The 111,536-nt window shown below is 72.2% G+C and carries 111 protein-coding genes and 1 pseudogene (1 of these 112 cut by a window edge); 49 read left to right on the top strand and 63 right to left on the bottom strand.

The window, feature by feature from the left end; all coding sequences use genetic code 11:
• Positions 1-77: 77 nt before the first annotated feature.
• On the bottom strand, positions 78-1,820 hold the full coding sequence (locus tag ACQEV1_RS13400; protein WP_433394050.1) for a pyruvate dehydrogenase: 1,743 nt from the start codon (positions 1,818-1,820) through the stop codon (positions 78-80).
• A 51-nt stretch (positions 1,821-1,871) separates the two neighbouring features.
• Positions 1,872-3,848: a CHASE3 domain-containing protein gene (locus ACQEV1_RS13395; RefSeq protein WP_433394048.1), complete on the bottom strand. Its 1,977-nt coding sequence runs from the start codon at positions 3,846-3,848 to the stop codon at positions 1,872-1,874.
• An 82-nt stretch (positions 3,849-3,930) separates the two neighbouring features.
• Between ACQEV1_RS13395 and ACQEV1_RS13390 the strand changes: the two genes are divergently transcribed.
• A complete protein-coding gene (locus ACQEV1_RS13390; RefSeq protein ID WP_285570517.1) occupies positions 3,931-4,590 on the top strand; it encodes a response regulator transcription factor in 660 nt (219 codons plus the stop codon).
• A 26-nt stretch (positions 4,591-4,616) separates the two neighbouring features.
• Here ACQEV1_RS13390 and ACQEV1_RS13385 read toward each other — a convergent pair whose 3' ends face one another.
• On the bottom strand, positions 4,617-5,000 hold the full coding sequence (locus ACQEV1_RS13385; RefSeq protein WP_285618395.1) for a response regulator: 384 nt from the start codon (positions 4,998-5,000) through the stop codon (positions 4,617-4,619).
• A 270-nt stretch (positions 5,001-5,270) separates the two neighbouring features.
• Between ACQEV1_RS13385 and ACQEV1_RS13380 the strand changes: the two genes are divergently transcribed.
• Positions 5,271-5,468 (top strand): DUF5999 family protein, encoded by a 198-nt coding sequence (locus ACQEV1_RS13380; RefSeq protein ID WP_285618396.1) that lies wholly within the window; start codon positions 5,271-5,273, stop codon positions 5,466-5,468.
• A gap of 301 nt (positions 5,469-5,769) precedes the next feature.
• Here the strand turns inward: ACQEV1_RS13380 and nudC are convergent, their stop codons facing one another.
• Both nudC and ACQEV1_RS13370 read right to left on the bottom strand, forming a co-directional pair.
• Positions 5,770-6,663 (bottom strand): NAD(+) diphosphatase, encoded by an 894-nt coding sequence (gene nudC, locus ACQEV1_RS13375; RefSeq protein ID WP_433405889.1) that lies wholly within the window; start codon positions 6,661-6,663, stop codon positions 5,770-5,772.
• Positions 6,663-8,066, bottom strand: coding sequence for a dipeptidase (locus ACQEV1_RS13370; RefSeq protein ID WP_285618397.1), 1,404 nt, complete (start codon positions 8,064-8,066; stop codon positions 6,663-6,665). Before ACQEV1_RS13370 ends, nudC begins: the two co-directional genes overlap by 1 nt.
• Before the next feature lie 46 nt (positions 8,067-8,112).
• On the opposite strand from ACQEV1_RS13370, the gene ACQEV1_RS13365 reads away from it, so the two are divergent.
• A complete protein-coding gene (locus tag ACQEV1_RS13365; RefSeq protein ID WP_285570531.1) occupies positions 8,113-8,382 on the top strand; it encodes a DUF4031 domain-containing protein in 270 nt (89 codons plus the stop codon).
• On the opposite strand, the gene ACQEV1_RS13360 is transcribed toward ACQEV1_RS13365, so the two are convergent.
• Positions 8,336-8,956: an HD domain-containing protein gene (locus tag ACQEV1_RS13360; protein WP_433394044.1), complete on the bottom strand. Its 621-nt coding sequence runs from the start codon at positions 8,954-8,956 to the stop codon at positions 8,336-8,338. The genes ACQEV1_RS13365 and ACQEV1_RS13360 overlap by 47 nt on opposite strands.
• Positions 8,956-9,747 (bottom strand): ABC transporter ATP-binding protein, encoded by a 792-nt coding sequence (locus tag ACQEV1_RS13355; RefSeq protein WP_433394042.1) that lies wholly within the window; start codon positions 9,745-9,747, stop codon positions 8,956-8,958. The genes ACQEV1_RS13360 and ACQEV1_RS13355 overlap by 1 nt, the downstream gene beginning before the upstream one ends.
• A gap of 127 nt (positions 9,748-9,874) precedes the next feature.
• Here ACQEV1_RS13355 and ACQEV1_RS13350 point away from each other — a divergent pair, with 127 nt between their 5' ends.
• The 5 genes from ACQEV1_RS13350 (at position 9,875) to ACQEV1_RS13330 (ending at position 16,388) form a co-directional block, all read left to right on the top strand.
• Positions 9,875-10,987, top strand: a complete 1,113-nt coding sequence (locus ACQEV1_RS13350) for an ATP-grasp domain-containing protein (protein ID WP_433394040.1) — start codon at positions 9,875-9,877, stop codon at positions 10,985-10,987.
• A complete protein-coding gene (locus ACQEV1_RS13345; RefSeq protein ID WP_433394038.1) occupies positions 10,984-12,540 on the top strand; it encodes an IucA/IucC family protein in 1,557 nt (518 codons plus the stop codon). The genes ACQEV1_RS13350 and ACQEV1_RS13345 overlap by 4 nt, the downstream gene beginning before the upstream one ends.
• A complete protein-coding gene (locus ACQEV1_RS13340) occupies positions 12,537-14,168 on the top strand; it encodes an IucA/IucC family protein (protein ID WP_433394036.1) in 1,632 nt (543 codons plus the stop codon). Before ACQEV1_RS13345 ends, ACQEV1_RS13340 begins: the two co-directional genes overlap by 4 nt.
• Positions 14,168-15,280 carry an alanine racemase gene (locus tag ACQEV1_RS13335; protein ID WP_433405887.1) on the top strand — a complete coding sequence of 371 codons (1,113 nt, stop codon included), beginning with the start codon at positions 14,168-14,170 and terminating at the stop codon, positions 15,278-15,280. Before ACQEV1_RS13340 ends, ACQEV1_RS13335 begins: the two co-directional genes overlap by 1 nt.
• A 256-nt stretch (positions 15,281-15,536) precedes the next feature.
• Positions 15,537-16,388 carry an endo alpha-1,4 polygalactosaminidase gene (locus tag ACQEV1_RS13330; protein WP_433394034.1) on the top strand — a complete coding sequence of 284 codons (852 nt, stop codon included), beginning with the start codon at positions 15,537-15,539 and terminating at the stop codon, positions 16,386-16,388.
• A gap of 18 nt (positions 16,389-16,406) precedes the next feature.
• Here the strand turns inward: ACQEV1_RS13330 and ACQEV1_RS13325 are convergent, their stop codons facing one another.
• The 3 genes from ACQEV1_RS13325 to ACQEV1_RS13315 are packed head-to-tail and all read right to left on the bottom strand — an operon-like array spanning position 16,407 to position 23,365.
• Positions 16,407-16,871: an HIT family protein gene (locus ACQEV1_RS13325; protein WP_433394032.1), complete on the bottom strand. Its 465-nt coding sequence runs from the start codon at positions 16,869-16,871 to the stop codon at positions 16,407-16,409.
• Between the two features lie 27 nt (positions 16,872-16,898).
• A complete protein-coding gene (locus tag ACQEV1_RS13320; RefSeq protein WP_433394030.1) occupies positions 16,899-20,219 on the bottom strand; it encodes an ATP-dependent helicase in 3,321 nt (1,106 codons plus the stop codon).
• Positions 20,216-23,365, bottom strand: a complete 3,150-nt coding sequence (locus ACQEV1_RS13315; protein ID WP_433394028.1) for an ATP-dependent helicase — start codon at positions 23,363-23,365, stop codon at positions 20,216-20,218. The genes ACQEV1_RS13320 and ACQEV1_RS13315 overlap by 4 nt, the downstream gene beginning before the upstream one ends.
• 191 nt (positions 23,366-23,556) lie before the next feature.
• On the opposite strand from ACQEV1_RS13315, the gene ACQEV1_RS13310 reads away from it, so the two are divergent.
• Positions 23,557-24,042 carry a VOC family protein gene (locus tag ACQEV1_RS13310; RefSeq protein ID WP_433394026.1) on the top strand — a complete coding sequence of 162 codons (486 nt, stop codon included), beginning with the start codon at positions 23,557-23,559 and terminating at the stop codon, positions 24,040-24,042.
• 4 nt (positions 24,043-24,046) lie between these two features.
• Here ACQEV1_RS13310 and ACQEV1_RS13305 read toward each other — a convergent pair whose 3' ends face one another.
• The 4 genes from ACQEV1_RS13305 to moeZ all read right to left on the bottom strand — a co-directional run bounded on the left by ACQEV1_RS13305 (position 24,047) and on the right by moeZ (position 27,897).
• Positions 24,047-24,358 carry an MGMT family protein gene (locus tag ACQEV1_RS13305; RefSeq protein ID WP_285618408.1) on the bottom strand — a complete coding sequence of 104 codons (312 nt, stop codon included), beginning with the start codon at positions 24,356-24,358 and terminating at the stop codon, positions 24,047-24,049.
• A gap of 4 nt (positions 24,359-24,362) precedes the next feature.
• Entirely contained in the window at positions 24,363-25,631 is a 1,269-nt protein-coding gene (locus ACQEV1_RS13300) for a S8 family serine peptidase (protein ID WP_433394024.1), read from the bottom strand.
• The gene (locus ACQEV1_RS13295; protein WP_285618410.1) at positions 25,619-26,452 is read right to left on the bottom strand and encodes a hypothetical protein; all 834 of its coding nucleotides are present in this window, start codon (positions 26,450-26,452) and stop codon (positions 25,619-25,621) included. The genes ACQEV1_RS13300 and ACQEV1_RS13295 overlap by 13 nt, the downstream gene beginning before the upstream one ends.
• Before the next feature lie 266 nt (positions 26,453-26,718).
• Complete coding sequence (gene moeZ / locus ACQEV1_RS13290; protein WP_285570573.1) at positions 26,719-27,897, bottom strand: adenylyltransferase/sulfurtransferase MoeZ; 1,179 nt, start codon at positions 27,895-27,897, stop codon at positions 26,719-26,721.
• A 209-nt stretch (positions 27,898-28,106) separates the two neighbouring features.
• Between moeZ and ACQEV1_RS13285 the strand changes: the two genes are divergently transcribed.
• On the top strand, positions 28,107-28,301 hold the full coding sequence (locus ACQEV1_RS13285) for a CsbD family protein (RefSeq protein ID WP_285618412.1): 195 nt from the start codon (positions 28,107-28,109) through the stop codon (positions 28,299-28,301).
• Positions 28,302-28,383: 82 nt separating this feature from the next.
• Here ACQEV1_RS13285 and ACQEV1_RS13280 read toward each other — a convergent pair whose 3' ends face one another.
• The 3 genes from ACQEV1_RS13280 to ACQEV1_RS13270 all read right to left on the bottom strand — a co-directional run bounded on the left by ACQEV1_RS13280 (position 28,384) and on the right by ACQEV1_RS13270 (position 32,010).
• A complete protein-coding gene (locus tag ACQEV1_RS13280; protein WP_285618413.1) occupies positions 28,384-29,301 on the bottom strand; it encodes an alpha/beta fold hydrolase in 918 nt (305 codons plus the stop codon).
• Between the two features lie 122 nt (positions 29,302-29,423).
• Positions 29,424-30,869: a DEAD/DEAH box helicase gene (locus ACQEV1_RS13275; RefSeq protein WP_285618415.1), complete on the bottom strand. Its 1,446-nt coding sequence runs from the start codon at positions 30,867-30,869 to the stop codon at positions 29,424-29,426.
• A 193-nt stretch (positions 30,870-31,062) separates the two neighbouring features.
• Positions 31,063-32,010, bottom strand: coding sequence for a Ku protein (locus tag ACQEV1_RS13270; RefSeq protein ID WP_285618417.1), 948 nt, complete (start codon positions 32,008-32,010; stop codon positions 31,063-31,065).
• A gap of 185 nt (positions 32,011-32,195) precedes the next feature.
• Between ACQEV1_RS13270 and ligD (ACQEV1_RS13265) the strand changes: the two genes are divergently transcribed.
• From ligD (ACQEV1_RS13265) to ACQEV1_RS13230, 8 genes are all read left to right on the top strand, one after another.
• Positions 32,196-33,164, top strand: coding sequence for a non-homologous end-joining DNA ligase (ligD, locus tag ACQEV1_RS13265; protein ID WP_285618418.1), 969 nt, complete (start codon positions 32,196-32,198; stop codon positions 33,162-33,164).
• 68 nt (positions 33,165-33,232) lie between these two features.
• Positions 33,233-34,126: a non-homologous end-joining DNA ligase gene (gene ligD, locus ACQEV1_RS13260; protein WP_433394019.1), complete on the top strand. Its 894-nt coding sequence runs from the start codon at positions 33,233-33,235 to the stop codon at positions 34,124-34,126.
• Positions 34,127-34,256: 130 nt separating this feature from the next.
• Positions 34,257-35,597: a dihydrolipoyl dehydrogenase family protein gene (locus ACQEV1_RS13255; RefSeq protein ID WP_285618420.1), complete on the top strand. Its 1,341-nt coding sequence runs from the start codon at positions 34,257-34,259 to the stop codon at positions 35,595-35,597.
• Positions 35,598-35,614: 17 nt separating this feature from the next.
• The gene (locus ACQEV1_RS13250) at positions 35,615-35,884 is read left to right on the top strand and encodes a hypothetical protein (RefSeq protein WP_285618421.1); all 270 of its coding nucleotides are present in this window, start codon (positions 35,615-35,617) and stop codon (positions 35,882-35,884) included.
• Positions 35,885-35,980: 96 nt separating this feature from the next.
• The gene (locus ACQEV1_RS13245) at positions 35,981-36,601 is read left to right on the top strand and encodes a TetR/AcrR family transcriptional regulator (protein ID WP_285570596.1); all 621 of its coding nucleotides are present in this window, start codon (positions 35,981-35,983) and stop codon (positions 36,599-36,601) included.
• A gap of 126 nt (positions 36,602-36,727) precedes the next feature.
• Positions 36,728-36,952: a DUF3107 domain-containing protein gene (locus ACQEV1_RS13240; protein ID WP_285618422.1), complete on the top strand. Its 225-nt coding sequence runs from the start codon at positions 36,728-36,730 to the stop codon at positions 36,950-36,952.
• Positions 36,953-37,048: 96 nt separating this feature from the next.
• Positions 37,049-37,306, top strand: a complete 258-nt coding sequence (locus tag ACQEV1_RS13235; RefSeq protein WP_285618423.1) for a GlsB/YeaQ/YmgE family stress response membrane protein — start codon at positions 37,049-37,051, stop codon at positions 37,304-37,306.
• A 635-nt stretch (positions 37,307-37,941) separates the two neighbouring features.
• Entirely contained in the window at positions 37,942-39,762 is a 1,821-nt protein-coding gene (locus tag ACQEV1_RS13230; protein WP_433394016.1) for a DEAD/DEAH box helicase, read from the top strand.
• A 307-nt stretch (positions 39,763-40,069) separates the two neighbouring features.
• On the opposite strand, the gene ACQEV1_RS13225 is transcribed toward ACQEV1_RS13230, so the two are convergent.
• Positions 40,070-40,777 carry a glycerophosphodiester phosphodiesterase gene (locus ACQEV1_RS13225; RefSeq protein WP_433394014.1) on the bottom strand — a complete coding sequence of 236 codons (708 nt, stop codon included), beginning with the start codon at positions 40,775-40,777 and terminating at the stop codon, positions 40,070-40,072.
• A gap of 90 nt (positions 40,778-40,867) precedes the next feature.
• Between ACQEV1_RS13225 and ACQEV1_RS13220 the strand changes: the two genes are divergently transcribed.
• Positions 40,868-41,737 carry an alpha/beta fold hydrolase gene (locus ACQEV1_RS13220; protein WP_285570607.1) on the top strand — a complete coding sequence of 290 codons (870 nt, stop codon included), beginning with the start codon at positions 40,868-40,870 and terminating at the stop codon, positions 41,735-41,737.
• 69 nt (positions 41,738-41,806) lie between these two features.
• Positions 41,807-42,706, top strand: coding sequence for an oxygenase MpaB family protein (locus ACQEV1_RS13215; protein ID WP_285618425.1), 900 nt, complete (start codon positions 41,807-41,809; stop codon positions 42,704-42,706).
• Between the two features lie 464 nt (positions 42,707-43,170).
• Here ACQEV1_RS13215 and ACQEV1_RS13210 read toward each other — a convergent pair whose 3' ends face one another.
• The 4 genes from ACQEV1_RS13210 to ACQEV1_RS13195 form a co-directional block, all read right to left on the bottom strand.
• Positions 43,171-44,046 carry a RecB family exonuclease gene (locus ACQEV1_RS13210; protein WP_285570613.1) on the bottom strand — a complete coding sequence of 292 codons (876 nt, stop codon included), beginning with the start codon at positions 44,044-44,046 and terminating at the stop codon, positions 43,171-43,173.
• Positions 44,047-44,059: 13 nt separating this feature from the next.
• Entirely contained in the window at positions 44,060-44,755 is a 696-nt protein-coding gene (locus tag ACQEV1_RS13205) for an MBL fold metallo-hydrolase (RefSeq protein ID WP_285618426.1), read from the bottom strand.
• Positions 44,756-44,805: 50 nt separating this feature from the next.
• Positions 44,806-46,290 (bottom strand): protein kinase domain-containing protein, encoded by a 1,485-nt coding sequence (locus tag ACQEV1_RS13200; RefSeq protein ID WP_433394010.1) that lies wholly within the window; start codon positions 46,288-46,290, stop codon positions 44,806-44,808.
• A 91-nt stretch (positions 46,291-46,381) separates the two neighbouring features.
• A complete protein-coding gene (locus tag ACQEV1_RS13195) occupies positions 46,382-47,053 on the bottom strand; it encodes an O-methyltransferase (RefSeq protein WP_285618429.1) in 672 nt (223 codons plus the stop codon).
• Between the two features lie 147 nt (positions 47,054-47,200).
• Here ACQEV1_RS13195 and ACQEV1_RS13190 point away from each other — a divergent pair, with 147 nt between their 5' ends.
• Entirely contained in the window at positions 47,201-47,818 is a 618-nt protein-coding gene (locus ACQEV1_RS13190; RefSeq protein WP_285618431.1) for a LysE family translocator, read from the top strand.
• On the opposite strand, the gene ACQEV1_RS13185 is transcribed toward ACQEV1_RS13190, so the two are convergent.
• The 3 genes from ACQEV1_RS13185 to ACQEV1_RS13175 all read right to left on the bottom strand — a co-directional run bounded on the left by ACQEV1_RS13185 (position 47,811) and on the right by ACQEV1_RS13175 (position 50,279).
• Positions 47,811-48,656 carry a PHP domain-containing protein gene (locus ACQEV1_RS13185; protein WP_285618433.1) on the bottom strand — a complete coding sequence of 282 codons (846 nt, stop codon included), beginning with the start codon at positions 48,654-48,656 and terminating at the stop codon, positions 47,811-47,813. The genes ACQEV1_RS13190 and ACQEV1_RS13185 overlap by 8 nt on opposite strands.
• 4 nt (positions 48,657-48,660) lie before the next feature.
• Positions 48,661-49,278, bottom strand: coding sequence for a DUF6758 family protein (locus tag ACQEV1_RS13180; protein ID WP_285618435.1), 618 nt, complete (start codon positions 49,276-49,278; stop codon positions 48,661-48,663).
• Positions 49,279-49,340: 62 nt separating this feature from the next.
• Positions 49,341-50,279 (bottom strand): HpcH/HpaI aldolase/citrate lyase family protein, encoded by a 939-nt coding sequence (locus ACQEV1_RS13175; protein ID WP_433394007.1) that lies wholly within the window; start codon positions 50,277-50,279, stop codon positions 49,341-49,343.
• Between the two features lie 36 nt (positions 50,280-50,315).
• Here ACQEV1_RS13175 and ACQEV1_RS13170 point away from each other — a divergent pair, with 36 nt between their 5' ends.
• A complete protein-coding gene (locus ACQEV1_RS13170) occupies positions 50,316-50,834 on the top strand; it encodes a hypothetical protein (protein ID WP_285618439.1) in 519 nt (172 codons plus the stop codon).
• On the opposite strand, the gene ACQEV1_RS13165 is transcribed toward ACQEV1_RS13170, so the two are convergent.
• A complete protein-coding gene (locus ACQEV1_RS13165) occupies positions 50,831-51,763 on the bottom strand; it encodes an RNA polymerase sigma-70 factor (RefSeq protein WP_432705528.1) in 933 nt (310 codons plus the stop codon). The two genes, ACQEV1_RS13170 and ACQEV1_RS13165, sit on opposite strands and share 4 nt — an antisense overlap.
• Positions 51,764-51,837: 74 nt before the next feature.
• Here ACQEV1_RS13165 and ACQEV1_RS13160 point away from each other — a divergent pair, with 74 nt between their 5' ends.
• The 4 genes from ACQEV1_RS13160 to ACQEV1_RS13145 are packed head-to-tail and all read left to right on the top strand — an operon-like array spanning position 51,838 to position 55,765.
• Positions 51,838-53,190: a magnesium transporter MgtE N-terminal domain-containing protein gene (locus tag ACQEV1_RS13160; protein WP_285618444.1), complete on the top strand. Its 1,353-nt coding sequence runs from the start codon at positions 51,838-51,840 to the stop codon at positions 53,188-53,190.
• Between the two features lie 2 nt (positions 53,191-53,192).
• Complete coding sequence (locus tag ACQEV1_RS13155; protein WP_285618445.1) at positions 53,193-53,711, top strand: DUF1003 domain-containing protein; 519 nt, start codon at positions 53,193-53,195, stop codon at positions 53,709-53,711.
• Between the two features lie 56 nt (positions 53,712-53,767).
• Positions 53,768-54,904 carry an Mrp/NBP35 family ATP-binding protein gene (locus ACQEV1_RS13150; protein ID WP_285618447.1) on the top strand — a complete coding sequence of 379 codons (1,137 nt, stop codon included), beginning with the start codon at positions 53,768-53,770 and terminating at the stop codon, positions 54,902-54,904.
• A 57-nt stretch (positions 54,905-54,961) separates the two neighbouring features.
• Positions 54,962-55,765, top strand: coding sequence for a glycoside hydrolase family 16 protein (locus ACQEV1_RS13145; protein ID WP_433394004.1), 804 nt, complete (start codon positions 54,962-54,964; stop codon positions 55,763-55,765).
• A gap of 7 nt (positions 55,766-55,772) precedes the next feature.
• Here the strand turns inward: ACQEV1_RS13145 and ACQEV1_RS13140 are convergent, their stop codons facing one another.
• The 5 genes from ACQEV1_RS13140 to sigE form a co-directional block, all read right to left on the bottom strand.
• Positions 55,773-56,102 (bottom strand): sec-independent translocase, encoded by a 330-nt coding sequence (locus ACQEV1_RS13140; protein ID WP_285570649.1) that lies wholly within the window; start codon positions 56,100-56,102, stop codon positions 55,773-55,775.
• 93 nt (positions 56,103-56,195) lie between these two features.
• Complete coding sequence (locus tag ACQEV1_RS13135) at positions 56,196-57,746, bottom strand: trypsin-like peptidase domain-containing protein (protein WP_433394001.1); 1,551 nt, start codon at positions 57,744-57,746, stop codon at positions 56,196-56,198.
• 171 nt (positions 57,747-57,917) lie between these two features.
• On the bottom strand, positions 57,918-58,988 hold the full coding sequence (locus ACQEV1_RS13130; protein WP_285618452.1) for a sigma-E factor regulatory protein RseB domain-containing protein: 1,071 nt from the start codon (positions 58,986-58,988) through the stop codon (positions 57,918-57,920).
• On the bottom strand, positions 58,985-59,536 hold the full coding sequence (locus ACQEV1_RS13125) for an anti-sigma factor family protein (protein ID WP_285618454.1): 552 nt from the start codon (positions 59,534-59,536) through the stop codon (positions 58,985-58,987). Before ACQEV1_RS13125 ends, ACQEV1_RS13130 begins: the two co-directional genes overlap by 4 nt.
• A gap of 202 nt (positions 59,537-59,738) precedes the next feature.
• Positions 59,739-60,332, bottom strand: a complete 594-nt coding sequence (sigE, locus tag ACQEV1_RS13120) for an RNA polymerase sigma factor SigE (protein ID WP_285618456.1) — start codon at positions 60,330-60,332, stop codon at positions 59,739-59,741.
• A gap of 139 nt (positions 60,333-60,471) precedes the next feature.
• Here sigE and ACQEV1_RS13115 point away from each other — a divergent pair, with 139 nt between their 5' ends.
• On the top strand, positions 60,472-61,095 hold the full coding sequence (locus ACQEV1_RS13115; RefSeq protein ID WP_433393998.1) for an O-methyltransferase: 624 nt from the start codon (positions 60,472-60,474) through the stop codon (positions 61,093-61,095).
• Positions 61,092-61,661, top strand: coding sequence for a hypothetical protein (locus ACQEV1_RS13110; RefSeq protein ID WP_433393996.1), 570 nt, complete (start codon positions 61,092-61,094; stop codon positions 61,659-61,661). The genes ACQEV1_RS13115 and ACQEV1_RS13110 overlap by 4 nt, the downstream gene beginning before the upstream one ends.
• 7 nt (positions 61,662-61,668) lie before the next feature.
• On the opposite strand, the gene ACQEV1_RS13105 is transcribed toward ACQEV1_RS13110, so the two are convergent.
• On the bottom strand, positions 61,669-63,141 hold the full coding sequence (locus ACQEV1_RS13105; protein ID WP_433393994.1) for a leucyl aminopeptidase: 1,473 nt from the start codon (positions 63,139-63,141) through the stop codon (positions 61,669-61,671).
• Positions 63,142-63,252: 111 nt separating this feature from the next.
• Entirely contained in the window at positions 63,253-63,420 is a 168-nt protein-coding gene (locus ACQEV1_RS13100) for a DUF3117 domain-containing protein (protein ID WP_141954058.1), read from the bottom strand.
• A gap of 158 nt (positions 63,421-63,578) precedes the next feature.
• Here ACQEV1_RS13100 and ACQEV1_RS13095 point away from each other — a divergent pair, with 158 nt between their 5' ends.
• The 4 genes from ACQEV1_RS13095 (at position 63,579) to ACQEV1_RS13080 (ending at position 66,427) form a co-directional block, all read left to right on the top strand.
• Positions 63,579-64,358: a PaaX family transcriptional regulator gene (locus ACQEV1_RS13095; protein ID WP_285618462.1), complete on the top strand. Its 780-nt coding sequence runs from the start codon at positions 63,579-63,581 to the stop codon at positions 64,356-64,358.
• A gap of 30 nt (positions 64,359-64,388) precedes the next feature.
• Entirely contained in the window at positions 64,389-65,174 is a 786-nt protein-coding gene (locus ACQEV1_RS13090; RefSeq protein WP_285618464.1) for an enoyl-CoA hydratase-related protein, read from the top strand.
• 107 nt (positions 65,175-65,281) lie between these two features.
• A complete protein-coding gene (locus ACQEV1_RS13085) occupies positions 65,282-65,674 on the top strand; it encodes a hypothetical protein (protein WP_433393991.1) in 393 nt (130 codons plus the stop codon).
• 570 nt (positions 65,675-66,244) lie between these two features.
• The gene (locus ACQEV1_RS13080; protein ID WP_432705529.1) at positions 66,245-66,427 is read left to right on the top strand and encodes a DUF397 domain-containing protein; all 183 of its coding nucleotides are present in this window, start codon (positions 66,245-66,247) and stop codon (positions 66,425-66,427) included.
• Between the two features lie 4 nt (positions 66,428-66,431).
• Here ACQEV1_RS13080 and ACQEV1_RS13075 read toward each other — a convergent pair whose 3' ends face one another.
• From ACQEV1_RS13075 to dapE, 7 genes are all read right to left on the bottom strand, one after another.
• The gene (locus ACQEV1_RS13075) at positions 66,432-67,007 is read right to left on the bottom strand and encodes a DNA-3-methyladenine glycosylase I (RefSeq protein WP_285618467.1); all 576 of its coding nucleotides are present in this window, start codon (positions 67,005-67,007) and stop codon (positions 66,432-66,434) included.
• Positions 67,004-67,432, bottom strand: coding sequence for an SRPBCC family protein (locus ACQEV1_RS13070; protein ID WP_285618469.1), 429 nt, complete (start codon positions 67,430-67,432; stop codon positions 67,004-67,006). Before ACQEV1_RS13070 ends, ACQEV1_RS13075 begins: the two co-directional genes overlap by 4 nt.
• Positions 67,429-68,130, bottom strand: coding sequence for a hypothetical protein (locus ACQEV1_RS13065; RefSeq protein ID WP_433393988.1), 702 nt, complete (start codon positions 68,128-68,130; stop codon positions 67,429-67,431). The genes ACQEV1_RS13070 and ACQEV1_RS13065 overlap by 4 nt, the downstream gene beginning before the upstream one ends.
• A gap of 70 nt (positions 68,131-68,200) precedes the next feature.
• Positions 68,201-68,782: a TIGR00730 family Rossman fold protein gene (locus ACQEV1_RS13060; protein WP_285618473.1), complete on the bottom strand. Its 582-nt coding sequence runs from the start codon at positions 68,780-68,782 to the stop codon at positions 68,201-68,203.
• Positions 68,782-69,588 (bottom strand): TIGR00730 family Rossman fold protein, encoded by an 807-nt coding sequence (locus ACQEV1_RS13055; RefSeq protein WP_285618475.1) that lies wholly within the window; start codon positions 69,586-69,588, stop codon positions 68,782-68,784. The genes ACQEV1_RS13060 and ACQEV1_RS13055 overlap by 1 nt, the downstream gene beginning before the upstream one ends.
• Positions 69,589-69,712: 124 nt before the next feature.
• Positions 69,713-70,114, bottom strand: coding sequence for a MerR family transcriptional regulator (locus tag ACQEV1_RS13050; protein ID WP_433393985.1), 402 nt, complete (start codon positions 70,112-70,114; stop codon positions 69,713-69,715).
• Positions 70,115-70,133: 19 nt separating this feature from the next.
• Positions 70,134-71,195, bottom strand: coding sequence for a succinyl-diaminopimelate desuccinylase (dapE, locus tag ACQEV1_RS13045; protein WP_433393983.1), 1,062 nt, complete (start codon positions 71,193-71,195; stop codon positions 70,134-70,136).
• A 214-nt stretch (positions 71,196-71,409) separates the two neighbouring features.
• On the opposite strand from dapE, the gene ACQEV1_RS13040 reads away from it, so the two are divergent.
• The 3 genes and pseudogenes from ACQEV1_RS13040 to ACQEV1_RS13030 all read left to right on the top strand — a co-directional run bounded on the left by ACQEV1_RS13040 (position 71,410) and on the right by ACQEV1_RS13030 (position 73,858).
• Entirely contained in the window at positions 71,410-72,183 is a 774-nt protein-coding gene (locus ACQEV1_RS13040) for a peptidoglycan recognition protein family protein (RefSeq protein ID WP_285618479.1), read from the top strand.
• Positions 72,184-72,232: 49 nt separating this feature from the next.
• Positions 72,233-73,054 carry a lysozyme gene (locus tag ACQEV1_RS13035; RefSeq protein ID WP_285570704.1) on the top strand — a complete coding sequence of 274 codons (822 nt, stop codon included), beginning with the start codon at positions 72,233-72,235 and terminating at the stop codon, positions 73,052-73,054.
• Between the two features lie 79 nt (positions 73,055-73,133).
• Positions 73,134-73,858, top strand: a pseudogene (locus tag ACQEV1_RS13030) (GH25 family lysozyme).
• Between the two features lie 59 nt (positions 73,859-73,917).
• On the opposite strand, the gene ACQEV1_RS13025 reads toward ACQEV1_RS13030, so the two are convergent.
• Positions 73,918-74,754, bottom strand: a complete 837-nt coding sequence (locus ACQEV1_RS13025) for a 2,3,4,5-tetrahydropyridine-2,6-dicarboxylate N-succinyltransferase (RefSeq protein ID WP_285570710.1) — start codon at positions 74,752-74,754, stop codon at positions 73,918-73,920.
• A gap of 69 nt (positions 74,755-74,823) precedes the next feature.
• Between ACQEV1_RS13025 and ACQEV1_RS13020 the strand changes: the two genes are divergently transcribed.
• The gene (locus tag ACQEV1_RS13020; protein WP_433393980.1) at positions 74,824-75,648 is read left to right on the top strand and encodes a hypothetical protein; all 825 of its coding nucleotides are present in this window, start codon (positions 74,824-74,826) and stop codon (positions 75,646-75,648) included.
• 99 nt (positions 75,649-75,747) lie between these two features.
• On the opposite strand, the gene ACQEV1_RS13015 is transcribed toward ACQEV1_RS13020, so the two are convergent.
• From ACQEV1_RS13015 to fdxA, 4 genes are all read right to left on the bottom strand, one after another.
• Positions 75,748-76,350, bottom strand: a complete 603-nt coding sequence (locus tag ACQEV1_RS13015; protein ID WP_433393978.1) for a hypothetical protein — start codon at positions 76,348-76,350, stop codon at positions 75,748-75,750.
• Positions 76,351-76,668: 318 nt separating this feature from the next.
• Positions 76,669-77,811, bottom strand: coding sequence for an acyl-CoA dehydrogenase family protein (locus tag ACQEV1_RS13010; RefSeq protein ID WP_285570718.1), 1,143 nt, complete (start codon positions 77,809-77,811; stop codon positions 76,669-76,671).
• 131 nt (positions 77,812-77,942) lie between these two features.
• On the bottom strand, positions 77,943-79,028 hold the full coding sequence (dapC, locus tag ACQEV1_RS13005; RefSeq protein WP_433393975.1) for a succinyldiaminopimelate transaminase: 1,086 nt from the start codon (positions 79,026-79,028) through the stop codon (positions 77,943-77,945).
• Positions 79,029-79,132: 104 nt separating this feature from the next.
• On the bottom strand, positions 79,133-79,459 hold the full coding sequence (fdxA, locus tag ACQEV1_RS13000) for a ferredoxin (protein WP_285618487.1): 327 nt from the start codon (positions 79,457-79,459) through the stop codon (positions 79,133-79,135).
• Positions 79,460-79,478: 19 nt separating this feature from the next.
• Here fdxA and ACQEV1_RS12995 point away from each other — a divergent pair, with 19 nt between their 5' ends.
• Complete coding sequence (locus ACQEV1_RS12995; protein ID WP_433393973.1) at positions 79,479-79,820, top strand: hypothetical protein; 342 nt, start codon at positions 79,479-79,481, stop codon at positions 79,818-79,820.
• 77 nt (positions 79,821-79,897) lie between these two features.
• Here ACQEV1_RS12995 and ACQEV1_RS12990 read toward each other — a convergent pair whose 3' ends face one another.
• The 4 genes from ACQEV1_RS12990 to ACQEV1_RS12975 form a co-directional block, all read right to left on the bottom strand.
• Entirely contained in the window at positions 79,898-80,794 is an 897-nt protein-coding gene (locus ACQEV1_RS12990; RefSeq protein ID WP_433393971.1) for an enoyl-CoA hydratase-related protein, read from the bottom strand.
• Positions 80,795-81,515: 721 nt separating this feature from the next.
• A complete protein-coding gene (locus tag ACQEV1_RS12985) occupies positions 81,516-81,659 on the bottom strand; it encodes a hypothetical protein (protein WP_433393969.1) in 144 nt (47 codons plus the stop codon).
• A gap of 902 nt (positions 81,660-82,561) precedes the next feature.
• Positions 82,562-83,518, bottom strand: coding sequence for a hypothetical protein (locus tag ACQEV1_RS12980; protein ID WP_433393967.1), 957 nt, complete (start codon positions 83,516-83,518; stop codon positions 82,562-82,564).
• Between the two features lie 50 nt (positions 83,519-83,568).
• Positions 83,569-84,495, bottom strand: coding sequence for a hypothetical protein (locus tag ACQEV1_RS12975; protein ID WP_433393965.1), 927 nt, complete (start codon positions 84,493-84,495; stop codon positions 83,569-83,571).
• A 234-nt stretch (positions 84,496-84,729) separates the two neighbouring features.
• On the opposite strand from ACQEV1_RS12975, the gene ACQEV1_RS12970 reads away from it, so the two are divergent.
• The 5 genes from ACQEV1_RS12970 (at position 84,730) to ACQEV1_RS12950 (ending at position 89,219) form a co-directional block, all read left to right on the top strand.
• The gene (locus ACQEV1_RS12970) at positions 84,730-85,479 is read left to right on the top strand and encodes a class I SAM-dependent methyltransferase (RefSeq protein ID WP_285570730.1); all 750 of its coding nucleotides are present in this window, start codon (positions 84,730-84,732) and stop codon (positions 85,477-85,479) included.
• Positions 85,480-85,493: 14 nt separating this feature from the next.
• The gene (locus ACQEV1_RS12965) at positions 85,494-86,114 is read left to right on the top strand and encodes a hypothetical protein (protein ID WP_433393963.1); all 621 of its coding nucleotides are present in this window, start codon (positions 85,494-85,496) and stop codon (positions 86,112-86,114) included.
• 113 nt (positions 86,115-86,227) lie between these two features.
• The gene (locus tag ACQEV1_RS12960) at positions 86,228-86,818 is read left to right on the top strand and encodes a hypothetical protein (RefSeq protein WP_433393961.1); all 591 of its coding nucleotides are present in this window, start codon (positions 86,228-86,230) and stop codon (positions 86,816-86,818) included.
• Complete coding sequence (locus ACQEV1_RS12955) at positions 86,812-87,546, top strand: hypothetical protein (RefSeq protein WP_433393959.1); 735 nt, start codon at positions 86,812-86,814, stop codon at positions 87,544-87,546. Before ACQEV1_RS12960 ends, ACQEV1_RS12955 begins: the two co-directional genes overlap by 7 nt.
• Positions 87,543-89,219, top strand: a complete 1,677-nt coding sequence (locus ACQEV1_RS12950; protein WP_433393957.1) for a serine/threonine-protein kinase — start codon at positions 87,543-87,545, stop codon at positions 89,217-89,219. Before ACQEV1_RS12955 ends, ACQEV1_RS12950 begins: the two co-directional genes overlap by 4 nt.
• Positions 89,220-89,234: 15 nt before the next feature.
• Here the strand turns inward: ACQEV1_RS12950 and ACQEV1_RS12945 are convergent, their stop codons facing one another.
• The gene (locus tag ACQEV1_RS12945; RefSeq protein WP_285570742.1) at positions 89,235-89,690 is read right to left on the bottom strand and encodes an Lrp/AsnC family transcriptional regulator; all 456 of its coding nucleotides are present in this window, start codon (positions 89,688-89,690) and stop codon (positions 89,235-89,237) included.
• Positions 89,691-89,803: 113 nt separating this feature from the next.
• Here ACQEV1_RS12945 and ddaH point away from each other — a divergent pair, with 113 nt between their 5' ends.
• The 4 genes from ddaH (at position 89,804) to ACQEV1_RS12925 (ending at position 94,273) form a co-directional block, all read left to right on the top strand.
• Positions 89,804-90,679: a dimethylargininase gene (gene ddaH, locus ACQEV1_RS12940; RefSeq protein ID WP_285618502.1), complete on the top strand. Its 876-nt coding sequence runs from the start codon at positions 89,804-89,806 to the stop codon at positions 90,677-90,679.
• A 64-nt stretch (positions 90,680-90,743) separates the two neighbouring features.
• Positions 90,744-91,937, top strand: coding sequence for an ornithine--oxo-acid transaminase (gene rocD / locus ACQEV1_RS12935; protein ID WP_285570747.1), 1,194 nt, complete (start codon positions 90,744-90,746; stop codon positions 91,935-91,937).
• Positions 91,938-92,075: 138 nt separating this feature from the next.
• Positions 92,076-92,666, top strand: a complete 591-nt coding sequence (locus tag ACQEV1_RS12930) for a PadR family transcriptional regulator (protein WP_433393954.1) — start codon at positions 92,076-92,078, stop codon at positions 92,664-92,666.
• On the top strand, positions 92,663-94,273 hold the full coding sequence (locus ACQEV1_RS12925; protein WP_433393952.1) for a DHA2 family efflux MFS transporter permease subunit: 1,611 nt from the start codon (positions 92,663-92,665) through the stop codon (positions 94,271-94,273). Before ACQEV1_RS12930 ends, ACQEV1_RS12925 begins: the two co-directional genes overlap by 4 nt.
• Here ACQEV1_RS12925 and ACQEV1_RS12920 read toward each other — a convergent pair whose 3' ends face one another.
• The 4 genes from ACQEV1_RS12920 to ACQEV1_RS12905 all read right to left on the bottom strand — a co-directional run bounded on the left by ACQEV1_RS12920 (position 94,274) and on the right by ACQEV1_RS12905 (position 97,555).
• Positions 94,274-94,738 (bottom strand): flavin reductase family protein, encoded by a 465-nt coding sequence (locus tag ACQEV1_RS12920; protein WP_433393950.1) that lies wholly within the window; start codon positions 94,736-94,738, stop codon positions 94,274-94,276.
• Between the two features lie 113 nt (positions 94,739-94,851).
• A complete protein-coding gene (locus ACQEV1_RS12915) occupies positions 94,852-95,289 on the bottom strand; it encodes a DUF6113 family protein (RefSeq protein WP_433393948.1) in 438 nt (145 codons plus the stop codon).
• 6 nt (positions 95,290-95,295) lie between these two features.
• On the bottom strand, positions 95,296-96,144 hold the full coding sequence (gene mshB / locus ACQEV1_RS12910) for an N-acetyl-1-D-myo-inositol-2-amino-2-deoxy-alpha-D-glucopyranoside deacetylase (protein ID WP_433393946.1): 849 nt from the start codon (positions 96,142-96,144) through the stop codon (positions 95,296-95,298).
• 28 nt (positions 96,145-96,172) lie between these two features.
• On the bottom strand, positions 96,173-97,555 hold the full coding sequence (locus ACQEV1_RS12905; RefSeq protein ID WP_433393944.1) for a serine/threonine-protein kinase: 1,383 nt from the start codon (positions 97,553-97,555) through the stop codon (positions 96,173-96,175).
• 102 nt (positions 97,556-97,657) lie between these two features.
• On the opposite strand from ACQEV1_RS12905, the gene ACQEV1_RS12900 reads away from it, so the two are divergent.
• From ACQEV1_RS12900 to ACQEV1_RS12890, 3 genes are all read left to right on the top strand, one after another.
• Positions 97,658-99,742 carry a prolyl oligopeptidase family serine peptidase gene (locus ACQEV1_RS12900; RefSeq protein ID WP_433393942.1) on the top strand — a complete coding sequence of 695 codons (2,085 nt, stop codon included), beginning with the start codon at positions 97,658-97,660 and terminating at the stop codon, positions 99,740-99,742.
• Positions 99,743-100,047: 305 nt separating this feature from the next.
• Complete coding sequence (locus ACQEV1_RS12895; RefSeq protein ID WP_285618510.1) at positions 100,048-100,617, top strand: hypothetical protein; 570 nt, start codon at positions 100,048-100,050, stop codon at positions 100,615-100,617.
• A 62-nt stretch (positions 100,618-100,679) separates the two neighbouring features.
• Positions 100,680-101,258: a hypothetical protein gene (locus ACQEV1_RS12890; RefSeq protein WP_433393940.1), complete on the top strand. Its 579-nt coding sequence runs from the start codon at positions 100,680-100,682 to the stop codon at positions 101,256-101,258.
• A gap of 23 nt (positions 101,259-101,281) precedes the next feature.
• Here ACQEV1_RS12890 and ACQEV1_RS12885 read toward each other — a convergent pair whose 3' ends face one another.
• The 9 genes from ACQEV1_RS12885 to ACQEV1_RS12845 all read right to left on the bottom strand — a co-directional run.
• The gene (locus ACQEV1_RS12885; protein WP_433393938.1) at positions 101,282-103,096 is read right to left on the bottom strand and encodes an ABC transporter ATP-binding protein; all 1,815 of its coding nucleotides are present in this window, start codon (positions 103,094-103,096) and stop codon (positions 101,282-101,284) included.
• 200 nt (positions 103,097-103,296) lie between these two features.
• Positions 103,297-104,985, bottom strand: coding sequence for an ABC transporter ATP-binding protein (locus tag ACQEV1_RS12880; protein ID WP_433393936.1), 1,689 nt, complete (start codon positions 104,983-104,985; stop codon positions 103,297-103,299).
• A gap of 73 nt (positions 104,986-105,058) precedes the next feature.
• On the bottom strand, positions 105,059-106,048 hold the full coding sequence (locus tag ACQEV1_RS12875) for an ABC transporter ATP-binding protein (RefSeq protein ID WP_285618514.1): 990 nt from the start codon (positions 106,046-106,048) through the stop codon (positions 105,059-105,061).
• Positions 106,038-107,090, bottom strand: a complete 1,053-nt coding sequence (locus ACQEV1_RS12870; protein WP_433393934.1) for an ABC transporter ATP-binding protein — start codon at positions 107,088-107,090, stop codon at positions 106,038-106,040. Before ACQEV1_RS12870 ends, ACQEV1_RS12875 begins: the two co-directional genes overlap by 11 nt.
• Positions 107,087-108,007 (bottom strand): ABC transporter permease, encoded by a 921-nt coding sequence (locus tag ACQEV1_RS12865; protein WP_285618517.1) that lies wholly within the window; start codon positions 108,005-108,007, stop codon positions 107,087-107,089. Before ACQEV1_RS12865 ends, ACQEV1_RS12870 begins: the two co-directional genes overlap by 4 nt.
• The gene (locus ACQEV1_RS12860) at positions 108,000-108,926 is read right to left on the bottom strand and encodes an ABC transporter permease (RefSeq protein WP_285618519.1); all 927 of its coding nucleotides are present in this window, start codon (positions 108,924-108,926) and stop codon (positions 108,000-108,002) included. Before ACQEV1_RS12860 ends, ACQEV1_RS12865 begins: the two co-directional genes overlap by 8 nt.
• 1 nt (position 108,927) lies before the next feature.
• Complete coding sequence (locus ACQEV1_RS12855; protein ID WP_285618521.1) at positions 108,928-110,508, bottom strand: peptide ABC transporter substrate-binding protein; 1,581 nt, start codon at positions 110,506-110,508, stop codon at positions 108,928-108,930.
• A 210-nt stretch (positions 110,509-110,718) separates the two neighbouring features.
• Entirely contained in the window at positions 110,719-111,465 is a 747-nt protein-coding gene (locus ACQEV1_RS12850; protein WP_285570786.1) for a succinate dehydrogenase/fumarate reductase iron-sulfur subunit, read from the bottom strand.
• On the bottom strand, positions 111,462-111,536 hold the end of the coding sequence (locus tag ACQEV1_RS12845; protein WP_433393930.1) for a fumarate reductase/succinate dehydrogenase flavoprotein subunit. Its footprint extends 1,866 nt past the window's final position; the window shows 75 of its 1,941 coding nt (coding positions 1,867-1,941); its start codon lies off the right edge, out of view; the stop codon is at positions 111,462-111,464. Before ACQEV1_RS12845 ends, ACQEV1_RS12850 begins: the two co-directional genes overlap by 4 nt.

Here is a 111,536-nt window from a genome sequence, read left to right as displayed (position 1 = left end):
CGTCCTGGGCATAGCCCGACCCGGGTTGTTCCCCGCCGCCCCGGCGGGGAACAACCCCGCGCCGTACGGCCGCGGTGTCAGGGGCGGGGGATGTTGCGGAGGTTGGAGCGGGCGAGCTGCAGCATGCGGCCGACGCCGCCGTTGATCACCATCTTGCTCGCCGACAGCGCGAACCCCGTCAGCTGCTCCCCCGTGATGTGCGGTGGGATGGACAGCGCGGCCGGGTCGGTGACGACGTCCACGAGCGCCGGTCCGTCGTGCCGGAACGCCTCCCGCAGGGCCTCGCGCACGTCGCGTGGGTCCTCCACGCGAAGCCCGTGCCCTCCGGCCGCGCGGGCGATCGCCGCGTAGTCGGTGGCCGGGTAGCTCGTCCCGTACGGCGGCACGCCCGCGACCATCATCTCCAGGTCGACCATTGCCAGCGAGGAGTTGTCGAACAGCACGATCTTGACGGGCAGGCTCTGGCCGACCACCGTCAGCAGTTCGCCCATGAGCATCGACAGGCCACCGTCCCCCGACATCGCGACGACCTGCCGTCCCGGCGCGGCGCGTTGCGCGCCGATCGCCTGCGGCAGGGCGTTGGCCATCGAACCGTGGCTGAACGAGCCGATGACGCGCCGGCGGCCGTTCGGGGACAGGTAGCGCGCGGCCCACACGTTGCACATGCCCGTGTCCACGGTGAACACCGCGTCGTCGGCCGCCTCCTCGTCCAGCACCGACGCGACGTACTCCGGATGGATCGGAACGTGCCGTTCGACACCCCGCGTGTAGGCGGCGACGGCGCCCTCCAGGGCCTCCGCGTGCCGCTTCAGCATGCGGTCGAGGAAACGGCGGTCGGGTTTCTCGCGCACGAGGGGAAGCACGGCCCGCAGCGTCTCGCGGGCGTCGCCCCACACCGCCAGGTCCAGCCGGCACCGGCGGCCGAGGTGCTCGGGCCGCACGTCGACCTGGGCGATCCGCACGTCGTCGGGCAGGAACTTGTTGTACGGGAAGTCCGTGCCGAGCATGAGCAGCACGTCGGCCTCGTGCATCGCCTCGTACGCCGCGCCGTAGCCGAGCAGGCCGGACATGCCCACGTCGAACGGATTGTCGTACTGGATCCACTCCTTGCCGCGCAGCGCGTGGGCGACCGGTGCCTTGAGGCGTTCGGCCAGTGCCATCACCTCGTCGTGCGCCCCCGCCGTACCGCTGCCGCAGAACAGCGTGACCCGTCCGGCGTCGTCGATCATCCGGGTGAGTTCGGCGATCTTCTCGTCGGCCGGGCGGATCGCCGGGCGGTGGGTGACGAGGGAGAGCTGGGCGGCTCCCGCCGGGGCGTCCATCCCCGCGACGTCACCGGGCAGGCACACCACCGAGACGCCCGACCGCCCCACCGCGTGCTGGATCGCGGTCTGCAGGACGCGCGGCATCTGCCCGGGACTGGAGATCAGCTCGGAGTAGTGGCTGCACTCGGCGAACAGCCGGTCGGGGTGGGTCTCCTGGAAGTATCCGGTGCCGATCTCGCTGCCCGGGATGTGGGCGGCGATCGCCACCACCGGCGCCATGCTGCGGTGCGCGTCGTACAGGCCGTTGATCAGGTGCAGGTTGCCGGGCCCGGCGCTGCCGGCGCACGCCGCGAGACGGCCGGTGATCTGGGCCTCCGCGCCCGCGGCGAAGGCGCCGGCCTCCTCGTGCCGTACCTGGACCCAGTCGATGCCGGGCGTACGGCGGATGGCGTCGGTGACCGGGTTGAGGCTGTCGCCGACGATGCCGTACACGCGCTCGACCCCGGCGCGCACGAGGATGACGGCGACCTGATCGCCAATGCTCTGCCTGGCCATTCGTGAGTCCCCCTGCTCGGCGGCGGCCGCACCGACCTCATACCCGGGCGGTCACGGTCCGTATCGGGACGAACGGGCCGGCCAGAGGGGGATCCGGATGTTGAGCGTGGTGCCCGTGCCGCCCGGCCTCTCGCTCTCGATCGTGCCGCCGAGCGCCTCGACGCGGTCCTTCAGCCCGATGAGGCCCGAACCGCCGAGACCGGGGGTGGCTCCGCCGATCCCGTCGTCCTCCACGCCCAGGCTGATCGCGTCGTCGACGACGTCGAGCCGGACCCGTACGAGGGACACGGACGCGTGCTCGGTCGCGTTCGTCACCGCCTCCGCGACGATGTAGTAGACGGCCACCTCGACCTGATCGTCGAGGCGGCGGTCGAGGTTCAGCTCCAGCTCCACCGGCACCCCGGCCCGGCGGGCGAGGGCCTTGATGGCGGGGTGCAGGCCGCCCTTGGACAGGATCGCCGGGTGCAGGCCGCGGGAGATCTCCTGCAGATCCTCCAGCACGCCGGACAACCCCTCGACGGTCGTGGAGAGCCGCTCGCGCAGCACGTTCTCACCGTCGGGTACGGCCGTCTCCGCCGTCCGCAGTTCCAGCCCCAGGGACACCAGCCGCTGCTGGGCGCCGTCGTGCAGGTCGCGCTCGATCCGGCGGCGGGTCTCGTCGGAGGCGGCCACCAGCCGGGCACGGGCGGCGGTGAGCTTGGCGCGGCTCTCGGCGTTGACGATCGCGGTGCCGACCAGCTCGGTGTACTCGATCATGCGCGCCTCGACGCCCTCGGGCTGGGGTTCCTCCGCCGTGGTGAAGGCGATCATCACGCCCCACAGGCGGCCCTCGACCACGACGGGGCAGCCGGCCCCGGACCTGACCCCACGCGTCCGCGCCCAGACGCCGATGCCGCTGGTGGCACGCTGGTAGTCGGTCAGGCGGGCCGGGCGGCCGGTCCGCCGCACCGATGACTCCAGGCTCCGGCCCTCCAGCGACCAGCTCGAACCGACCTGCGGTGCGGCCTCGGCACGCTCCTCCGACTTCCAGGAACCGACCACCGTCGCCATCCGGTCGGGCTCGAAGCGGCTGATCACGACGAAGTCCGCGCCCAGGATGCGGCCCAGCTCGGCGGCGACCGTCTCGAACACCTCGTACGGGGAGGCCGCCCGCGCCACGAGTGTGGCCACGCGGCGCAGCGCCGCCTGCTCCTCGGCGATCCGGCGGAGCCTGCGGTGGCTCGTCTCCAGCGAGCGCGCCATCGTGTTGAACGCGCGCTCGAGCAGGCCGATCTCGCCCAGCGAGGTCTCGGGCATGCGGACGCCCAGCTCTCCGCGGGCCAGGTCGGCCGCCATGATCGACGCGCGGCGCACCGGCCGTACGAGGGCGCGCGTCAGGTAGGCGGTGAAGAGGAGGACCAGCGCGATCGAGCTCACCGCCGCCGCGCCCGCCATGGCCATGGCACGTCGCGACGCCTTCATCGAACGCTGTTCGTAACGGGTGGCGAGCGAGCGCTGGACGGTCACGAATCGGTCGAAGTCGGAGCGCAGGGCGGCGACCCGCCGTTGCCCCTCCGCGACCGCCGGGGCGGGGCGCAGGCCCGGCTGCCGCCCCTCCTGGATCGCGGTCACGAGCGGGACCGAGAAGTCCTCGAGGTAGGACGTCGCGGCGCGCACGATCGCGTCGGCGCGTCCGGCCTGGCCGGCGTCGACCGTGGCGGCCAGGCGCCGGAACTCCGCCGCCTGGGCGGGAAGGGCGGCGCGGGCGGCCGTCCAGGGCTTCAGGAAGACCTCGTCGCGGGTGATCTGATAGCCACGCGCGCCGGACTGCAGCTCCACGACGAGCCGGTCGAGGCGGTCCGAGGCGGCGAGCACCTCCTCGGACCGGCCCGACAGCGTCGCCGCGTGGCGTAGCCCGACGATCGCCCCGGCGAGGATCACGAACGTCACGGCCATCAGCAACGCGAACAGCGTGGTCGCGATGATCATCCGCCGGCTCAGGCCCCGTGGAGTGACGACCCTCGACGGCGGGAACGCCCATCCGGTCACTGCTCATCCTCTCGACCAGCGAATACTGGCCGATAATGAGATTAGGGTTGGTGTGGAATCACTCTACGTGCGGAGGAGAGTGATGGTCGAACGTAAGGCGCGGATCGCCCTGGCCGAGGACGACGTACTGCTCCGCGCGGGACTCGCGAGTCTCCTCGAACGGTCGGGGTTCGAGATCGTCGCGCAGGCGGGCGACGGCGAGGAGCTCATCGCCGCCGTGCGCGAACACCGGCCCGACGTCGCCATCGTCGACATTCGCATGCCTCCGGCGTATGAGACCGAGGGGCTGGACGCCGCCCAGGTGATCCGCCGGGAGTTCCCCGCGATCGGGATCCTCCTGCTGTCGGCGCACGTCGAGGTCGACCAGGCGACGGAGCTGCTCGCCGCCGGGCAGCGGGTCGGCTACCTGCTGAAAAGCCGGGTCACGGAGGTCCGTGAGTTCATCGAGACGGTCGAGCGGATCGCCCAGGGCGGCTCCGTGGTGGACCCGGGGCTGGTCCAGGAGCTCCTCACCGCCCGCCACAAGGACGACCCTTTGGAGGGCCTGACCGAACGCGAGCGGGAAGTGCTCGCTCTGATGGCCGAGGGCCGTTCGAACGCCGGCATCGCCAACCGCCTGTGGATCACCGAGGGCACGGTGGAGAAGCACGTGCGCAGCATCCTGGCGCGGATGCAGCTGCCGGAGACCGAAGACGATCACAGACGGGTGCTCGCCGTGATCACCTTCCTGGACAACCGCTGATCGACACGCTCCGTGACGCGTTTCGGCTAGGAATCGGTGGGGGCCCGGTCGATCTCGCCGATCAGCTTGCGGATCGCCGGGCCGGACAGCTCCGACTTGGGCAGGAAGCCGAGGGCCGCACTGCCGGCGACGATGTCCGCGAAGTCGTCCGCCGGATAGGTGGAGATCAGGATCACGATCGGCTTGGCGGGCGATTCGTCGATGAGCAGGCCGGCGAGCTCGACGCCGCACTCCTCACCGAGGCAGACGTCGACGAGGGCCACGCTGGGACGGAGTTCGCCGATCTTCTCGAGCGCCTCCTGGCCGTCTGACGCGACGCCGACGACGTCGATGCCGTCACGCTCGAGAACGCCGCGGGCGGTCTCGAGGAAACGGTCGTTGTCGTCAACGATCAGACAGCGCATGTCCATGGCCCCAGTCTGGCGAATCACTGGTCGAATACGCATTGCCGCTAACCGGAATATAGGTCCTCCCACTGCCCGGACGCCACTGTCCGGCCCGTGAAAGCCCAGGTCGGACGGGTGTCCAGCCGCGCCGGGACGGCCGTATACCGGCTAGCAGGGGGGTGGGCACTGGCGCTGGCAGGACAGGCGAATGGTGGCTGGCCGCGCAGACACGACGCGCCGTAGGCGCGATTGTGGAGGCATAACCCCAACCGAGCCGTGAGAGGAGAGGACGTCATGTGCCAGCACTGGCCGCAGTGCCCCGAAGCGACTGCCGAGGACCACACCGCCGCACGCGTCATCTCCGCGCATCCGGAGCAGGGCTGGAGTCTGCTCTGCAACGGTGTCGTGGTCTTCGACGACACCGGCGAGCTGTCCCCGGACGGGCACACCGTGTCGCCCCACCGGGCGCGTCCGCTGACGCTCGCCGCCTGAGACCCAACAGCCACAGAACGAGCCCACAGAACGAGCAAAGGACCGACCCATGCGCCGCATCCGCACCCAGGTCAGACGGCCGCGCGGCACCACGCTCCCCGAGCTCGACCTTCGCGCCCCGTCCGGTCGCCCGCTCCCCTACTGAGCGGCCGGCCCCCGACCGAGCCCCTGCACCCCCGCCCGACGGCCGTCCCCAAGGCCGAACGGCCCGCCGTACGGTCTGGCGACGCCGGCCCCTGTCGACCAGGCCGTACGGCCGGCTCTCCCTCCCCCACCCCGCGCGGCGGCGGCAGGTTGCCCGTCAGGAGTCATCGGGCAACTCGCCGCCGTACCAGCGCTCGATGAGCTGCCGGGCGATCGAGATCCGGCCCGGCAGCCCCAGCCGCCCCGACTCGGTGGCGGCTCGCAGCTCTGACCGGGTGAACCAGCGGGCGCTCTTGATCTCCTCGCCGTCCACGCGCAGGTCCTGACCGTCGTACGCGCGGGCGAAGAACCCCAGCATGAGGCTGCGAGGCAGGGGCCACGGCTGGCTCCCGAGGTAGCGGCAGTCGTGCACCGCGATCCCCACCTCCTCGCGGACCTCACGTGCCACGGCCTGCTCCAGCGACTCTCCCGGCTCGACGAACCCGGCCAGGACCGACATCCGTTGCGCCGGCCACTTGTGGCTGCTCGCCAGCAGCATCCGCTCGTCGTCGTGGACCAGCATGATCACGGCCGGGTCCGTACGGGGGAAGTGCTCCGAGCCGTCCACCGTGCAGACCCGGGTGTGCCCCGCGGACGCCGGCTCCGTGAGCGCGCCGCAGCGCGGGCAGTGCGTGTGGGTCTCGTGCCAGTTCTGCAGGGCGACGGCCTGGGTGAGCAGGCCGGCGTCGCGGTCGCTGAGCCGCGCGCCGACCGCGCGCAGGCCGGCCGGCTCGGTGCCCTCGATCGCGGGCAGCGGGGCCGACACCGCGAAGTAGGCCGTCTCGTCGCCGTCGACGCCCAGCAGGTAGCGCTCGCCCTCGGGCGCCTGCTCCGGCGGGAGGAACACCAGCGCGGGCTCGGGCCGTACGAGCGTCTTGCCCCGCTCGACCACCATCACCCGGCTGCGGGGATCCGCCCACGTCCTGGCGAGCCAGGCGTCGTCACGACGGCGCTCGGCGACGCGGTCGAGCGCGCCGCGGGCGAGCGCCAGCCACCCCAGCGTCCCCTCGATCACGAGCCCTCCTGGCCGCGGGCGAACTCGTCCCAGAGGTAGGCGGCGGCCTCCGCGCCCTTGAGCAGCAAGGGCTTTTCCACCTTCTCGTTGGGCGCGTGGATCTGGTCCTCGTCCAGGCCGACCGCGATGAACACCAGCGGCGCCTCCAGGATGTCGGCGAGGTCGGCCTCGGGGCCGCTGCCGCCTTCCCGGGTGAACAGGACCTCCGTGCCGAACGCGCGCTCCATCGCCCGCCGAGCCGCCCGCACGCCCACGGAGTCGATCGGCGAGAAGCACGGGCGCACGCCGCTGCTGGGGAACCTCACGCGCGCCTCGACGCCGGGCGGGGTGTGCTCGTCGACATAGGCCGCGAACGCCTCCTGCACCGCCCGCGGGTCCTGCCCCGCGACCAGCCGGAACGACACCTTGGCGTGCGCCTCACGCGGCACGATCGTCTTGCCGCCCGGCCCGGTGTGGCCGCCCCACATGCCGTTGACCTCGGCGGTGGGCCGCGCCCAGACGCGCTCCAGCGTGGTGAAGCCCTCCTCGCCGAAGGCCGCCCGGCTGCCGCCGGCCGTCTCCAGCCACGCGGCCTCGTCGAACGGCAGCCGCGCGAACAGCTCCCGTTCTTCGTCCGTGAGCTCGACGACGCCGTCGTAGAAGCCCTTGAGCGTGACGCGGTTCTGCTCGTCGTGCAGGCCCGCGAGCAGCGACGCCATCGCGTGCAGCGGGTTGGGCACCGCCCCGCCGAACGAACCGGAGTGCAGGTCGATGGACGGCCCGTGCAGCGAGACCTCCGCCTCGGTGAGGCCCCGCATGCCGGTGCACAGGGACGGCACGTCGGCGGCCCACATGGTCGTGTCGCTGATCACGATGGCGTCGCAGGCGAGCCGGTCGCGGCGGTCGCGCAGGAGCTGGGGGAAGTGCGGCGAGCCGGACTCCTCCTCGCCCTCGACCAGCATCTTGATCGTGACCGGGGGCGCGGTGGCGCCGCTCGCGGCCAGGTTCGCCTTCAGCCCGAGCGTGTGGAAGAACACCTGCCCCTTGTCGTCGGACGCGCCGCGGCCGATGATCCGATCGCCCCGCTCGATCGGGTCGAACGGCGCGGTCTCCCACTCGTCCAGCGGCTCGACCGGCTGCACGTCGTGGTGGCCGTACACGACGACGGTGGGCGCGTCCGGGTCGGCGGCGGGCCACTCGGCGAACACGGCCGGCAGGCCGGGGGCGTCCTGGGTGCCGGTCTCCCAGATCTCCACGAGAGGGAACCCGGTCTCGCGCAGGTGCGCCTGGAGCCATTCCGCGGAGCGGCGTACGTCACCGCGGCGCGCGGGGTCACCGGAGATCGACGGGATGGCGAGCCAGTCCTTCAGCGCCGTGAAGAAACCGCTCGCGTTGGCCTCGATGTACTCGCGTACGTCCATTTAACCGCTTCCTTGCAGGTGCGACGTCTTCTGGCACTCTAATGCCGTGACCGTCTTCATCGACCGCCCCCTGTGGCCCGCCCGCGGGCGGTTGTGGTCCCACATGGTCAGCGACACGTCGTTCGCCGAACTGCACGAGTTCGCCGCGCGGCTCGGGATGCCACCCCGCGCCTTCGAGCGCGACCACTACGACGTGCCCGCCGACCTGTACGAACCGGCGCTGCGGCTGGGCGCGGAGCCGATCGGGTCGCAGGAGCTGGTGGCCCGGCTCATCCGGGCGGGGTTGCGCCGCCGGAAGTACTCCCCAGGAGCATGAGCTCGGTCTCGACGTTGTGCCGTGCGGCGGCGTCCCAGCGCTCGCGCGCGGGCGCGGTGCGGTACAGCGCGGGCAGGGCGAGCAGGGCGCGCAGGATCTCCGCGCGGCCGGCGCGGAACGCCTCGTCCGGCACCGCGGCGTACTCCTCGCGGACGGCGGCGGCGTACGCCGCGTAGCGGTCCGGCGGCGCGGCGAGGACGGCCAGGTCGGCGTCGCACAGCACCGCGCCGTCGCGGTCGCCCTCCGCCGGGTCGTGGGTCGCGGTGAGCCGGACGAGACGGGCGACCTCGGCGACCGTCGCGGCGGGCAGGTCGGTGTCGGCGAGCATCCGCTCGGCCAGTACGGCGCTGCGCTCCTCGTTGTCGCCGCGCATCGGGTCGTACACCGCGTCGTGGAACCAGGCCGCCAGGCGCACCGTGTCGGCGTCGGCGGCCTCGCCGGCCAGTTCGTCGACGTGGTCGAGCACCTCGGCGAGGTGCTCGGTGGTGTGGTAGCGGCGGTGCGGCTCCGCGTAGCGCCGCAGCAGCTCGGCGCCGAGCGCCTCCGGGCCCGGCCAGCGCCGCAGCAGGTCCATCAGGAGGCGCGGGCGGTCCAGCGCCCGCCGGTCCGCTCGATGGTGATCGGATGGTCGAAGCAGGCGCTGATCAGCCCGGTGGTCAGCACGTCGTCGGCGGCGCCGGAGGCGAGCACCCGGCCCTGCCGGAGCAGGATCGCGTGGGTGGTGCTGGCCGGCAGCTCCTCCAGGTGATGGGTGACCAGCACGGTGGTCAGCGACGGCTGGGCGCGGCGGAGCTGGTCGATCGAGCTGAGCAGCCATTCGCGGGCCGCGACGTCGAGCCCGGTGGCCGGCTCGTCGAGCAGGAGCAGCCGGGGGCGCGGCATGAGCGCGCGGGCGATCAGCGCCCGGCCGCGCTCGCCGTGCGACAGCGTCGGCCAGCGGGCGTCGCGGTGGGAGTCGAGCCCGAGCAGCTCGATCAGCTCCTCGGCGCGGTCGAGGTCCTCCGGCTCGGGCTTCCAGTGCGGGACCAGCTCGATGCTGCCGGTCATCCCGGTGAGCACGATCTCGTGCACCGTGCGGGCGGACCGCAGCGGGTGGTGCGGGTTGACGTGCCCGATGTGGGCGCGCAACTCGCGTACGTCCACCCGGCCGAGCCGCCGGCCGAGCACGTCGACCGACCCGCTCGTCGGATGCTGGTACGCGCCGAGCAGGCTGAGCAGCGTGGACTTGCCGGCGCCGTTGGCGCCGAGGAGGGCCCAGTGCTCCCCCTCTCGCACGGTCAGGGAGACCTCGTCGAGCAGGGCCCGGCGGTCCCGTACGAACCGGACGTCGTCGGTCTGCAGCACGGTCGGTTTGTCAGCGCTCATCGCCTGGCAGGTTATCCGAGACACGCGCGGCCTCCGTTGTTGCGTACCGCCGTGGGCGCGCGCCACTATGGTCACCCTGAGCTTAGGTAAGCCTTACCTCACTCCATATCACGAACCCGGGGGACCCGTGCGGCTCTACATCGTGGCCGGCAAGCAGACCGACTCGGTGACCCACGGGTTCCTCCCGGCCGCCGCCGCGCTGGGCCTGGACGTCACCCTGCTGACCGACCGCGAGTGGCCGGTGGAGACCCTGCGCTGCGACGTCACCGACTTCCGTTCGATCGTCGCCGCCGTCGCCCGCAGCGGCGAGCCCGCGGCGATCTTCTCCAACAGCGACCACCTGCAGACGCCGGCGGCGCTGGCCGCGGAGTTCTTCGGCCTGCCGGCCAAGGACTGGCGCGCCACGCTGCGCGCCAAGAACAAGGCGCTCACGCGGCGCGCCCTCGGCGGGGTGTACGCCGTCGAGCTGTGGCCCGGGGAGGGGCCGCCCGGCGACGCGCCCTACCCGCTCGTGGTCAAGCCTCGCGAGGGCGTGGCCAGCGAGGACGTCTTCCTCGTGGGCGACGCGGACGAGCTGAAGGCCCGGTGCGCGGAGATCTGGGCCCGGCGGCCCGAGGCGCTCCTCGCCGAGGAGTACCTCCCCGGCACGCTGCACACCCTGGAGACGCTGAACGGCCGGGTCCTCGGCGGGTTCCGCACGACGGTCTCGCCCCCGCCGCACTTCGTCGAGGAGCGCCTCGACTGGACGACGCCGCCCTGCGCCGGCGAGGTGCTGGCCGCGCTGCGCACACTGGGCGTCGGCCTCGGCGCCTGCCACACCGAGTACGTCGTGCACGAGGGCCGCGCCCGCGTCGTCGAGGTGAACTACCGGATCATCGGCGACCACTGCGACTTCCTGCTCGGCGACCTGCTCGGCGTGCCGATCTTCGAATGGGTACTGCGCGCCCACCTGGGCGAGCCGGTGCCGCCCGTACCGGCCGCCGGCGGGCACGCCGCGGTCGACTCCGTGATCGCGGACCGGCCCGGCACGCTGGTCTCCGCGCCGGAGCGCCAGGAACACGAGGACGGCGGCGTGCGGCTCGCCTACTGGCCGGTCCGCGCCCTCGGGGACCTGATCGAGCCGACCCGCACCAACCGCGACTACCTCGGCATGATCCGCGCGCTCGGCCCGGACGCCGCCGCGGTCGACGCGGCGATCCGCGCGTTCCGCGAGCGGCACGCCTGGGAGATCGTCCCTTGACCGGCGAGACCGCCACGCCCGTACGCTCCCGCGAACGTGAGGTCTACCTCGCCGCCCGCGTGCTCGACGCGCTCCTGCGCGAGGACTACGGCCGGATGTCGCGGCACGTCGCGGACGGGCGGCTGACGCTGCCGGGCGGGCGCGCCGTCGCGCTGACGCGCGAGCGGGCCGGCACGGGCCGCCACCCCGGCTTCCTGGCCGAGCGCGTGGTCGACGACGACGCGCTCACCCTCGACGAGGTGATCGCGGCCACCCGCGCGCTCGCCGACCCCCGCGACGACGTCGCCGCCTTCGAACGCGAGTGCCGTGAGGCGCTGCGCGCGCTCCGCCTGTACGACGCGGTACGGCCGCGCCCCGGCGGCGTGACCCGCTACGAGGCGCTCGCGGCCGCCCTCGACCACCCGGTCTACCCGACCGCGCGGTGCCGCCTCGGCCTGGAGGAGCGCGACCTGCTCGCCTACGCGCCGGAGTTCGGCCCGTCGTTCCGGCTCTGCTGGACCGCCGTGCCGGGGTCCACCTGCCGTGGCGTGCGCCCGGACTGGTGGCCCGCGGCCGCCGACCTCGGCCTGCCGGACGGCACCGACGTGTTCCCCGTGCACCCGCTCACGGCCCGGCTGCTGCCGACCGTGCCCGGCCCCGCGGTGACCGTACGGCCCACGCTGTCCATGCGGACGGTGGCCGTCGGGCCGCGCGAGCAGCTCAAGCTGCCGCTGCCGACGAGCACGCTCGGCCTGCGCAACCGCCGGGTGATCATGCCGGGCACGCTCTCCGACGGCGCCCTGGTCGAACGCGTGCTCCGCGCCGTCGCCGAGCGCGAGAACGCGCCCGTCCTCCTGGCCGACGAACAGACCTACGGGCACGCCGACGACCCGCTCCGCGGTTACCTGCTGCGGCGCATGCCGGCCGACGGCGTGCCGGTCGCGGCCCTGCTCGCCCGCACGCCGGAGGGCCCCTACGTCATCGAGGAACTGGCCGGGGACGTGGCCGCCTTCTTCGGCGACTACCTCCACGCGCTGTTCCGCTGGAACGTCCCGCTGCTGACGCGGTACGGCATCGCGCTGGAGGCGCACCAGCAGAACGTCTCGATCGTCCCCGGCCCGCCGATGCGGCTGATGATCAAGGACAACGACGGGGCGCTCATCGACCTGCGGCGGCTCGGCGACGCGCTCGGCCGGGCGCCGGAGCCCGGGGAGTTCGCCGACCCCCGGCTGCCGACCACCGATCCGGAGGCCCTGGCCAAGGTCTTCGTCACGATCACCGTGCACCTGTGCGCGGGCGCGCTCGCGTTCGGCCTCGCCGAACGCGGCCTGCTGCCCCTCGCCACGGGCCTGGAGCTGATCCGCGACCGTCTCGACGCGGCGCTCACCGCGCACGACCCCACCGGTTTCCTGCGCGCCCGGACTCTCGACGCCGACCGGCTGCCCGGCAAGGCCATGGTCACCGCCGGCACGCTCGTCGGCAAGGACCGTACCGGCGCCGAGGACATCAACAAGCACTACGGCCCGTCCGGGCCGAATTACCTGACGAACTATCCGAAGAGGTCCGCGTCTTGACGTCGCTCGCCCACGCCGTCCCCCTCCGGCCGGTGCCCGCCCCGCCGTCCCCGCGCGCCGACGCCGGTGAGATCACCGCGCTCGCCCTGCTCAACTGCGCGGTACGCGAGCTGTGCGCGCCGGAACGCCAGATCTGGCCGGCCCACCCGTACCTCGTCGTGCGGCTCCCCCGCGTCGGCGCGATGCTGCGGGCACGGCTGCTGCGGCCGCAGGTGATGACCCCGCGCCTCGCCGCGCCGGTCGAGGAACTGCGCGACGGCTGGGTGCCGCTCGGCTGGCAGCGGCTCGCCGAACTGGTCGCCGGCGAGCTGGAACTGACGACCGGAGAGGCCAATCCGGAGTTCACCGAGCAGGTCACGGCGAGCCACGACGCCGTCCAGACCATGATCGGCGAAGGGCGGCCGCCGGAGCCCGACCCGTACCTCGACTCGGAGCAGGCCCTGATCGCCGGGCACCGGTTCCACCCCTCGCCCAAGGCCCGGCAGGGCGCGGACTGGCCGTCCTACGCCCCCGAGACCGGCCGCCGCTTCCCGCTGCACTGGCTCGCGGTGCGCGAGGACGCGATCGCCGAGGAGGGCGACGTCACCCTGCTGGACCGGCTCGGCCCGCCGGTGCGCGCCGGCTACCGCGCGCTGCCCGCGCATCCCTGGCAGCTCGCGCTGCTCGCGCCCGCCTCGGACGCGATCATCGACCTGGGCCCGTACGGGCCGGAGGCCGCGCCGACCTCCTCGGTGCGCACGGTCTACGTGCCCGACGCGTTCCTGAAGTTCAGCCTCGACGTGCGCATCACCAACTGCGTGCGCAAGAACGCCTGGTACGAGCTGCCCGGCGCGGTCGCGCTGACCCGCGCGCTGCGGCCGGTCTTCGACGGGCTGCCGGCCGGGCTGCTCGGCGAGCCCGGATACCGCACGGTCTCGGTCGGCGACCCGCGGCTGCACGAGGGGCTCGGCGTCATCGTCCGCGAGGGCGTCCGCGGCTTCGCGGGCACGCCGCTGCTCGCCGCCGCCATCGCCGACCCGTACGCCCGCAGCGGCGCGGCCGTCGCCCGGCTGCTCACCGGCTCCTCCCCCGAGCACCTGCTGGCCTGGTGGGACGCCTACGTCCGCCACGTCGCCCCGCCGGTGCTGCGCGCCTACCTCGACCACGGCGTCGTCCTCGAACCCCACCTGCAGAACGTCCTGGTCGCCGTGGACGGCGACGGCATGCCCGCCCAGGCGATCTTTCGCGACCTGGAGGGCACCAAGCTGCTGCGCGAGCCGTGGGCGTCCTTCCTCGACGAGCTGCCCGGCCCGGTGGCGCGCGCCATGACCTACGACCCCGAGCGCGGCTGGGACCGCGTGGTGTACTGCCTGTTCGTCAACCACCTCGCCGAGGTCGCCGCGGCCGTCGCGGACCTGTGCCCGGCGCTGGAGCGCGAGCTGTGGCGGCTGGCCCGCCACCACGTCGCCCGGTGCGCCGAGGAGGCGCCGGCCGTGCCCGGCGGCGCGGCGCGGCTGCGCGCCCTGCTCGCGGGCGTGCCGCTGCCCGCCAAGGCCAACCTGCGCACGCGCTGGGCCCGTGACCCCGACCGCGCCGCGCCCTATGTCGCCGTGCCCAACCCGCTCGCCGACCTCGCCGTGAGCCCGTGATGCTCCCCGGCGCCGTACGGGAACGGGCCCTGTCGGCCGCGCCGCCCGCCTACGTCTACGACCTCGCCGGCCTGGGCGCGCACGCCGCGGCGATCCGCGAGGCGGTCCCCGCGGAGCTGTACTACGCGGCCAAGGCCAACCCCGACGCGCGGATCCTCGCGGCGCTCGCGCCGCACGTCGACGGGGTCGAGGTTTCCTCGGGCGGCGAACTGGCCCACGTGCGCGCGGCGCTGCCAGGGGCCCGCCTGGCGTTCGGCGGGCCGGGCAAGACCGAGGAGGAGCTGGCCGCGGCGTTCGCCGAACCCGCGCCCGTGCACCGGATCCACGTCGAGTCGCCGCTGGAGCTGCGGCGCCTCGCCGCGCTGCGCCGCGAGGCGGACGTGCTGCTGCGGGTCAACCTGCCCATCGCGGCGGCCGGGGCGTCGCTGCGGATGAGCGGGCCGTTCGGCATGGACGCCGAGGCGCTCGGGCGCTGCCTGGACCTGCTGGCCGAGGCGCCCTGGCTGCGGCTGCGCGGCATGCACGCCCATCTGGCGTCCGGTCTGGAGGCCGAGCCGCTGCTGGAGGTGGCGGCCCACGTGCTCGGCTGGGCAAGGTCGTGGCTGGAGGGTCCCGCCGAGATCAATCTCGGCGGGGGCATGGCCGTCGACTACCGGGACCCCGCCCGCCGGTTCGACTGGGCGGCGTACGGGGCGGGGCTGGCCGCGCTGCGGCGGCCCGGCGAGGTCCTGCGCGTCGAACCGGGCCGGGCGGTCACGGCCTACTGCGGCTGGTACGTCACGGACGTGCTGGACGTCAAGCGCACCCACGGCACGTCGTACGCCGTGCTGCGCGGCGGCACCCATCACCTGCGCACGCCGGCGGCCAAGGGGCACGACCAGCCGTTCACCGTGCTGCCGGCAGGCAGCGGCGACGGCGTGGGCGGCCCCGTGACCCTCGTGGGCCAGCTGTGCACGCCCAAGGACGTCCTGGCCCGCGACGTGACCGTGGAGCGCATCGCGGTCGGCGACGTGGTGGCCTTCGCGATGGCCGGGGCGTACGCCTGGAACATCTCCCACCACGACTTTCTGATGCACCCGAAGCCCTCGGTCCACTACGTCGGGCCCGATTAGGGCCTGTCTCGAGGTCCCCGTCCGTAGCGAGCGGTGTCCAGGCGGCGCGTCGCAAGGCGGAGGAGGGAGTCAGCCTGGTGTTGGCTGGCGACTCTTGCCGGGGTCCCCGCGGAAGCGTGCCGGGCGGCGGAGCCGTTCGGCACGGTTTCGTGGGGTGGGGGCGACAACGCGGCGAGGCGTCGTCTGGGCGCCGCGCAGTAGGACAGCGGGGCTTCGAGACAGGCCCCTGGCCGCGGCTTCCGGTAGCTTGCGCGAGGTGGCCGTCTTTCAGAGTCGCACGCGCCGGGTCGCACTGGTGACCGGTGCGGCGGTGGTCGTCGCCGTCGTGCTCGCCGTCGTCCTCGGCCGGGGTTCCTCGCCGGGGAGCGGCGGCGCACGGCCGTCTCCGCGGTTCACGCCGCCACCCGCCGCCGCGGGGTTCGACTACCAGATCGGCGGTCCGTATCCGCCCGCGTCCGGGGTGCGGGTCGTCTCCCGCGACCGGTCCGCGGCGCCGCTCGCCGGCCGGTACACCATCTGCTACGTGAACGCCTTCCAGGCCCAGCCGGACGAGCTGGCCTGGTGGCGGCGGGCCCACCCGGACCTCCTGCTGCGCGAGCCCGGCGGCGCGCCGGTCATCGACCAGGACTGGAACGAGGCGCTCCTGGACGTCTCGACGCCCGCCCGGCGAGCCGCGCTCGCCACGGTCGTGGGCTCCTGGATCGACGGGTGCGCGCGCCGGGGCTTCCAGGCGGTGGAGCCGGACAACCTCGACTCCTACGAGCGGTCCGGCGGCCGGCTGACCTCGGAGGACAACGCCGCGTTCGCCGCCCTCCTGGCCCGCCGCGCCCACGCCGACGGCCTGGCCATCGGGCAGAAGAACACCGCCGAACTGCTGCCCCGGCACGCCGGCATCGGCTTCGACTTCGCCGTCACCGAGGAGTGCGGCCGTTACGACGAGTGCGACCGCTACGCGTCGGCGTACCCGGGCCGCGTCTTCGACATCGAGTACCGCCCACGCGACCTGCCCGCGGCCTGCCGCGACCATGCCGGCCGGCTGTCGGTCGTCCTCCGCGACCGCGACGTCACCCCGCTGGGCGACCCCGCCCACCGCTTCGCGACCTGCTGACCACTAGAGGGCCGGGGATCACCATGGGGGCGGCTCCAGGTGCTCCCGGATCCGGTCGGCCATCTCGTCGCGGCGGGCATGGCCGAGGCCCTCGTCCTCAGACCTTCCGAGCATGCCGAACACGCCGGGCCCGCGCCGTTCCGGCGGAAGGTCGCTCATGCGCGGGATGACGTGGAAGTGGACATGGCTGAAGCCCTCGGACTCGGCGAACTGGGCGACGTAGGTCTTGGCGCAGCCGGTCACCGAGTGCAGGGCGCGGGACAACCGCACCTGCCACTGGCCCAGCACGGCCGCCTCGGCGTCGGTCAGCTCGGCGATGGCGGTCACGTGCCGCAGGGGTACCACGACCAGCCAGCCGGGCATGCCCGTGCCGAACGCGTGCGCCGCCCGCCAGTACCGATCGGCCGCGATGTGGTCTCGGGACGGCAGCGATCCCAGGCGCGCATTGTCATCGCATGTCAGACATCCTGCGGATATCGGCATGACGCCGATGTTAGAGAGCCTGGGGTGTCAGGCCGAGGGGATGCGGCCCAGCAGCTCGGTGAGGCCCTGCTCGTCCAGCAGGTCGGCGGGGCGGACGGTCGCGTTCGCGGCGACGTAGTGGAACGCGGCGCTCACCCGCTCGACGTCGACCCCGGCGAGCCGTGCCCAGGCCAGGCGGTACGCCGCGAGCTGGACGCCGGCGACGCGCGCCTCCTCGCCGGACGGTGGGCGGCCGGTCTTCCAGTCGACCACCTCGTAACCGCCGCCCTTCACCCGGAACACCGCGTCCATCCGGCCGCGGATCAGCCGGTCGCCGATCAGCGTCTCGAACGGCACCTCGATGTCGTACGGCTCGCGGTCGGCCCAGGCGCTCGCCTCGAACGCCCGCTGAAGCGCCTCCAGCTGCCCGTCGGCCGCGGCGCCCTCGTCGGAGGCGCCGGGCAGGTCGTCGAGGTCGAGCAGCCGCTGCTGGCCCCAGCGCGACTCGAGCCAGCGGTGGAAGGCGGTGCCGCGCCGGGCGTACGGGGCGGGCGGACGTGGCAGCGGACGGCGGATCTGGCGGGCCAGCGCGGCCGGGTCGCGGGCCAGCGTGACCAGTGACGAGACCGACAGGTGCGCGGGCAGGTCGACGGCCAGGCCGTCGCTGCCGCGGGCGCGGTCGCGCTCGGCGAGGAGCAGCTCGACGTCGCGCGCCCACGCCGAGACCCGCCGCCGGTCGGGGTCGCGGAGGGGCGCGTAGGCGGAGGGGCGGGTGCGGCCGCGCATGGCGTCCTCGACCATGCGGGCGCCCTCGGCGATCGCGGCGTGACGCTCGTCGGCGGGCGGCCCCTGCGGCTCGTCCTGCCAGGAGTTCGCCGGGGCGACCGGCCAGGTGGCGGTCTCCTGCTCGGCGAAGAGGGGGTTCTCCTCGCCGATCGGCTCGTCGGCCCAGTAGCCGACCTGGCCCGCGCCGGCCTCGCACGCCTCGCGGATCTCCTCCAGGAACGGCGAGGGCTGGAGCGACCGGCTCCCGGTGCCCCAGCGGTAACCCGTCGCGATCAGCAGGTGCTTGGCGCGGGTGACCGCGACGTAGGCCAGGCGTCGCTCCTCACGTACGTCGCGTTCGGCGGTGGCGGCGTTGAAGGCCTCGATGTCGCCCTTGTTCAGGCCGGGCAGCGCGGGCAGGTCGATCCGGTCGCCGCGCAGGGGGTACGGCAGCGCGCGGGCGTTCGTGGTCCAGCGCGAGGAGCTCTGCGGCGTGGAGGGGAAGATCGAGCCCTTGCCGGGGGCGCCGTCCTTGGTCGGGTTGACCGCCAGGCCGGGGATGGCGACGACCTCCCATTCGAGGCCCTTGGCGGCGTGCACGGTCAGGAGCTTCACGCTGTTGGTCTCGCCGACCCGCCCGGCCTCCAGCCCGAACTCCTCCGACTCCGCGGCGCTGAGATAGGCGAGGAACGCTCCCAGGGTGGGATCCTCCGCGTCACCCGCGAAGGACGCCGCGGCGTCGACGAACGCGTCGAGGTCGGCGCGGGCGGTCACCGGGTCCAGTCCCGTACGCGCGGCGACCTCGATGTCGAGCCCGAGGGTGCGCTCGACCTCGGTGACCAGGTCGGGCAGTGCCAGGCCGACGTGGCGGCGCAGCACCCGCAGCTCGTCGCGCAGCCGCTCCAGCCGCGCGTGGCCCTCGCCGCTGTACGCCTCGGCCGGGCCGAGGTCGTCGAGGGCGTCGACGAGGCTGCCGTGCTCGTCGTTCAGCTCCTCGACCACCTGCCGCAGCGGGTCGGCGGTCTCCCGCTCCGGCAGGGCGCCGGCCTCGGGGTCGACGTCGCGGGCGGCCTCACGCGCCAGCTCGCGGGCACGGCGGCCGAGCGCGACGAGGTCGCGCGGGCCGAGGCGCCAGCGCGGCCCGGTGAGCAGCCGCGCCAATGACGCGCCGGCGGACGGGTCGTGCACGACCTTGAGCGTGGCGACGACGTCCTGCACCTCGGGCACGGTGAGCAGACCGCCGAGGCCGACCACCTCGACCGGTATTCCGCGTCCCTCCAGCGCCGTCCTGATCAGGGGGAACTGCGAGCGCTTGCGGGCCAGGACCGCGATGTCGGACGGCTGCAGGCCGGCGCCGTGTCGCGTGACGTGGTCCCAGACCGCGCCGTCCGGGGCGATCTCGTACGGCTGCCGCAGCAGCGCGGCCAGGCGCTCGGCCAGCCGTTCGGCCTCATCCTCGACGGTGTCGAGCAGCGCGCACTCGATGCGGCCGCGCGCCTGCTGGGCCGCGCCCGGCCACAGGCGCGGCACGTCCTTGGCCTCCTCGCGCAGCTCCGTCTGGATGCGGGCGGCGGCGTCGAGGATGCGCTCGCCGTTGCGGAAGCTGGTGGACAGTTGCCGCATCGGGGCGGGGCGGTCGCCCTCGGGGAAGTCACGGACGAAGCCGAGGAGGTTGCCCGCGCTGGCGCCGCGCCAGCCGTAGATCGACTGGCAGGGATCGCCGACGGCCGTCACCGGGTGACCGCCGCCGAAGATCGACTTCAGCAGGACGAGCTGCGCGTGGCTGGTGTCCTGGTACTCGTCGAGCAGCACCACGCCGTAGCGGGAGCGTTCGATCACCCCGACCTCGCGGTGGTCGTGGGCGATCCGCGCGGCGAGGGCGAGCTGGTCGCCGTGGTCGAGCACCTCGCGCTTGGCCTTGGCCCGCTGGTACGCCTCGACGAGCGGCAGGAGCTGCTCGCGCAGCGCCTGGGCGTCCATGATCCTGCCCTGGTGCGTCTTGGTCGGCTTCTTGACCTCGGCGAGACGCTCGCGCAGCCACGCGCCGACCTCACGGACCTCGCCGGGCGTGCGCAGGTGCTCCGACATCTCGCCGGCCAGCGCGATGACCGCCTTGGTGACGGTGTCGGGCGCCCACTCGACGCGGTCCATGGGCCCGTCGTAGGCGTCGACGACCCGGGCGGCGATCTGCCAGGCCACCGCGGGCGTGATGAGCCGCATGGTGGGCTCGAGCGCCGCCCGCAGCGCGTGGTCGCCGAACAGCCGCCCGGCGTACGCGTGGTACGTCGAGACGGTCGGCTCGCCGTCGAGGATCGCCGGGTCGATGAGGTCGTCGTGCTCGCGCAGCTGGCCGAGCCGGCGGCGTACGCGGTCGGACAGCTCGGCGGCGGCCTTGCGGGTGAAGGTGAGGCCGAGGACGCGTTCGGGCCGGACCAGCCCGTTGGCCACGAGCCAGACGACGCGCGCGGCCATCGTCTCGCTCTTGCCCGACCCGGCCCCGGCGATCACCGCCATCGGCGCGAGCGGCGCCTGGATCACCGCCGCCTGGTCGGGCGTCGGCTCGGGCACGCCCAGCCGCTGCGCCAGCTCCTGTGGAGAGATCACGTGACGTGTCCGCCGTTCTCGTGGGCGGGGCAGGAGCTCTGGACGGGGCACGTACGGCAGTGGTCGTCGCGCTTGGCCTCGAACACCGGGTTGGCCATGCCCTCGGCGACCCGGTCGACCAGCTTGCGCGGCCACTGGGGGTCCTCGTCCGCCGACGGCGGGCCCTGCGTCTGGACGCGGACCCGCGCGGTGTAGGCGCCCTTGCCGACCTGGATCAGCTCGGCGCCCCCGGGCTCGACGAGCCCCTTGTCGGCGAACGCGCCGAGCATCACGGCGAGCTGGTAGACCCCGAGCTGCGGGTGCCGGGCGAGGTCCTCGTCGCGTACGTGGGAGCTGGAGGTCTTGATGTCGACGATCCAGGCGCGGCCCTGGTCGTCACGCTCGGCCCGGTCGACGCGCCCGCGGACCACGACCCGGCCCAGGTCGAGGGCGAACGACTCCTCGACGGAGACGACGTCGCGGGCCTCGGGGCGGTTGTGCCAGGCCAGGAACTTGTTCACCATCTTCTCGGCCTGGTCGCGCTGCTTGTCGGAGTACCAGACGCTGCGGAAGTCCAGGTCGTCCCAGATCTCGTCGAGACGCTTGGCGATGTCGGTGTCCGTCGCGCCCTCGTCGGTGCCGACCAGCTCGGCGACGGCGTGGATCACCTTGCCCATCGTGGCGTACTCCCCCGCGCCGCCGTCCTCCGCGCCGACGCAGGCCGCCAGCAGCCAGCGCAGCCCGCACTTCTCGAACGTCTCCACCTGCGAGGGCGACAGGACGAGCTGCTCGTCATCGGCGAAGGCGGGCCCGTCGTGCGACAGGCCGGTCAGGGCGTACCAGCTGCGCGGATCGGCGCCCTGGACGCCGGCGCGGGCCAGCCGGGCCAGGTGCCCGGCGGCGGAGCGCCGCAGCTGGGGGTCGGTGCCGGGGTCGGTCACCGCCGAGCGCAGGTCGGCGACCAGCGCGCGCAGCGACAGCCACCGGGTGCGCTCGTCGAGCTGGGCGTGCTCGGCGGCGTCCGGCAGGAGTTCGCGCAGGAAGCGCGAGGGACGTTCTTCGGTGTCCTCGCCGCCGACCGCGGTGACGATGAGCCGGTGCCGGGCGCGGGTCACCGCGACGTAGAAGAGCCGGCGTTCCTCCTCCATGAGCTTGGCCGCCAGGGACGCCGCGCGTACCTCGTCGTCCGCCGGCGCCGCGGTCGCGGACTCGATCAGCTCCTCGCTGCCCAGCAGCGACCCGCGCAGCCGCAGGTCCGGCCAGACGCCCTCCTGCACGCCCGAGACGATGACGACGTCCCATTCGAGGCCCTTGGAGCGGTGCGCGGTGAGGATGCGCACCGCCTCGCCGTCGGGCGACCGCTCGGCCAGGCTGTCGCCGGGGATCTCCTGCGAGGCCAGGTCGTCGAGGAACAGTTCGGGCCCGGCGTGCGGCAGCCGGTCGGTGAACCGCGCGGCCATGTCGAACATCGCGACCACGGCGTCGAGATCGCGGTCGGCCGCGGCGCCGCGCGACCCGCCGCCCACGCTCTGCTCCATGAGCCGGTCGGCGAGGCCGCTCTCCTGCCAGACCGTCCACAGCACCGACTCGGCGTCACCGCCGTGGCCGGCGACCTCACGGGCGAGCCGGATCAGCCGTGCGACGCGTTCGGCGGGCGCGCGCACCTTCGGATGGATGAGGACCAGCTCGCGCGGGTCGTTCAGCGCGCGTACGAGCAGCCGGTCGCCGGGCTCGCCCTCGCGCAGCGAGGCGAGGTCGCGCAGGGCGCGCCGGAGCCGCCGCAGGCCGAGGGCGTCGGCGCCGCCGAGCGGCCCCAGGACCAGCTCCTCGGCCGCCTCCTCGTCGAGCGTCTCGGGCCGGAGCGCGCCGCGCAGCAGCACGATGAACGGGCGGGCCCCCGGCTCGTTGACCAGCGGCACCTCGTCACCGGCGACGATCACCGGGACGCCCGCGGCGGCCAGCGCGCGGCGCAGCGGCGGCACCTGGCGTACGGCCGAGCGGACCAGCACGGCCATCCGCGACCACGGCACGTTCTCCAGGAGATGCGCGCGGCGGAGCTCGTCGGCCACGAGCGCGGCCTCCTGGCTGGCGCTGTCGGCGACCACCACGCGTACCGCCTGCGGGTCGTCCTCGTGCTGCTCTCCGGCGGGGCGCAGGTCGCGGTGCTCGCTGGTCAGGGCGCCGATCGGCAGCCGCCCGGCGATCCGGCGGGACGCCTCGAGGATCGGCGGGCTCATCCGGCGGCAGGCGCGCAGCGAGACGACGGGCGCCTCCTCGCCGGTGAGGGTGCGGAACCGCTGCGGGAACTCCAGGATGCCGGTCACGTCGGCGCCGCGGAAGCCGTAGATGGACTGGTCGGGGTCGCCGACGACGATGAGCTCGGCGCCGCCCCCGGCGAGCTGCCGCAGGAGGTGCTCCTGGGCCGGGTCGGTGTCCTGGTACTCGTCGACGAGGACGACGTCGTACGCCTCACGCTCGCGCCGGCGCACGTCCTCCAGGGTCAGCAGCCCGGCGGCGGCGCGCACCAGCTCGGCGTAGTCGTAGGCCATGACCGGGTCGACGTCGAAACGCTCGTCGTAGCGGTGCAGGAACCGGCCCGCGGCGTACCAGTCGTCGCGGCCCCTGGCGCGCCCGAGCCTGACCAGCTCCTCGGGGCCGAGGCCGCGCTCGCCGGCGCGCAGGATGAAGTCGCGCAGCTCCTCGGCGAACCCGCGGGTCTTCAGCGTCTCGTGCAGCCGCCGCGGCCAGGCGCGGGCGCCGTCGGCGACCTCGCCCTGGAGCAGGCGGCGGACCTCCAGCAGGTGCTCGGGCCCGGACAGCAGCCGCGGCGGCGCCTCGTCGGCGAGGACGGCCTCGCGGTTCAGCAGGGCGTACGCGTAGGAGTGGAAGGTCAGCGCCAGCGGCGTGCGCGTGGTGCGGCGCAGCCGGGCGGTGATGCGCTCGCGCACCTCGCCGGCGGCCTTGCGGCCGAAGGTCAGGACCAGGATCCGTTCGGGGTCCACGCCGCGGGTCTCGATGCGGTCGACCACGGTCTCCACGATCGTGGTGGTCTTGCCGGTGCCGGGCCCGGCCAGCACGAGCAGCGGCCCGCCGGCATGCCCGACCACCCGCCGCTGGTGCTCGTCGAGCACGGGCGGGGGCGCCTGCGCCGGTCCGGCGCGTCGCACGAGTCGGTAGGAGGCTGCTGACACAACATTCGATTCCAGCAGATCATCGGGACTGCGCTGGCCAAGACGCACGCATGTCACGAATGTTGCGATTGATTCTTCATCGTTCCGCGCGATGATCGCCCAGGTACTTGCCCTGGACGGGGGTAATGATTTATTTTTCAACTATCTGCTCGAAGGTGAGGAACAGCATGATCGATCAGGACGCCATCGAGGCGGAGCGGGCCCGGCTGCGACAGGAGCACCTGCGCGCCGAGCGGCCGGCCAGCTCGGCGCGCGGCCTGCACCACGCGGCGCTGCTGTCCTCCGACGTCGAGCGGACCATCCGCTTCTACCAGGACGTCCTGGAGTTCCCGCTCACCGAGATCGTCGAGAACCGCGACTACCAGGGCTCGAACCACTTCTTCTTCGACATCGGCAACGGCAACCTGCTGGCCTTCTTCGACTTCCCCGGCCTGGACCTCGGCCCGTACGCGGAGGTCCTCGGCGGCCTGCACCACGTCGCCATCTCGGTCGACCCACGGACCTGGGAACGCCTGCGGGGCAAGCTCGACGCGGCCGGCGTGCCGTACCAGACGGAGAGCGGAACCTCGATCTACCTGCGCGACCCCGACGGAGCACGGCTGGAGCTGCTCGCCGACCCACTCGGCGAGATGTACGGCAACACGGTCGTGTAGGGCCTCAGACGCCGTCCCAGCGGGCGCGGCGGATGTCGACGCGGTCGCCGCGCAGCGGGGTGCCCTCGGCCACGTAGCGGGGGCGGGCCTCGCGGGCGTGGCTCGGGGGCAGTGAGCCGTCGCTGCGGATCACCCGCCACCACGGCACCGCGCCGCCCCACAGTGCCATCACGCGGCCGACCTGGCGGGGGCCGCCCTCGCCCAGATACTCGGCGATGTCGCCGTAGGCCATGACGCGGCCGGGTGGGATCCGCTCGACCAGGTCGAGCACCCGCTCGGCGAACTCCGTCGGCTCATGGGACGTTCGCTGACTCACCCTGTCAGGCCTCCGCGTCGGTGTTCCCGCGGCCCCGGATCCGCAGGATCAGCAGTGTCGTCGTGATCAGCGCGCCGGCGAGGCCGAACAGGGCCGCGACCCCGATCCAGCCGCCCAGGAAGATCAGCCCGGGCGGGTGACGCTCGACCTGCACCGGGTTCACCGGGCCGTCGTCGAACCGTCCGGGGCGGCCGGCCGTGACGTCCTGGTAGCCCCTCAGCTTCGACGCCGCGGTCAGGGCCGCGGCCGCGTCCACCTCGCCGAAGCCGACCAGCTCGTCCCAGCCGCCCGCCGGGCGGTGGCGCGCGCTCGTGCTGATCGCCTGGGCCACGAGGGCGGGCGCCATGTCGGGGTACTTCGCCCGGACCAAGGCCGCCACGCCGGAGACGATGGCGCCGGCCTGGCTGGTGCCCTCGCCGACCCAGTAGCCGTCGTCCGGTCCCGCGCCGACCACTTCCTCGCCGGGCGCCGCGACGAGCACGCTCGCGTTGCGGTCGGAGAACTTGGCCGGCGTGCCGTGACGGTTGACCGCGGCGACGCCGATGACGCCGGGGAACGCCGCCGGGTAGGACAGCCGGACGATCCCGTTGCGGTCCACTTTCTTGGGGCTCTTGGAGTCGCCGTCGTTGCCCGCCGAGGCGACCACGACGACGCCCTTCGCGATCGCGTACGCCACCGCGGACCGCTCCGGCTCCGACGCGTCCGGGCCGCCGAGCGACATGTTGATCACGTCGGCTCCGTGGTCGGCCGCATAGCGGATCGCCTTGGCCAGCGAACTTCGGTATTCGGGCCGGTCGCGGAAGGTCTTGTAGCCGGGCTCGTCGGGGTCGGCGATCGTGCGCACGGACAGGACGCGGGACTCGGGCGCGATCCCGATGATCCCGTCGCCGGAGCCGTGCCCGTGCGCGGCGATCAGCGAGGACATCCAGGTGCCGTGCAGCCGGCCGGGCTTCGGCGCGACGGAGTGGATCAGGTCGGGACCGATGGTGACCGACCCGGCCAGGTCGGGATGCGATCCGTCCACGCCGCTGTCGAGCACGGCGACGGTCACGCCCTTGCCCCTGGTGATCTTCCAGGCCTTCCCGGCCGAGACGGCGTCGAGCACCCACTGTTCACGGTCGCGGATGTCGTCCGCGTGCGCCGTGGCGGGGCCGCAGAGCGCCGGACCGGCCGCCGCCAGAGCCAGGACGAGCGCGGTCAGCCGCCGCGGAGCCTTCCCGGGCACCCGCCGCCCTGCCGCGCGGGTCCGCGGGCGGCCTCTCAGCACTTCCACTCGCGTTTCTGCGAGCAGTCGGGCTGGGCGCGCTGCGCGAGGGCGTCGACGATGTTGCCGCCGACCTCGGGGACGAGCAGGAAGGCGGTGGTGTGCTTCTTGCGCACGGCCGCGCCCGGCCGCCCGTCGGTCTGCCCGGCGACGGTGAGCACGACGTACGGCCCGGCCTGGCCCGCCGCGGCGTACTGCCGGGCCGCGTCGTCGAACCGGGAGGCGATGGTCCTGGGGAAGGGCAGCGCGTGGAGGGTGTCGCCGGGGTCGGTGGGGTCGGGCGGCGTCAGGGCGTCCTTGGCTGCCAGCGCCGCGCGCTCGTCGGTCAGGGCCGCGACGCCGACGGTGAGGACGATGCCCTGGAGCTGGTCGACGTACGTCGCTCGCAGCAGCGCGCGGCAGCCGTAGCGGTTCAGGACCGCGGCGGGCCGGGCGTCGACGCCGTCGTCACACCCGATGCCGGACGCGATGCCGACGCGCCGGGCCTGCTCCACGCCGCCCTGTTCGGAGGTGTACGGGACGGTGTCGGGGAAGATGCGTTCGGCCGGCCAGGTGCGCCAGCGGTCGCGCACCTCTTCGGTGGCCGCCTGGTACATCTCGCCGGCGGTCGGTTTGCGGTGGAACTCCCAGTACACGCGCCCGGTGGCGAGGGCGCCCACGGCCAGGTAGCCGACCGCGGTGACGATCGCCACGACGAGCCACAGCGTGCGCCGCGCGTGCCACGGCGTGGGTTCCGGAGGCGGCTCCGGGAACTCCGCGTGAGGCCCGTGCCACGGCCCGGACGAACCCGAGCCGGGGACGGGCCAGCCGGGCCCGGAGCTTTGCGCCATATTCGCTTAGGTTACTTGGCCACCCTGGCGTCCCCGGTCCCCGGAGTCGCCCCGGTTCGGCCGGTCACGTCACCTTTCGTGCGCCCCGAGCCCCCGCCGCCCCGGCCTGATCCGGGTCACCACGCGGAACGGGAGCGAAAGACCGCGCGCCGTCTCATGACGGAGTGTTTGCCATCCCGTGCCGAGACGCGCACCGCCGTCCGAGCACGGAACGGCCGCGCCGGGACGTGGATGCGCTCCACGTGCCGGCGCGGCCGGAACGTGCGTCAGTAGGACGGCAGGGACGGGTCGATCTGGTTCACCCAGGCCAGCACGCCGCCGCCGAGGTGGACCGCGTCGGAGAACCCGGCGTTCTTGACGATCGCCAGGGCCTCGGCGCTGCGCGCGCCCGACTTGCAGTGCAGGACGACCTTCTTGTCGTGCGGGAGGCGCTCCAGCGCCGCGCCGGACAGGAACTCGCCCTTGGGGATCAGCGTCGCGCCCGGGATGTTGACGATCTCGTACTCGTTCGGCTCGCGCACGTCGACGAGGAAGATGTCGTCCTTCTCGAGCATGGCCTTGAGCTCGGGGGCCGTGATCGTGGAGTCCTTGGCGGCGTCGGCCGCCTCGTCGGAGATCGCGCCGCAGAACGCCTCGTAGTCATCGAGCAGCTCGGTGATCGTGGGGTTCTTGCCGCAGAGCGGGCACTCGGGGTCCTTGCGGACCTTGACGCTGCGGTAGGTCATCTCCAGTGCGTCGTAGATCATCAGGCGGCCGACGAGCGGCTCGCCGATGCCGGTGAGGACCTTGATCGCCTCGTTGACCTGGATGGAGCCGATCGAGGCGCACAGCACGCCCAGCACGCCGCCCTCGGCGCAGGAGGGCACCATGCCCGGCGGCGGCGGCTCGGGGTACAGGCAGCGGTAGCACGGGCCGTGCTCGGCCCAGAAGACCGACGCCTGGCCGTCGAAGCGGTAGATCGAGCCCCAGACGTACGGCTTGCCGAGCAGCACCGCGGCGTCGTTGACCATGTAACGCGTGGCGAAGTTGTCGGTGCCGTCCACGATCAGGTCGTAGCCGGAGAAGATGTCCTTGACGTTGTCGTTGGACAGCGGCTCGTTGTGGACGATCACCTTGACGAGCGGGTTGATCTCCTTGATGGACGCCGCGGCCGACTCGGCCTTGGGACGGCCCACGTCGGACTGCCCGTGGATGACCTGGCGCTGCAGGTTCGACTCGTCGACGACGTCGAAGTCGATGACGCCGAGGGTGCCCACGCCGGCGGCGGCGAGGTACAACAGCGCGGGCGAGCCGAGGCCTCCGGCACCGACGCACAGCACCTTGGCGTTCTTCAGGCGCTTCTGCCCGGCCATCCCGACGTCCGGGATGATCAGGTGGCGCGAGTAGCGCCGGACCTCATCGACGGTGAGCTCGTCCGCGGGCTCGACCAGGGGTGGCAACGACACGGTGTCTCCTGTGCGTGCTCGGGATTGTCCGAACGGACACTGGTGTGCACCATCAGTGTCCTATCCAGGCGACAACTCTCCCATACGGCCTGTCATTCCCGATGCGCGGCCTCGGCAGGTCTCACCACCGCCGACGGCCTTGATCGGCATAGTTCGCTAAATAGCGGGCACATCGCAGCCGTACGGCCTTCAGCGAGGAGATGCCAGAGATGAGTCTCATAGACAAGGTCAAGAACAAGCTGCAGATGGCCAAGGGCCACACCAAGCAGGAGACCGGCCGGATGACCCGCGACCGGGACATGGAGGCGCGCGGGCGCGGCGACCGTGCCCAGGGCGGGGCCAAGCAGGTCGGCGAGCACCTCAAGGACATGGGCAAGGACATCCGGAAGACCTTCCGGAAGTGATGCGCCGGACTCCACGACCGAGCTCCGACACCGGACGGCGCCCGCGCGACGGGCGCCGTCCGGCTTTGAGACGGGGCCGGGCCTAACCCGCGGCGGAGGTGGTGTCCTCGGACCGCGTGGTGTCGTCGAGCATCGCGCGGAACTCCCGGGCCACGATCTCCGGGCGTTCCATCTGCGCGACGTGCCCGACCTCGGGCAGCACGATGACGCGGGCGCGCTTGAAGACCCGGCCCGCGCGCGCCGCCATCCGCGGGTCCACGAGACGGTCGTGGCGGCCGTAGATGAGCAGCGTCGGCGCGGTCACCCGCGCGGCGTACCGCCACAGCGAGCGGCGCACGTAGGCGTTGACGATGCCTCGCGAGGACGCGATGAGCGCCTCGGCGTTGTGCGTGAGCCCGTCGCGGCGCCGGACGTCCTCCACGAGCTCCATCAGCCGGTCGGGATGCACGCCCGTCGGGTCGGCGAAGCACATGTCGAGCGTGCCCTGCACCCGCTGCTCGGCCGACAGCAGGGTGAACCGGCGCACCGCCCACGGGCCGAAGCCCGGCATCGTGGCGGCCAGGATCCGCGCCGGGCCGTAGCGCGGCCGCAGGTCGGGCAGCGCCGGTGAGATCAGCGTGAGGGTCTTCACCAGGTCGGGACGGGTGCCGGCGAGACGCGTGGAGATCGCGCCGCCGAGGGAGTTCCCGAACAGGTGCACGGGGCCGCGGGCGCGCTTCTCGATCAGGCGCACGACGGCGTGCGTGTGCGCGTCGATGGAGTAGTCGCGGCCCCGCGGAGGGGGTGAGTAGCCGAAGCCGGGCAGATCGATCGCCTCGCAGGCCAGCTCGTCGGAGAGCAGGCCCATCAGGTCGGTCCAGTTGGAGGCCGAACCCGCGAGTCCGTGCACGAAGACCGCCGGCTCAGCGTCGGCGTCGTGCGCGGGCGCCGTCCGGGTGAAGACCTCGAGGTCACCGAGCGAGACGAGTTCGCCAGGCCAGGCCGGAATCGGAGCGCTCATATGAAAGAAAACAATACGCGCGCCGATTCTGTGCCCTCGCCCGCCTTGACCCGATCTTGGGCATAGTCAGGGCCGCCCACCAGGAAGTGGGCGGCCCAGGCTATGACCTGCGACGACAATTCTTACTGACCCTGACTCGCCGACGGCGTCGCCTCACGGCGCGGGCGGCGCGGGCCGCCCGAGCGGCCCTCGTGACGCACGCGGGGCGCGCCGTCGTGCCGCTCGCCCTGACGCTCGCCGTCGCGGCGCTCGCCGTACCGGCCACCGCCGGACCGGCCCTCACGGCGCTCGCCGTACCGGCTGCCCGGACGGCGGTCGCGGCCGCCGCCCGGCCGGTGGCCCCGGCGCTGCGGACGCGGCTGCTCGGGCTCGACCTCGACCGGGATGCCGCTCGGCGCCTGCGCGCCGGTGACGCGGATCAGCGTGGCGTCCCCGGTGGTCACCTTCGACCGCTGGGCTCGGACGCCCGCCCGCCGCATCATGCGCTCGGTGTTGCGGACCTCGTTGTGGGCGACCAGCGTGGCGACCGTGCCGCGCTCGCCGGCCCGCGCGGTGCGGCCCGCCCGGTGCAGGTAGTCCTTGTGGTCGGCGGCCGGGTCGACGTGCACGACCAGGCTGACGTCGTCCACGTGGATGCCGCGTGCGGCCACGTCGGTGGCGATCAGCACGTCGACCTTGCCCTCGCGGAACTCCGCCAGGGTGCGGGTGCGGGCCGCCTGGGTCTTGCCGCCGTGCAGGGCGCCGGCCCGGACGCCGACCCGCGCCAGCCGCTTGGTCAGCGCGTCCACGCCGTGCTTGGTCCGGACGAACATGATCGTACGGCCCTCGCGCCCGGCCACCTCGGCGATGACGTCGTGCTTCTGCGCGCGGTCGACGATGAACAGGTGGTGGTCCATGGTCTCCACCGGCGCGGCGGCCGGCGCGACCGAGTGGGTCACCGGGTCGTGGAGGTACTTGCGGACCAGCTTGTCGACGTCGCCGTCGAGCGTGGCCGAGAACAGCAGCCGCTGGCCGTCGGACGGGATCTGGTCGAGCAGCGCGGACACCGCCGGCATGAAGCCGAGGTCGCACATGTGGTCGGCCTCGTCGAGGACGGTGATCCGGACGTCCTGGAGCGAGCAGGCGCCGCGCTCGATGAGGTCGGTGAGCCGGCCCGGCGTGGCGACGAGCAGGTCGACGCCGCGGCGGAGCGCCTGGATCTGGCGCGTCATCGACATGCCGCCGACGACGGTCTTGGCGTGCAGCCCGAGGCTGCGGCCGAGCGGGGCCAGGGAGTCCTGGACCTGCATGGCCAGTTCACGGGTGGGGACGAGGATCAGCGCGGTGGGCCGCTTGGGCGCGGTGTCGCCACCGGCGATCCGGGTGAGAAGGGGAAGCCCGAAGGCGAGAGTCTTGCCGGAACCCGTCTGGCCCCGGCCGAGCACATCGCGCCCGGCGAGAGCGTCGGGCAGGCAGGCCGCCTGGATCGGGAACGGCGTCGTGATGCCGCGGCGCTCCAGTGCGGAGACCAGCCGCTCCGGGAGGCCGAGTTCGGCGAAGGAGGGCAGGGTCGATGAAGCTGATGTCAAGAACGAACCTCTCAGAAAGGGCCCGCCTCGAGACGTTCCGCAATAATCGGGGGATCGCGGACTCGTAGCCGGCCACGGCGCGGGAACGCGCCTGAACACGAAACACAAAGCTTACAGGGCGTCACAACCGGCCCGTGTGGCGATCTATTCCCCCGGACGAGGATCTTGTCTCTCGTTCCCGGTCAGGCGGGTGTCAGGCCGACTTGCGGCTGCCGCTGCCGCTCTTGGCCTTCGACTTGCTCGCGTTCGACTTCCCTGTGCTCGACTTGCCGGACTTGCCGCCCGTCCCGGTCTTGCCGGAGGTGCTCCGCTTCGCCTTGCCGTCCGCGTCCGCCTTGCCGTCGCCCTTGGCCTGCCGCGCCCCGGAACGGCCCTTCTTCGCCGCCTCGACGCTGGCCCGCAGCGCGCTGAGCAGGTCGGAGGCGGCCGGCGCCTCCTCCTCGGCCTCCTGCGGGACGACCTCCTTGCCCTCGACCTTGGCCTCGATGACCTCCTGCAGGGCCTCGCGGTACGCGTCCTTGTACTCGCTCGGGTCGAACTCGCCCTCCATCGAGTCGATCAGCGAGCTCGCCATCTGCAGCTCCTGCGGACGCAGATCGACGTCCTCCTCGAGGAACTTGAACTCGGGCGCGCGCACCTCGTCCGGCCACAGCATCGTCTCCAGGACGAACACCCCGTCGCGGACGCGGAGAGTGCCGAGCGACTCGCGCTGGCGCAGCGCCACCTTGACGACCGCCACCTTGCCCGAGCTCTCCAGGGCGTCGCGCAGCAGGACGTACGGCTTGGTGCCCTGCGCCTCGGGCTCCAGGTAGTAGGACTTGCTGAAGTAGATGGGGTCGACCTGCTCCTCGGTCGCGAACAGCAGCACGTCGATGCGGCGGCTGGTGGACAGCGGCAGGTTCTCGAAGTCCTCGTCGGTGAGGACGACGATCTCTCCATCCGGGAGCTCGTACCCCTTGGCGATGTCGGAGTACGGGACCTCCTCGCCGTCCTTGGTGCAGACGCGCTTGTACCGGATCCGGCCGCCGTCCTCGCGGTGGACCTGGTGGAAGGCCACGTCGCGCTGTTCGGTGGCCGAGTACAGCTTCACCGGAATCGTGACGAGCCCGAAGGAGATCGCGCCCTTCCAGATGCTGCGCATGAGGTTCCCCTACCCGTCGCGCCGTCGATCTAGTTTCCGAATTGCGAAGTTTGTTCGAATATACGGTTGCCGCTCCGTCACGGCCAGTACCCATCCGGCGGACGGGGAATCACCGAACGGCGCAGTCCGGCCGGACTGGCGTCAGGCACGAGTGGGATGGGCAGAAACGCCGTATGGGTGACCCGATGCCCGAGAACATCCAGCCGATGCTCGCCACGACCGGCGACCTGCCGGACGACGTCGCCCGCTGGGCCCTCGAGGTCAAGTGGGACGGCGTGCGCGCGATCGTGTACGTCGCCGGCGGACGCGTACGCGCGGTCGGCCGCCGCGGGATCGACGCGACCAGCCGCTACCCCGAACTCCAGGCCCTCGCCGACCTCCTGCCCGACCAGTCCGCCGTCATCGACGGCGAGGTCGTCGCCTTCGACTCCGAAGGACGCCCCAGCTTCGAACGCCTCCAGCACCGCATGCACGCGGACCACCCGGACTCCCGGCTCATCCGCCGGGTGCCGGTGCACTTCGTCGCCTTCGACCTGCCCTACCTGAGCGGCCACACGCTGTACGACCTGCCGTACCGCGACCGGCGCGCGCTGCTCGACGACCTCGAACTCGCCGCCGGGCCCGTCGAGGCACCGCCGTACCTGGCGGGCGCCGAGGTCGAACAGGTCCGCGAGCTGCAGGAATGGACCGCCGAGCAGGGCCTGGAAGGGCTCATCGCCAAACGGCTGGACTCCCCGTACCGGCCGGGCCGCCGGGTCGACTTCTGGCGCAAGGTGAAGAACTTCCGCACCCAGGACGTCGTCATCGGCGGCTGGAAGGCCGGCAAGGGACGCCGCGAGGGCGGGGTCGGCTCACTGCTGCTCGGCGTGTACGACGACGGCGGCGAGCTGCGCTTCGTCGGCCACGTCGGCACCGGCTTCTCCGAACTCGACCTGGACGACCTGCACAAACGTCTGGTCTCGCTGGAACGCCCGGACAGCCCGTACGCGGGCGAGGTCCCGCGCGAGCACGCGCGCTTCGCCTACTGGGTCGACCCCTCGCTCACCGGCGAGGTGACCTTCTCCCGCTGGACGAAGGACGGAATGCTGCTGCACGCCTCCTGGCGCGGCCTGCGCCCCGAGATCCCCCCGGAGGAGGTCCGCCGGGAGCCGTAGGACCGGCCGGTCCACGCAGTGCCTGTCCCTGGAGGATTGAAAGCCGCCTCGCCGGGGAGGGGGGCTGGGTGAGCGCCAAGACGAGGGTCGAGGTCGAGGGCACCAGGCTCGCTCTCTCCAACCTCGACAAGGTCCTCTACCCCGAGCACGGCTTCACCAAGGGCGAGGTCATCGACTACTACGCGCGGATCGCCCCGGTGATGCTCCCGCACATCACCGGACGCCCCTCGACCCGGCTGCGGTACCCCGAGGGCGTCGACGGGCAGTCGTTCTTCGAGAAGAACGCTCCCCCGCACACGCCCGACTGGGTGCGCACCGCCCACCTGCCGACTCCGGGCGGCAGCCGTGACTCCATCGACTTCGTCATCATCGACGACCTGCGCACGCTGGTGTGGTCGGCCAACCTCGCCGCGCTGGAGCTGCACGTGCCCCAGTGGCGCGTCGGGCCGCGCGGCGGGGCACACGAGCCCGACCTGCTGGTCTTCGACCTCGATCCCGGACCGCCGGCCGGCCTGGAGGCCGCGCGCGAGGTCTCCGTCATGCTGCGGAAGCTGCTGGACGACGACGGGCTGCGGTCCTTCCCCAAGACGAGCGGCCGCAAGGGCCTGCACCTGTACGTTCCGATCACCGAGACCTCCGACGAGCGCACCTCCGCGTACGCCAAGGAGGCCGCGCAACGGCTGGAGAAGGACCACCGGGACCTGGTCGTCAGCCGCATGGACAAGAAGGTCCGCCGCGGCAAGGTCTTCGTGGACTGGAGTCAGAACAACCGGCACAAGACCACGGTCGCGCCTTATTCTCTCCGAGCGGCGGAGGAGCCGTACGTCTCCACGCCGGTGACCTGGGACGAGATCGAGGGTGACGCCGAGCTTCGGTTCGGGCCGGACGACGTCCGTGACCGCGTCGAACGGGACGGTGACCTGCTGGAGCCCCTGCTGGAGCTGCGGCAGAAACTGCCCTGAACCCCTGCGGACCGCGCGCTCGACCACGTCCGGTGTGTCACACATCGGTCCGCGCGATCGGTTACTCGGGTAACAATCGTGTCTGCGTTAACAGACGCACCACGAGGTGGACGTTGGAGAGGATGATCAGGTGACGGACGCACAGGACAAGCGCTACGACGTCCTGGTGCTCGGCGGCGGCGCCGGGAAGAACATCGCCGCCGACCTTGCGCGGGCGGGCCGCTCGGCCGCGCTGGTGGAGAGCCGCCTGGTCGGCGGGGAATGCCCGTACTTCGCGTGCATGCCGTCGAAGTCGCTGCTGCGCTCCGCCCGCCGCGGGGAGACCTGGGAGCACGCGGTCGCGCGCCGCGACGAGGTCACCCGCCATCTCGACGACGCGCCCACCGCCGCGGAGATGGCCGAGGCGGGCGTGACCGTGATCCGCGGCCGGGGCCGGGTCGCGCGGCCCGGCGTGGTCGAGGTCGACGGCGCCGAGTACGGCTACACCGACCTCGTGGTCGCGACCGGCAGCGAGCCGGTCACCCCGGACGTCGAGGGCATCGGCGACGTGCCGACCTGGACCAGTGACGAGGCGCTGACCCGCCCCGACCTGCCGCGCCGGCTGATCGTGCTCGGCGGCGGTCCGGTCGGCTGCGAGCTCAGCCAGGTCTACGCCGCGTTCGGCTCCCAGGTGACGCTCGTTGAGGCCGCCGACCGGCTGCTGGCCGCCGAGGCGCCGTTCGTCGGCGACCAGCTCGCCGACGTGCTCCGGCGCATGGGCGCCGACCTGCGGCTCGGCGTGGGCGCCACGCGCGCCGAACGTACGGAGAGTGGCCTGCGGCTGTCCCTGTCCGACGGCGGGCACATCGACGCCGACCGCATCCTCATCGCGACCGGCCGCCGGCCGCGCGTCGCCGACCTCGGCCTGGAGACGCTCGGCATCCGGCCCGACCCGAAGCAGGGCATCGCGGTCGACGTCACCTGCAAGGCCGTGGTCGACGCCGAGGCGGGCACGGACGGCACGACGGTCTGGGCGGCGGGCGACGTCACGGGCGTGGCCCCCTACACCCACGCGGCCAACTACCAGTCGCGCGTCGTCGTCTCCAACGTGCTCGGCAAGCGCCGCGAGGCCGACTACCGCGCCGTGCCACGGGCCGTCTACACCACGCCCACGGTGTACGCCGTCGGCGTCTCACCGGTCTCGGCGACCGGCCTCGAACTCGTCGCGGCCGGGTACGACCTGTCCGACACGCCGCGGGCGGCGGTCGAGAACGACGACCGCGGCCGCGTGGAGCTGTACGCCGACCGGGCGCGAGGCGTCCTCGTCGGGGCGGCGGCGATCGGCCTCTACGCTGAGGAATGGATGAGCGAGATCACGCTGGCCATCCGCGCCGAGACGCCGCTCAGCATCCTGACCGACGTGGTCCACGCGTTCCCGACTTACGGCGAGGCCATCGAGCCCGTTCTACGCGAACTGGCCGAACAACTCTGAGAAGGCTGGGGGAAGGCATGTCCGAGGAAGACATCGAGCTGAGCCTGGAGACTCCGGAGGCCGACGCGGCCGAGCAGTACACCCCGGCGGGGGGTGGCGAGCGTCCCGAGGCGCCCGCCGTGCCCATCGAGGCGAACGACGCCGACGCCGCCGAACAACACGTCCGTGTGCGCGACTACGCCGAGCGCTGGCCCGAGACGATGCCCGCCGAGGCCGACGAGGCGGACGCCGCCGATCAGCACCTGGCGGTCCGCGACGACCAACTCGATGACGACGACTATCGCTGAGGCGGTGCTCGCGACGCGGTGTTACCCGGCCGTAGGATGGTGGATCGAGGCGTCACCGCGTTCCGGCGCCGCTCGGCAGCTGATCGGAGAACCCACGTGACCGCAACCCCGGACGCGCGCCCGCGAGGCACGAGGTTGCCGAGGCTGGCACGCCGTCGTCAGCTGCTCGGCGCGGCTCAGGAGGTCTTCGTCGCGCAGGGCTATCACGCCGCCGCGATGGACGAGATCGCCGAACGCGCCGGAGTCAGCAAGCCCGTGCTCTACCAGCACTTCCCGGGCAAGCTCGAGCTCTACCTGGCGCTGCTCGACGAGCACGCCGAGGGCCTGGTCCAGTGCGTGCGCGACGCGCTGGAGTCGACGCCGGACAACAAGCTGCGGGTCGAGCGGACCATCGAGGCCTTCTACGACTTCGTGGCCGGCGAGGGCGAGGCGTACCGCCTGGTCTTCGAGTCCGATCTGCGCAACGTCGCCCCGGTACGCGCGCGGGTCGAGCGCACCAACCAGCAGTGCGCGGAGATGATCGCCCAGGTGATCCAGGAGGACACCGGCGTGTCCAGCGACGAGGCGCACCTGCTCGGCATGGGTCTGGTCGGCATGGCCGAGGTCAGCGCGCGCTACTGGCTGTCGCAGCGCGGCACCATCCCCAAGGACCAGGCCGAACGGCTCATCGCCCGGCTGTCCTGGCGCGGCATCGGCGGTTTCCCCCGCACGACCTGATCGCCCCCGGCCGCCGGAGTTCACGCGGGCGACCGTGCGATAGTTGGGCGACCGCTGACCGCCGATACGCCCGGTTCGCCGGTGGCGGGCGGCCCCGAGACGACGGATGGATCACGGAGGACAGACGTGCAGGTCAGGATCGGTGTGCAGTCCGTACCCAAGGAGCTCGTCGTGGAGACGTCCCTCTCCCCCGACGAGGTCGAGCAGGCGGTGGCCGACGCGCTCGCCGAGGACGACGGCGTGTTCGCCCTGAAGAGCAAGAACGGCCGTGTGGTGGTGCCCGTGGCGAAGCTGGCCTACGTGGAGATCGCGGAGGCGGACGCCCCGTCCGTCGGATTTGGGTCGTTTTAACGTGCTTCTACCGGAATGACACCGGATTTAGGGGGCATACCGGTCGCTGAATCGAGCCGCTGACCCAAGGGCGGCCGGTAGGAGGTGTCACAAGCGATGCTGACAGTGATCTGGTTCATCCTCATAGGTGCCGTAGTCGGGCTGCTGGCCCGTCTGGTCGTTCCGGGACGCAACCCGATGGGCGTGCTGCTGACCATCCTGGTCGGGATCGTCGGCGCCGTCCTCGGCGGGATGGTCGCCGGCGCGGTGGGAGCGGGCAGTGTCCTGGCGTTCGTCTTCGCGGTCGTGATCGCCGCGATCCTGGTCGCCCTGCTCAGCGGCGGCATCGGTCGACGGCGTCACCGGGTCTTCTGACCCGGCTCGTCGTCACCGGCGCATGAGACCAACGCCGCGTCCCGGCCGCCACCAGGCGCCGGGGCGCGGCGGCGACTTTTTTACCGGCGGCTCGCCGTGACGTCGCGGCCCGGCCATCATCCCGTCTACGGACGGTAACGGCCCGTTCGGTCGCCGCCCCGAAAACATTCGCCCCCGCGACATCCTGGCCGGACTCGCTGGCCGGAAGCGGTCAGGAGCCCGCCACGGCCCCATACGCGGGACCGCAGAGGCACTCCAGGCCTCTCACCAGGGGTTAGGCGCCGAGCACGGCCTCCGCCGCCGTCCGGCCTCTCTCCGGCCCGTCGTCACCCGGCCGCAGGTGCGGCGCACCAGGCCAGAAGGCCGAACGGGCCTCCGAGCCCCAGGGGGACGCGGGGAATGAAAGCGGACGGACGTATGTTAGAGCTTTACGTCGGGGACTTTATGTTTCCGATCTCTCCCGCTACACTGCGTGGCGAAATGTGACCGCGCGCTGCGCAGCGCGACCCCCGGTCGCACCCTTAGGAAGAATTTGACGGCTGGTCCCTCCCGCGCAAGCGCGCGACCGTATGCGACGACCGGCAGGTGCGAAATCGAGCCCTGCCGCGGGCGGCGCATGAGTCTGCGACCGCGAGATGGTCTGCCGCGTCACCGACCTGGTGCACATGCGGCGCCGAGCGGACCCCGCACTCTGGAGGCTGAAGGCTCTGACGACATTTCATGATCTGGGAGTCATTCCCGAAATCGCCGCTGCCCTCGAGGCCGAGGGCATCATCGAACCGTTCCCGATCCAGTCACTCGCGGTGCCCATCGGGCTCAGCGGGCACGACATCATCGGCCAGGCGCGCACCGGCACGGGCAAGACGCTCGCGTTCGGCATCCCGCTGCTCCAGCGCATCGAGCACGGCGGAAAGAAGCCGCTCGCGCTCGTCATCGTGCCGACCCGTGAGCTGGCCGTCCAGGTCACCGGCGACCTGAACGTCGCCGGCGGCAAGCTCGGCACCCGCGTGCTGTCGGTGTACGGCGGCCGCGCGTACGAACCGCAGATCGAGGCCCTCCGCGAGGGCGTCGAGGCGGTCGTCGGCACGCCGGGCCGCCTGCTGGACCTGGTCAAGCAGAAGTACCTCGACCTGTCGCAGGTCTCGGTCCTCGTCCTGGACGAGGCCGACCGCATGCTCGACCTGGGCTTCCTGCCCGACATCGAGCGTCTCGTCGAGCGGGTGCCCGCGCGCCGGCAGACGATGTTGTTCTCGGCGACCATGCCGGGCGAGATCGTCGCGCTGTCCCGCAGGTACCTCACCCGGCCCACCAACGTACGGGCCGAGTCGCACGAGGAGTCCGAGGCGACCCCGCAGGTCGCCCAGCACGTCTTCCAGGCACACCAGATGGACAAGCCCGAGCTGCTCGCCCGCGTCCTGCAGGCGCGTGGCCGTGGCCTGACCATGGTGTTCTGCCAGACCAAGCGTGCCTGCGACCGTGTCGCCGAGGATCTGGCCAAACGCGGATTCGCGGCCGCGGCCGTGCACGGCGACCTGGGCCAGGGCCAGCGTGAGCGGGCGCTGCGGGCGTTCCGGGCCGGCAAGATCGACGTCCTCGTGGCCACCGATGTGGCGGCCCGCGGCATCGACGTCGACGACGTGACCCACGTCGTCAACTACGAGTGCCCCGACGCCGCCGACACCTACGTGCACCGCATCGGCCGTACGGGCCGGGCGGGCAAGGAGGGCATCGCGGTCACGCTCGTCGACTGGTCCGACCTCCAGCGCTGGAAGCTGATCAACGCGGCGCTCGACCTGGGAATCCCTGAGCCGGCCGAGACCTACTCCACGTCCGACCACCTCTACGAGGCGCTCGACGTCCCGACCGACATCACCGGCACCCTGCCGAAGGCCCAGCGCGAGCGCGCCGGACTCGAGGCCGAGGAGGTCGAGGACATCGGCGAGACCGGGCGGTCCCGCTCACCGAGGCGCTCGGAGCCGCGCAGCAAGCCGCGCAAGCGCAGTCGCACGCGGACCCGCGGCGGACAGCCGATCGACGCCGACGCGGCGCCGGCGGTCACCGAGACGGTCACCGAGGAGCAGACCGCTCCCGCCGTCCCGGAGCCGCAGGCCGAGACCGTCGCCGCCGAAGGCACCCGCCCGTCCCGGTCCCGGCGGCGCACCCGCCGCGGTGCCGAGACGAGCACCGACGCCACCACCGAAGTCACCGAAACCATCGAAGCCACCGACACCATCGAAACCATCGACACCACCGACACCGCTCCCGCGGAGACACCCGCGGCACCGGCTCCGCGACAGGCCCCGGTCGCCTCGACGCCCGCCGGTGTTCCCGTCGTGCAGTTCATGGCACCGCCTGTCGACCCCGAGGCCGAGGCGGCCCACCTGCCCGAGCCGGCGCAGTCCCAGCCGAGGCGGCGGCGCCGCTCCCGCACCGGAGGGGCGCGCAGGCCGGTCTGACGCGGACGTGACCAAGGGGCGTGGCTACGGACCGCGCCCCTTTCTCATGCCCTCCCGCAGGACCCGCGCAGGCTCAGGGCGTGGCGCGGGCGGTCGGTGATCAACACCGCCACACGCGAATCGGCCGGGAACCGCCACATCATCGCGGAAATGCCGAACCGACCGCAGAACCGCACCCCTTACTCAGGCCCGCAGACTCAAGGCATGGCGCGGACGATCGGTGATCAACACCGCCACACGCGAATCAGCCAGGAACCGCCGCACCATCGCGGAGATGCCGAACCGACCGCAGAGCCGCACCCCTTGCTCAGGCCCGCAGACTCAAGGCATGGCGCGGACGATCGGTGATCAACACCGCCACACGCGAATCGGCCAGGAACCGCCGCATCTGCGGCTCCCCGTTGACCGTCCAGACCATCGCGGGGATGCCGAACCGGCCGCAGAGCCGCAGGACGTTCGCCCGGGCCAGGCGGCGGTGCACCGCCAGCCAGTCGGCGCCGCAGGCCCGCATCCGCCCGAGCGGGTACAGCTCGCGGGCGCGCACCGGCAGCCGCAGCCACCGGCCGACCTCCCGCAGGTCGCGGCCCAGGGACAGCGCCGTCGTGACCTCCGGATGACGCTTCTTGATCTCCGCGATCGAGGAGTCCACGAGTGTCGTGGCGACGAAGTTGCCGGGCCCGAGCAGGTCGAGGGCCATCTTCACGACCTCGTGCTCGTACCCGGTCTCCTTGAGGTCCAGATGGCCGACCGCCTTTCCGGCGATCAACCTCATCACGTCGCGGACCAGCGGCACCCGGTGACCGACCGCGACGCAGAGCTCCTCGTAGGCGAGCCCCGCGATGGGACGGCCGGCGATGTGGGAGTCGTGGAAGACCACGAGATCACCGTCACGCGTGCGCCGGATGTCGAACTCGACGTACTCCGCGCCCGTCGTGAGGGCGGTCTCGTACGCCTGCCATGTGGCCGGTGGCGCGTCTTCCGACCCGCCCTTGTGTGCTGAGACGGCGACCGTCATGACTGAAGCGTACGGTGCCCCGCGAGGGGCGTTAACCAGCGAAAGCGCTAAGCTGGTGTCGCTTCGACATCGGCAAGTAAGCTCCTGCCAGTGAGTACGCCCCGGTTTCTTACTCTGCCCCCCGGTGTTCGCCGGACGGACATCGAGACTTCACGCGGTGCTTTCGCCGCGCTTGAGGCGTTTCCCGGGTCAGGGATCTCCGAACGCGGCCCGGCTCTGCTGATACCCGGCTTCACGGGGAGCAAGGAAGACTTCATCTCGGTCCTGCAGACGCTGGCCGGCGCGGGACGACGCGTGATCACGCTCGACATGCGCGGCCAGTTCGAGACGCCGGGGCCGGATGACGCCTCCGCGTACGGCTGCGCCGAGCTGGGCGCCGACATCGCCGCGGTGATCGAGTCGATCGGAGACCCGGTCCACCTGGTCGGGCACTCCTTCGGCGGCCTGGTGACACGCGAGACGGTGATCGGCGATCCGGCCCTGGTCGAGTCCTTCACCCTCATGAGCTCGGGCCCGGCGGCGATCACCGGCGGCCGCGAGGTGGAGGGGCGGGTCCTGCTCTCCGCGCTGCCGAAGGTGGGGCTCGAACACCTGTGGTCGACGCGGATGGAGCCGGAGGTCCTCTCCAAGGGGGTGGCGCCCGAGATCGTCGCCTTCCTGCGGCGGCGGATGTTCATGAGCTCCCGCTCCGGGCTGCTGGGCATGGCGAACGAGCTGCTGTCCTGCGCCGACCGGGTCGACGAGCTCGCCAAGGCGACCGACGGCGCCGGCGTGCCCGTCCTCGTCCTGTACGGGGAGAACGACGACGCCTGGGAGCCCCAGACCCAGGCCCTCATGGCCGAGCGCCTGGGTGCCCGGAAGGTGGTCATCCCCGGCGCCGCACACTCTCCCGCCGTCGAGGCGCCCGAGACGACGGCGAGCGCGCTCACCGCGTTCTGGAACGACGCCGAGCGCACCTGACCGCATCCGGCGTACATGAGACGAGAGACACCTTTCGTCTCATGTAATAAGTCACTTACGATGGTCGCCATGGAAGCGACCGTCCAGTCCCCCCAGAGCGTCACCTGGCAGGTGCACATCGACCGGTCGATGTGGGTCGGAGGCGTGCGCAGCCTCATGCTCCAGGCCCTGCACCCGATCGCGATGCGAGGCGTCTGGCAGAACTCCACCTTCCAGACCGACCCGATCGGCCGGCTGCAGCGCACCGCCGACTTCGTGGGCGTCGTGACCTGGGGTACTCCCGATGAGGCCGATGAGCTCGGCCGCAGGGTGCGCGGCATCCACCGGGCCCTGCGCGTCAAGGACCCCGACACGGGGCGGCTCCACCGGGTCGACGAACCCGAGCTGCTGCTCTGGGTGCACTGCGCCGAGGTCTACTCCTACCTTGAGGTGGCCCGGCGCTCCGGGCTGCGGCTCAGCGACGCGCAGGCCGACCGCTACCTGGCCGAGCAGCGCCGCAGCGCCACCTACGTCGGCCTGCACGAGGAGGACGTGCCCGGCAGCGTCGCGGAGATGGAGGCCTACTTCGCCGACATGCGCCCGCAGCTGAAGGTCACGCCGGAGGCACAGGGGGCCGTACGCTTCCTGCTGTGGCCGAAGCTGCCGCACGAGATGCGGTTCCTGCGGCCGGGCAAGCCGCTGTACATGCCCTTCGGCGCGCTCTGCTACTACTCGCTGCCCCTCTGGGCCCGGCGGATGTACGGGATGCTGCCGGAGATCCCGCAGCCGCTCGTGAGCGCGGGGCTGCGGTCGTTCCGGCTGGCCATGAACTCCATGCCCGAGCCCCTGCACGACAAGTCGTTCCAGCCGACGACCCGGCGGATGCTGGCCGGTGCGCGCGAGCGCCTCGCCGCCGAGGGCTACGACCTCGGCCGCGGCCTCGCCGGCCTACGCGACCCCCGCCGCTGGCCGGAGACCGCACGGGTGTGAGCCGGACCGGACCTCCTCGGGCAGCGCGGACCAGGGATCGCGCGCCGGAGCCGCCTGCCGACCCTCCGGACAGAGCCGCACGTAGTCACACCACGCGCACAGCGCACCCGGACAGGGAACCCGCACCGGAGCCGCCCACCGGCCTACACGCCCCCGGCCTGGGCCGGGGGCAGACGTCCTCGGGCAGCGCGGACCAGGGATCGCGCGCCGGAGCGGCCCGCCGACCCTCCGGACAGAGCCGCACGTAGTCACACCACGCGCACCGCGCACCCGGACAGGGAACCCGCACCGGAGCCGCCCACCGGCCTACACGACCCTCGGCGCGCTGGAGACACCCCGGCCTGAACCGGGCTCAGACCTCCTCCGGCAGCGCAGGCCAGGGATCGCGCGCCGAAGCCGCCCACCGGGCCTAAACGGCCTGCACACCTCCCCGCACCACCGGAGACCCCCGGCCTGGGCCGGGGTCAGACCTCCTCCGGCAGTGCGGACCAGGGATCGCGCGCCGGAGCCGCCTGCCGACCCTCCGGACAGTGCCGCACGTAGTCGCACCACGCGCACAGCGCGCCCGGGCGGGGTGGGAACGTCTCGTCGAAGCCGGCGTGCGGCGGGCCGGTGCGCGGGCCCGCCGGGACGTTCTCGCGGTACCACTCGTCGGCCTCGGCGCACTCTCCGGCGATGTCCTCGGCGCGCCGCAGATGGCGGCCGAGTGACTCCTCGGTGTGCTCCCAGACCGCGACCTCCCCGGTGGGCAGGTGGTGCAGCTCGACGAGGCGGCACGGAGCCCGCATCATCCGCCAGGAGGCCGCGGCGTACAGCGCGAGCGCCAGCGACGACCGGGCGTCGTCCGAGGTGAGCGGCCGACGGCCGGTCTTGTAGTCGACCACGACGAGCTCGCCGTCGCGGCGGTCGAGCCGGTCGATGCGCCCCTGGACGGTGATCAGGTGGGTCTTCATCGACACGGTGCGTTCGACGCCGACCGGCTCGTCGGCCGGGTCGAGGCCGGAGACGTAATGCTCGACCATGGCGCGGGACCGTCGCCGCCAGTCGGCGGACTGGTCCGCGTCACGGAACCCGTCGGTCAGCCAGCCCCGCTCCAGCAGCCGCCCCGCCGCCTCGGGCGTGCGGTCCGCGACGGGCAGCCGCCACCAGCCCGCGAGCGCGTTGTGGACGCTCGCCCCGACGCTGTTGTGCGCCCACGGCGGGCCCTTTTCCGGCTTGGGCCGGTCGAGGTAGGTCATGCGGTAGCGGCGCGGGCAGTCCAGCCAGGTGTTCAGCCGTGAGGGCGTGCAAGGGTAGAGCCGCTTGGGCATCCCCTCGAAACCGAGCTGCTCGGCCGCCATCGCCGGGACCCGCTCAGGCCTCGGACTCGGGCTCCTGGGCGAGGGCGAACCAGCTCTCCCACTGGGAGTCCTCGTCGCCGACCGTGCTCTCGTCGCCCTGACCCGGCAGGATGCGGGTCTCGCGCGGCAGCGGGCTGAGGATCGCCCCGATGGAGTTGAGCTGCTCCTGCAGCTCGGGGTAGTCCGGCCCCACGCGGCCCGGCCGTCCCTTGTGCAGCGTGTCGCCGGTGAACAGCACCCCGAGTTGCTCGCTGTAGAGGCAGATGCTCCCCGGCGAGTGGCCGGGCGTGTGCATGACCTCGAGCTGCGCGCCCGCGATCTCGAAGACGCCGCTGTCCTCGATGTCGAGGTCGGGCTGGAGATCCTTCAGGAAGTCGGCGTCCTCGTCCTTGTCGGCGAGCGCACGGAAGTACTGACGCCACAGCAGGCGGTCACGCGTGTGCAGCGCGACCGGGGCGGGGTCCTCCTCGTCGGCCTCGGCGACCTCCAGGACGGAGCCCAGGTGGGTCTCCCTGCCGTCGGTGCAGATGACGGCCATGATCTCCCGCTCGTCGACCGCCTCGATGACGGGCTCGGCGTCGAAGGCGGGATCGATGACGATCACCGCCTCGTCGTCGCCGACGATGTAGGTGTTGGCCTCGATGTCGTACTCGGTGTCGTCGACCGTGACCTTGCCCGACGTCACCACTTTGTCGATACGCGCGTCCACGTGAGAAACCCTACCGACTCCGGGCCTTCGGTGCGTGCGGCACGTGGTACTCAGCCGGACGACGGATCGGTGGACGGCTCGCCCTCCCACGTGACCTGCACCGTCTGCGTACGGCCCGGGCCGGTGATCGTCACGGTGGCCGCGCCGGCCGCTCGCGGGGTCGCCGGACGCAGGGTGATCGTGACGGTGGCCGTCTCGCCGGGGTTCAGCGAGCCGCTCGCGGGGGCCACCGTCAGCGGGTCACCGGTCGTCGCGCTCCAGTGGACCGGCGCGCCTTCGCCGCGCAGCGTGACGGTGCAGGTCAGACCGGCCGCGCCGAGGTCGCAGTCGCCCGCCCGCACGTACAGCGTCGGCCGGGCGACGGGCCGGCCGGGCGGGGAGGATGAGCGCGGGGAGGAACCGCCGGACGCGGGCGGCACCCGGTGGCCCGGACCGCTCGTGTAGACGGTCGTCGTCGGTCCCGGTCGCGGCGGCCGGTCGCCGGCGTGGAAGGCGATGACCGCGGCCACCGCCGCCCCGGCCACCGCGACGGCGGCGATCGCTGCGGCGACCGCCGGCGGCCAGCCGCGCCTCCGTCCCCCCGGGTCCGCGGCCACCGCCTGCGTCTCCGGCGGTGACGCGACCGCCCGCGCGACGTCGCCCGGCGGCGGCACGGCCGCCGCGCTCATGCCCTCGGTCATGATCGCGGTCTCGCCCGGCCGGCCGCCGGGCACCGTCGTGTGGCCGAGCAGGCGCATCAGGAGCGCGCTCGCGGACGGCCGTCCGGCCGGGTCCTTGGCGAGACACTCGGCGACGAGCGCGCGCAGGCCTCCGGTGAGCGCACCCAGCTCAGGCGGCTCGTGCACGATCCGGTGGGCGAGCACGGCGAGCGAGTCGCGGCCGAACGGCGGGGTGCCGCTCGCGGCGTAGACCATCGTCGCGCCCCAGGCGAACACGTCGACGGCCGGCGTCACCTCTCCCCCGGAGACCTGCTCGGGCGCCATGTACGCCGGCGTGCCGGGCGTGTGCCCGGTGAGCGTGGCGGCGCGGTCCACGATCCGCGCGACGCCGAAATCGATCACACGGGGGCCGTCGGGGCCCATGAGAACGTTCGGCGGCTTGAAGTCGCGGTGGATGACGCCGGCCTGGTGGATGGCGACCAGCGCGGTGGCGGTCCCGATGGCCAGGCGGTCGAGCGCACCGCCCGCGAGCGGCCCGCCCTCGGCCACGAGGGCGTACAGGGACGGCCCGGGGACGTACTCGCTGACGATGTAGGGCCGGTCGCCGTCGATGTCGGCGTCCAGGACCTGGGCGGTGCAGAACCGCGCGACCTGTTCGACCGCCGCCGCCTCACGGGCGAACCGCTCCCGCTCGCCGCCCGCCTCGGCCATGGCGGTCCGCAGCAGCTTGACCGCCACCCGTCCGGCGCCGGCCGCCTCGGCCAGGTAGACCACGCCGTACCCGCCGTGCCCCAGCCAGCCGACCAGCGTGTAGGGCCCCAGGCGCGCCGGATCGTCCGGCCGCAGGGGCGCGATGTCGGGCATGGGGTCGGGCATCGGGTCCTCCGGTGACGAGCGGATGGCGACCGCTCACACCCGTTGGACGCCGCCGCGAGTGCCCGGGTTTGCCCCTGTGCGCCGGCTCGCCTCAGGCGTCCTCGACCAGAGCCATCAGGAACCCGTCATGTCCCTTCCGCCCCACCGTCTGCAGTGCCACGCCGGTGACCCTCGGGTCGGCCGCCACCGCGTCGGCCAGCCGGCGGACGCCCAGGACGTCCGGGTCGTCGTTCCCGGGAGCGACGACCTCGCCGCGCCGTACGACGTTGTCCACCACGATCAGCGTGCCGGGACGGGACAGCTCGACCGCCCAGGCGAAGTAGTCCGCGCCGGCGGACTTGTCGGCGTCGACGAAGACCATGTCGAACGGCCCGAGCCCCTCGGCGGCGATCTCGGGCAGCGTCTCCAGCGCGGGCCCGAGGCGTACCTCGACGACCTTGGCGAGCCCGGCGTGCTCGATGTTGCCGCGGGCGACCGCGGCGTGTCCCGGGTCGGCCTCCAGCGTGATCAGGCGGCCGTCCTCGGGCAGCGCGCGGGCCAGCCAGATCGTGCTGTAGCCGCCGAGCGTGCCGACCTCCAGGATGCGGCGCGCCCCCTGGAGCCGCGCCAGGAACCACAACACCTTGCCCTGGTTCGGCGGGACGGCGATCCGCGGCAACCCCGCCTCCTCCGAGGCCGCCAGCGCCGCGTCCAGCGCGGCGTCGGGCGGCACGAGCGCCCCGTCGAAGTAGTCGTCGACCGCGGTCCAGATCTCCCTGTTCATCCCCCGCCTTTCGTCCCGCCCCTCGCAGGAGCGTCCCCGCCTCGCGGCCTGCCCCCGGACGCGCGGCCCGACCGGGTCCGGAGGATGGTTTTCGGTGTCCTAACATCACCGAATGGTGACGGCGCGACCGCCCGGCGAGGTCAGGTGATGCTCGAGGTCCTCTGGCTCGGCGTGCTCCTCGGCACCGGCGCGGCGGTCTCCGTCGGCCCGATCTTCGTCACGATCCTCAACGAGGCCGCGACACGCGGCTTCGCCCCGGCGTTCCGCGTCATCCTCGGCTCCGCGACCGCCGACGCGCTCCTGCTGCTGCCCGCGCTGGCGTTCGCGTGGCTGATCGCGGCCGTGGCGCGGGCGGAGTTCTGGGTCGGTCTGGCGGGCGCGTGCGTCTTCGCCTTCCTCGCGTTCCAGGCGGTACGCGAGGCGTGGCGGCTGTGGCACCACGGCACCGTGCCGGCGGCCCGGATCCGGGCCTTCTGGAAGGGCGTGACCGCGAACCTCGCCAACCCGCTCACGTGGACGTTCTGGCTGGCCACCGGCACGCCGACGATGCTGCGCGCCCGGCACCTCGCGGGCGACGCGGGGATGGCGGTGTTCACCGTGACCTGGTTCGGCGTGGCGTCGGGCCTGGAGGCGGTCATCGCCTTCGCCGTGGCGCTCTCGGGCCGCCGCGTCGGCCCGAAGGGGCAGGGCGCCTTCACCGGCCTGTCCGCCCTGCTCTTCGCGGCCCTCGCCGCCATGATGCTGGCCCGGTCCCTGCTCACCTGACGTCCGGAACCGCCCCCGTGGCCAGGGCGCGCAGGGCCTCGTACGCCTCCGGGGCGGTGGTCTCGCAGCCCAGCCGGTGACCCGTCAGCTCGCCGTGGTCGTCGCTCGCGCCGGTGACGAAGAGGCCCAGCTCGCCCGCCAGCGCCCGCAGGGCCGCGCGGTCCTCCGGGGCGTGGTCCGGATGGTCGGCCTCCAGCCCCGCCAGCCCGGCCTCGGCCAGGCTCGCGATCGCGTCGTCGGGCACGCCGTAGCCCCGCCGCGACGCCCGCGGATGGGCCAGCACCGGGACGCCGCCCGCCTCGCGTACGAGCCGCACCGCGCGGACCGGGTCCAGGGCGTACCGGTCGACGTACGCCCGCCCGCCCGCGCCGATCCACTCCGCGGTGAAGGCGTCCTCCACGGTCGCCACGACGCCCGCCTCGACCATGGCGCGGGCGATGTGCGGACGGCCGGGTACGGAGTCGCCGGTGATCCGCGCCACCAGTTCCCAGGTGACCGGCGCACCCAGCTCGCCCAGCCGCTGGACCATGCCGCGCGCCCGGTGCGCGCGGTCGTCGCGGATGCGCTCGCGCTCGGCCGCGAGCAGTGGCTCCTCCGGGTCGAACAGGTAGGCCAGGAGGTGGACGCTGTGGTCGCGCAGCCGGCACGACAGCTCCATGCCGCGGACCAGCGTCATACCGGGCGGCAGCGCACCCGCGGCCTCGGCGTGGCCCGCGACGGTGTCGTGGTCGGTCAGCGCGAGCACGCCGACGCCCGCGGCGTGGGCTCGGCGTACGACGTCGGCGGGCGGCTGGGTGCCGTCGGAGACGGAGCTGTGGCAGTGGAGGTCGATGAGCACCCGATCACGTTAGTCGGGGGCACGCGGCGCCGTACGGCAGATCGAGTGGCGCCTCGCGCAGGTCGCGCAGGGCGAGTTGCTCGACCATGAGGACGCCGGCGGACTCGGGCCACAGCACCGCCCAGATCCAGTTCGCGAGCGCCTCGCCCGCGTACGCCGCCGTCTTCTCCGTGCCCAGCGCCCACATCGACACCGGATGACCGTCGATCTCGACCTTGGCGTTCGGCGCCGTGACCCCGAAGTCGTGGCCGGGGTCGGGGCCCTTCAGCCCCGCGTACGAGGCGCCCAGCCCGACGCCGGGCTCCTCGGCGACCAGCACGAGGTCGGCCGGACCGCCGATCGGCGAGGGGCCGGACAGCGCCACGGCCACCGCGATCGCCCCGCTGCGCTCGTCACCGACCTCGGCGAACCCGCTCACGAGCCAGCCCGTGGGCGGCGGCCAGGGCACCCACACCGGCACGCGGGCCCGCGAGCGCACGGCCTCCAGCGCCTCCGCGCAGGGCCTCATCGGCGGTTGCAGCGGCGGGACCTCGCCGTGTACGAGGCAGGTCCACGCGCTCGACCACGCGCTGGGCGGTACGAGACGCCCGCGGCACCGCGGGCACGTGGGCGCGGTCCTCATGGTTACTCACAGTCGCCCCTACGCGAGGGAACGTCAAGCTCTTCACCTGCGCGATCGCCCGATCAGGCGGACGATTCGTCACTCCGGGTACGCTCCATGCCCGCCGCGCGGCCCTTGGCGGCGATCACCAGGGCCATCTTGCGGGACGCCTCGTCGATCATCTCGTCGCCGAGCATCGCCGCGCCCCGCCCCTGGACACGCGTCGCGTGGTCGTAGGCGTCGAGGATCAGCTCGGCGTGGTCGTAGTCCTCCTGCGACGGGGAGTAGACCGCGTTGCCGGCCTCGATCTGCGCCGGGTGCAGCACCCACTTGCCGTCGAAGCCCAGCGCGGCGCTCCGCCGTGCCGCCCGGGTGAAGGCCTCGACGTCGCGGACGCCGAAGTACGGCCCGTCGATCGCCTGGAGGTCGTGCGCACGGGCCGCGAGCAGGATGCGCATGAGGATGAAGTGGTAGGCGTCGCCCTCGGTGTACCCGGGCGGCTGCTCCCCGACCACCAGGGTCTTCATGTTGAGCGACGCCATCAGGTCGCCGGGCCCGAACACCAGCGTCTCCAGGCGCCGCGAGGAGCCCGCGATCTCGTCGACCCGGGTCAGCCCGCGCGCGTCCTCGATCTGGGCCTCGATGCCGATCCGGCCGACCGGCAGACCCGACGCCTGCTCGATCTGGGTGAGCAGCAGGTCCAGCCAGACCACGTGGTCCGGTGAGCTCGCCTTGGGCAGCATGAGGCAGTCGAGGTTCGCCCCCGCGCCCTCGACGACCTCGATGACGTCCCGGTAGGCGTACGGGGTGGTCACGTCGTTGATCCGTACGACGCGGACCCGGTCGCCCCAGCCGCCGGCGTTCAGCGCCGCGACGACGTGCGCCCGCGCCTCCTCCTTGGCCTGCGGCGCGACCGCGTCCTCCAGATCGAGGAAGAACTCGTCGGCGGGCAGCTCCCGCGCCTTCTCGATGAAGCGCGGGTTGCTGGCGGGCACCGCGAGCGTCGTCCGGCGAGAGCGCATGCACCGGATGGTATCCACCCGTGGGAGACTGCGATCGTGGACATCGCCGCGCTGGTCGAGGAGGCCACCAAGAAGTCGGGCATGCTGTGGCTGGCGCTGCCCGACCTGCCCTACCCGCGCGCCGCCTGGCACGTCTGGCACGCGTACGGCGAGCAGAGCGCCGCGTACGTCGTCACCGGCGGCATCGAACAGCCGCTGCCCGGCCTGCCGGAGGCCGAGCGGATCACGGTGACGGTCCGCAGCAAGGACAAGGGCGGCCGCCTGGTCTCCTGGATCGCCGCCGTCGAGCAGGTGGAGCCGGACTCCGAAGAGTGGGCGGCCGTGGTGCCCCTGCTCGCCAAGACCCGCCTCAACGCCCCCGACGGCGAGCACCAGACCGAACGCTGGGCCAAGGAGGCGTTCGTCATCCGCCTCACCCCGACCGGCGAGGTCGCCGAGGCGCCCGGCAGCCTGCCCGACGACTACGCCGCCGTACGCCCGGCGCCCAGCCCGGCCACCACCACCGGCCGCAACCCGTTCATGGTCGGCGCCCGGAGACGCCGCTCCGACCGCTAGCCCCGCGCTGCGCGGTGGCCGAACGACAGGACGCGGTGCTCGACGATCGACTCCAGCTTGTCCGGGTTGGCCACCAGGTGCAGCGTGTGGACCCTGCCGTCCGCGATCTCGGCGGTCATCGCGCTCAGCACCGTGTCTCCGCCGCGGATGACCACCCCCGGCGCACCGTTGACGTCGGTGATCTCCACGGTCATGTCCTCGGGGGCCACGCCGTCGTACGGGCGCTGCCCGATGCCGATGAGGAAGCGCGCCACCTCGGCGCCGGTGAGCGGGCGGCGTGGCGCGAGGCGCTTGCCGCCGCCGTCGGGCACGAGCACGACGTCGGGCGCCAGCACGGTGAGGAGGCGTTCGATGTCGCCGCCGAGCGCCGCGGACAGGAACTCCTCGGTGACGCGGCGCTGTTCGACGCGGTCGGCGGTGAAGCGCGTCCGCCGCTCCGTGACGTGCCGGCGGGCCCGGACCGCCACCTGCCGGACACTCGCCTCGGACCGGTCGAGCGCGTCCGCGATCTCCGCGTGGGAGAACCCGAAGACCTCCCGTAGGACGAACACCGCCCGTTCCAGCGGTGACAGCGTCTCCAGCACGACCAGCATGGCCAGCGAGACGGAGTCGGCCAGTTCGACGTCGTCGGCGACGTCGGGCGAGGTGAGCACCGGCTCGGGCAGCCACGGGCCGACGTAGGACTCGCGCCGCGAGCGCACGGTGCGGAGCCGGTCGATCGCGGTGTTGGTGACCGTGCGGACCAGATAGGCCCGGGGGTCCTCCACCCCCGTACGGTCGGCGCCGGACCAGCGCAGCCAGGCGTCCTGCACGATGTCCTCGGCGTCGGCGACCGAGCCCAGCATGCGGTACGCCACGGAGAAGAGCAGCCCGCGGTACGTCTCGAAGGCCTCCGTGAGGCCGGTGGTATCCCCCGTCACGCGTCCCATCGTGTCATCCTCGGATGGGGCGGGATAGATCACGCTTTACCGCTGGAGAAGACGCGTCTCGGTAGCCTTCGAGCATGACCGCAACGCCATCGCGGGTGTTCGTCGCGCGCCTGGCCGGGATCGCCGTGTTCGATCCCGCCGGAGACCAGATCGGCCGGGTGCGCGACGTCGTCGTCATGATGCGCCCCGCTCCGCGCGCGCCCCGCGTGCTGGGGCTCGTGGTCGAGGTCCCCCCGCACCGCCCCGTCTTCCTGCCGATCACCCGGGTCACCAACATCGACGCCGGCGCGGTGATCTTCGATGGCCGGATCAACATGCGCCGGTTCCAGAAACGCGGCTCCGAGACGCTCGCGCTCGGCGAGATGCTCGACCGCAAGGCCGAGCTGGCCGACAGCGGAGGCGAACAGGTCGTCGTCTTCGACCTGGGCATGGAGCAGAGCCGTACGCGCGACTGGCTGATCACCAAGGTCGCGGTGCGCCGTACGGGCGGCACCGGGCACGGGCACCGCTGGGCCGGCGGAGGACGCGGCGCCGCGCGGCTCGGCCTGCGCCGGCGGCACGGCGAGACACTCGTGGTCGACTGGGGCGCGATCAGCGGCCTGCGCGTGCTCGAGGAGGGGCAGGGCGCGGCCAGCCTTGTCGCGGCGTTCGAGCGGATGCGCGCCCCCGACCTGGCGAACGTCGTCCACGAACTGTCCGCGAAACGCCGCGCCGAGGTGGCCGCCGCGCTCGACGACCGGCGGCTGGCCGACGTCCTCGAAGAACTCCCCGAGGACGACCAGGTCGAGATCCTCGGTAAGCTCGACATCGACCGCGCCGCGGACGTCCTGGAGGAGATGGGCCCCGACGACGCGGCCGACCTGCTGGGCGAGCTGCCCTCCGAACAGCGCGAGCAGCTGCTGGCGCTGATGCAGCCGGAGGACGCCGCGCCGCTGCGCCGGCTGCTGACCTACGCCGACGACAGCGCGGGCGGCATGATGACCACCGAACCGGTGATCGTCTCCCCGGACGCCACCGTCGCCGAGGCGCTCGCGCAGATCCGCAACCCCGACCTGAACCCGGCGCTGGCCGCCCAGGTGTACGTCTGCCGGCCGCCGAACGAGACCCCCACCGGCCGCTACCTCGGCACGGTGCACTTCCAGAGGCTGCTGCGCGAGCCACCGCCCACGCTCGTCAGCGCGATCTGTGACACCGAGCTGGACCCGCTGCGGCCCGAACTGCCCCTGGAGACGGTCTCCAGCTACCTGGCGACCTACAACCTCGTGTCCGTGCCGATCGTGGACGAGAACGGCCGGCTGCTCGGCGCCGTGACCGTCGACGACGTGCTCGACCATCTCCTGCCGGACGACTGGCGCGAGAGCGGGATGGACACCGACCCCGGCATTGGCGTGGACGCCGAAGAAGAGGCCCTGCGCGGAAAGGAGTGACGATGAGCATCGGCCTGGACCGGGCGCGCGATCAGCGCCGCATCGGCCGCCTCGACCAGCCCCGGGACATCCGCCGGCAGCTGGTGCCGCGGCTCTACTACGACCCCGAGGCGTTCGGGCAGTTCTCCGAGAACATCGCGCGGTTCCTCGGCACCGCCCGGTTCCTCGTGTACATGACCGTGTTCGTCGTCGTGTGGTTCGGCTGGAACATGCTCGTCCCGCACGGCGTGCGGTTCGATCCGTACCCCTTCATCTTCCTGACCCTCATGCTGTCGCTCCAGGCCTCGTACGCCGCGCCGCTGATCCTGCTGGCCCAGAACCGCCAGGACTACCGCGACCGCGTGCAGTACGAGGGCGACCGGGCCCGGCACGAGCGCAACGTGTCCGACACCGAGTACCTCACGCGCGAGGTGGCCAGCCTGCGCATGGCGATGAACGAGGTCGCCACCCGCGACTGGATCCGCGACGAGCTCCAGCACCTGCTCAAGGAACTGGAGAGCCGCCGCGACGAGCCGAGGTGACGTAGATCCCGCCGCGTTGGTTCGCCCGCCGCCCGCCCGCTCAATACCATGGGGGTATGGCCTCCCCCACGATCGAGCAGGTGAATGCCGCGCTCGCCACGGTGAACGACCCGGAGATCCGGCGTCCGATCACCGAGTTGGACATGATCAAGGGCGTCGACATCACGCCCGAGGGCGGGGTGAAGGTCGCCGTGTTCCTCACCGTCGCCGGCTGTCCCCTGCGCGACACGATCACGCGCGACGTCACCGCCGCCGTCTCCAAGGTCCCCGGTGTCGCCGGAGTGCAGGTCGACCTCGACGTGATGAGCGAGGAACAACGCCAGGCCCTCCAGCAGAAGCTCCGCGGCGGCCAGGCGGCCAAGGAGATCCCGTTCGCCAAGCCGAACTCCCTGACCCGCGTGTACGCGGTGGCGAGCGGCAAGGGCGGCGTCGGCAAGTCCTCGGTGACGGTCAACCTCGCCGCGGCGCTGGCGGCCCAGGGCCGCAAGGTCGGCGTGGTCGACGCCGACATCTACGGCCACTCGGTGCCCCGCATGCTCGGCGTCACCGGCCGGCCCACCCAGGTCGAGCAGATGATCATGCCGCCCAACTCCCACGGCGTGAAGGTCATCTCGATCGGCATGTTCACCGAGGGCAACGCGCCCGTCGTGTGGCGCGGGCCGATGCTCCACCGGGCGCTGCAGCAGTTCCTGGCCGACGTCTACTGGGGTGACCTCGACGTCCTCCTCATGGACCTGCCGCCGGGCACCGGCGACATCGCGATCTCGGTGGCGCAGCTGCTGCCGTCCGCGGAGATCCTCGTGGTGACCACGCCGCAGCAGGCCGCCGCCGAGGTGGCCGAGCGCGCGGGCGCGATCTCCGCGCAGACCCACCAGACGGTCGCCGGCGTCATCGAGAACATGTCCTACCTGCCCTGCCCGCACTGCGGCGAGCCGGTCGACGTGTTCGGCTCCGGCGGCGGCCAGACCGTGGCCGACGCGCTCACCCGTACGCTCGGCACGTCCGTGCCGCTGCTCGGCCAGGTGCCGATCGACGTGCGGCTGCGCGAGGGCGGCGACCAGGGGCGTCCGATCGTGCTGGACGACCCGGACGCGCCCGCCTCCAAGGAGCTGCGCGGCATCGCCGACAAGATCTCCGGGCGGGCCAAGAGCCTGCGCGGCCGGCAGCTTGGTCTCACTCCGAACCGCGGTTGACCAACCCGAGGGTGTGTTCGCGCTTGACGCGCGGTGCCCACGTGATTTCGTGGATGTATGGCATTCGACGGGGTCATGCGGGGGACGGTGCTGGCCGCGGCTCTGGTGGTCGCGGCCTGCGCGTCGGTCGGCTGTAGCGGGCACTCAAAACGCTTAACGACGCCGCGAGGCGGAGACGCCACTCAGGCCGACGCGCCGGGCGGCACCCCGAAGTCCTGGGGTGCGCCGGTCCTGTGGGACGACTTCGGCGGCACCGCACTCGACACGCGCAAGTGGCAGGTGTACCAGGCGCCCGACGCCTCCAGCCATCGTGGCATCGCCGCCGGCACCCACGTCTCGGGCGGGGTCCTCGACCTCGTGGGCGGGGTCTACGGCGGCCGTGACCAGGGCGCCGGCGTGATCTCCCGCCTCGCCCAGACCTACGGCCGCTGGGAGGCCCGCATCCGGGCCGACCGGGGCAACGGCTACTCCGCGACCGCGTTCCTGTGGCCGGTGCACATGGGCGACCCGGAGTACGCCGAGATCGACTTCGCCGAGATCCTGTCGGGCAACCGCAGGAGCGGCGGCCTGTTCATCCACCACGGGCCCGACGACCAGCAGGTGCAGCGCACCACGCGCGCCGACTTCACCAAGTGGCACACCGTGGGCGTCGACTGGCTGCCCGGCCACGTGACCTTCTGGATGGACGGCAAGAAGACCTGGAGCTACACCGGGTCGTTCGTCCCGCGGCAGGCCGGGATGCAGCTCTACCTGCGCAACGAGATGCGCGAGGGGTTCCACCGCGCGCCGAGCACGCCCAAGCGGATCACCATGCAGGTCGACTGGATCCGGGTCTACCGCGCTCCCAGCAGCGCGCGGTGACGCGCGGTCAGGTCGCCTCCGGGTCGTACGGCGGCCGCTCGCCGAAGGGCAGCAGCGGCTCCTCGGCCGGCATCGGCCCCGGCTGATCGAGGTCGTCCAGGTCCTCCAGGAGGTGCTTGCGGACGAACCGGCGCGGGTTGAGGTCGGCCACGTCGAAGTCGGCGAACTCCGGGCCGAGGCCCTCGCGCAGGTCGTCCCTGGCGCTGTTGGCCATGGCGCGCAGCTGGCGCAGCGCGCGGCCCGCCTGCGAGGCGACCTTCGGCAGCTGGTCGGGGCCGAAGATGATCAGAGCGAGCACGACGAGGAGAAGCGCCTCACCGAGTCCTACGTCGAACACGCGTCCTCCACCTGATGCCCCGCGGCCTTCCTGCCGAGGCCGCGAATCCCAGCTTAACCGCGACCTCCCCCCGCGTCTGCCGCGCGGGACCCGTCAGTTACCCGCGCCCAGCGTGAGTACGGTCGTCGACCGCTGCGAACCGCGGGTGTAGGCGACCTGGACCCGGTCGCCCGGCGCCTTGGCGCGGATCGCCATGATCAGTTCGTCCGAGCCGGAGATCGGCTTGCCGTCGAACGCGGTGATGATGTCACCGGCCTTCAGCCCGGCCTTCTCCGCCGGTCCGCCGGGCGTGATCGTGCCGCCCTTGCAGGACTGGGCGCCGTCGGTGGCGATGCGGGCGCCGCCGCCCTGGTAGGACATGTCGATGCAGGCGCCGATCACCGCGTGGGTGGCCTTGCCGTTGTTGATCAGCTGCTCGGCGACCTTCTTGACCTGGTTGCTGGGGATGGCGAACCCCAGCCCGATGCTGCCGCTCTGCTGCTTGTCGCCGAGCGACTGGCTGCCGAGCGTGGCGATCGCGGAGTTGACCCCGATGACCTGGCCCTTGGAGTCGACGAGCGGGCCGCCGGAGTTGCCCGGGTTGATCGCCGCGTCCGTCTGGACCGCGTTGATGAAGGCGGACTCGCCGCCCTCGCCGCTGGTGCTCACGGGACGGTTGAGGGCGCTGACGATGCCCGTCGTGACCGTGCCGGCCAGGCCGAGCGGAGAGCCGATGGCGATGACGGGGTCGCCGACCGCCAGGTTGTCGGAGTCGCCGAGGGTGAGGGCCTTGCGACCCGCGAGGGTGCCCGGCTTGATCACGGCGATGTCGGAGGTCGGGTCGTGACCGACGATGGTCGCGGTCGTGGTCTTGCCGTCGCTGAAGACCACCTGCATGTTTCCGCCGCTGACGGCGGGCGCGACCACGTGGTTGTTGGTCACGATGTAGCCGCCGTTCACGACGAAGCCGGTGCCCGCCCCGCCCTCGGTGCCGTTCGTCACCTTGATCATCACCACGCTCGGCACCAGCCGCTGGGCGATGCCGGCGACCGATCCGGGGTCGCGGTTCTTGGCGCCGGTCGTGGAGGTCTTGCCGCTGCCGAGGTCGACGGTGCCGCTGTGATCACCGGTCGCCAGCACGCCGACGCCGGCGCCGAGCGCCCCGGCCAGCAGGGCGATGACGACGGAGACGACCAGGAAGAGGCTCGTGGACGGGCCACGGCGCCCACGCGGCTCCGGCGCGGGGACGGGCGCCCAGTTGGGGCCCGGCTGAGCGGGGTAGCCACCGCCCGGCGGCTGCGGGGGGTGGGGCTGCTGCTGGGTGTTCCAGCCGTTGTACGAGGGCGCCGCGTGGCGCTGCTGGTCGTACGGCTGCTCGTAGTGGTGCGGCGAGAAGGAGGGGCGTGGCCGGCCGGGCGCGTCGGTGTGCTGCGGTGCTCCGTACGGCGAGCGCGGTCCGGGGTCGGGCGGCGCCATGCCCTGCGGTCCGGTCGGCGGCCCGATGGGAAGCCCGCTCTGCGGCCCGGTGGGAGGTCCACTCGGCGGCCCACCGGCGACGATCTGGTCCGTCGGGCCCTGGGGACCCACGGAGTTCCGCGGCTCGAACTCTGCCGTGCGCCGGTCGTCCTGCGGCGGACCCCCGGGCGCGCGGTTGTCTTCCGTCATCACCTGACTCCTTGCCGACCGCGCATGGACCTGTCGTCGTCTCCCCCACTATGGCGCGCGAGGTATGTGGCGAGCATAAGCGACCTTGACGGTGAAACCCGCCGGTTCACGGCTTCATCCCCCGGTGACGAAACGACGTCGAATCCCCATAGCAAAGGGGATCTCCACAGATCAGTCAAATGGGTTGGCCCATGAGGTAAGCCGGTCGAGCCCGCGGTGGAGACGTCCCCAGAAACCCGTTTCGCCGTGGGGCAGCGCGGCCACCACGCTGTCGACGACGGGGGGCGGCGCGTCGGCGAGGACGGTGAAGACGTAGCCCCGGCTCGCCCACATGGCGCGCTGCTGCATCGTGTCGCTCAGGTAGACGGTGCGGCCGCCGCGGGTCGCCTTGTGCCAGTCGGCGACGCTGCCGGCGTCGAGCGTGCCGCGCTGGAGGAAGACCGAGACCACCGAGAGCCCGTCGGAGTAGCTGAGGTGCACGACCGGGCCCTGGCCGTCGAGCTGCCGCGCGTCGTACAGGCTGAGGCGGTCGGGCAGGGTGTCGCGGACCGGCCAGCCGCGGTAGCGCAGCGAGCCGAGGTCGGCGCCGGCGAGCTGGTGCGCCCAGGGCGCCTCGACCGTGCGCGGCGCGGACGTCAGGACGTACTGCGTCTTGGGCGCGGTCGGCCGGATCTCGGTGAAGAACGTGAGGTTGACCTCGCGGCCCTGCTGGTCGAGCAGCTCACGCCGGAGCATGAGCCCGGTCTGGCGGTCGATGTGGAAGCGGCCCGCCGCGCTGCCGTCGGCGCGCCGCGCCTCGATCACGGACGTGGCGCGGCCGGACACCTCGCCCTGGCCGGCGCGCACGACCGCGTAGTTGCGCGCCAGCAGGTCGAGCATCTTCGAGGTGTAGCCGGTGAGCCCGCCGGTGCGGTCGGAGTCGTCGGCCTCGAACATCTGGCCGCCCTGGTCGGCGGTGGTGCTCTGCACGCGCATGTGAGTGCCGTCGCCGGGCACGTGGGTGACCTTGACCAGCGAGGTGGTCGCCATCCCGCTGCGGCTCCAGGCGGTGATGAACTGCGTGCCCTCGTACGGCGTCGTGCGCGCCGCGCCCTCGGCGCCGCGCAGCAGCCGCAGCGCCTCGGGGTCGGACTGGAGCCGGGCGCCGCTCGCCGTGTCACCGGTCGTGACGAACCACAGCATGAGAAGCGCGGCGGCGATGCCTCCCGCCATCCACGAGTTGCGCGAGATCCGGTGAGTCACGGGCTATCGCTGGTCTTCTCTGCCGGCTTGGGGTCGGTCAGGGGAACGTCGCCCGACGTCAGGGCGTGTTCGACCGCGAACTGCTCGACCGATGGAGCCACGCGCGGCAGCGAGCGTGGGTCCGAGCCGGCGGCGAACGCCGCGGAGCCGATGCCGAGCACGGCCAGGGTCGCGGCGCCGGCGACGAGGTAGCGGCCGCGCGGCAGCCGGCGGCGCGCGGCGGCACGGCGCGTACGGCCGGCGGGACGGGTGTCGCGGGGACGGGTGGCGGGACGCTCGGCGGACGGGCCGCGGCTCTCCCCGGGGAGGCGACGGGCCGCCGGCGGCAGCGGGTCGCCGGGCTCGCCCATGGCCTGGAGCCGGGCGAGCAGACGCTCGCCCGGGGCCGCGTCGCCCATCGCGCGGAGCCGGCGCTTGAGGGCTCGCAGCTCGTCGGCCTCGGCCCGGCACAGGTCGCACGCCGCGAGGTGCGCCAGGGCACGGTCGCGTTCGTCGTGCCCGAGCTCGCCGTCGACCAGCGCGGTGAGGCGCTCCCCCAGATGACTCATGGGCCCTCCTTCGTCGGAGGAGTGACCACAGGGCCGCGTCTTTCGATTCCCTCGCTTCGCTCGGTCATGAGCCCTCCCACGTCGGAGGGAGTGACCACAGGACCGCGTCTCTCGATTCCCTCGCTTCGCTCGGTCATGAGCCCTCCCACGTCGGAGGGAGTGACCACAGGACCGCGTCTCTCGATTCCCTCGCTTCGCTCGGTCATACCGCCTCCTCGGGACGGCGGCGCCGGGGACCGCGGTGTTCGAGGGCGGCGCGCAGCTGCGCGCGCCCGCGGTGGATCCGGCTGCGTACGGTGCCGAGCTTCACGCCCACGGTCGCGGCGATCTCCTCGTACGACAGGCCCTCGATGTCGCAGAGCACGACGACCGCGCGGTAGTCGGGGGCCAGGCCGTCGAGTGCCGCCTGGATGTCGGCGTCGAGCTTCTTGTCGTCGTAGGCCTGGGCGGGAGTGGGCTCGTTGCCGTGCAGGCGCTCGGCGGCGTCCTCGGCGAGCCCTTCGAAGCGGATGCGCTGCCGCCGCCGCGCCTGGTCGAGGAACAGGTTGGTCGTGATGCGGTGCAGCCAGCCCTCGAAGGTGCCGGGCTGGTAGTTGGCCAGCGACCGGAAGACGCGGACGAAGACCTCCTGCGTGAGGTCCTCGGCGTCGTGCGGGTTGCCGGTGAGCCGGAACGCGAGGCGGTAGACGCGGCCGGAGTGCTCGCGCACGATCTCGTCCCACGAAGGGGGTGTCCAGGCGATGCCGGCGTCGCGCACCGTCGCTCCCCTCTCACGCAGAAGTACTGCCACCGCCATACTGCCCCGTTTCTTCCTTTCCGCCTACCGGCTGCCGTGGCCCTCCTGAAGAACGTGACGATAGGCGGCGGAGTTCCCCACCCGCAGTAGTCTTTGACCTCGCAGGCTAAGGCTCCATGAGGAGGAAGTCATCGACGCGGTGAAGGCCACACTGGCCTACGTGGAGCAATACCTCCCCGAGGACGAGCCGCTGCGCAACGCGCGCCGTCGCGGCGAGGACGTGGGCGCGACGCCCATCGGTCCGGCCGGCGGCGCCGCCCTCAGGTTCCTCGCGACCGCCATCAGCGCGCGCACGGTCGTCGAGATCGGCTCGGGCTGTGGCGTCTCCGGCATCTGGCTGCTGCGCGGCATGCGGCCGAACGGCGTGCTGACGAGCGTCGACGTCGAGCCGGAGAACCAGCGGCTGGCCCGCGAGGCGTACGCCGAGGCCGGCTTCCCGACCTCGCGCGCCCGCCTCATCACGGGCCGCGCACTGGACGTGCTGCCCCGTCTCACCGACGGAGCGTACGACCTGGTCTTCTGTGACGCGATCAAGCAGGAGTACCCCGACTACCTGCCGGAGGCGCTGCGGCTGCTGCGGCCGGGCGGCGTGGTGGCCTTCGACAACGCCCTGCGGGGCGACACGGTGGCCGATCCCGCCAACCGCTCGCCGGACACCGTGGCGGTCCGCGAGCTCGGCCGGCTCGTCCGCGACGACGACCGGCTGACGGCGATGCTGCTGCCGGTCGGGGACGGGCTCCTCGCCGCGGTGAAGGGTGAATGAGGGTACTCCGGCGACCGGTCCCGGATGACGCGCGGCCGGTGGGGTGCTCTCTCGTCCTGCTGGTGTTCTCGGCCGTCTTCGCGGCGGCCGCCGTGCCGTCCCTACCGGGGTTCGGCGCGGTGCTCTACCTGCTGGTCGGCGTGGCCGGAGTCCTGCTGTTCGGGGCCGGCCTGGCGACGGCCGCCGGCCGGTTCCTGGCCCGGCGGCCGGTCCTCGAACTGGACGAACGCGGTGTACGCCTGCCGGCGCCCTGGCCGTGGCCGCGGACCCGCGACCGTGTCCTCGACTGGACGGACCTGGCCGCGGCGATCGTGTGGAGCACCCCGTCGCCGCGCGGCCGGCGTACGGTGACCGGTCTGGCGTTCCTGCCGACGGCGGCCGCCGCCGAACGCACCCTGCCGCCCCCGAGCGCCGAGATCCTGGCGCTGGGCATGGACGACGTGCCCGGCGTGGCGTCCGCGCGCTGGGCGACCCGGATCCAGCCCGGCTGGGACACGGACGCCGAGCGGATCCTGACCGAGGTACGCCGTCGCGGCCTCCCGGCCGTCGACGCCCGAACCCGCTGACCCGGCGTCAGTTCTCCTTGTTCCCGAGCCAGCGCAGGAGCAGGCGGACGCCGTAGCCGGTGGCGCCCTTGGTGATCTCGGCGTCGTCGGAGGTGGCGCGGGCCGGGCCGGCCACGTCCAGGTGGGCCCACGGCCGGTCGCCGGCGAACTCCCGCAGGAACAGGGCGGCGATGACGGAGCCCGCGCCGTAGCCGCCGCGGCCGATGTTCGCCACGTCGGCGACGTCGGAGTCGATCGCCGGGCGGTACTCCTCGACCAGCGGCATCCGCCACAGGGACTCTCCGCTGTCCTCGCTCGCGCCCAGCAGGTCGCCGGCCAGCGTCTCGTCGGTGGAGTACATCGCGGCGTACCGCAGGCCGAGCGCGACCTTGGCGGCGCCGGTCAGGGTGGCGATGTCGACGACGGCCGCCGGGGCGAGCTCAGCGTCGGCGTACGCGAGCGCGTCGGCCAGGACCAGGCGGCCCTCGGCGTCGGTGTTGAGGACCTCGGAGGTGGTGCCGCCGTAGTGGCTGATGACGTCGCCGGGGCGCATCGCCGAGCCGGACGGCATGTTCTCGGCGGCCGCGACCAGCCCGGTGACCCTGACCGGCACGCCCAGCTCGCGCAGCGCGCTCATCACGGCGATGACGACCGCGCCGCCCGCCATGTCGGTCTTCATGGTCTTCATGCCCGCGTTCGACTTGAGGGACAGGCCGCCCGAGTCGAAGGTGATGCCCTTGCCGACGAGCACGATGGGACGTGTGTCGGCGACGCCCTCGGGCTCGTAGGTCAGCTCGATCAGACGCGGCGGCCGGGCCGAGCCCGCGCCGACCGCGATGAGCCCGCCGAAGCCCTGGGCGGCGAGCGCCACCTCGTCGCGTACGCGTACCGTCAGCGAGCCGTCCGCGGCGAGCTCCTCCGCGCGTTCGGCGAGCCACTGCGGGCACTTGTCCAGCGAGGTGGTGTTGGTGAGGTCGCGGGCGAGCGCCACCGCGCGGGCGACCGCCGCGCCGCGCTCCAGGACGGCCGATGAGGAGGTGACCACGCTGATCGACTCGGCGCCGGGCCGCTTGGCGGTGCCGCCGACGCGAAAGTCGTACGACGCCAGCAACAGCCCCTCCGCGAAGGCCGCGAGGGCGTCGTCCTCCGCTTCCGACGGACCCCCGACGATCACCTTGCCGCAGCCTCTGACCTGCCGGGCGACGGCCGCGCCCGCGCGCCGCAGCGCGGAGACCGACCCGTCGCCCACGCCGAAGAGGAGCAGCTCGGTGATGCCGTCGCCCATGCGGAACGGAGCCCTGACGATCTCTCCCGGCTCGCCTTTCGCGTCCTCGTGGGCGAGCAGGTCCGCCGCGCCCAGCGCGAAGATGCCCGCCAGCCCGTCGGCGTACGCGGGGTCGATCTCCGGCCCGGAGCGTACGGGGACGGCGACCGCCTCGGCCGTGGTGGCGGCGTCGCGGATCGTCCCGTCGAGCGCGCGGAGCTGCGTCTGTAGTGGCACGTACTCTCTCCTGGCCCTCTCCTGATGAGCAGTGAGGCCCCGGCGTCAGCCGGGGCCTCACTCGATGAATCGACTCGACCGGAACGATCCGCCCGGTACGGGCGAGGCGTCCTAGCCGACAACACCCTTCAAAGCGTCCCCGAGCTCGCCTGCCTCATCTGCCGACAGTTCGACAACGAGCCGCCCGCCACCTTCGAGCGGGACACGCATGACGATTCCGCGCCCCTCCTTGGTAACTTCGAGCGGACCATCGCCTGTCCGCGGCTTCATCGCCGCCATGCGTGCATCCCCTTCCTGCCTAGGGCCGCGTGGGGCCGCCGGGCTTCCTTGGCCGCTGACCCGCCTGCCGCATCAACGTCAACTGTGGTGGACCATTATCCCGTTTTCGGGACGCTAAGTGGTAACGATCAGCTCGGAGATCGTCAGACTGGAGTTCTATGAATGCCCGTTCTGCCCTCTTCGACCTCTACGGTGACCACCTTCGGACCCGAGGCAGAAGCGCACCGATCGCCTCGCTCGTACGGCTGCTGGCGGCCCTGGACATCGCCGCCCCGGCCGCGCGCACCGCGGTCTCGCGCATGGTCCGGCAGGGGTGGCTGTCACCGGTACGGCTGCCTCAGGGCCGCGGGTACGCGCTGACGACCAAGGCCGTGCGGCGCCTCGACGAGGCGGGACGGCGCATCTACCGTGACGCGCCCGACACGTGGGACGGACGCTGGCATCTGCTTGTTATCCAGCATATTCCCGACCGAGCGCGTCGCGACCGGCTACGGGCCGGGCTGGGCTACCTCGGCTACGCCGCGCTCGACGACACGACGTGGATCAGCCCTCGCGCCTCGGCCGAGCTGGAGCCCCTGTTCGCGACCGAGGGCGTGCGGGCGGAGCGGTTCGCCGCCGGCTATGACGGCGACGCCCGCGGCCTGGTGGCGCGCGCGTGGGACCTCGACGGGCTGGCCCGCGCGTACGAACGCTGGATCGACGAGGCCGCCGAGCTCCTGGCGACGTGTCCCGGGGAGGGCGACGAGGAGGCGTTCGCCGTGCGCAGCCGGCTGGTGCACGAGTGGCGTAAGTTCCTGTTCCGTGACCCGGGGCTGCCGGCGACGCTGCTGCCCGACGACTGGCCCGGCACCAGGGCCGCGCGATTCTTCGACGAGGAGGCGGCGCGGCTCTTGCCCGCGGCCTCGCGGTTCGTCGATCGTTGCCTCGATGGCCGGTAGAGACCTGTAGTCGGTCGAAGGAGCCCGAACGTGCCGGAGAGCGTGCAGTACGACCTGGCGGACGGTGTGGCGACGATCACGCTCGCCCGCCCGGACGCGATGAACTCACTCACAGTGACGGCCAAGACGGAGCTGCGTGAGGCGGTGGAGCGGGCGCGGGACGACTCCGCCGCGCGCGCGGTGCTGCTGACCGGCTCCGGCCGCGCGTTCTGCGTGGGCCAGGATCTGGGCGAGCACGCGGACAACCTGGAGGCGGGCCGCGGCCTCGACGGCACGCTCGAGGACCACTACGCGCCGATCGTCCTGGCGCTCAGCGGCATGCCGAAGCCGGTCGTCGCCGCCGTCAACGGCGCCGCGGCGGGCGCCGGGCTGTCCTTCGCGCTGGCCTGCGACGTGCGGATCGCGTCGGAGAAGGCCTCGTTCGCCACCGCCTTCACCCGCATCGGTCTGACGCCGGACAGTGGCCTGTCCTGGACACTGCCACGCGTGGTCGGCCGCGCCAAGGCGCTGGAGCTGCTGCTGCTCGCCGAGCCGGTACGCGCGGCCGAGGCCCTGGAGCTCGGTCTGGTGAACGCCGTCGTGCCGCCCGAGTCGCTGGCGACCGCGGCCCGCGACCTGGCCGCCCGGCTCGCGGCGGGCCCCACGGTGGCGTACGCCGCGGTGAAGGCGGCGGTGGACCACGCGGCGGTGACCGACCTCGCCGGCGCGCTCGCCAAAGAGGCGGAGCTCCAGGAGTCCTGCGCCCGGACCGCCGACCACGCCGCCGCCACCAGGGCGTTCCTGCGCAAGGAGCAGCCCGTCTTCCACGGCCGCTGACGACCGTCCGCGGGCGCTGGATGCGCGAGACGGCGAGAGGTTGTCACGGCGGCCTCAACCGGACATAACGCGTTGCGCGAGTGAGCCGGACGGTTACTCTCCGACCCATGGCGACGCGAACCGCGCTCACGGCGGGGGCGATCGGAGCCGTCACCGCCGCCTTGCTGGTGGTCTCGGTGGTGCCCGATCCCGTGGGCTGGATCGCGGCCGCCGTCGTGACGGCATCCGCCGTACCCGCCGCGGTCACGGTCACCCGCCGGCCGATGGCGGACACCGTCAGGCGAAAGCGCACGCCCGCGGAGGGCATCGTCGACTGCGCCGGACAGAGCCTCGGCATCGGCGACACCGTACGAGCCGGAGACGGCTTCGACGGCCCGATGGAACTGGGCTTCGGCCGGGGCGTGGTGGTGAAGGTCGGCCGTGGGAAGGCACATGTCCGCTTCAACGACATACCCGGGCAGGTTCACGCGGTCACGCCCGGCACTCTGCGCCGGCTCTAGTCGCGGCGCGTCCGCTTGCGGCCACGGCGCCGGCGGCGACCGTTATTCAGAGCCACCGGCCGGCCCGCCCGCCGCGGGGAACGCACCGTACGGCGTCGCGCGCCCGGCCCGGATCCGCACCGTGGCGCGGCGGACACCGGAACAGCACCGCGCGGAACGGCATTCCGCGTCCACTCGCGATCGAGGCGGTGATCGATGAGCGAGCCGTTGATCGCTTGATGCGGACGGCTCGTGCACCTTTTGGGTGCGACGTAAATTGGGCGGGCCAAAGATTTACTCGTACTACCTGCGAATTGTGCGTACGCTGCATGGAGGGGGATTCTCCGGCCAGTGCCTCGCCGGGGTAGGACATGCCTCGGTGAATGCAGGGACGGCGAACACGTTGACCGGGCAGCGGGGGTAGACGCGACCACCGACTCGCGCTTTGGGCTGCCTGCAACCCATGTCACCAGGCCGGTGAAACCCGTCCGGCCGATTAGGGAGAGGAACCGTGAGCACGACCGACTCCGCCCACTGTTGGCGTCGAGAAGCATTCGGCAGCCGTTCCACTACCGCGAAAGAGGGACTGAAATGACCGCCCGCTGGCGCCGCAGCAGCCGCAGTGGCCACGCCGGCGACAACTGCGTGGAAATAGCAATGAGTACGCGCCTGAACGCCAAGTCCATTATGCTGAACCCGCCGCAGAATGGAAAAGGTCCAAGAAAAGACGACCTCATCCGCAGCCACCGGGCCCACCCCTGGGACCGGCTCTGAACGATCAGTCCGCGATGTAGGCGCCACGCCGGTGACACTCCACCAGGTGGTCATCGACCAGCCCGCACGCCTGCATCAGGGCGTAGACGGTCGTGGGACCCAGGTGCCGGAAGCCATGCCCCTTGAGCTCCTTGGCCAGCGCCTTGGAGCCGGGGGTGATGGCCGGCACCTCCGCGACCGTCTTGGGGGCCGGCGCGCCCGGGTCGGCGTACTTCCACACGAGAGCGGCCAGCCCGTCCGGCAGGTCGAGCGAGGCGCGGGCGTTCGCGATCGCCGCCTCGATCTTGCGGCGGTTGCGCACGATGGACGCGTCGGCGAGCAGCCGCTCGACGTCGGCCGGGCCGTACGCCGCGACCTTCTCCGGCGCGAAGTCGTCGAAGGCGCGGCGGAAGCCCGGTCGCTTGCGCAGGATCGTCAGCCAGGACAGCCCCGACTGGAACGCTTCCAGACAGAGGCGCTCGTACAGCCCGCGGTCGTCGCGGACCGGCCGGCCCCATTCGTCGTCGTGGTAGGCGATGTAGTCGGGCGCCGAAACGCCCCACGGGCAGCGTGCCAGCCCGTCGGGGCCGATCATCGTCATTCGAACAGTTTAGCGAGACGGCGGAGCGAGGTGTGGAGCATGAGACGGGCGAGCGGGCCGACCGCGATCCAGCCCGCGCGGCCGATCGGGCCCAGCGGCAGGTCGATCAGCTCGGCCCAGGTCACCCGGCACCGTCCTCCGGGGATGTCCAGCAGGTCGAAGCGGCCCTCGCCCCGCACCAGCCGCCCCGTGTGACGGACCGCGACACGTGTCGGCGGCGTCCACTCGGAGATCACCATGGTGTCGAGGAAGCCGATCGGCCCCACGCCGGTCCAGGCCTCGACGCCCTCTCCCTCGGCGGCGCCGCCCTCCGCACGGGTGAAGGGCACCCACTCACCGTGCATCTGCCAGTCGACGAGCAGTTCCCACACGTGTTCGGCGGGCGCCGGCATGTCCACCGTGGCGTGCACGGCCACGCGGCTCACTCGCCGTCGTCCTTACGCTCCACCGGCCGCTCGGCCGGTTCGGCGGCCTCGGCCGGTTCGGTCGGCTCCGGGGACTCTGCATGCTCGGCGGGCTCGGCGGGCCGCTCTCGCGACGCCTCAGCCGGCTCTTCCCCCGCAGGCTCGGCCGGGCGCTCCTCGGCCGCGTCGGCCTCCTCGGCGTCGCCGGGCCGGTCGACGATCGTCTGCCAAGGGTCGCCGATCCGCGTGGACCCCTCGGAGGGAGCGTCCACGCGGGTGGGGAGAGGGTCCAGACGCGACAGGCCGAGCGGGATGTCGGTGCGGGTGACCATCGGGTCGGGCTCGTCGTCGCGCGCCGCGGGAAGGGCCGCATGCCGGTCGCCGCGCCGCTCCGGGCGCAGGTCGGGCCGCGTGTCGCCGTCGCGGCCCTGACGCGCCTCGGCGAGTTCCTGCTCCAGGACGGCGATGCGCGTGTCGCGCTCGGTCAGCTCGTACGCGAAACGCTGCAGCGCCTCGTCGGTGATCTGCTTGTGGTAGCCCCAGAGCCCGAGCGGTAGGCGCAGGAGCGCCGCGTCGGTGCCGCCGACGGTGCGGCGTCCCGGCAGGGCCAGCGGCGGGTGGTCCGGGTGCTCCGTGGAGAGCTGCCCGCCTCCGCCCACGGCCACGACGACGATCGCGCCCAGCACGGCCACGGCGGCCAGCGCGACGGTGATGGTCATGACGAGCAAGATCGAGCTCCCCTCTGTGCCTCGATCACCCGATCGTGCCACACCTGGCACCGCTCCCGGCTCAGGGCTCGGATTCGACGTAGTCCTCGGCCGTCGCCTCCAGGCGTACCGGAGTGCGTTCGAGGTGGTCGAAGGCCTCCGTCACCGTGCTCGCCCAGCCGATCGCGTCGAAGATGCGCGGCCGGGCGAAGCCCTCATCCAGCAGGTGCTTCATCAGATCGCGCAGCGGTTCGTACAGGCCGTACGGGTCGAGGATGGCGATCGGCTTCTCGTGCATGCCCAGCACGCGCGAGGTCCAGATCTCGAAGAGCTCCTCGAGCGTGCCCAGCCCGCCCGGCAGCACCAGGAACGCGTCCGAGCGGCGGTCCATCTCGCCCTTGCGCGACCGCATGTCCTCGGTCACGATCAGTTCCGCGTCGTCGTCGGCGATCTCGACGTCGACGAGCGCCCGGGGGATGACGCCGACGGTGTGGGCGCCGCCGTCACGGGCGGCGCGCGCGACGGCGCCCATGCACGACACGGTCGCGCCGCCGCTGACGAGGGTGTGTCCCCGGCGGGCCAGTTCCTTGCCGGTCTCCTCGGCGAGGTCGAGGTAGCGGCGGTCGATCCGGCCGCTGGAGGAGCAGAAGACGCAGATCCGCATCAGGAACCGTTGCCTCCCTCGGCCGCGAGCTCGTCCTGCGCGGCGCGCTCCTCCAGCAGGCGCTCCTGCGTCTCGTGGGCGCGCCTGACGATCTGGACGACCTCGGCCGGGTCGTCGGTGACGTGGATCAGATCCATGTCCTCGTCGGCGATCTTGCCGGCCGGCAGCATCTGGTTCTTGATCCAGTCGATGAGGCCACCCCAGAAGGCGGTGCCGACCAGCACGATCGGGAACCGGGTGATCTTCTTGGTCTGGACGAGGGTGATCGCCTCGAACAGCTCGTCGAGGGTGCCGAAGCCGCCCGGCAGCACGATGAACGCCTGGGAGTACTTCACGAACATCGTCTTGCGGACGAAGAAGTAACGGAACTCGATGCCGATGTCGACGTAGTCGTTGAGGCTCTGCTCGAAGGGCAGCTCGATGCCGAGCCCGACCGATTTGCCGCCCGCGGAGACGGCGCCGCCGTTGGCGGCCTCCATGATCCCGGGCCCGCCGCCCGTGATGACCGCGTACCCGGCCTCGGCCAGCGCGGCGCCGATCCGCTGCGCCAGGACGTACTCCTCGCTGTCCGGCTTGGTGCGCGCGGAGCCGAAGACGCTCACGGCGTGCGGCAGGTCGGCCAGCAGGCCGAAGCCCTCGACGAACTCCGCCTGGATGCGCAACACTCGCCAGGGGTCGGTGTGCACCCAGTCCGAGGGGCCACGGGCGTCGAGGAGTCTCTGGTCGGTGGTCGTCGACGGGATGGCCTTGCCACGGAGTGTGACAGGGCCCTGCCGCCTCCTACGCGGCGCCTGGTCAGATCGCATGCCCATTACCGTAGCCAGGGAAGCAACCGGTTTAACTCGCCCGGCGGTCGCGTCATGAGGAAGCCACCCGCCGTACGCCCCGTCGTCGCCCTGCGAGCGTGCCGTGGCCGCCGATCGTCCCCGGTCAGGGGGCCGGGACGATCCGACGGCGTTCGATGTCGTCGTAGATCTCGATCTTGTGGTTAATCATCGTGAGGTCGTGCCGGAGCTGCTCGAGGCGGGCCACGACCTCGTCGCGGTGCTCCAGCAGAAGCGCCTTGCGCTCCGCCGCCGTGGCCGTGCCCGCGCGCGCCAGCTCGGCGTAGCGGAGGATCGTGGCGATCGGCATGCCCGTGGCGCGCAGGCGGGTCAGCAGGACGATCCAGTCCAGATCGCGCTCGGTGTAGCGGCGGTGCCCGCTCGGGTCGCGCTCGGGCCGCTCGCGGAGCGCGCCGATGCGTTCGTAGTAGCGAAGAGTGTGGGTGGAGACGCCGGCGCGCTCCGCCGCCTCCGCGATGGTGAGTGCCTCGGTCACCGTCTGCGTCATGAGACCGCCTTCCAGTAGGTCACGCCTTGAGCCAGCCGCGCATGCGCTCCTCCCCCGCGAAGATGCGCGGGATCTCGACGTACTCGTCCTTCGTGTGCGACAGGCTCGGCTCGCCGGGCCCGAAGTTGACCGCCGGGATGCCGAGCGCGGAGAACCGCGCGACGTCCGTCCAGCCCAGTTTGGCCCGTGCGGCCGACGCGCCGCCGATCGCCTCGACGAACGCCGCGGCGGCCGGCTGCGTGAGGCCGGGACGGGCGCCCGCGGCGCCGTCGACGACGGTCACGTCGTACCCGGTGAAGACCTCACGCAGGTGCTTCTCGGCGTCTTCGAGCGACTTGTCGGGAGCGAAGCGGTAGTTGACGGTCACCACGCACTCGTCGGGGATGACGTTCCCGGCCACGCCGCCGTTGATGAACACCGCGTTGAGCCCCTCGTGGAACTCCAGCCCGTCGACCACGGGACGGCGCGGCTCGTACGCGCGCAGGACGTCCAGCACCGCGCCGGCGTTGTGGATGGCGTTCGAGCCCATCCAGGATCGGGCGCTGTGCGCGCGCTCGCCCGGCACCCTCACGTCGATCCGCATGGTGCCCTGGCAGCCGCCCTCGATGACGCCGGCGGTGGGCTCCATGAGCACGGCGAAGTCGGCCTGGAGCAGCTCGGGACGGGTGTCGCCGATGCGCTTGAGACCGTTGCGCGCCTCCTCGATCTCTTCGCACTCGTAGAAGAAGTACGTCACGTCGCGGTTGGTCTCGGCCAGGGTGGCGAGCTTGAGCTGGACGGCGACGCCGGCCTTCATGTCGCCGGTGCCGCAGCCGTAGAGCCGGTCGCCTACGACCCGGGAGGGCAGGTTGTGGTTGACCGGGACGGTGTCGATGTGGCCGGCGACGACGACACGCTCACTCCGCCCCTGGGACGTGCGCGCGATCACCGTGTCGCCGTCGCGCTCGACGGCCAGGTGCGGAAGTGCCCGCAGTGCCTCCTCGATGGCGTCGGCGAGAGCCTTCTCGTCGCCGCTGACGGATTCGATGTCGACGATCGCCGCGGTCAGTGCCGCCACGTCCTGGTTCAGATCGAGCCGCATGAGCCCTCAGCCTACTTCCGGTGTGCCCGGATCCGGCCAACCCCCACACGGTGGAGGGGTTCTTGACGACACTTCTGACCTGTACTGACTTATCGATCTGCCAACGGAAAGGGAGTCTGTTGGGGGAATTTTCCACCTTCCCGGAGGTTACTGGGTAGGATATTTACATATGGCGGGAGCGGAATCAGCTTTCGACCGCAGGGAGTCCCCCGCCATGCCCGACACATCATCCTTCGGCCGCCGCCACTTCATGGCGCGCGCGGCCGCCGTCGCGGGTGGTGCCGCACTGCTCGGGGCGGCCGACCTCACCCGATCGGCCCCGGCCCACGCCTACACCAAGCCGCGTATCTACACCCGGGCGGAATGGGGCGCACGGCCCCCGACGTCACCGGCGCAGATCATCGCCGCGCCCGACCACCTCGTGGTCCACCACATGGCCTTTCCCAACTCCACCGACTACTCGCTCTCGCACGCGTTCCAGCTGTCTCGCGACTGCCAGGACCTGCACATGGACACCAACGGCTGGGCCGACACGGGACAGCAGCTGACCATCAGCCGCGGCGGCTACGTGATGGAGGGCCGCAACCGCTCCCTGGAGGCCATCGGCAAGGGCGCCAACGTGATGGGCGCCCAGACCGCCAACGAGAACGGGCACACCCTCGGCATCGAGAACGAGGGCACCTACACCAGCGTGCTGCCCCCGACCGCGCTGTGGAACGCCCTCGTCCAGACGCTCGCGTGGCTCTGCGACGACTACGGCCTCGACCCGCACGCCGCGATCGTCGGTCACCGCGACTACAACAGCACCGAGTGCCCGGGCGACGCGCTGTACGCCAAGCTGCCCCAGCTGCGCAACGACGTCGCCACCGCCCTCGGTGCCTCTCCCCTCCGCGCCGAGCGCGCGACCCCGTACGTCCGGTCGAACCTGCCCGGACCCCGCCGTCGTGGCGACCACGGTCCCGCCGTCGGTCCCCGCGAAGGCTCCTGAGGCACCGCCGCCTCCCTCTCCCCCGCCCCCCGCATCCCCAGGAGGATCCGTGGCCCGCCGCCTGATCCGCCGGATGAGCACCGCCGTCACGGCGCTCGCCCTCGCCGGCACCGCCCTCGCCCTCGGCCCCGCCGCCGGCGCGTCCCCCAACCCGATCACCCACCCCGACCAGGACCACATGGGCTGGAGCCTCGCCGCCCGCTCGGGCGCCACCCCGGGAACCGTCACCCCGGCCGTCTCCGGGCTGCCCGGCCTGGACGTGTCCAGCCACCAGGGCAATGTCAACTGGACCACGGTCAAGAACAACGGCGCGAAGTTCGCCTACGTCAAGGCGACCGAGGGCACGTCGTACACGAACCCGTACTTCAGCCAGCAGTACGTCGGCTCGTACAACGTGGGCCTCATCCGCGGCGCGTACCACTTCGCGACCCCGAACACCTCCGGCGGCGCGGCGCAGGCCGACTACTTCGCCGCGCACGGCGGCGCCTGGTCCGCCGACCACCACACGCTGCCGGGCGCGCTCGACATCGAGTACAACCCCTACGGCGCGACCTGCTACGGACTCAGCCAGGCGTCGATGCGCAGCTGGATCCACGCGTTCGTCAACGAGTACCACGCCAAGACCGGCCGCTGGGCGGTCATCTACACCACGCTCGACTGGTGGAGCTCCTGCACCGGCAACAGCGACTCGACCTTCGCGCAGAACGACCCGCTGTGGATCGCGCGTTACTCCAGCTCGGCGGGCACGCTGCCGGCGGGCTGGGGCTTCTACACGTTCTGGCAGTACGCCGACAGCGGTACGTTCCCCGGCGACCAGGACGTCTTCAACGGCACGGCCGACCGGCTGCTCGCCCTGGCCGACAACACCTGACCCCGCCAGGTGTGAGGGGTCCCCGGCGGCCGCCCCGCCACCGCCGGGGACCCGCACATCTGCCGCGTAAGGAACGACGATGTCCATCCGCAGCCTCATGACGGCGCTCGCCGCGGCCGTGCTGGCCGCCGGCTCCACCTTCGCGACGTCCGCTCCGGCCTCCGCCCGTACGGCGGCATCGGTGCCCGGCTTCGACATCTCCGGCGCGACCACCAACGTCGACTGGGCGGGTGCCGTGGCGGCCGGAGCGAGATTCGTCTTCATCACGGCGACCGAGGGCACCGCGTACCAGGATCCGAACTTCGCCCGCCTGTCCTCCGGCGCGTACGCCGCCGGTCTCATCCGGGGCGCGGCCCACGTCGCCGTCCCGAACGCCTCGGGGGCCCGGCGCAGGCCGACTTCTTCGCCACGCACGGCGGCGCCTGGTCGGCCGACCACCGGACGCTGCCCGGCACCCTCGACCTGGAGTTCGACCCGTACGGCGCGGCGTGTTACGGCCTCGGTCAGAGCGCCATGGCCGGCTGGATCGCCGGCTTCGTGAACGAATACCACGCGCGGACCGGCCGCTGGGCGATCATCTACACGACGCCGAGCTGGTGGAACCAGTGCGTCGGGACGAGCACGGACCTCGGCGCGCGGGACCCGTTGTGGGTGTCCGCGTACGGCGCCGCGCCGCCGCTCCCGGCCGGCTGGACCGCCTACACGTTCTGGCAGTACGCCGCCGAGGGCACGTTCCCGGGCGGCCAGGACGTCTTCAACGGCACGGCCGACCGCCTGCTCGCGCTCGCCGACGGCACCTCCTGACCCCGCCGGACGCCGGGGCCCGTACGCGGGCCCCGGCGCGCGTTCAACGCGAGGGAGGCCTACGCGCTGAGGCCGTGGTCGCGCAGGATGTCGTTGAGCTGGGACTTGTCGTGGCGCATGCCGGGCTCCAGGCGCTTGATGACCAGCACCGCGGGCATGCCGAACGTCCCGCCGGGGAACTCCTTGAGCCGCGTGCCGCCGACCGCGACGCACCAGTCGGGGATCCGGCCGCGGCCGAGTTCCTCACCCGTCTGCACGTCGATGACCGGCATGGACGCCGACAGGTTCGTGCCCGAGCCGACGACCGCGCCCTTGCCGACGCGCGCACCCTCCACGATCATCGAACGGCTGCCGATCATGGCCTCGTCCTCGATGACGACGGGCCGGGCGTTCGGCGGCTCCAGCACCCCGCCGATGCCGACGCCGCCGGACAGGTGGACGTTCTTGCCGATCTGCGCGCACGAGCCCACGGTCGCCCACGTGTCGACCATCGTGCCGGAGTCGACGTACGCGCCGACGTTCGTGAACGAGGGCATCAGCACCACGCCGGGCGCGAGGTAGGAGCCCCACCGCGCGATCGCACCGGGAACGACGCGCACGCCGTCGAACCGGGTCTTCAGCGGGATGCGGTCGTGGTACTGGAAGTCGCCGGCCTGCGAGGTCGTCATCTCGAGGACCTTGAAGCCGAGCAGGATCGCCCGCTTGGCGCGCTCGTCGACCACGACCTCGTCGGTGGTCTCGTCGACCTGGGCGACGCGCGCGGTGCCCGCGTCGATCTGGTCGATGGCGGCCAGGATGGCCGAGCGCGCGTCCGTGTCCTCGGGACTGAGTTCCGCTCGGCGTTCCCACAGCTCGTCGATGGCGCTGGAGATCGGGCTGGTGAACGTGTCGGTCATGGCCGCGAGGATAGCGGCGCGGCACTCGACCGATGCGCATCAGGGTCGCCGAGCCGGTACGGTCGTCGCGTGGGGAAGGCGGACAGAAGACGGCTACGGCTCGCCGCGGTCGCGTTGGCCACGATGCTGGTCATCGCGGGGGGCGGTGTGGCGCTCTACCTGCATTTCCGCCCATACCTGCACGGTACGAGCTGCGAGGCGCGCGCCGACGCGGGAGTGATGCCGCTCGACCTCGAACAGGCCGCCAACGCCTCCACGATCGCCGCGGTCGCGTTGCGCCGGAAACTGCCCGAGCGCGCCACGGTCATCGCGTACGCGACCGCGCTGCAGGAGTCGCACCTGCACAACCTGGAGAGCGGCGACCGCGACTCCGTCGGCCTCTTCCAGCAGCGCCCGTCGCAGGGCTGGGGCTCGGCCACGAAGCTCAAGGACCCGGTGTACGCCACAGGCCGTTTCTTCACCGCGCTGGTCAAGGTGAAGGACTACACGGGCCTGCCGGTGCACGAGGCCGCGCAGAAGGTGCAGCGCAGCGCCGACGGGAGCGCCTACGCCCAGCACGAGGAGGACGCCAAGACCCTCGCGACGGCCTTCACGGGCCACGTGCCGGCGTCCGTGCGCTGCTGGTACCCGCCGAACAAGCGCAAGAAGGTCTCCGACACGCGAGCGGCGCTGGCCGAGCTCCGCTCGACGCTGAAGCTCACCGACGACGGCGACGACCTGGCCGCCCCCACCGGTCGCGCCGGGTGGACGATGGCGACCTGGCTGGTGACGCACGCCCAGATGTACGGCCTGCGCGAGGTCCGCTACTCCGGCCGCCACTGGCGCGCCGACGACGGCCACAGCGGCTGGACCAAGGACAAGAAGGCCGCCGAGGACCACATCACGATCCGCTGACGCGAAGGACGACCGGCGCGGATCCGCCACGCTCTCCGGCGGACGCCGGCACCGCCGTACCGCTCGGCTCGGCGGACGCCGGCGTCGCCGGTGACATGCTCACTTCCAGGACTTCGCGCGGGCCTTGGCCTGGCGCGCCTTCTTCCTGGCCGAGGCCACCTGCGCCGCGGCCTCAGCGCGCGAGCGCTTGCGCGCCGTCTTCAGGCCCGACTTCGCCTCTCGGCGCACCGTCTTGATCTGGGACTTGGCCGTCTCGGCGGCCCGGTGCCAGGGATTGGCGTTCCGCCGGCGGCGGCGCACCAGCCACACGACCAGTGCGGTGGCCACCCCGATGGCCGCGGCCCCGGCACCCGCACCGCGTACGGCGGGCGGGCTGGTGATCGCCGGAGGCGTCGCGTTCTCGCGCGCCTTGGCCGCCAGACCGGAGACCGTGTCCTTGACCTGCCCGGCCTTCTCCTGCGTGCTCCGCACGGCGTCGCCGGCGCGGTCGGTGACCGCGTCCTTGGCCTGCGCGGCCTTCCCCTTCGCCTCGCCGCTCTGCTCGGTGGCCGTGTCCTTGGCCTGCGCGACCTTGTCCTGGGCGCGTCCCTTCGCGTCACCGGCCGTCGCGGCCGACGCCTCCGCCGCCCCGCCGATCTCCTCGCGGGCTCGCGCCGCCTCCTCGGCCGGGTTCCGTGGGCTGCTGTTTCCGTTGGCCGTCATCGCCTGCTCCTCATCCAGAAGGTCACGACATGGCCCGCTGGCCGAACCGGCGTCTCCGCACGCGCGCCCCTGGTCGTTCCCCGGCGTTCGCCGGACGTTCGGCCCTCGGTCATGTCGGCTCCGTCTTTTCGCGTTGGACCCCCGATACCCAGCGCACCGCGCCTAAACGCGTAACCTGGCGCGGACCGGCCCGCCGACCGACGCCGACCCACTGATCACCGGCGCCGGGACGGCGCTGGACCGCTTGCGCGACCGGGACTTGTCCCGCGAGATCGCGAGGCTCAACGACCGGCGGGCGGCGTGCCTCGCGCGAGAGCGCTACAGGCCGAGGCTCCGGCCGATGATCTCCTTCATGATCTCGGTCGTGCCGCCGAAGATCGTCTGGATGCGGGAGTCGAGGTAGGCCTTGGCGATGGGGTACTCCGACATGTAGCCGTAGCCGCCGTGCAGCTGCAGGCAGCGGTCCACGACCCGGTTGCACAGCTCGGTGTTCCACCACTTCAGCATCGAGGCCTCTTCGGTGTTCAGCCGGCCCGCGACGTGCTCGGTCACGCAGCGGTCGGTGAACGCCCGGGCCACGGACAGCTCGGTCTTGATCTCCGCCAGCGTGAACCGGTTGTGCTGGAACCGCCCGATGGGGCGACCGAACGCCTCGCGGCCGCGGCAGTACTCCACCGTCTCCTCGAACGCCTTCTCCGCGCCCGCGAGCGCGGTGACGCCGATGGCGACCCGCTCGCGCGGGAGGTTCTGCATCAGGTAGATGAAGCCCTCGCCCTCCTCGCCGAGGAGGTTCTCCTTCGGGACCCGGACGTTGTCGAAGTACAGCTCGGCCGTGTCCTGGGCGTGCAGCCCGATCTTCTCCAGGTTGCGGCCCCGCTCGAAGCCGATCATGCCGCGCTCGACCACGAGCAGGCTGATGCCCTTGTGGCCGGCCTCGGGGTCCGTACGGGCGACGACGATGACCAGGTCGGACAGGATGCCGTTGGTGATGAACGTCTTCTGCCCGTTGAGGATGTAGTCGTCGCCGTCCTTGACCGCGGTCGTCCGGATGCCCTGCAGGTCCGAGCCGGCGGCGGGCTCGGTCATGGCGATGGCGGTGATGATCTCACCGGAGCAGTAGCCGGGCAGCCAGCGCTGCTTCTGCTCGTCGGTGGCGAGGCGGCTCAGGTAACCGCCGTTGATGTCGTTGTGCACCGCGAAGCCCGGTCCGTGGACCCCGGCGCGGGCCAGCTCCTCGCCCATGACCACGTAGTAGCGGTAGTCGGAATCGCCGCCACCGCCGTACCGCTCATCGATGTCGATGCCGAGCAGCCCCTGGCGGCCGGCGGCGAGCCACACGTCACGGGAGACGACGCCGTCCTTCTCCCACTGCTCGTGGAACGGCGCGACCTCCTTCGCGATGAAGGACCGCACGGTGTCGCGGAAGGCCTCGTGTTCTTCGGTGAAGATCTCGCGCTGCATACCTTGCGCTCCTCGACGGCGGTGTAAGTAGAACCTTATTCGGTTCTATGAAACACCATCACGCCAGGCACGCACAGCCCGGCATCGCCGATCTACCCAAGGTCACGACATGAGATACGTCTCTCCGCCGATCAGCCGGTGAGGCGGGTGACGGCCGCGGCGACGCGCTCGTCCGTCGCGGTGAAGGCCACGCGGACGTGTTGCGCTCCCCGGGAGCCGTAGAACTCGCCCGGCGCGACGAGGATGCCGAGTTCGGAGAGCGTCTTCACCGTGTCCCAGCACGGCTCGTCGCGGGTCAGCCAGAGGTACAGGCCGCCCTCGGAGTGGTCGACGCGGAAGCCGTACGCCTCGAAGGCGGTGCGCAGGGACTCGCGGCGCCGCGCGTAGCGCGCCCGCTGCTCCTCGACGTGCCCGTCGTCCTCGAGCGCCACCGTCATCGCGGCCTGCACCGGCGCCGGCATGATCATCCCGGCGTGCTTGCGGACCTCGAGGAGCTCTTTCACGAGCACCGGGTCGCCGGCGACGAAGCCCGCGCGGTACCCCGCCAGGTTCGAGCGCTTGGACAGCGAGTGCACGGCGAGCAGGCCGGTGTGGTCGTCGCCGCAGACGTCCGAGCGCAGGACGGAGACCGGCTCGGCCTCCCAGCCGAGCTCGGCGTAGCACTCGTCGCTGATGAGGATCACGCCGCGCTCACGGGCCCACGTCACGACCTTGCGGAGGTGCTCGGCGGGGAGCACCTGGCCGGTCGGGTTGGACGGCGAGTTGATCCAGAGGATCTTCGGTGTCGCCGGCCCGAGGCCGAGCAGCCCGTCGACGGCCAGTGACGTCGCCCCGGCGAGACGCGCGCCGACGTCGTACGTCGGGTAGGCGAGGGTCGGGATCGCGACGGTGTCGCCGGCTCCGGCGCCGAGCAGCGTCGGCAGCCACGCGACGAGTTCCTTGGTGCCGATGACCGGCAGGATCGCGGCGGGGTCCGCGGTCACCCCGAGCCGGCGGCCGAGCCAGCCCGCGGCGGCCTCACGCAGCGCGGGAGTGCCGTACGTCGCGGGGTACCCGGGCGCGTCGGCGGCCTCGGCCAGCGCCCGGCGTACGAGCTCCGGGGTCGGGTCGACCGGCGTGCCGATCGACAGATCGACGATGCCGTCCGGGTGTTGCTGCGCCTGGTGCTTGTACGGGGCCAGCAGGTCCCACGGGAAGTCCGGCAGCGTCTTGATCATGCGTCTCCCAGCCGTACGCGCCGTCCGTCCGCGGGGGACGGACGGCGCGCGAACATTCTCATCCGAACTCAGAGGCCGCCCGGCACGTCGTACCGGGCGGTCTCTCAGCCTTCGTCGCCCTGCGGCGGCAGCACCGCGACGATCGGGTGATCCTTGTCGATCTTTCCGACCTTGGAAGCACCGCCCGGCGAACCGAGATCGTCGAAGAACTCCACGTTGGCCTTGTAGAAGTCCTTCCACTGGTCGGGCGTGTCGTCTTCGTAGAAGATCGCCTCGACCGGGCAGACCGGCTCACATGCGCCGCAGTCGACGCACTCGTCCGGGTGAATGTAGAGCATGCGCTTGCCCTCGTAGATGCAGTCGACGGGGCACTCTTCGATGCATGCCTTGTCGAGCACGTCCACGCAAGGCTGCGCGATGACGTAGGTCACGTCCTACTCCTCAACGTCTGTGGCCGTCGCCACGGCTCGCAGCGGTTCCTTGCCTAGTATTGCCGTTATCAGTCAACCGTTTCGACATGGGGGGCACCACATCGGACCGCGTTTCTCAGCCCGGTACGTCGTTTCCGTGTCCCCATCGGACGTCGGAAGACGTGTGTCGCTCCGTCGACGGCTTCCTAACGGAGCGTACAGCGACGTGCTCGGGGACCTGCAGGCGTGGTCCCAGGGCGAGCTCCAGGTGCGCCGCCGGGACGGCTCCGTCGTGACGGTGGCCGAGGCGGATCTGGTGGCGGGAAAGGTCGTCCCGCCTCCTCCTCCGCGCCGCAGGCCGTCACGGAACCCCACCAGCTGAACACCCGCCATCTTCGCCTCCCCTCGTGCCCTCGCCCGTGGATACCAGGCGCGGCTGGAGGATCCCTAGCGGCTGTCTCACAGCCCCTGGATCGAACCGGTGGGGTCCGGCCCCGGCCACACGGGGACGTCCGCGGGGAGGTCCCGGCTGATCTTCATGGGAAACTCGGCCGGACGCTTCTCCAGGAACGCCGTGACCCCTTCGGCGGCGTCCGGTGCCGCGCCGAACGCGCGCATCAGCAGGGAGTCGGCGCGGTGGGCGTCCCAGGGCGAGGAGGCGCTGAGCCCGGACCACATCAGACGGCGCACGGCGGCGACCGCGACGGCCGACGTGTTGGCGGCGATCTCTCCGGCCAGTTCGTACGCGGCGTCGAGCAGGCCTTCGGCGGGGTACAACCGGGAGACGAGACGGCCGCGCAGCGCCTCGTCGGCGTCGAAGACCCGGCCGGTCACCGACCACTCCATGGCCTGGGCGATGCCGACGAGCCGGGGCAGGAACCAGCTCGACGCCGCCTCGGTGACGATGCCCCGCCGGGCGAAGACGAAGCCGAACCGGGCGCCGTCCGCGGCGAGCCGGACGTCCATCGGCAGGGTCATCGTGACGCCGACACCGACGGCCGGCCCGTTGATCGCCGCGATGACCGGTTTGAGCGACCGCGCGATCCGCAGCGCGACCGTGCCGCCCCCGTCCCGCAGGACACCGTCCGCGAAAACCTCCCGCTCACCGGGAACGCTCTTGGCCGCCTCGTGGTCGAACGTACCCGCGCCGCGTTCGAGGTCGGCCCCGGCGCAGAACGCCCGCCCACGCCCGGTGACCACGACGGCCCGAACGTCGTCATCGGCGTCGGCCCGGTCGAACGCGTCGATCAGCTCACCCCGCATGACGTAGGTGAACGCGTTGAGGCGGTCCGGCCGGTCGAGGGTGATCGTGGCGACCCGGTCGGCGACGGAGTACTCGATCTCGGTGTACGACACTGCTTCTCCCTGCTCGTGAGCATGATCGCGCCCACCGCGCACCGGCCCGCACCGGCCCGCACCGGCCCGCACCGGCGACGATAGTGAACCGGATTCTAGAAGCCGATCCCCAAGCGCGACAGGGGCGGACACCCGGCCTTCGACACCGGCCGTCACGAAAGGCCGTTACCGCCCGAAGTCCGCCCGCCACGTGTCCCGGCGAACCCGAAGGACCACCGCGCCGCCCTTCCCGCGCCCCTCAGGACCTGTCTCAAGGCCCCGCCCGTAGCGAGCGGCGTGAAGAACGCCCGCCGTGCTTTCGAGGCCGGCAAGCTCCTGTCCCCAGGCATCGCGCCGCAAGGCGGAGGAGGGCGTCGGCCTCGTGTTGGCCGGCGCCCGACGACAACGCGGCGAGCCGTCGCCTGGGCACCGCACAGCGGAGCTTTGAGGCATGCCCTGACCGATCAGCCACATCCGGCGATCCCGGAAAACCACCGATGGGCACGCGGGTGCGGAGCCCGCTCACGCGAGGCCTACCGGACGCACGCACAACGACCAGCAGACGACCGCCACTGGGCACTGATGCCGAGCCCTCCCTGGCACCGGACGCCTCCACAACGGCCGGCAGACCGCCGCCTCGATGACATCGAGGTCCGCGACCGTGGAGAGAAGGTGGTCGGCCCCCTCCGCGGACTCGTCCTCGGTGAGTCACCGCCAGTCGCCTTGCAAACGTCGATTCCCGTTAAGGCCTGCTCACCAGGCACACCCGCGAGGACGGGCGGACCACTGCCTCGATGACGGCGAGGTCGGCGACCGCGGAGAGAAGGTGGTCGATCCCGTCCGCGGACTCGGGCTTGGTGTGGCAGCGCGAGTCGCCTTGATGCACGTCGACAACGCCACTGCCTGCCGTGCGCGGCGGCGGCCTCCGCGCCGATGCGCCGATGCGCCGGGCTGCTCGCCGACGGGGACGCGCCGCGGCGAGAACCTCGGCATGCCGGTCCGGCGGTGGCCACGCCGCCGCCACCGCCGCGCCGTCGCGGCCGCCCCTCGTGGTCACCCGCCGTGGCCGCCCACCGTGGCCGCCCAGCGCGACCACCCGACACGACCGCCCGCCATGGCCGCCCAGCGCGACCACCCGGCATCACCCCCGGCGCGACAGCCCGGCATGACCGACCGACGCGCCCCCCGGACGCGACCGCCCGGCGCGACCACCCGGCATGACCGACCGACGCGACCGCCCGGCATTAACCGCGCGGCACGACCACCCGACGCGACCACCCGCCATAGCGGACCGGCATGCCCGGCGCGCCCCCGGCGCGACCACCCGCCGTAGCCGACCGGCGTGACCACCCCGGCATGACCGCCCGGCACACCACCCGCCGTAGCCGACCGGCGCGACCACTCCCGCATGACCGCCCGGCGCGACCGACCGGCACGACCGACCGGCATTAACCACGCCGCACGACCACCCGACGCGACCACCCGCCATAGCGGACCGGCATGCCCGGCGCGCCCCCGGCGCGACCACCCCCGCATGACCGCCCGGCGCGACCACCCCGCATGGCTGCACGGTGTGGCCACCGGCGTGACCGACCGGCATGGCCGACCGGCATGGCCGACCGGCATGGCCGACCGGCGTGACCGACCGGCATGGCCGGCCAGCGTGGCCGACCGGCGGGGCGGAGCGGCGGGGGGCTCGCTGTGGTCGTTCGGCGTGGCTGGTCGGGGTGTGAGCTGTCGCAAGGCACCTCAGTTGCGGGTCGGGCGGTGTTGGTGGGGCCGGTGGGGTCATGCCTTGCTCTGTGCGGGGTGGGGCCAGGGGGCGTCCTCGTCGGCGGGGCAGCCCACCAAGGGAGGCATGGCCGGGGCGAGGACTTCGCGGCTCCAGGTCGCGCGGGTGCCCGGATAGTCCTTCGGGGGTGTGACCTTGAGGGTGTCGCGGGAGACGGGGACCAGGCGGGCGGTGATCGGGTGGCCGTCGACGAACGGTGTGGCGCCCCAGAAGGTCCAGAAGTCCTCCGGGTCGATCTTCGGATGGTCGTCGAGCGGGCGGGTGGGCTTGCCAGGGTGCAGGCGGGCCCACCGCCACTGGTCGATCAGCAGCCGGCATGCCAGGGAGCGCAGCAGGCTGAGCGCCGGCAGATCGTGTGCGCAGGCGACGTTGTCGATCACCAGGTCGGGGAGACCGAACCGGCGCAGGCCGAGCAGGGTGATCCGCAGGCAGGCGCAGGACTCCGTGCCGCCGAAGTCGTCCCGGTGCGCGGAGCGGGCCGCCGTGTCGTCGACGCCGTACCGGGTGCCGAACCACTGGTCGCCCATCCGGAACCAGCCGCGCTCCGTCCGGGCGAGGCCGTCGCGGAGCACGACCTGGCGGGCCTGGGGATCGATGAGGACGCCGTCGGTGGCGTCGGCGATCGCCCGGGCCACCGCGCGTGCGGTCTGCTCGCCGTGCGGCTGGTCGACGGTCGGGGCCCGGTGGACGACCAGGACCTGATGCGTCGACTCGCGGACCCTCCGGCGGTCGTCGTCCGAGGCCAGGAGGTCATCGAGGCGCCACGTCGCCTCGTCCGCGCCGAGGGTGAAGACGCCGAGCCGGGGTGATCTCAGCGCCTCGGCGGCAGCGGCGCGGAACGGCTCGGGCACCCGCCACGGCACGACCGTGCTCGGGTCGTCGAGCGGCCGGCTCGTCGCGATCACGTAATGCGACGTCACCGTCTCCGGAACGGAAAGCACGAGCTGGGACACTGTTGGTCTCCTTCGTCTTCTCAATCGAGGCCGAGGCACACGGCCGGTGGTCAGGCGGCGGTCCGGCGGGGAGCCTGCGGGACGTAGGGCATGGCCAGGTCGACCACGTCGTTCCACCACGCGGAGGCCGGAGAGGCGAAGTCGTCCGGTGGGCCCACCGAGAGATATGGGAGCGCCATCGGGCCGACGTCGCCGCTCCGGTCGAGCTGGACCTGGACCCGGCCGTCGGCGGTCGGCCTGGGGGCGGCGGCCCAGTAGCGCCAGACGTCACGGCTCTCGACGTGGGCTCTGCGCGCCAGGCGGCGGGTGCGGGCGCCCGGGTTGCAGGCCAGCCAGTCCCAGTGCTCGCTCAGGAGCACGACGGACAGGCATCGCAGCAGCGTCACCGCGGCGAAGACGTTGCTCAGCGGGACCGCCCGCGCCTCCAGCTCCGGCAGGGCGAAGCGGTGCAGGCCGGCGGTCGCCAGGTCCAGGCCGCCGGCGGAAGCGATGCGGGCGCCGGGGCCGTCGTGGCGCTCACCTCCGGTGATGAACGTCGCCAGCCAGTCGTCGGCGAGGCAGAAGTCCGGGTGCTCCACGCCGTAGCGGAAGTCGTGCGGCAGCACCTGATGGGACCAGGCGTCGTAGATGACGCCCTCGCACGCGTCGGCCACGGCCCGCGCGATGGCGCGAGTCGCCTGACCGTGGCCGGGCTGGGAGACCGGCGGGATGTGGCCCATGACCACCACGTGGTGCGTGTACTTGTGCAGCAACGGGCGGTCGGCCGGTCTCGCCCACGCGGCGCCGCCCATGAGCTCGGCATAACCGGAGCCGCCGGCCGGCAGCGTGGAGATCCGCACCAGTGACGTGCCGAGCAGGTCGGCGGCCAACGGATGGCGCACCCGGGCGCGTGCGACCGCCACGGGGTCGTGCGGCGGCTGGTCGGTGGCCACGACGAACGGCGTCGCGACCGTCTCGGGGATGTCGAGGTCGATCACTGGGGCCTCCCGGTGGAGTCGGTCTGGGAGACAGCCTGGCGTTGCCGTGACCGGGCCGGAAGACGGGTGCGCGGGTTGTGGATAACTTCGATCCCGCGATGCCCGGATGGCGATGAACGACCGGCCGCCGGCGCGCGGCGCCGTACCTCCGGCTCACATGACCCGAGTCACCCTCGACGATCCACGATGCGAGACGTTAGGGCACCTGACCTCTATGTCCGATATGTTTCGCCCATGCGATGGGCGGTGGCGACGTACGACACAGCGTTCGGCTACGTGTCCGCCCACGGCGCGCCGCTGATCGACCTGCTCGACCCCAAGCCCGACGAGCGGGTCATCGATCTCGGCTGCGGCACCGGCGCGATGACCGTCGAGATCGCCGCGCGCGGCGCGGACGTCCTGGGCATCGACGGGTCGGTCGAGATGGTCAACACGGCGCGCTCGGAGCACCCGAACCTGTCGTTCGCGGTCGGCGACGCGCACGACTTCACCACCGGCGAGCAGTACGACGCCGTCGTGTCCAACTCCGCCCTGCACTGGATGACGCGCGACCCCTCCGCGGTGATCTCGCGGGTCAGGGCGGCGCTGCGGCCCGGTGGGCGGTTCGTCGCGGAGATGGGCGGCGCGGGCAACTGCGCGGCGCTGATCACCGCCGTCCAGACCGCCTGGCGCGTCTTCGGCCTCGCCGAGCCCGAGTTGCCCTGGTACTTCCCCACTCCCGGCCAGTACGCCGCCCGTCTGGAGGACGCCGGCTTCACCGTACGGCTCATGGAGTACTTCGACCGCCCGACGCGCCTCGCCGAATGCCCGGACGGCGCCGCCGACTGGGTCCGGCTCTACGCCCCCGAGCTGATCGCGGAGCTGCCTCCCGAGGTCGCCGGGCCGGTGCTGGACCGCGTGAACGAACTCGCCGCGCCGGCACTTCGCCGCGAGTCGGGCTGGATGGCCGACTACGTACGGCTCCGCTTCGCCGCCGTGCGTTGAACTAGGGTCGTGGTGTGCTGCGCCTGTACGACGAAGAGACGGGGAACGTCGAGGAGATCACGACGGCGCGTCCCGGCGTCGTACGGGTCGCGTGCGCCGGCGGCCTGCGCGCGCTGCTGGTCGGTGACCTGATCCGCCGCCTCGCCGACCATCACCGGCTCCGTGCGATCGGCGTCTGGGACGACGTCCCCGGCGCCGCGGACCTGGGCGTACGCCCCGCCGAGCTGACCACCGGCGACGCCGACGTGCACGTGGGAGCGGCCGTCGGGCACTGCTCGCTCGCCTCGGCGGACGGCCTGGACCCGCTGGCCCTACGGCTGGCGCTCCTGCAGCGGCACTACCGGTCCGACGTGGATCTGAGCAGGCAGGACCTGGAGGAGGCGGACGGTTCGCTCGTCTCGTGGCGGCGCGAGGTCGCCGGGTGGGCGGAGTCCCCCGGGCGGCCGCTGAATCGGGAGTGGGTCCGCGAGGCGGTCGCGGCTCTGGACGACGATCTCGACACTCCGGCGATCTTTCCGATGCTTTCCCGGCTGGCGGAGGACGATTCCGTGCCTCCGGGCGCGAAGTTCGAAACAGTGATCAAGCTCGACATGATCCTCGGGCTTGACCTGGTCGCACTCGTCGGACGACTCTAACCCCGGAATAGGTCAAGACCGTTTACCCGGATCCGCCAAAGGTCTTTTCTTACCCCTACGGTCTCAGTAAGCTCAACAGGTAATTTTGCCCCGATGCCCGCAGGAATTTGACCATGCGATTCCGTAAGTGCGTCGGCCCCCTCGTCCTGATGGGCCTGCTGGCGGCCTGCGGTGGCCGTACGGACGGTGGCGGATTCCATCCGAGCGGCCAGAACGCGGCCGACGGCTCGTCCGCCGCACCCACGGCCGGCGCCTCCGGCTCCGCCGGCTCCTCCGCGGGCACCACCACACCGGGCGCGGGCGGCCCGATGCCCAAGACGCCCCAGTCCGCGCTGGCCGCGTACCGCGCCTACCAACTCGCCTACGAACGGGCGTATGAGACCAATGACGCCGGTGGGCTCTCCGCGGTCGCCATGGACCCGCTGCTGTCCAATGTCACCCAGGACATCGGCACCGTCCGGTCCCAGGGGCTGATCTGGCGTTTCCACAACATTCTGAATCCACGGGTCCAGGGCAGTTCGAGCGATCTGTCGACCGTGGTGATCCTCGACTGCGTACGCACTCTCGGTTCGTACAAGTACTCGGCGAAGACCGGCAGGCGCCTGACCTCGTGGCGCGGCGGCACGGTCCAGTATCAGGCGGTCATGCGTTACTCCGACGACGTGTGGAAGATCTCCGAAGCGACGGAGGGCGGAAAATGCTGATCAGGCGATTCTCGGCCATCGCGATCCTCGTCGCCGGCGCGACGGTCACGTTCGGCATGACACCCACGCCGGCAGGCGCCTCCACGTGCGGCGACTTGTGCGTACACGTGGGCAAGACGAACCACTACTCCGGCCGGCCCGCCAGGCGTGGCGGCGGCAACGGTGGCGGAAACGGCGGCAAGGCCGCGCCGCTCCCCTGCCCGGGAGCGGTGAACTGCAACGCGCTCGGCGCGGGCAACGCGCCGGCGGCCGTTCAGCGGGTTCCCACGATCGACGTGGCCTACGACGCGCGCGCCCGGCTCTTCCTGCCCGCGCCGCATGTCCACACGTCACCGGCGGGCAAGACTTACGTCCGGCTCAAGACCGGCCTGTGGGTCGATCCCGATGACTTCGCCCACGAGGAGGCGTCGGCCACCCTTTTCGGGACGACGGTGACGGCGGTCGCGGACCCGCAGGACATCACCTGGAACATGGGCGAGAGCAGCACCACCTGCATGACCGCGGGCAGCCGCACCGGCACCGCGTGCGGGTACACCTACCAGCGCTCCTCCGCCGACCAGCCGAACGGGAAGTACGCCATCTCCGTCACCGTGACCTGGAAAATCTACTGGACCTGCGAGGGCGACTGCGACGCCGAGCGCGGCTACTTCCCGGACCGCACCACCTCGATGAGGACCGACGACACCCTGGCGGTCGGTGAGGTGCAGACCGAGTCCCGGCCCGGATGAGCCGCTGGCAGGCTGACGGCTTCGAAGAACTGCGTGAGCTGGGCGCCGGCGCCCAGGGGCGGGTCGTCCTGGCCCGTCGTGTCGCCACGGGCGAGCTGGTGGCGATCAAGTACCTGGCGCCCGAACTGCTGCACGATACGCGGCACCGGGCGATGTTCCGTGACGAGGTCAACATGCTCGCCCGGGTGGCGGACCCGCACGTGGCCGGGCTACGCGAGTACGTCGAGACGCCGCGGGGCGCGGCGATCGTTCTGGAGGCGGTCGACGGCGTCGCCCTCCGGGACGTGCTGAGCCGCAACCCCGGTCCACTCACTCCCGAAGCCGCCCTCGCCGTGCTCAAGGGTTCGCTGCTGGGGCTGGCGGCCGCGCACGCCGTCAACGTGGTCCACCGCGACTACAAGCCCGCGAACGTCCTGGTGACGGCCGACGGGAACAGCAAACTCATCGACTTCGGCATCGCCGTCCTGGCGGGAGAGCGCACGTTCGCGGGGACCCCCTCGTACATGGCCCCCGAGCAGTGGAACCGCGCCCCGGCCACTCCCGCGGCGGATGTCTACGCCGCCACCTGCGTCTTCTTCGAATGCGTCACCGGCACCCCGCCGTACGCCCCAGGAGACACCACCACGCTCCGGCACATGCACGAGGCCGCGCCGATCCCGGCGCAGGCGGTGCCCGAGCCCCTGCGTCCGCTCGTCGCCCACGGCATGGCCAAGAACCCGGCGCACCGTCCACCGGGCGCGCGGCAGTTCGTCGACCTGCTCGAGCGGCTCGCCACGGACGCGTACGGCCCGGACTGGGAGCGTCGCGGATGGATCGCGCTCGGCGCGGCCGCGGCCGTCCTCGCCGCCGCCTTCCCGGCCGCCCTGCTCGGCATGACGTCGGGCTTCAGCGGCCTCGCGCACGGGGCCGCCGAGCTCGCCGGGAAGGCCGGGGCGAAGGGGCTGTTCGGGAAGGCCACCGGCATCAAGGTCGGCGGCGGGGTGGTGGCGACGGCGGTCGCCGCGACCACGATCTACCTGGTCTGGCCCACGCCCCAGGTCGGCGGCACGGCGTCCGGCTCGGTCCACATGTCCCTGACCCGGCCTGCCGCGTTCATGCCCTACGGGGACGCCACGGCGGCCGACAGCCCCGTCCTCGACTACGGCTTCACGGTCTCACCGGCGCGCGTCCGGCCGGGCCTGCCGGTCCACGTGACCGAGCGGACCACCACCGTGAGCCCCGGCCCGCCGGACAAGCGGGCGACGGCACCGCGCTGCTACGACCGGCTGATCGCGCGGGCGCGACGCGCTCACGTCCGCAGCTTCAGCTATCTCGTGATCCCGGGGAACCAGCGCGAGGACAACGACTACGTCTCCTTCTATCCGGCCTCCGCGGACGGGCGGCTGCCGACCGGACGGAGCGTCGACGTGCACGTCAAGATCGGCAAGGACCTCCCTCACGACGAGCACTACGACGCGAACCGCTGCGCGCTCGTCGGGCACCTCACGGTGACGTTCGGCTTCACCGTGCCGAAGGACGGCCGCCTGCGCCCGGGCGACTACTCGTTCTCCCCGATGGGGCCACCGCGGATCACCGGGATCGACTCGAGCCTGAACGGCGAGGACCGGCAGGTCGCCCCGGACACGGCCGGCGCTCAGGCCCGGGGAACGCTGCCGAAGGTCACGATCTTCTAAGGCGGCGGACCGGCCCTACGCGTCCGGGCCGCCCGTCGGCCGCCCCAGCAGGCGGGAGAGGACGATCGCCGTCTTCGTCTGCACGATGTTCGGTTCGTTGCGCAGCCGTTCGAGGGCCTGCTCCAGCCCCTGGATGTCGTGCGCCCGCAGGTGGACCAGGGCGTTGGCCTCGCCCGTCACCGTGTACGCCGCGACGACCTCCGGATGCCGCCGGATGCTCGCGTAGATCTCCGCCGGTGACGTACGGCCCGCGCAGAACAGCTCCACGAACGCCTCCGTCGTCCAGCCCAGCGCCGCCGGGTCCACGACCGCCGCGTAGCCCGTGATCACACCGTCATGGCGCATCCGGTCCACACGCCGCTTGACCGCCGGGGCGGACAGGCCGACCTGGGCGCCGATCTGGGCGAATGACAAGCGAGCGTCCTCCAGGAGACACGCAACGATTCGCCGATCTAGGTCGTCAAGACGCAATGATCTGCCTCTCTCGCGTCGATTTTTGTTATTGGTGAGCGGTCCAGCGCGACTTTACGCTTCACGTGATGCCTCATCCACACCAAGGGCATCCAGCATTGCCAGGAGAACCAATGACGATGCAGGTCTTCGCCCGTGACCCAGCGGGCATCGCGCCGGAGACGACGGGACGGCCTCCGGCGCTCTCCGGCCGTCCGGCCCGGACCTACCTCATGTGCCCGCCGGCCCACTTCGCCGTCGAGTACGCCATCAACCCGTGGATGGACCCGTCGACGCCGATCGACCGCGACCGCGCCATGGCCGAATGGGAACGGCTGCGCGCGACGTACGTCTCGCTCGGCCACACCGTCCACCTGCTCGAACCCGTCGAGCACCTGCCCGACATGGTCTTCGCCGCGAACGGCGCCACCGTGGTGGGCGGCATGGTGATGGGCGCGCGGTTCCGCCACCCCGAGCGCGGCGGGGAGGCCGAGGCGCACCGGCGGTGGTTCGAGAGCCACGGCTACCCGCGCTACACCCCCGCGGTGCACGTCAACGAGGGCGAGGGCGACTACGTCTACGCCTACCGCGCGATCGTGGCCGGGCACGGTTTCCGTACCGATCCGCGGGCGCACAACGAACTTCACGACGCGTTCGGGCTCCCCGTGGTCAGCGTCGCGCTGGTCGATCCGCGCTTCTACCACCTCGACACGGCGCTGTGCGTGATCGACTCGTTCACCGCGGCGTACTACCCGGGCGCCTTCGACGATGACGGCCTGCTCAAGATCAGGACGCTGTTCCCCGAGCTGATCGAGGCGACCGAGGAGGACGCGCTCGCCTTCGGCCTCAACGCGGTCAGCGACGGGCGTCACGTGGTCGTTCCCCACGACGCCGTACACCTCCGGGCCGAACTTACGCAACGTGACTACGACGTGATCCCGGTGGAGATGACCGAGCTTCGCAAGGCGGGCGGCGGCCCCAAGTGCTGCACGCTTGAACTCCGCCCCTGAACAGCCTCTAACCTGGAGAAACAGACACTCGCGGAGATCCCGCGAGGCGACGAAGGAGCCGCCGTTGAACACGAACGATCTCCGTGCGCTGTCGGAACTGCACAGTGCCCACAACTACCATCCGTTGCCGGTCGTCATCGCCGAGGCCGAGGGCGCCTGGGTCACCGATGTCGAGGGCCGGCGGTACCTCGACCTGCTCGCCGCCTACTCCGCGGTCAACTTCGGGCACCGCCACCCGCGTCTGGTTGCGGCGGCCCGGCGCCAGCTCGACCGGGTCACCCTGGTCAGCCGGGCGTTCGACCACGAGCAGTTCGGGCCGTTCGTCACCGAGCTGGCCGAACTCGCGGGCAAGGACATGGTCCTGCCCATGAACAGCGGCGCCGAGGCCGTCGAGACCGCGCTCAAGACCGCCCGCAAGTGGGGGTACGAGGTCAAGGGGGTGCCGGCCGATGAGGCGAACATCGTCACCTTCGAGGGCAACTTCCACGGCCGGACGACCACGATCGTCAGCTTCTCCACCGACCCGGACGCGCGTAACTCCTACGGTCCCTTCACTCCGGGCTTCCGCACCGTGCCGTACGGCGACGTGGCCGCCCTGCGCGCGGCCGTGGACGAGAACACGGTCGGGGTGCTGATCGAGCCGATCCAGGGCGAGGCGGGCGTCAACGTGCCGCCGAGCGGGTTCCTCACCGCGGTGCGCGAGATCTGCACCGAGGCCGGCGCGCTCATGCTCGCCGACGAGATCCAGTCGGGCCTGGGTCGTACCGGCACGACGTTCGCGGTCGAGCACGAGAACGTCGTCCCGGACGTCTACATCCTGGGCAAGGCGCTCGGCGGCGGCATCGTGCCGATCTCGGCGGTGGTGGCCGACCGGGAGGTCCTCGGGGTGTTCAAGCCCGGCCAGCACGGCTCGACGTTCGGCGGCAACCCGCTCGCCTGCGCGATCGCCCGCGAGGTCATCGCGATGCTCAGGAGCGGGGAGTTCCAGGAGCGGTCCCGCACGCTCGGCGCCCATATGCACGAGCGGCTCGGGGCGCTGCCGGCCGAACAGGTCCGCGAGGTACGGGGACGCGGGCTGTGGGCCGGCGTCGAGCTCAACGGCAAGGCCCGCCCGGTCAGCGAACGGCTCATGGAGCGCGGCGTGCTCGCCAAGGAGACCCACGAGACGACGCTCCGGCTCGCGCCGCCGCTCGTGGTGGACAAGGGTGATCTCGACTGGGCGCTCGACCAGCTCACGGCGGTGCTCGCCGAGATCTGAGGCTCGTCCGCAAGGCCTGGACCACGGCCGGTCCAGGCCTTCGTCATGCGTGGATACTTCGTCTTATAAGTCGATTGCGGGGGAATGCCCGGAGGCATATAGTCCACGTGGATTATTGAGAGTCGACTAGAAAACACCATGTCCCGACCACTCACGCCTCTCGGCCTCGCGGTGCTCCGCCTGCTCGCCGACGAGCAGATGCACCCGTACGAGATGCAGCAGCGCATTCGCGAGCACGCCATCGACCACGTCGTCAAGGTCGCCCACGGATCGCTCTACCACACGGTCGCCCGGCTCGCCGAGCACGGACTGATCGAGCCGGTGGAGACCAGCCGGGAGGGCCGGCGCCCCGAGCGCACGGTCTACGCGATCACGGAGGCCGGCCGCGACGAGGCGCGGGCGCGGCTGCGCGAGTTCGTCATGCGCCCGGCCCAGGAGTACCCGTGCTTCGGCATGGCCCTGGCCTTCGTCTCGATGCTGCCCCCCGCGGAGGCCGCGACGCTGCTCGACCGGCGCACCGTCGACCTGGAGGCGAAGCTGGCCGCCCACGACTCCGTCGTGGACAGCCTGATCAACCAGGGGCACAGCCGCGTATCGGTCATCGAGGTGGAGTACCTGAACTCCCGCCTCCGCGCGGAGCTGGACTTCGTGCGCGCGCTGAGTGAGGACATCAAATCCCGCCGGCTCGACTGGCGGCCGCCGAACGGCGAAAACGGGGAGAACGAATGAGAAAGTGGCACGGCAACCCGTGGGCGATCCTGCTCACGCTCAGCCTCGGCTTCTTCATGACCTTGCTGGACCTGACCATCGTCAACATCGCGATGCCCAGCATGATCGACCAACTGAACGCGTCGCTGGACGAGATCCTGTGGGTGGTCAACGCCTACGTGCTCATCCTCGCCGTGCTGCTGATCACCGCCGGGCGGCTCGGTGACGTGCGGGGGCAGCGCAACATGTTCATCTTCGGCGTCGCGGTCTTCACGGTCGCGAGCCTGCTCTGCGGGATCTCCCAGAACCCCGCCGAGCTGATCGCCGCCCGCTGCCTCCAGGGCCTGGGCGCGGCCATGCTGATGCCGCAGACGATGGCGATCATCATCGCGACCTTCCCGCCGGAGCGGCGCGGCGCCGCGCTCGGCATCTGGGGCGCGGTCGCAGGCGTGGCCACGATCGCCGGGCCGACCCTCGGCGGCTTCCTGGTGACCACGTTCGACTGGCGGTGGATCTTCTTCGTCAACCTGCCCATCGGCGTCATCGTGCTGATCGCGGCGTTCGTGCTGATGCCCTCGGTCCGGCAGGAGCGCCGGCACCGCATGGACCTCGGCGGCGTCCTCATCGCCACGGTCGCGCTGTTCTGCCTGGCGTTCGCGCTGACGGAGGGCCAGCGCTACCACTGGAACGGCTGGATCTGGGCCCTCGGCGCGGCGTCGATCGTGCTGCTGGTGATCTTCCTGTTGCAGCAGCGGACCCAGCAGGACAACGAGCCTCTCGTGCCGTTCCGGCTGTTCCGCGACCGCAACTACACGATCCTCAACTTCGTCGCCGCCGCCGTCTCGGTCGGCATGGTCGGCATGTTCCTGCCGCTGACGATCTACCTGCAGTCGGTGCTCGGCTACAGCGCCCTGAAGTCCGGCGTGGTCATGGCCCCGATGTCGGTGATCTCCATGTTCATCGCGCCGGTGGCGGGCCGGCTCTCGGACCGGTTCGGCGGCAAGTGGATCCTCATGTTCGGGCTGGCCCTGTACGCCATCGGCATGGCGTGGATCGTGCTGCTCGCCGAACCGACCACGAGCTGGCCCGCGTTCCTGCCCTGCCTCGTCGTGTCCGGCATCGGCGTCGGCTGCGTGTTCGCGCCGATGGCCACCGAGGCGATGCGGGGCATCGAGCCGCGCATGGCCGGGGCCGCCTCCGGCGTCTACAACACGATCCGCCAGATCGGCTCGGTGGTCGGCAGCGCGGCGATGGGCGCCGTCCTGCAGAACCAGCTGGCGAGCTCGCTCCAGCACGAGGCGGCCGTACGGGCCGGCGGGCTGCCGGCGCAGGCTCGCGGCCCGTTCGTCGAGGGGTTCAAGCACGCCGCGTCGAGCGGCATCGAGGTCGGGGCCGGGCAGACCGGCGCGTCGCAGAGCGTGCCGCAGGGGGTGTCCAAGGAGGTCGCCGCGCAGATCGGCAAGGTGGCCAAGGCGGTGTTCGACCATGGCTTCGTCACGGCGATGAAGCCCACCATGGCGCTGCCCATCGTGGTCGTGGTGGTCTCCGCGGTCTCGTGCCTTGTGCTCCGGCGCCACGTTCGCGCCGGTCAGCCGCAGCCCGCCGAGCCGGTCGAGGCCGCCGCCTGATCAGCGCGGACGCACCCGGTGGTAGCCCCCGTCGTAGTACAGCAGGGGGCTGCCATCGGGATCCGGCCGGCCGACGCCCAGCACCTCGCCGACCACGATGCTGTGGTCGCCGCCGTCGTGCACCGCGTGGGTACGGCACTCGATCGCGGCGATGGCGCCCCGGAGGATCGGGGCGCCGGTGTGCCGGCCCCGGTGGGACGTCCAGCCGTCGAGCTGCCCGCTGAGCTCGCGCCCTCGCGTGGCGAACCACCGCGAGGCTTCCTCGGCCTCCTCGCCGAGCACCGAGACCGCCCAGACGCCGGCGGCGATGACCGCGTCGTGGAAGCGGGCCGCCTTCTCCGGGCAGAACAGCACGAGGACCGGATCGAGTGACACGGACGTGAAGGCGTTCACCGTCATCGCGTGGGCGACGCCGTCCGTGACGGTGGTCACCACCGTGATGCCGGTGGCGAAACGCCCGGCCACGCGGCGATACTCCTCGGGATCGACTCCCGCGGACCTCGGCATGGACGCGCGTCCCCTCGAACGGTTTCGGAGCGGCCCTCGGCGGGCCTCCATCGGATGTTACCGATCGGTCGCTATCGCGGGTCGGGCGGGCGCGGGGCTCCGGTGAGCATCCACGGGCGGGCCGAGCGGGTCCAGACGATCGCGATCAGGGCGGCGACCGCTCCCCCGAGCATGTAGACGTACCCGGCGGCCGTACCGGTGACGACGAGGTCGCCCTCGGGCCGGCGGCTGGACAGCACGACCAGGATGACCAGCCACGGCACCGCCGGCACGACGGCGCCGAGCCGGCTCTCCATCGCCCAGCCGGCGGCGCGGAAGACGGCGAGGTTCACCAGCGTCAGCGCGATCGCGGCGACCGGTACGCTCCCGACCTCCCAGGAGAACTGGAAGGAACCGATCAGTCCCAGGACGACGCCCAGCACGAAGAGCACCCCGTAGGTCAGCCCGGTCAGGAAGGCCGGCTCCGACGTGTGCTCGGGTGGGGGGTAGTGACCCGTCGTCTGTTCCACGACCGGTCAGGCTACCGGGTGTACGAGACCGGTCTCACGCCCGTCCTCTCCGGGAATGCCGGGTTCGCCGGCGAGGAGGGTGTAGTACTCGGCGTCGAGCAGCGGAACGCCGACGTTGTTGGAGAGCGCGTAGTAGGGCGGGGCCACCGTGATCTGAGTGGCGTGCCAGCGCATCGCGGCCACCTTGGCGTGCAGGTGCGGACCGGCCTCGATCCGGGTCGTGACCTGGTCGTCGGGCACCCCGAAGCCGAACTCCTTCACCGACCCGACCCGGTCGAACGGGCCGCGGCCCACCTCGGCCTCCAGCTCCGAGAGCGGGATGGCGGTGACGTAGAACCGCGACGGCGCCCACGCCTCGCCCTCGCCGTAGGAGGGGTCGGCGGACCGTTCGAAGGCCCGCCAGGCCACCCGGTGGGCCTGGATGTGGTCGGGATGCCCGTAGAAGCCGTTGGCGTCGTAGGTGACGATCACTTGCGGGCGCACCTCGCGGACGATGCGGACCAGCACGGCGGTGGCCTCGTCCAGGTCGGCGCGCCAGAAGCAGCGCGGGTCGTCGTTGGCCGGGTCGCCCATCATCCCGGAGTCGCGCCAGCGGCCGGCGCCGCCGAGGAACCGGTGGTCGGTGACGCCGAGGGCGGCGCACGCCCTGGCCAGCTCGCCCACGCGGTACTCCCCCAGCGCGTCGCCGGACAGGTGGCGCAGGTCCTCGGGGATCACCTCGCCCTCCTCGCCGCGCGTACACGTCACGAGACAGACGTGGGCGCCCTCGGCGGCGTACTTGGCCATCGTGGCGCCGGTCTCGATCGACTCGTCGTCCGGGTGTGCGTGCACCAGCAGGATGCGGGGTTCGGCCATGGACGAAACGGTATCCGGCGGCGCCACCTCAGGTCGTCTGGGCGGCCGGTTGGGTCACCTTGCCGCCTCCGCCGTTGCCGGCGCCCGGATCGGAGGTGTTGTTACCACCGCCACCGTCGGTCGGCTCCCCGGTGTCGCCGTCGCCGGGCTCCGTCGTGTCGCCGCCGCCGGGCTTCGTCGGGCCGCCGGAGGTGGTCGGACGCGACGTCGAGGGCTCGGGCTGCCCGCTGTCGGTCGGGGGCGGGCCGCCGTGGGTCGGACGCGACGTCGGGCCGGTCGGCGCGTCGGGCTCCGAGGAGGTCGCCGGAGCACTGGAGGGAGCGGGCGTCGCCCCACCGCCGCCGGACGGGTGACCGCCGCCGCGGGAGGCCGCCCAGACGACCACGGCGATCACGCAGACCGCGATCAGCAGACCCGCGAGCGCCGCCACGGCCGCACGCGGGGAGAGCGGCCTCCGTACGCCGGCCGGCGCGGTCGCGGTGGACGCCGGCGCCGGCCTCGTCGGCGGGATCGCGTCCGCCACCGCCGTGCCGGCGAACGCCGCGCCCTGCCCCAGGATCGCGGTCTCCGGATCTCCGGAACCGGCCGGCGAGGGGGTGAGGCCCTCCTCGCCGAGCAGCCGCATCAGCAGCGTCTGGGTCTGCGGGCGCTGCGCCGGGTCCTTGGCGAGGCAGCCGGCGACGATGCCGCGCAGCGGCTCCTCCATCGAGCCGAGGTCCGGCGGCTCGTTGACGATCCGGTGGATCACCGCCATGACGGTGTCCTGGCCGAACGGCGCCTGCCCGGTCGCGGCGTAGACCATCGTCGAGGCCCAGGAGAACAGGTCCGCCGCCGGGGTGATCTCCTGGCCGGACAGTTGCTCGGGCGCCATGTAGGCGGGCGTGCCGATGGCGGAGTTGGTCATGGTGGCCGCCGCGTCGAGCGCCCGCGCGATGCCGAAGTCGATCACTCGCGGCCCGTCGGCGGCGATGAGGACGTTCTGCGGCTTGAAGTCGCGGTGGACGATGCCCGCCTGGTGGATGGCGACCAGCGCGGTCACCGTGCCGATCGCCAGCCGCTCCAGATCCGCGCCGGAACGCGGGGAGTCGGTGGAGACGAGCTGGTACAGCGACGGGCCGGGGACGTACTCGCTGACGATGTAGGGCCGGTCGCCGTCGACGTCGGCGTCGAGCACCTGCGCGGTGCAGAACCGCGCCACGCGCTTGACCGCCTCGAGCTCGCGCAGGAACCGCGAGCGCGCCACGTCGTCCTGGGCGAGGTCGGCGCGGAGCAGCTTGACGGCCACCTGCTCGCCCGAGGCGGACCGGCCGAGGTAGACGACGCCCTGGCCGCCCTCGCCCAGACGCGCCGTGATGGTGTACGAGCCGAGCCGCTCCGGGTCACCCGGCTTGAGTGGACGGCCGTCCGGCATCAACGCTCCTGTAGGGGAAGTTCGCGGGTGACTACCGTAGCCGTTCGCCCGGGGTCACGGCCGTCTTCGCGACGCTCGTGTCCGGCTGGCAGGATCGAAGGCATGACCATCAGCTTCCCACGACAGAGCGCTCGAACCCGACGATTCACTCTTGGTGCCCCGCGCGGCTTCCTCGTGTCGTCCGACGGCGCCCGCGTCGTCTTTCTGCGTTCCCGGCACGGCACGGATCCGGTCACGTGCCTGTGGACGGTCGACGTCGGCGACGACGCGATCGGCGAGGAGCGTCTCATCGTGGACCCGCGCGCCCTCGACCTGCCCGGCGAGGAGGACCTGCCGGCCGAGGAACGTGCCCGCCGGGAGCGCGCCCGCGAGCAGGCCGGCGGCGTCACCTCGTACGCGGCCGACTCCGAGCTGACCATGGCCGCCTTCGCCCTGTCCGGACGCCTCTTCGTCACCGACCTCGACAAGGACGTGCGGCCGCTCGACGCCGCGGCCCCGGTCTTCGACCCGCGTCCGGACCCGACCGGACGCCGCGTCGCGTACGTGTCCGGGCGCGCCCTGCGGGTGATCGACGTGTCCTCCGGCGCGGACCGCGCGCTCGCCGAGCCCGAGGACGACCAGGTCTCCTACGGGCTGGCGGAGTTCGTCGCGGCCGAGGAGATGCAGCGCATGCGCGGCTTCTGGTGGTCGCCGGACGGTGAGGCCGTGCTCGCCGCGCGCGTCGACGAGTCCCCCGTGCAGCGGTGGCACATCGCCGACCCGGCCAACCCCGGCCGGCCGGCGGTGGAGGTCGCCTATCCCGCCGCGGGCACGCCCAACGCGGACGTCTCGCTGGTCGTGCTGGGCCTCGACGGCCGCCGGCAGCCGGTCGAGTGGGACCGCGAGACCTACCCCTACCTCGCCGAGGCGAGCTGGGACTCCGACGGCATCCTGCTCGTCGTGCAGACCCGCGACCAGAAGGTCATGCGGATCCTGTCCGCCGACCCGGCCACCGGCGGGACCACGCTCGTGCGCGAGGACACCGACCCGGTCTGGATCGACATCGTGCCCGGCGTGCCCGCCCGTACCGCGAGCGGCGACCTGGTCTGGGTCGCCGAGGACGACACGGCCCGCCGGCTGCTCGTGGGCGGTGATCCGGTCACGCCGGGCGGCCTGCAGGTACGGTCCGTGCTGAGCGTGGACGGCGACACCGTGCTGTTCACCGCCTCCGACGAGCCCACCGAGATCCACGTGTGGGTCTACGACGGCAGCGGGCTCACCCGGCTGAGCAGCGGGAGCGGCGTGTTCGGCGGCCGGCGCAGGGGCGGCACCACCGTGATCTCCGGAGGCCGGCTCGACCGGTTCGGCGTCGAGACGGCCGTCCAGCGGGCCGGCCGGGCGCTCGGCCACATCGCCTCCCACGCCGACAAGCCCGAGATCGAGGTGAACGTCAACCTGATCCGCGCCGGCGAGCGCGAGCTGCGCACCGCCGTGCTGCTGCCCACCGGCTACTCCGGCGACGAGCCGCTGCCGGTGCTCATGGACCCGTACGGCGGCCCGCACGCCCAGCGGGTGCTCGCCACGCGGCGCGCCTTCGCCGAGTCGCAGTGGCTCGCCGACCAGGGCTTCGCCGTGGTGGTCGCCGACGGCCGCGGCAGCCCCGCCCGCGGGCCGCAGTGGGAGCGGGCGATCCACCGCGACGTGGTCGGGCCGGTGCTGGAGGACCAGGTCACGGCCCTGCACGCGGCCGCCGAGCACTTCCCGCTCGACCTGTCACGCGTGGGGATCCGCGGCTGGTCGTTCGGCGGGTACCTCGCCGCGCTCGCGGTGCTCCACCGCCCCGACGTCTTCCACGCGGCGGTGGCGGGCGCCCCGGTCACCGACTGGACCCTGTACGACACCCACTACACCGAGCGCTACCTCGGCGACCCGAACGAGGACCCGGAACCGTACGAGCGGGCAAGCCTGATCTCGGCGGTCTCGGGCGAGCAGGGCTCGCGCACCATGCGTCCGCTACTGGTCATCCACGGCCTGGCCGACGACAACGTGGTCGTGGCGCACACGCTGCGCTTCTCCTCGGCCCTGCTCGCCGCGGGCCTGCCGCACAGCGTGCTGCCGCTGTCGGGCGTCACCCACATGACGCCGCAGGAGGTCGTCGCGGAGAACCTCATGCTGTTGCAGGTGGAGTTCCTCAAGAACGCGCTGTAGACCGGGAAGCGGGCGGGGCGGGCCGGCCGTCTCGCGCGGATGCGGGCGGGAGTGGGACGACGTGCCGGACGACAGTGGGCTGCCGCCGTGTTCGCGTTGCGGGCGTCGGGTCGCGCGGCTGGTGTACGGCCGTGTGCGGCGATCCGCGGAGGTTCGGCGGGCCCTCGACGCCGGGGAGATCCTCCTCGCGGGATGCGTCGTCGGGGTTCACCGGTGGGGCTGCCCAGGGTGCGGGGCGCGCTACGTCGACGCCCCCGCGCCCGGACAGGGGTGGTCGGCCGACGAATGGTTCTAAGATGCCCGGCATGGTGGAGGAGTTCCGGATCGTCGTGGTCTGCACGGCGAACATCTGCCGGTCGCCGATGGCCGAGGCGATGATCCGGCGTGCTTTGCGTGAGGGTGGGCCGGGCGCCGCCGGTGTCGTCGTCGAGAGCGCCGGGGTGTACGGGCACGAGGGCAGCCCGATCGCGCCCGGGTCCGCGTCGGCGCTCCGGGCGCTGGGCATCGAGGACGACGGTCACCGCGGCCGGCTGCTGACGCCCGCCATCGTCGGTGCCGCCGACCTCGTGCTCACCATGGAGGAACGGCACCGTGAGGCGATCCTCGCCGGCAGTCCCGAGGCGCGCGACCGGACCTTCACCCTGCGGGAGTTCGCCCGGCTGGTCGGCGGCCAGGCGCCGCCCGCCGAGGGCGGAGCGGCCGGCCGGGCCCGCGCGCTGGTGGCCGCCGCCGGCCCGCGGCGCACGCGGCTACCCTGGGCCGGCGTGGACGACGTGCCGGACCCCTACGGCGGGCCGAGCGAGGGATACCACGCGTGCGCGGCCCTCATCCTCGGTGAGGTCGGCACGCTGCTTCGGCCGCTCCTCGGCATCTGACGCGCCACGGCGCGAGCCACCGTCCACTTTCCTCGGCGGGCTTCCGCGGCGAGGATGCCGTCATGGCCGCGATCGCATGCCCGATGAGACGTCCTCGCCGATGGCTCGCCGCGGCGTCGCCCGCCGTCCTGTGGCTGTGCCTGGCCGGGTGTGCGGGCGACTCCGCACCCGCACCGGGCGGCACGCCGCCGGCCGGTCGCGCCGCACCGTCCCCGGCCTCCCCCGAGGCCCTCGGCCCGGACGGGCGGGCCGGGTGCGCTCCGCCCTCTCCGATCGGCAGCGCGGCGCCGCCGCAGAGCGCCGGGCCGGGCGGCCCCGAGGTCCGGGGCACCGGCCACGGCGTCGGGTTGTGGGGCCTCATCATGGTGCCGTTCCGGTCCCCACTGATCCGTTCGGGCGACCGCGTGAAAATCGTCTGGAGGATGACCGGCACGGGTGACCTGCGCCTGTCGGCGGTGGATCCCGACGGCCGGACCAGGCGGCTCGACTGGGGCCCCGAGGCGCACGGCGGCAGCAGTTACCGGCGCCCCGGCGACGAGTGGGGCGCCGGCTACCGGTTCGACCGGCCCGGCTGCTGGGACCTCCACGCCGCCCGAGGTATCGCGACCGCCGACGTCTGGATCGAGGTCGGCCGCCGCTGATCCCCGTGACCGGCCCGCGGGCCTCACGCCTCGCGGGGGACCGCGTCCCGCTCCACCGGGCCGCCGTGCCAGGAGTCCCACAGCGCGGCGTACGAGCCGCGTGCCGCGATCAGTTCCTCGTGGCGGCCCAGTTCGGTGATCCGGCCGTCCTCGACGACGGCCACCCGGTCGGCGTCGTGGGCGGTGTGCAGCCGGTGTGCGATCGCCACGACCGTACGGCCCGCCAGCACCGCCGACAGCGTGCGTTCGAGGTGGCGCGCCGCCCGTGGGTCGAGCAGCGACGTCGCCTCGTCCAGCACCAGCGTGTGCGGGTCGGCGAGGACGAGCCGGGCGAGCGCGAGCTGCTGGGCCTGCGCGGGTGACAACGCCAGGCCGCCCGTGCCCACCTGGGTGTCCAGGCCGTCCGGCAGCTCGGCGACCCAGTCGGCCTCGACCGCGGCCAGGGCCGTGGCCGCCTCCTCCTCCGTCGCCTCCGGCCGGGCCATCAGCAGGTTGTCGCGCACCGTCCCCTTGAACACGTGATGCTCCTGGGTGACGAGCGCGACGTGCCCGCGCAGGTCCTCCAGCGGCAGGTCCGCCAGCGGCACCCCGCCGACCTTGAGCGAGCCGGTACGCGGCCGCAGGATGCCGGCGATCAGCCGGCCCAGCGTGGACTTGCCCGCGCCGCTGGGGCCGACCATCGCGAGCCGCTCCCCCGGCCGCAACCGCAGGTCCACGCCGTGCAGCACGTCATGGCCCGCGCGGTAGGCGTAGCGGACGTCGTCCAGCACGATGCGCTCACCGGCCGGGCGCGCCGTGGTGGGCGTGCGGTCGGCGCGCGCCTCGGAGACGCCCAGCAGCCGGGCCAGCGACGCCCCGCCCACCTGGAGCTCGTCGATCCACGACAGCAGCCGGTCGAGCGGGTCGATGAGCTGCTGGACGTACAGCGTCGCCGCGGTCACCTGCGCGAGCGAGGCGAGCCCCCAGATGTAGAGCAGGCCGCCGACCAGCAGCGTCGCCACCACCGGCAGGACGTAGCCGACCTCGACCATCGGGAACCACACCGTGCGCAGGCCCAGCGTGTAGCGTTCGGCCGCCCACGCGCCGGCGATGTCGGTGTTCGTCCGCGCGACCCGGCGGTCCTCCAGGCACAGCGCCTCGACCGTGCGCGCGCCCTCCACCGTCTCGGTCAGCCCGGCGGTCACCGAACCCCACGCGGCGTTCTCCCAGAGGTAACCCGCCCGCGCCCGCGCGAGGTACCACTTCGTGCCGCCCCACAGCAGCGGCACGCCGACCAGGCACGGCAGCGCGGTCAGCGGCCCGACGAGCAGGAGCGCGCCGACCGCGAACGCGCCGGTCACGAGGGCGATCAGCGTCTCCGGGACCGCGTGCCGCACGCTGCGCGACAGCACGTCGACGTCGCGGGACGTCCGGGTGATCAGGTCGCCGGTGCCGGCCCGCTCGACGGTCGACAGCGGGAGTTCGAGGACCCGGTCGACGAACTCCTCGCGCAGCCGGGCGAGGACCTTCTCGCCCAGCCGCGCCGAGACGTACACGGCGTACCTCATCAGCACGCCCTGGGCGACGATGAACACCGCGATGGTGAGCGCGATCCGGTCGACCGTCCAGTGGGAGGTGCCGTGGCGCACGTCCTCGACCAGCTCGCCGAGCAGCCGGGGTGCGACCAGGCCGGAGACGGCGGCGAGCCCGTGCAGGCTCAGCGCGAGCGCGAGCTGTCCCGGGTAGGCGACGGTCAGCCGCCGGGCGTACGCGCGTACCTGCGCCGGTGTCGCGACGGGCAGGATCCGGTCGTGCGCCGGGATCCTCGGTGGCCCGTCGGCGACCGCGTCCTCGGTCATGAATCCTCCTTCGTCGGAGGGCGTGACCACCGGACCGTGCCTTCGACTCCCTCGCTTCGCTCGGTCATGAGACCTCCTTCGTCGGAGGAAGTGACCACCGGACCGTGCCTTCGACTCCCTCGCTTCGCTCGGTCATGAGACCTCCTTCGTCGGAGGAAGTGACCACCGGACCGTGCCTTCGACTTCCTCGCTTCGCTCGGTCATGGCTCCTCTTCTCTCGTGACGGTGGCGGCGTAGCGCGGGACGGTGGCGAGCAGTTCGCGGTGTGGACCCGTCGCGGTGACCCGGCCCGCGTCCACGAACGCCACCTCGTCGGCCCGGTCGAGGACGAGCGGGCTGGTGGTGCACACGACCGTGGTACGGCCGGCGCGGTGCTCCGCGAGCCGGCCCGCGATGCGCGCCTCGGTGTGCGCGTCCACCGCCGAGGTCGGCTCGACCAGGATCAGCACCTCCGGGTCGGCGGCGAGCGCGCGGGCGAGCCGGAGGCGTTGCTGCTGCCCGCCGGAGAACTCCCGTCCGCCCTCGGCGATCTCATCGTCGAGGCCCGACGGCAGCTCCTCGACGATGTCGGTCGCGCAGGCCGTGTACAGGGCGTCGCGCAGCTCCCGCTCGGAGCGGCCGCCGATCTCCTCCCGCAGCGGCCCGGAGAACAGCCGGGCGCCGGGGTCGGCGACCAGCACGGCCTCGCGCATCGCGGGCAGCGTCAGCTCGCGTACGGGCATGCCGCCCCAGGTCACCTCGTCGTCGGTGAACCGGCCGAGCCGGTCGGCGATGGCCTGCGCGTCTTCCGGCGAGGTCGCGGCGATCGCGGTGAGCCGCCCCGGCCGTACGGTGAGCCCGGAGGGCCGATCGACCATCGCGCCGGCCGCCTCGGTGCGGGTGCCCTCGTCCGGCAGCTCCGGTTCGGTGTTCAGGATCCGGACCACCCGGCGTGCCGCGACGTGCGCCTTGGTGATCTTGTCGGCCGCCTCGGTCAGGGTCCGCATCGGCTCGACCAGGAACACCGAGTAGCCGTAGAAGGACACGAGCTGGCCGATGGTGATCTGGCCGGCCAACGCGAACCGGGCGCCGATCCAGGTGACCAGCGCGACCAGCAGCCCGGGCAGCAGCACCTGGGCGCCCTCCAGGAGGGAGTCGCTGCGCGCGACCCGCACTCCGGCGGCGCGAACCGCCTGCGACTCCTCGCGGTAGCGTCCGGCGAACACCTGCTCGCCGCCGATGCCGCGCAGCACGCGCAGGCCGGAGACGATGTCGCTCGACCGGGTGGCCAGCTCGCCCTGCAGGTCGCGCTGGTGTCGCTGGCTGCGGTGCAGCGGCCGCAGGATCGGCGCGACGACGGCGGCCATCAGCGGCACGCCGATCAGCACGACCAGCCCCAACGGCAGCGAGGTGACCAGCAGGATCACGCCGACCAGGACGATCGAGACGATCGCACCGGCGCCGCGCGCCGTGATGTCCATGGAGTTGCCGATGTGGGAGACGTCGGCGATGCCGACGCTGACGACCTCACCGGTCGCCACGCGTTTGGGCAGGGTCGCCCCGAGCCGCGTGGCGTGGCGGGTCGTCACCTGCACGGTGCGGAACGCCGCGCCCAACCAGTTGGTGACCGCGAACCGGTGGCGCATGATCCCGGCCACCGCCTGCACCGCGCCGAGCCCGAGCAGCACGCCCGACCACAGCAGCAGCGCGTCGGTGTTCTTCGCCGTCACGCCCGTGTCGATGGCGCGGCCGATGGTGGCCGGCATGAGCGCCTGGGTGCCCATCCACACGACGCCCCACGCGGCCCCGCCGGCCATCGTGGCGGCCTGCACGCGCGCGATCCACAGCAGGTAACGCGCCGGCGAGCGGCGATCGGGCGTGCCGGGATCGGACACGGGAAAAGAGCGCATACGAAATCCCCGAACCGGGAGGCAGTGGACCTCCCGACGTTACCCATGCGCTTTGATCAGCCGCGAACCATTTTCAGGGGCGGCCCGAGTCGGCGGCGAAGTGGCACGCGCTCGGATGGTCCGAGCGGCCCGCGCGGACCTCCAGCGCCGGTTCCTCGGACGCGCAGATCTCCTCGGCCTTCCAGCAGCGGGTGCGGAACCGGCAGCCGGACGGCGGGTCCGTGGGGCTCGGCACGTCCCCCTCCAGCACGATCCGGCCCGTCCGCTTCGTCGGGTCCGGCACCGGCACCGCCGACAGCAGCGCCTGCGTGTACGGGTGCGTGGGGTGGTCGTAGATCTGCTCCTCGTCGCCGATCTCGACGATCTTGCCCAGGTACATCACCGCGACGCGGTCGGAGATGTGCCGGACGACGGCGAGGTCGTGGGCGATGAAGACGTAGGAGAGGCCGAACTCCCGCTGCAGGTCGGCGAGGAGGTTCATGACCTGGGCCTGCACCGACACGTCGAGCGCGGACACCGGCTCGTCGCAGATGATGACGTCGGGCCGCAGCGCGAGGGCGCGGGCGATGCCGATCCGCTGCCGCTGTCCGCCGGAGAACTGGTGCGGGTACCGGTTCACGTGGTCCGGGTCGAGACCGACGATCTCCAGCAACTCGCGCACCCGGCGGCCGCGTCCGCCCTCGGGGTCGCCGTGGACGGCGAAGGGCTCGCCGACGATGTCGCCCACGGTCATCCGCGGGTTGAGCGAGGTGTAGGGGTCCTGCATGACGAGCTGCATCCGGCGCCGCGACCGGCGCAGCTCCGCCCTGGACAGCGAGAAGACGTCGCGGTCCTCGAAGTGCACGCTGCCGGAGGTCGGCCGCTCGACGCCCATGAGCAGCTTGGCCAGCGTGCTCTTGCCGCAGCCGGACTCGCCGACCAGGCCGAGCGTCTCGCCCTTGCGGAGTTCGAACGAGACGCCGTCGACCGCCTTCACCCGCCCGACCTCGTGCTGGAACAGCACTCCCTTGGTCAGCGGGTAGTGCTTGACGACGTCCCGTACGGAGAGGATCTCATCGGCCACCGGAGACCTCCTCGGCGTAATGGCAGGCGCTCCGGTGAGGCGAGGGTGCCCCGGACCGGGCTCCGGACCGGTCCGGAGCGCCCTCACCGGTCTGGAGAAGACGCAGTTCGGGAACCTCGGTCGAACAGCGGTCCCGCGCGCGGGGGCAGCGCGGATGGAACGGGCAGCCCGAGGGGATGGCGGCGAGGTTCGGCGGTGAGCCCTTGATCGGGGTCAGCGAGCGGTCGCGCACGTCGATGCGCGGGACCGACGCGAGCAGTCCCTCGGCGTACGGGTGCGCGGGCCGGGCGTACAGGTCCTCGACCCAGGCCTCCTCCACGACGCGGCCGGCGTACATCAGCGCGATGCGGTCCGCCACGTCGGCCACCACGCCGAGGTCGTGGGTGATGAGGATGAGCCCCATCCGCATCTCTTCCTGCAGCTCCGCCAGCAGCTTCATGATCTGCGCCTGGACGGTGACGTCGAGCGCCGTGGTCGGCTCGTCGGCGATCAGCACGTCCGGTTCGAGGGCCAGCGCCATGGCGATCATCACGCGCTGCCGCATGCCGCCGGAGAACTGGTGTGGGAAGTCGTTCACCCGCGAGGCCGCGGACGGGATCCGCACGCGGTCCATCAGGTCGATCGCCCGCTTGCGCGCCTCGCCGCGCGAGGACTTGCGGTGCACGATGAGCATCTCGGCGATCTGGTCGCCCACCCGGTGCACCGGGTTCAGCGCCGACAGCGCGTCCTGGAAGATCATCGAGATCTTCGCGCCGCGGTAGTCGCGCCGTTTCTTCTCCGGCAGGCCGAGCAGCTCGGTGCCGCGGAACCGTACCGACCCCTTCGTGACGTGCGCGGGCGGCGTGTCGAGGATGCCCATCACGGCCTGCGCGCCCACGCTCTTGCCCGACCCGGACTCCCCCAGGATGGCGAGCGTCTCGCCCTCGTCCAGCGTGTAGGACAGCCCGTTGACCGCCTGCACCGATCGCCCGCGGGAGCGGAACTCCACGTGCAGATCCTCGACCGTCAGCAGCGGGCCGGTGCTCTGTTGTTCGTCGCTCATCGCAGCTTCGGGTCCAGTGCGTCGCGTACCGCGTCGCCGAGCAGCAGGAAGCTCAGCACCGTCGCGGTCAGGAATACGGCCGGGTAGATCAGCAGGTAGGGGTAGTCGGTGAAGATCTCCTGTGCCTGGCTGAGCTGCAGGCCCCACGAGACCGTGGGGTACTGCAGGCCGACGCCCAGATAGTCGAGCGTGGCCTCGTAGCCGATGACCACGCCGACGTTGAGCATCGCGTAGACGAACACGGGCGCGACGGCGTTCGGCAGGATGTGACGCAGCATGATCCGCCCGTCACTGGCGCCGATCATGCGCGCGGCCTGGACGTAGTCGGCGTCGCGCACCGACAGCACCTGGCCGCGCATCAGCCGCGTCATGGTCGGCCACCACAGCAGGCCCAGCACCAGCGACTCGGTCATCATCCCGTGCGACGGGAACGCGGTCAGGATGACGAGCGCGCCGAGGATCAGCGGCAGGCCGAAGAAGATGTCGGTGATACGCGACAGGAACGCGTCGAGCAGCCGTCCGTAGTAGCCGGAGACCGAGCCGAGCACGATCGCCAGGGTGAGCGCGATCGCGGTCACCAGGAACCCGACCACGATCGGCGCGCGGGTGCCGTGCACGACCTGGGCCCAGTAGTCGCAGCCGTGGCTGTCGGTGCCGAACGGATGGTCTCCGCCCGCGAACGGGTTCCACGACGCCGGCCGCTGTTTCGCTTGCCGCACGTCACAGCCGTCGTTCGCCCCGAGGCCGGTGAAGAGTGAGGGGAAGGCCGCCATCACGCCCATGAACAGCAGGATCACCGCGGAGACCCAGAACGTCACGCGGCGGCACAGGTCCCGCCACGCGTCGCTCCACAGCGACGCGGCTCCGCCCTCGATCGCCGCCCCGGTCTGCGCCGTGGCCTCAGCAACTTCAGTCATGGCGAATCCTGGGGTCGAGCACGCCGTAGAGGAAGTCGACGACGAGGTTGGCCAGCAGATAGATGAGGACCAGGAACGTGCTGATGCCCACGACGGTCGGGCCGTCCTTGACCTGGATGGCCAGCCAGATCTGCTGGCCGATGCCCGGCAGGTTGAAGATGCCCTCGATGATGATCGCGCCGGCCATCAGGTTGCCCAGGTCGACGCCCAGGTAGGTGACCACCGGGATCAGGGAGTTGCGGAGCGTGTGCCGCACGAGCACCCGCCGGCGGCTGAGGCCCTTGGCGACCGCGGTGCGCACGTAGTCCGAACGGCCGTTCTCCACCAGGCTCGTCCGGGTCAGCCGGGCGATGTAGGCGAGGCTGAGCGAGCCGAGCAGGATCCCGGGCAGCAGATAGCTGTACGGCCAGCCGTCGTCGGTCCCCGCGGTCGGGAACCAGCCCAGCTTGAGGCCGAACAGCAGCTGCGCGGAGTAGGCGAGCACGAAGCCGGGGATGGCGATGACCAGAGTGGTGCCGCTCAGCACGAGCGTGTCGATCACACCGCCCTTGCGCAGGCCCGCCCAGACGCCCAGCGCGATCCCGACGACCAGCTCGAAGACCCACGCGGTGACGGCGAGCTGCACGGTCACCGTCCAGCCCCCCGTCAGGACGTCGCCGACGGGCTGGCCGTTGAGCGTCTCGCCGAAGTCACCGCGGACCAGGCCCCACAGGTACTTGCCGTACTGGACGATCAGCGGATCGTCCAGGTGGTAGTGGTGCCGCAGGGCCTGGTACACCGCCGGCGACATCGGCTTGTCGCCGCCCAGGACCCGGATCGGGTCACCGGGCAGCGCGAACACCGCCAGGTAGATCAGGAGCGTCGTCCCGATCAGGACCGGCACCATCTGCAGAAGGCGCCGTACGACGTAACGCCACACGCTATTTGACCGTCACCTGGTCGAGGTGGACGAGCGGGTAGACGTAGGGGTCGGCGTGGATGTCGCCGACGTGGCTGGAGGAGCCGAGCTGGTCCTGCCAGTTCCACAGCGGCGTGATCGGCATGTCCTTCAGCACCATGTCCTCGGCCTGCTGGTAGTACTGCTGGCCCTCCTGCGGCGTCTTGGCCGCGTTGCCCTTCATGATGAGGGCCTCGCACGCGGCGCCGTCGTAGCCGCTGCGGGTGGGCTTGGCGCACCGCGGCGTGAGGTAGTCCTCGGGGCTCGGGTAGTCCATGGTCCAGTTGCTGCGGTACGGACCGGCCGCCTTGTGGTCGCTCAGCTTCGTCAGGTAGTCCGACACCTGGACCTTGTCGAACTTGATGTCGGTGATGCCGAGGTTCTGCTTGAGCTGGTTGGCGACGTCGGTCATCCACTGCTCGTACGTCGCGTCGGCGTTGGAGAACACCAGGTGCAGCGTGCCCTTGTAGCCGCCCGCCTTGTCGAACAGCTGCTTGGCCTGCTGCGGGTTGTAGGTGCAGGCCTCGCCGCAGGCGTTCGCGCGGTACCCCGGCACGATCGGCGCCAGCAGCGACGCCATCGGCTTGAACGTCCCGTTGTAGACCGCGTTGACGATCGCCTGCCGGTCGATCGCCATCGAGATCGCCTTGCGCAGGTCGGGGTTCTTGAACGCCGGGTCGTACAGCGGGAACTCGAGGAAGTCCATGGTGCCGCTGGGCACGGTGATGAGCCGGTCGCCGAGCAGCCGCTTGGCCTCGGGCGCCTTCGCCGCGGGGATCTGGTTGTCGAAGTCGACCTTGCCGGCCCGCAGGTCGGTGTAGGCGGCGTCGCGGCCGGCGTACTCCTTGAAGGTCACGCCGTCGGACTTGGCCGGACGCGTGCCCTTGTAGCCGGCGAATTTCTTCAGCTTGATCTGCTTGTTGTGCTCCCAGGAGCCGTCGATCATGAACGGCCCGTTGCCGATCGGCTTCTGCTCGTACGCCTTGAGGTCGGTGAAGGCGGCCTTGGGCATCGGCGCGGTGCCGATGAACGACAGCACGTACGGGAACTGGCTGAAGGGCTGGGAGAGCGTCACCTGCAGGGTCTGCGGGTCGACGACCTTGAGGCCCTTCATCTTGTCGACCTTCGGCTTGCCCTTGTCGGGGTTCAGGTCGGCGTAGCCCTCGATGCTGCCGAGGTAGTAGCCGTTGCCCCAGGCGTTCGCGGAGTTCGCCGTGGCGTTCCAGGCGTCGGCGTAGCTCTGGGCGGTGACCGGCTCACCGTTGTGGAAGGTCAGGCCCGGCTTGATCTTGATCGTCCAGACCTTCTGGTCGGTCGTGTCGACCGACGCGGCGTCCTCCATCACCGGCTTGCCGCTGGGGTCGAGCGTCATCAGCGTGTCGAAGAGGGCGCTGTCGACGGTGAGGCCCTGCGCGTCATTGGTGTTGCCGGGGATGAGATGCTCCGGCTCGGTGATCGCGTAGGTGAAGACCTTCGACTTGTTCCCGGAACCGCCACCGCCGCCGCACGCCGACGCCGCCATCGCGACGGCGACGATGCCGACGAGCATCCCCTTGACCTTCATCAAGCCTCCATAAGCCACACAGGTGGGAGCTACCTTGGCCGAGTACGGCCAGGAGGCGGTAGATCTTTGCCGAAACCGTGTCGAGATCGAAATATTCCTACCGACACCTGCGGCGCGTCATGGAGTGAGGGCCATTGTGCCCCGGAGCCCGGAAGTGGTCCACGGCCCGAGAGGAAGGGGGGACGTTCCCTCCTCCCGGGCCGTGAAGTCTCAGGAGGCCTTACGCGTGGCCTTGAGCAGGTCGGCGTTGAGGCGGGAGATGGTCTCGAACGGGATGCCCTTGGGGCAGACCGCGGTGCACTCTCCGGTGTTCGTGCAGCCGCCGAAGCCCTCTGCGTCCATCTGGGCGACCATCGCGGTGACCCGGCCGTACCGCTCGGGCTGGCCCTGGGGCATCAGGCCGAGGTGGGTGATCTTCGCGGCGGTGAACAGCATCGCCGACGCGTTCGGGCAGGCGGCGACGCAGGCGCCGCAGCCGATGCAGGTCGCGGCGTCGAAGGCGGCGTGCGCGTCGGCCTGCGGCACCGGGATGGACGCCGCCTCCGGCGCCGACCCGGTCGGGGCGCTGACGTACCCGCCGGCCTGGATGATGCGGTCGAACGCCGACCGGTCCACGACCAGGTCCTTGATGACCGGGAACGCCGCCGCGCGCCACGGCTCGATCGTGATGACGTCGCCGTCCTTGAAGTGCCGCATGTGGAGCTGGCAGGTCGTGGTGGCCTGCTGCGGGCCGTGCGGGGTGCCGTCGATGACGAGCGAGCACATGCCGCAGATGCCCTCACGGCAGTCGTGGTCGAACGCGACCGGGTCCTCGCCCTCGACGATCAACCGCTCGTTGAGCACGTCGAGCATCTCGAGGAACGACATGTCCGGCGAGACGTCGTCCAGCTCGTACGGGACCATCCGCCCCGGGTCATCGGCGTTCTTCTGCCGCCAGATCTTCAGTGTGAGCTTCACTTATACGACCTCTGGACCATCTTCACGTTCTCGTATTCCAGGTTCTCCTTGTGGAGGACCGGGGCGTCGCC

Source organism: Actinoallomurus sp. CA-142502, from assembly GCF_050936355.1.
Classification (GTDB): Bacteria; Actinomycetota; Actinomycetes; order Streptosporangiales; family Streptosporangiaceae; genus Actinoallomurus; species Actinoallomurus iriomotensis.
This window is presented reverse-complemented; position numbering and strand designations above follow the sequence as displayed.

What these genes read in the sequence shown, in the direction of transcription:
- ACQEV1_RS13310 (WP_433394026.1), top strand. Translation starts at nt 23,557, where the DNA reads ATGATCGATCAGGACGCCATCGAGGCGGAGCGGGCCCGGCTGCGACAG.
- ACQEV1_RS13050 (WP_433393985.1), bottom strand. Translation starts at nt 70,114, where the DNA reads ATGACGCAGACGGTGACCGAGGCACTCACCATCGCGGAGGCGGCGGAG.
- ACQEV1_RS13230 (WP_433394016.1), top strand. Translation starts at nt 37,942, where the DNA reads ATGGTCTGCCGCGTCACCGACCTGGTGCACATGCGGCGCCGAGCGGAC.
- ACQEV1_RS13135 (WP_433394001.1), bottom strand. Translation starts at nt 57,746, where the DNA reads ATGACGGAAGACAACCGCGCGCCCGGGGGTCCGCCGCAGGACGACCGG.
- ACQEV1_RS12865 (WP_285618517.1), bottom strand. Translation starts at nt 108,007, where the DNA reads ATGACTGAAGTTGCTGAGGCCACGGCGCAGACCGGGGCGGCGATCGAG.
- ACQEV1_RS13060 (WP_285618473.1), bottom strand. Translation starts at nt 68,782, where the DNA reads ATGCGGATCTGCGTCTTCTGCTCCTCCAGCGGCCGGATCGACCGCCGC.
- mshB (WP_433393946.1), bottom strand. Translation starts at nt 96,144, where the DNA reads ATGGCCGAACCCCGCATCCTGCTGGTGCACGCACACCCGGACGACGAG.
- ACQEV1_RS13165 (WP_432705528.1), bottom strand. Translation starts at nt 51,763, where the DNA reads ATGGGACGCGTGACGGGGGATACCACCGGCCTCACGGAGGCCTTCGAG.
- ACQEV1_RS13235 (WP_285618423.1), top strand. Translation starts at nt 37,049, where the DNA reads ATGCTGACAGTGATCTGGTTCATCCTCATAGGTGCCGTAGTCGGGCTG.
- ACQEV1_RS13110 (WP_433393996.1), top strand. Translation starts at nt 61,092, where the DNA reads ATGAGGGTACTCCGGCGACCGGTCCCGGATGACGCGCGGCCGGTGGGG.
- ACQEV1_RS13270 (WP_285618417.1), bottom strand. Translation starts at nt 32,010, where the DNA reads ATGCGCAGCATCTGGAAGGGCGCGATCTCCTTCGGGCTCGTCACGATT.
- ACQEV1_RS13360 (WP_433394044.1), bottom strand. Translation starts at nt 8,956, where the DNA reads ATGGACCTGCTGCGGCGCTGGCCGGGCCCGGAGGCGCTCGGCGCCGAG.
- ACQEV1_RS13160 (WP_285618444.1), top strand. Translation starts at nt 51,838, where the DNA reads ATGACCGCAACGCCATCGCGGGTGTTCGTCGCGCGCCTGGCCGGGATC.
- ACQEV1_RS13370 (WP_285618397.1), bottom strand. Translation starts at nt 8,066, where the DNA reads ATGGACGTACGCGAGTACATCGAGGCCAACGCGAGCGGTTTCTTCACG.
- ACQEV1_RS13100 (WP_141954058.1), bottom strand. Translation starts at nt 63,420, where the DNA reads ATGGCGGCGATGAAGCCGCGGACAGGCGATGGTCCGCTCGAAGTTACC.
- ACQEV1_RS13075 (WP_285618467.1), bottom strand. Translation starts at nt 67,007, where the DNA reads ATGACGATGATCGGCCCCGACGGGCTGGCACGCTGCCCGTGGGGCGTT.
- ACQEV1_RS13195 (WP_285618429.1), bottom strand. Translation starts at nt 47,053, where the DNA reads ATGAACAGGGAGATCTGGACCGCGGTCGACGACTACTTCGACGGGGCG.
- ACQEV1_RS13145 (WP_433394004.1), top strand. Translation starts at nt 54,962, where the DNA reads ATGGCATTCGACGGGGTCATGCGGGGGACGGTGCTGGCCGCGGCTCTG.
- ACQEV1_RS12955 (WP_433393959.1), top strand. Translation starts at nt 86,812, where the DNA reads ATGCTGATCAGGCGATTCTCGGCCATCGCGATCCTCGTCGCCGGCGCG.
- ACQEV1_RS13150 (WP_285618447.1), top strand. Translation starts at nt 53,768, where the DNA reads ATGGCCTCCCCCACGATCGAGCAGGTGAATGCCGCGCTCGCCACGGTG.
- ACQEV1_RS13325 (WP_433394032.1), bottom strand. Translation starts at nt 16,871, where the DNA reads ATGCCGATATCCGCAGGATGTCTGACATGCGATGACAATGCGCGCCTG.
- ACQEV1_RS13095 (WP_285618462.1), top strand. Translation starts at nt 63,579, where the DNA reads ATGAATGCCCGTTCTGCCCTCTTCGACCTCTACGGTGACCACCTTCGG.
- dapE (WP_433393983.1), bottom strand. Translation starts at nt 71,195, where the DNA reads ATGCGGCTCGATCTGAACCAGGACGTGGCGGCACTGACCGCGGCGATC.
- ACQEV1_RS12970 (WP_285570730.1), top strand. Translation starts at nt 84,730, where the DNA reads ATGCGATGGGCGGTGGCGACGTACGACACAGCGTTCGGCTACGTGTCC.
- ddaH (WP_285618502.1), top strand. Translation starts at nt 89,804, where the DNA reads ATGACGATGCAGGTCTTCGCCCGTGACCCAGCGGGCATCGCGCCGGAG.
- ACQEV1_RS13155 (WP_285618445.1), top strand. Translation starts at nt 53,193, where the DNA reads ATGAGCATCGGCCTGGACCGGGCGCGCGATCAGCGCCGCATCGGCCGC.
- ACQEV1_RS12855 (WP_285618521.1), bottom strand. Translation starts at nt 110,508, where the DNA reads ATGAAGGTCAAGGGGATGCTCGTCGGCATCGTCGCCGTCGCGATGGCG.
- ACQEV1_RS13280 (WP_285618413.1), bottom strand. Translation starts at nt 29,301, where the DNA reads ATGAGCGCTCCGATTCCGGCCTGGCCTGGCGAACTCGTCTCGCTCGGT.
- ACQEV1_RS13355 (WP_433394042.1), bottom strand. Translation starts at nt 9,747, where the DNA reads ATGAGCGCTGACAAACCGACCGTGCTGCAGACCGACGACGTCCGGTTC.
- ACQEV1_RS13390 (WP_285570517.1), top strand. Translation starts at nt 3,931, where the DNA reads ATGGTCGAACGTAAGGCGCGGATCGCCCTGGCCGAGGACGACGTACTG.
- ACQEV1_RS12870 (WP_433393934.1), bottom strand. Translation starts at nt 107,090, where the DNA reads ATGAGCGACGAACAACAGAGCACCGGCCCGCTGCTGACGGTCGAGGAT.
- ACQEV1_RS12925 (WP_433393952.1), top strand. Translation starts at nt 92,663, where the DNA reads ATGAGAAAGTGGCACGGCAACCCGTGGGCGATCCTGCTCACGCTCAGC.
- ACQEV1_RS13125 (WP_285618454.1), bottom strand. Translation starts at nt 59,536, where the DNA reads ATGAGTCATCTGGGGGAGCGCCTCACCGCGCTGGTCGACGGCGAGCTC.
- ACQEV1_RS13200 (WP_433394010.1), bottom strand. Translation starts at nt 46,290, where the DNA reads ATGCCCGACCCCATGCCCGACATCGCGCCCCTGCGGCCGGACGATCCG.
- ACQEV1_RS13380 (WP_285618396.1), top strand. Translation starts at nt 5,271, where the DNA reads ATGTGCCAGCACTGGCCGCAGTGCCCCGAAGCGACTGCCGAGGACCAC.
- ACQEV1_RS12960 (WP_433393961.1), top strand. Translation starts at nt 86,228, where the DNA reads ATGCGATTCCGTAAGTGCGTCGGCCCCCTCGTCCTGATGGGCCTGCTG.
- sigE (WP_285618456.1), bottom strand. Translation starts at nt 60,332, where the DNA reads ATGGCGGTGGCAGTACTTCTGCGTGAGAGGGGAGCGACGGTGCGCGAC.
- dapC (WP_433393975.1), bottom strand. Translation starts at nt 79,028, where the DNA reads ATGATCAAGACGCTGCCGGACTTCCCGTGGGACCTGCTGGCCCCGTAC.
- ACQEV1_RS13065 (WP_433393988.1), bottom strand. Translation starts at nt 68,130, where the DNA reads ATGACCATCACCGTCGCGCTGGCCGCCGTGGCCGTGCTGGGCGCGATC.
- ACQEV1_RS13085 (WP_433393991.1), top strand. Translation starts at nt 65,282, where the DNA reads ATGGCGACGCGAACCGCGCTCACGGCGGGGGCGATCGGAGCCGTCACC.
- ACQEV1_RS13015 (WP_433393978.1), bottom strand. Translation starts at nt 76,350, where the DNA reads ATGACGGCCAACGGAAACAGCAGCCCACGGAACCCGGCCGAGGAGGCG.
- ACQEV1_RS13055 (WP_285618475.1), bottom strand. Translation starts at nt 69,588, where the DNA reads ATGCGATCTGACCAGGCGCCGCGTAGGAGGCGGCAGGGCCCTGTCACA.
- ACQEV1_RS13040 (WP_285618479.1), top strand. Translation starts at nt 71,410, where the DNA reads ATGCCCGACACATCATCCTTCGGCCGCCGCCACTTCATGGCGCGCGCG.
- ACQEV1_RS13215 (WP_285618425.1), top strand. Translation starts at nt 41,807, where the DNA reads ATGGAAGCGACCGTCCAGTCCCCCCAGAGCGTCACCTGGCAGGTGCAC.
- ACQEV1_RS13335 (WP_433405887.1), top strand. Translation starts at nt 14,168, where the DNA reads ATGCTCCCCGGCGCCGTACGGGAACGGGCCCTGTCGGCCGCGCCGCCC.
- ACQEV1_RS13025 (WP_285570710.1), bottom strand. Translation starts at nt 74,754, where the DNA reads ATGACCGACACGTTCACCAGCCCGATCTCCAGCGCCATCGACGAGCTG.
- ACQEV1_RS13010 (WP_285570718.1), bottom strand. Translation starts at nt 77,811, where the DNA reads ATGCAGCGCGAGATCTTCACCGAAGAACACGAGGCCTTCCGCGACACC.
- ACQEV1_RS13400 (WP_433394050.1), bottom strand. Translation starts at nt 1,820, where the DNA reads ATGGCCAGGCAGAGCATTGGCGATCAGGTCGCCGTCATCCTCGTGCGC.
- ACQEV1_RS12880 (WP_433393936.1), bottom strand. Translation starts at nt 104,985, where the DNA reads ATGCGCTCTTTTCCCGTGTCCGATCCCGGCACGCCCGATCGCCGCTCG.
- ACQEV1_RS12885 (WP_433393938.1), bottom strand. Translation starts at nt 103,096, where the DNA reads ATGACCGAGGACGCGGTCGCCGACGGGCCACCGAGGATCCCGGCGCAC.
- ACQEV1_RS12900 (WP_433393942.1), top strand. Translation starts at nt 97,658, where the DNA reads ATGACCATCAGCTTCCCACGACAGAGCGCTCGAACCCGACGATTCACT.
- ACQEV1_RS12895 (WP_285618510.1), top strand. Translation starts at nt 100,048, where the DNA reads ATGGTGGAGGAGTTCCGGATCGTCGTGGTCTGCACGGCGAACATCTGC.
- ligD (WP_285618418.1), top strand. Translation starts at nt 32,196, where the DNA reads ATGCCCGAGAACATCCAGCCGATGCTCGCCACGACCGGCGACCTGCCG.
- ACQEV1_RS13225 (WP_433394014.1), bottom strand. Translation starts at nt 40,777, where the DNA reads ATGACGGTCGCCGTCTCAGCACACAAGGGCGGGTCGGAAGACGCGCCA.
- ACQEV1_RS13210 (WP_285570613.1), bottom strand. Translation starts at nt 44,046, where the DNA reads ATGGCGGCCGAGCAGCTCGGTTTCGAGGGGATGCCCAAGCGGCTCTAC.
- ACQEV1_RS12930 (WP_433393954.1), top strand. Translation starts at nt 92,076, where the DNA reads ATGTCCCGACCACTCACGCCTCTCGGCCTCGCGGTGCTCCGCCTGCTC.
- ACQEV1_RS12950 (WP_433393957.1), top strand. Translation starts at nt 87,543, where the DNA reads ATGAGCCGCTGGCAGGCTGACGGCTTCGAAGAACTGCGTGAGCTGGGC.
- ACQEV1_RS13295 (WP_285618410.1), bottom strand. Translation starts at nt 26,452, where the DNA reads ATGGCGCAAAGCTCCGGGCCCGGCTGGCCCGTCCCCGGCTCGGGTTCG.
- ACQEV1_RS13190 (WP_285618431.1), top strand. Translation starts at nt 47,201, where the DNA reads ATGCTCGAGGTCCTCTGGCTCGGCGTGCTCCTCGGCACCGGCGCGGCG.
- ACQEV1_RS13385 (WP_285618395.1), bottom strand. Translation starts at nt 5,000, where the DNA reads ATGGACATGCGCTGTCTGATCGTTGACGACAACGACCGTTTCCTCGAG.
- ACQEV1_RS13175 (WP_433394007.1), bottom strand. Translation starts at nt 50,279, where the DNA reads ATGCGCTCTCGCCGGACGACGCTCGCGGTGCCCGCCAGCAACCCGCGC.
- ACQEV1_RS12905 (WP_433393944.1), bottom strand. Translation starts at nt 97,555, where the DNA reads ATGCCGGACGGCCGTCCACTCAAGCCGGGTGACCCGGAGCGGCTCGGC.
- ACQEV1_RS13080 (WP_432705529.1), top strand. Translation starts at nt 66,245, where the DNA reads ATGACCGCCCGCTGGCGCCGCAGCAGCCGCAGTGGCCACGCCGGCGAC.
- ACQEV1_RS13180 (WP_285618435.1), bottom strand. Translation starts at nt 49,278, where the DNA reads ATGAGGACCGCGCCCACGTGCCCGCGGTGCCGCGGGCGTCTCGTACCG.
- ACQEV1_RS12890 (WP_433393940.1), top strand. Translation starts at nt 100,680, where the DNA reads ATGGCCGCGATCGCATGCCCGATGAGACGTCCTCGCCGATGGCTCGCC.
- ACQEV1_RS13285 (WP_285618412.1), top strand. Translation starts at nt 28,107, where the DNA reads ATGAGTCTCATAGACAAGGTCAAGAACAAGCTGCAGATGGCCAAGGGC.
- ACQEV1_RS13250 (WP_285618421.1), top strand. Translation starts at nt 35,615, where the DNA reads ATGTCCGAGGAAGACATCGAGCTGAGCCTGGAGACTCCGGAGGCCGAC.